General features: G+C 71.5%; 85 protein-coding genes and 1 riboswitch (2 of these 86 cut by a window edge). Of the genes, 26 read left to right on the forward strand and 59 right to left on the reverse strand.

The window, feature by feature from the left end; genetic code table 11:
- The 3 genes from ACFYMM_RS15395 to ACFYMM_RS15405 all read right to left on the reverse strand — a co-directional run.
- Positions 1-811, reverse strand: the 5' portion of a protein-coding gene (locus ACFYMM_RS15395; protein WP_388386416.1) for an ATP-binding cassette domain-containing protein. Its footprint begins 173 nt before the window's first position; only the first 811 of its 984 coding nucleotides appear in the window; its start codon is at positions 809-811; its stop codon lies off the left edge, out of view.
- Positions 812-873: 62 nt separating this feature from the next.
- Entirely contained in the window at positions 874-1,809 is a 936-nt protein-coding gene (locus ACFYMM_RS15400; protein ID WP_388386418.1) for an NAD(P)/FAD-dependent oxidoreductase, read from the reverse strand.
- Between the two features lie 299 nt (positions 1,810-2,108).
- Complete coding sequence (locus ACFYMM_RS15405) at positions 2,109-4,487, reverse strand: ATP-binding cassette domain-containing protein (protein ID WP_388386420.1); 2,379 nt, start codon at positions 4,485-4,487, stop codon at positions 2,109-2,111.
- Positions 4,488-4,656: 169 nt separating this feature from the next.
- Between ACFYMM_RS15405 and ACFYMM_RS15410 the strand changes: the two genes are divergently transcribed.
- From ACFYMM_RS15410 to ACFYMM_RS15420, 3 genes are all read left to right on the forward strand, one after another.
- The gene (locus ACFYMM_RS15410; RefSeq protein WP_388386422.1) at positions 4,657-5,430 is read left to right on the forward strand and encodes a TioE family transcriptional regulator; all 774 of its coding nucleotides are present in this window, start codon (positions 4,657-4,659) and stop codon (positions 5,428-5,430) included.
- A gap of 83 nt (positions 5,431-5,513) precedes the next feature.
- A complete protein-coding gene (locus ACFYMM_RS15415; RefSeq protein WP_388386424.1) occupies positions 5,514-6,698 on the forward strand; it encodes an erythromycin esterase family protein in 1,185 nt (394 codons plus the stop codon).
- Positions 6,699-6,787: 89 nt separating this feature from the next.
- A complete protein-coding gene (locus tag ACFYMM_RS15420) occupies positions 6,788-8,548 on the forward strand; it encodes a non-ribosomal peptide synthetase (protein ID WP_388386426.1) in 1,761 nt (586 codons plus the stop codon).
- 6 nt (positions 8,549-8,554) lie between these two features.
- On the opposite strand, the gene ACFYMM_RS15425 is transcribed toward ACFYMM_RS15420, so the two are convergent.
- A complete protein-coding gene (locus tag ACFYMM_RS15425) occupies positions 8,555-9,742 on the reverse strand; it encodes a cytochrome P450 (RefSeq protein WP_388386428.1) in 1,188 nt (395 codons plus the stop codon).
- A 187-nt stretch (positions 9,743-9,929) separates the two neighbouring features.
- Here ACFYMM_RS15425 and ACFYMM_RS15430 point away from each other — a divergent pair, with 187 nt between their 5' ends.
- Complete coding sequence (locus tag ACFYMM_RS15430) at positions 9,930-10,625, forward strand: tryptophan 2,3-dioxygenase family protein (protein WP_388386430.1); 696 nt, start codon at positions 9,930-9,932, stop codon at positions 10,623-10,625.
- A gap of 301 nt (positions 10,626-10,926) precedes the next feature.
- On the opposite strand, the gene ACFYMM_RS15435 is transcribed toward ACFYMM_RS15430, so the two are convergent.
- The 8 genes from ACFYMM_RS15435 to ACFYMM_RS15470 form a co-directional block, all read right to left on the reverse strand.
- Positions 10,927-11,430 carry a winged helix-turn-helix domain-containing protein gene (locus tag ACFYMM_RS15435; RefSeq protein ID WP_388386432.1) on the reverse strand — a complete coding sequence of 168 codons (504 nt, stop codon included), beginning with the start codon at positions 11,428-11,430 and terminating at the stop codon, positions 10,927-10,929.
- 190 nt (positions 11,431-11,620) lie between these two features.
- A complete protein-coding gene (locus ACFYMM_RS15440; protein ID WP_388386435.1) occupies positions 11,621-11,833 on the reverse strand; it encodes an MbtH family protein in 213 nt (70 codons plus the stop codon).
- 46 nt (positions 11,834-11,879) lie between these two features.
- A complete protein-coding gene (locus ACFYMM_RS15445) occupies positions 11,880-21,284 on the reverse strand; it encodes an amino acid adenylation domain-containing protein (protein ID WP_388386437.1) in 9,405 nt (3,134 codons plus the stop codon).
- A gap of 8 nt (positions 21,285-21,292) precedes the next feature.
- The gene (locus tag ACFYMM_RS15450; RefSeq protein ID WP_388386439.1) at positions 21,293-29,089 is read right to left on the reverse strand and encodes an amino acid adenylation domain-containing protein; all 7,797 of its coding nucleotides are present in this window, start codon (positions 29,087-29,089) and stop codon (positions 21,293-21,295) included.
- A gap of 245 nt (positions 29,090-29,334) precedes the next feature.
- Positions 29,335-29,673 (reverse strand): antibiotic biosynthesis monooxygenase, encoded by a 339-nt coding sequence (locus tag ACFYMM_RS15455; RefSeq protein WP_351126152.1) that lies wholly within the window; start codon positions 29,671-29,673, stop codon positions 29,335-29,337.
- Positions 29,664-31,040 carry an FAD-dependent oxidoreductase gene (locus tag ACFYMM_RS15460; RefSeq protein ID WP_388386441.1) on the reverse strand — a complete coding sequence of 459 codons (1,377 nt, stop codon included), beginning with the start codon at positions 31,038-31,040 and terminating at the stop codon, positions 29,664-29,666. Before ACFYMM_RS15460 ends, ACFYMM_RS15455 begins: the two co-directional genes overlap by 10 nt.
- 66 nt (positions 31,041-31,106) lie before the next feature.
- A complete protein-coding gene (locus ACFYMM_RS15465; RefSeq protein ID WP_388386443.1) occupies positions 31,107-32,141 on the reverse strand; it encodes an isocitrate/isopropylmalate dehydrogenase family protein in 1,035 nt (344 codons plus the stop codon).
- A gap of 7 nt (positions 32,142-32,148) precedes the next feature.
- A complete protein-coding gene (locus ACFYMM_RS15470; RefSeq protein WP_388386445.1) occupies positions 32,149-32,895 on the reverse strand; it encodes a thioesterase II family protein in 747 nt (248 codons plus the stop codon).
- A gap of 362 nt (positions 32,896-33,257) precedes the next feature.
- On the opposite strand from ACFYMM_RS15470, the gene ACFYMM_RS15475 reads away from it, so the two are divergent.
- Positions 33,258-34,853 (forward strand): (2,3-dihydroxybenzoyl)adenylate synthase, encoded by a 1,596-nt coding sequence (locus ACFYMM_RS15475; protein WP_388386447.1) that lies wholly within the window; start codon positions 33,258-33,260, stop codon positions 34,851-34,853.
- Between the two features lie 380 nt (positions 34,854-35,233).
- Here ACFYMM_RS15475 and ACFYMM_RS15480 read toward each other — a convergent pair whose 3' ends face one another.
- The 3 genes from ACFYMM_RS15480 to ACFYMM_RS15490 form a co-directional block, all read right to left on the reverse strand.
- Complete coding sequence (locus tag ACFYMM_RS15480; protein ID WP_388386449.1) at positions 35,234-36,127, reverse strand: tyrosine-type recombinase/integrase; 894 nt, start codon at positions 36,125-36,127, stop codon at positions 35,234-35,236.
- A 256-nt stretch (positions 36,128-36,383) separates the two neighbouring features.
- Positions 36,384-36,590, reverse strand: coding sequence for a helix-turn-helix domain-containing protein (locus ACFYMM_RS15485; protein WP_388386451.1), 207 nt, complete (start codon positions 36,588-36,590; stop codon positions 36,384-36,386).
- Positions 36,591-36,804: 214 nt separating this feature from the next.
- Entirely contained in the window at positions 36,805-37,428 is a 624-nt protein-coding gene (locus ACFYMM_RS15490; RefSeq protein WP_388386453.1) for a tyrosine-type recombinase/integrase, read from the reverse strand.
- 760 nt (positions 37,429-38,188) lie between these two features.
- Here ACFYMM_RS15490 and ACFYMM_RS15495 point away from each other — a divergent pair.
- Both ACFYMM_RS15495 and ACFYMM_RS15500 read left to right on the forward strand, forming a co-directional pair.
- A complete protein-coding gene (locus ACFYMM_RS15495; protein WP_388386455.1) occupies positions 38,189-38,692 on the forward strand; it encodes a DUF4365 domain-containing protein in 504 nt (167 codons plus the stop codon).
- Between the two features lie 4 nt (positions 38,693-38,696).
- A complete protein-coding gene (locus ACFYMM_RS15500) occupies positions 38,697-39,875 on the forward strand; it encodes a hypothetical protein (protein ID WP_388386457.1) in 1,179 nt (392 codons plus the stop codon).
- A 52-nt stretch (positions 39,876-39,927) separates the two neighbouring features.
- Here ACFYMM_RS15500 and ACFYMM_RS15505 read toward each other — a convergent pair whose 3' ends face one another.
- The 3 genes from ACFYMM_RS15505 to ACFYMM_RS15515 form a co-directional block, all read right to left on the reverse strand.
- Positions 39,928-41,274: a hypothetical protein gene (locus ACFYMM_RS15505; RefSeq protein ID WP_388386459.1), complete on the reverse strand. Its 1,347-nt coding sequence runs from the start codon at positions 41,272-41,274 to the stop codon at positions 39,928-39,930.
- 293 nt (positions 41,275-41,567) lie between these two features.
- On the reverse strand, positions 41,568-42,908 hold the full coding sequence (locus ACFYMM_RS15510; RefSeq protein ID WP_388386461.1) for a class I SAM-dependent RNA methyltransferase: 1,341 nt from the start codon (positions 42,906-42,908) through the stop codon (positions 41,568-41,570).
- A 103-nt stretch (positions 42,909-43,011) separates the two neighbouring features.
- Entirely contained in the window at positions 43,012-45,072 is a 2,061-nt protein-coding gene (locus tag ACFYMM_RS15515; protein WP_388386463.1) for an APC family permease, read from the reverse strand.
- Positions 45,073-45,451: 379 nt separating this feature from the next.
- Here ACFYMM_RS15515 and ACFYMM_RS15520 point away from each other — a divergent pair, with 379 nt between their 5' ends.
- Positions 45,452-46,123 carry an NAD-binding protein gene (locus tag ACFYMM_RS15520; RefSeq protein WP_388386465.1) on the forward strand — a complete coding sequence of 224 codons (672 nt, stop codon included), beginning with the start codon at positions 45,452-45,454 and terminating at the stop codon, positions 46,121-46,123.
- Positions 46,123-46,794, forward strand: a complete 672-nt coding sequence (locus tag ACFYMM_RS15525) for a potassium channel family protein (protein ID WP_388386468.1) — start codon at positions 46,123-46,125, stop codon at positions 46,792-46,794. Before ACFYMM_RS15520 ends, ACFYMM_RS15525 begins: the two co-directional genes overlap by 1 nt.
- A 190-nt stretch (positions 46,795-46,984) precedes the next feature.
- Here ACFYMM_RS15525 and ACFYMM_RS15530 read toward each other — a convergent pair whose 3' ends face one another.
- The 7 genes from ACFYMM_RS15530 to ACFYMM_RS15560 form a co-directional block, all read right to left on the reverse strand.
- Entirely contained in the window at positions 46,985-47,734 is a 750-nt protein-coding gene (locus ACFYMM_RS15530) for a DUF3159 domain-containing protein (RefSeq protein WP_388386470.1), read from the reverse strand.
- Positions 47,735-47,737: 3 nt separating this feature from the next.
- Positions 47,738-48,136 carry an OB-fold nucleic acid binding domain-containing protein gene (locus ACFYMM_RS15535; protein WP_388386472.1) on the reverse strand — a complete coding sequence of 133 codons (399 nt, stop codon included), beginning with the start codon at positions 48,134-48,136 and terminating at the stop codon, positions 47,738-47,740.
- A gap of 56 nt (positions 48,137-48,192) precedes the next feature.
- Entirely contained in the window at positions 48,193-48,912 is a 720-nt protein-coding gene (locus ACFYMM_RS15540) for a response regulator (RefSeq protein WP_388386474.1), read from the reverse strand.
- Positions 48,906-51,467, reverse strand: coding sequence for an ATP-binding protein (locus tag ACFYMM_RS15545; protein WP_388386476.1), 2,562 nt, complete (start codon positions 51,465-51,467; stop codon positions 48,906-48,908). Before ACFYMM_RS15545 ends, ACFYMM_RS15540 begins: the two co-directional genes overlap by 7 nt.
- 206 nt (positions 51,468-51,673) lie before the next feature.
- Positions 51,674-52,438 carry a DUF3710 domain-containing protein gene (locus ACFYMM_RS15550; protein WP_388386478.1) on the reverse strand — a complete coding sequence of 255 codons (765 nt, stop codon included), beginning with the start codon at positions 52,436-52,438 and terminating at the stop codon, positions 51,674-51,676.
- A gap of 1 nt (position 52,439) precedes the next feature.
- Positions 52,440-52,991 carry a dUTP diphosphatase gene (gene dut, locus ACFYMM_RS15555; protein WP_388386480.1) on the reverse strand — a complete coding sequence of 184 codons (552 nt, stop codon included), beginning with the start codon at positions 52,989-52,991 and terminating at the stop codon, positions 52,440-52,442.
- Positions 52,992-53,050: 59 nt separating this feature from the next.
- Positions 53,051-53,635, reverse strand: coding sequence for a PaaI family thioesterase (locus ACFYMM_RS15560; protein ID WP_388386483.1), 585 nt, complete (start codon positions 53,633-53,635; stop codon positions 53,051-53,053).
- 58 nt (positions 53,636-53,693) lie between these two features.
- On the opposite strand from ACFYMM_RS15560, the gene ACFYMM_RS15565 reads away from it, so the two are divergent.
- Entirely contained in the window at positions 53,694-54,161 is a 468-nt protein-coding gene (locus ACFYMM_RS15565) for a DUF3093 domain-containing protein (RefSeq protein WP_388386485.1), read from the forward strand.
- Positions 54,162-54,174: 13 nt separating this feature from the next.
- On the opposite strand, the gene ACFYMM_RS15570 is transcribed toward ACFYMM_RS15565, so the two are convergent.
- From ACFYMM_RS15570 to ACFYMM_RS15585, 4 genes are all read right to left on the reverse strand, one after another.
- Positions 54,175-55,089 (reverse strand): hypothetical protein, encoded by a 915-nt coding sequence (locus ACFYMM_RS15570; protein ID WP_388386488.1) that lies wholly within the window; start codon positions 55,087-55,089, stop codon positions 54,175-54,177.
- A 13-nt stretch (positions 55,090-55,102) separates the two neighbouring features.
- Positions 55,103-55,399, reverse strand: coding sequence for a DUF4193 domain-containing protein (locus tag ACFYMM_RS15575; protein ID WP_005481602.1), 297 nt, complete (start codon positions 55,397-55,399; stop codon positions 55,103-55,105).
- A gap of 392 nt (positions 55,400-55,791) precedes the next feature.
- Complete coding sequence (locus tag ACFYMM_RS15580) at positions 55,792-57,048, reverse strand: sensor histidine kinase (RefSeq protein WP_388386490.1); 1,257 nt, start codon at positions 57,046-57,048, stop codon at positions 55,792-55,794.
- Between the two features lie 5 nt (positions 57,049-57,053).
- Positions 57,054-57,707: a response regulator transcription factor gene (locus tag ACFYMM_RS15585; RefSeq protein ID WP_003993508.1), complete on the reverse strand. Its 654-nt coding sequence runs from the start codon at positions 57,705-57,707 to the stop codon at positions 57,054-57,056.
- A 413-nt stretch (positions 57,708-58,120) separates the two neighbouring features.
- Here ACFYMM_RS15585 and ACFYMM_RS15590 point away from each other — a divergent pair, with 413 nt between their 5' ends.
- Positions 58,121-58,294 carry a hypothetical protein gene (locus ACFYMM_RS15590; protein WP_388386492.1) on the forward strand — a complete coding sequence of 58 codons (174 nt, stop codon included), beginning with the start codon at positions 58,121-58,123 and terminating at the stop codon, positions 58,292-58,294.
- A 77-nt stretch (positions 58,295-58,371) separates the two neighbouring features.
- On the opposite strand, the gene ACFYMM_RS15595 is transcribed toward ACFYMM_RS15590, so the two are convergent.
- Positions 58,372-59,187 carry an inositol monophosphatase family protein gene (locus ACFYMM_RS15595; protein WP_388386494.1) on the reverse strand — a complete coding sequence of 272 codons (816 nt, stop codon included), beginning with the start codon at positions 59,185-59,187 and terminating at the stop codon, positions 58,372-58,374.
- 8 nt (positions 59,188-59,195) lie between these two features.
- Entirely contained in the window at positions 59,196-60,323 is a 1,128-nt protein-coding gene (locus ACFYMM_RS15600) for a ferrochelatase (RefSeq protein WP_388386496.1), read from the reverse strand.
- Between the two features lie 199 nt (positions 60,324-60,522).
- Here ACFYMM_RS15600 and ACFYMM_RS15605 point away from each other — a divergent pair, with 199 nt between their 5' ends.
- From ACFYMM_RS15605 to sepH, 3 genes are all read left to right on the forward strand, one after another.
- The gene (locus ACFYMM_RS15605; RefSeq protein WP_388386498.1) at positions 60,523-61,761 is read left to right on the forward strand and encodes an MFS transporter; all 1,239 of its coding nucleotides are present in this window, start codon (positions 60,523-60,525) and stop codon (positions 61,759-61,761) included.
- On the forward strand, positions 61,721-63,040 hold the full coding sequence (locus tag ACFYMM_RS15610) for a D-arabinono-1,4-lactone oxidase (RefSeq protein WP_388386501.1): 1,320 nt from the start codon (positions 61,721-61,723) through the stop codon (positions 63,038-63,040). Before ACFYMM_RS15605 ends, ACFYMM_RS15610 begins: the two co-directional genes overlap by 41 nt.
- 427 nt (positions 63,041-63,467) lie before the next feature.
- Complete coding sequence (sepH, locus tag ACFYMM_RS15615; protein ID WP_388386503.1) at positions 63,468-64,499, forward strand: septation protein SepH; 1,032 nt, start codon at positions 63,468-63,470, stop codon at positions 64,497-64,499.
- 52 nt (positions 64,500-64,551) lie between these two features.
- Here sepH and ACFYMM_RS15620 read toward each other — a convergent pair whose 3' ends face one another.
- On the reverse strand, positions 64,552-65,403 hold the full coding sequence (locus tag ACFYMM_RS15620) for a sulfurtransferase (RefSeq protein WP_388386505.1): 852 nt from the start codon (positions 65,401-65,403) through the stop codon (positions 64,552-64,554).
- A gap of 230 nt (positions 65,404-65,633) precedes the next feature.
- Between ACFYMM_RS15620 and ACFYMM_RS15625 the strand changes: the two genes are divergently transcribed.
- Entirely contained in the window at positions 65,634-66,437 is an 804-nt protein-coding gene (locus tag ACFYMM_RS15625) for a VOC family protein (RefSeq protein ID WP_388386507.1), read from the forward strand.
- A gap of 17 nt (positions 66,438-66,454) precedes the next feature.
- Here the strand turns inward: ACFYMM_RS15625 and ACFYMM_RS15630 are convergent, their stop codons facing one another.
- From ACFYMM_RS15630 to ACFYMM_RS15645, 4 genes are all read right to left on the reverse strand, one after another.
- Positions 66,455-67,105, reverse strand: coding sequence for a thymidine kinase (locus ACFYMM_RS15630; RefSeq protein ID WP_388386509.1), 651 nt, complete (start codon positions 67,103-67,105; stop codon positions 66,455-66,457).
- 44 nt (positions 67,106-67,149) lie between these two features.
- On the reverse strand, positions 67,150-68,340 hold the full coding sequence (locus tag ACFYMM_RS15635) for an alkaline phosphatase family protein (RefSeq protein WP_388386511.1): 1,191 nt from the start codon (positions 68,338-68,340) through the stop codon (positions 67,150-67,152).
- Entirely contained in the window at positions 68,340-68,936 is a 597-nt protein-coding gene (locus tag ACFYMM_RS15640; RefSeq protein WP_388386513.1) for a DUF5998 family protein, read from the reverse strand. The genes ACFYMM_RS15635 and ACFYMM_RS15640 overlap by 1 nt, the downstream gene beginning before the upstream one ends.
- Before the next feature lie 110 nt (positions 68,937-69,046).
- The gene (locus ACFYMM_RS15645) at positions 69,047-71,875 is read right to left on the reverse strand and encodes a GNAT family N-acetyltransferase (protein WP_388386516.1); all 2,829 of its coding nucleotides are present in this window, start codon (positions 71,873-71,875) and stop codon (positions 69,047-69,049) included.
- 178 nt (positions 71,876-72,053) lie between these two features.
- Between ACFYMM_RS15645 and ACFYMM_RS15650 the strand changes: the two genes are divergently transcribed.
- Entirely contained in the window at positions 72,054-72,335 is a 282-nt protein-coding gene (locus ACFYMM_RS15650; RefSeq protein ID WP_030563197.1) for an HPr family phosphocarrier protein, read from the forward strand.
- 148 nt (positions 72,336-72,483) lie between these two features.
- Here the strand turns inward: ACFYMM_RS15650 and ACFYMM_RS15655 are convergent, their stop codons facing one another.
- From ACFYMM_RS15655 to ACFYMM_RS15670, 4 genes are all read right to left on the reverse strand, one after another.
- Complete coding sequence (locus ACFYMM_RS15655) at positions 72,484-73,179, reverse strand: GntR family transcriptional regulator (RefSeq protein WP_388386518.1); 696 nt, start codon at positions 73,177-73,179, stop codon at positions 72,484-72,486.
- 188 nt (positions 73,180-73,367) lie between these two features.
- Positions 73,368-74,123, reverse strand: coding sequence for a M23 family metallopeptidase (locus tag ACFYMM_RS15660; RefSeq protein WP_388386520.1), 756 nt, complete (start codon positions 74,121-74,123; stop codon positions 73,368-73,370).
- A 12-nt stretch (positions 74,124-74,135) separates the two neighbouring features.
- Positions 74,136-74,298: riboswitch (cyclic di-AMP (ydaO/yuaA leader) on the reverse strand.
- 203 nt (positions 74,299-74,501) lie between these two features.
- Positions 74,502-75,890, reverse strand: a complete 1,389-nt coding sequence (locus ACFYMM_RS15665) for a M16 family metallopeptidase (RefSeq protein ID WP_388386522.1) — start codon at positions 75,888-75,890, stop codon at positions 74,502-74,504.
- Positions 75,887-77,290, reverse strand: coding sequence for a M16 family metallopeptidase (locus ACFYMM_RS15670; protein ID WP_388386524.1), 1,404 nt, complete (start codon positions 77,288-77,290; stop codon positions 75,887-75,889). The genes ACFYMM_RS15665 and ACFYMM_RS15670 overlap by 4 nt, the downstream gene beginning before the upstream one ends.
- Before the next feature lie 280 nt (positions 77,291-77,570).
- Between ACFYMM_RS15670 and ACFYMM_RS15675 the strand changes: the two genes are divergently transcribed.
- A complete protein-coding gene (locus ACFYMM_RS15675) occupies positions 77,571-80,030 on the forward strand; it encodes a DNA topoisomerase (ATP-hydrolyzing) subunit A (protein ID WP_388386527.1) in 2,460 nt (819 codons plus the stop codon).
- Here ACFYMM_RS15675 and ACFYMM_RS15680 read toward each other — a convergent pair.
- Positions 80,027-81,148: a CobW family GTP-binding protein gene (locus ACFYMM_RS15680; RefSeq protein WP_388386529.1), complete on the reverse strand. Its 1,122-nt coding sequence runs from the start codon at positions 81,146-81,148 to the stop codon at positions 80,027-80,029. The genes ACFYMM_RS15675 and ACFYMM_RS15680 overlap by 4 nt on opposite strands.
- A gap of 63 nt (positions 81,149-81,211) precedes the next feature.
- Entirely contained in the window at positions 81,212-82,375 is a 1,164-nt protein-coding gene (locus ACFYMM_RS15685) for a citrate synthase (protein WP_388386531.1), read from the reverse strand.
- A gap of 109 nt (positions 82,376-82,484) precedes the next feature.
- On the opposite strand from ACFYMM_RS15685, the gene ACFYMM_RS15690 reads away from it, so the two are divergent.
- The 4 genes from ACFYMM_RS15690 (at position 82,485) to ACFYMM_RS15705 (ending at position 87,274) form a co-directional block, all read left to right on the forward strand.
- Positions 82,485-83,741, forward strand: a complete 1,257-nt coding sequence (locus tag ACFYMM_RS15690; protein ID WP_388386533.1) for a citrate/2-methylcitrate synthase — start codon at positions 82,485-82,487, stop codon at positions 83,739-83,741.
- 54 nt (positions 83,742-83,795) lie between these two features.
- A complete protein-coding gene (locus tag ACFYMM_RS15695; RefSeq protein ID WP_388386535.1) occupies positions 83,796-84,737 on the forward strand; it encodes a sucrase ferredoxin in 942 nt (313 codons plus the stop codon).
- Positions 84,738-84,875: 138 nt separating this feature from the next.
- A complete protein-coding gene (locus ACFYMM_RS15700) occupies positions 84,876-86,597 on the forward strand; it encodes an ATP-binding protein (protein WP_388386537.1) in 1,722 nt (573 codons plus the stop codon).
- Positions 86,594-87,274: a response regulator gene (locus ACFYMM_RS15705; protein ID WP_388386539.1), complete on the forward strand. Its 681-nt coding sequence runs from the start codon at positions 86,594-86,596 to the stop codon at positions 87,272-87,274. Before ACFYMM_RS15700 ends, ACFYMM_RS15705 begins: the two co-directional genes overlap by 4 nt.
- A gap of 83 nt (positions 87,275-87,357) precedes the next feature.
- Here ACFYMM_RS15705 and ACFYMM_RS15710 read toward each other — a convergent pair whose 3' ends face one another.
- From ACFYMM_RS15710 to ACFYMM_RS15735, 6 genes are all read right to left on the reverse strand, one after another.
- A complete protein-coding gene (locus tag ACFYMM_RS15710) occupies positions 87,358-88,950 on the reverse strand; it encodes a cation acetate symporter (protein ID WP_388386541.1) in 1,593 nt (530 codons plus the stop codon).
- Positions 88,947-89,495, reverse strand: coding sequence for a DUF485 domain-containing protein (locus ACFYMM_RS15715; RefSeq protein ID WP_388386544.1), 549 nt, complete (start codon positions 89,493-89,495; stop codon positions 88,947-88,949). The genes ACFYMM_RS15710 and ACFYMM_RS15715 overlap by 4 nt, the downstream gene beginning before the upstream one ends.
- Positions 89,496-89,564: 69 nt before the next feature.
- Positions 89,565-90,245 (reverse strand): response regulator, encoded by a 681-nt coding sequence (locus tag ACFYMM_RS15720; RefSeq protein ID WP_388386547.1) that lies wholly within the window; start codon positions 90,243-90,245, stop codon positions 89,565-89,567.
- Positions 90,242-91,393 (reverse strand): sensor histidine kinase, encoded by a 1,152-nt coding sequence (locus tag ACFYMM_RS15725; protein WP_388386549.1) that lies wholly within the window; start codon positions 91,391-91,393, stop codon positions 90,242-90,244. The genes ACFYMM_RS15720 and ACFYMM_RS15725 overlap by 4 nt, the downstream gene beginning before the upstream one ends.
- Positions 91,390-91,914, reverse strand: coding sequence for a DUF1453 domain-containing protein (locus ACFYMM_RS15730; protein WP_388386552.1), 525 nt, complete (start codon positions 91,912-91,914; stop codon positions 91,390-91,392). Before ACFYMM_RS15730 ends, ACFYMM_RS15725 begins: the two co-directional genes overlap by 4 nt.
- 351 nt (positions 91,915-92,265) lie before the next feature.
- Positions 92,266-94,389 carry a type IIA DNA topoisomerase subunit B gene (locus ACFYMM_RS15735; RefSeq protein ID WP_388386554.1) on the reverse strand — a complete coding sequence of 708 codons (2,124 nt, stop codon included), beginning with the start codon at positions 94,387-94,389 and terminating at the stop codon, positions 92,266-92,268.
- 440 nt (positions 94,390-94,829) lie between these two features.
- On the opposite strand from ACFYMM_RS15735, the gene ACFYMM_RS15740 reads away from it, so the two are divergent.
- Entirely contained in the window at positions 94,830-95,060 is a 231-nt protein-coding gene (locus ACFYMM_RS15740; RefSeq protein WP_388386556.1) for a hypothetical protein, read from the forward strand.
- A 100-nt stretch (positions 95,061-95,160) separates the two neighbouring features.
- On the opposite strand, the gene ACFYMM_RS15745 is transcribed toward ACFYMM_RS15740, so the two are convergent.
- The 7 genes from ACFYMM_RS15745 to ACFYMM_RS15775 form a co-directional block, all read right to left on the reverse strand.
- Positions 95,161-96,030, reverse strand: a complete 870-nt coding sequence (locus ACFYMM_RS15745) for a serine protease (RefSeq protein WP_388386558.1) — start codon at positions 96,028-96,030, stop codon at positions 95,161-95,163.
- Between the two features lie 121 nt (positions 96,031-96,151).
- A complete protein-coding gene (locus ACFYMM_RS15750; protein WP_388386560.1) occupies positions 96,152-97,696 on the reverse strand; it encodes an RNA polymerase sigma factor in 1,545 nt (514 codons plus the stop codon).
- A gap of 434 nt (positions 97,697-98,130) precedes the next feature.
- Entirely contained in the window at positions 98,131-99,021 is an 891-nt protein-coding gene (locus ACFYMM_RS15755; protein WP_388386562.1) for a FadR/GntR family transcriptional regulator, read from the reverse strand.
- A 162-nt stretch (positions 99,022-99,183) separates the two neighbouring features.
- On the reverse strand, positions 99,184-101,688 hold the full coding sequence (locus ACFYMM_RS15760) for an ATP-binding cassette domain-containing protein (protein WP_388386564.1): 2,505 nt from the start codon (positions 101,686-101,688) through the stop codon (positions 99,184-99,186).
- Positions 101,689-101,784: 96 nt separating this feature from the next.
- Positions 101,785-102,543, reverse strand: coding sequence for an NUDIX domain-containing protein (locus tag ACFYMM_RS15765; protein WP_388386566.1), 759 nt, complete (start codon positions 102,541-102,543; stop codon positions 101,785-101,787).
- 130 nt (positions 102,544-102,673) lie between these two features.
- Positions 102,674-104,542 (reverse strand): glycogen debranching N-terminal domain-containing protein, encoded by a 1,869-nt coding sequence (locus ACFYMM_RS15770; RefSeq protein ID WP_388386709.1) that lies wholly within the window; start codon positions 104,540-104,542, stop codon positions 102,674-102,676.
- 830 nt (positions 104,543-105,372) lie between these two features.
- A complete protein-coding gene (locus ACFYMM_RS15775; RefSeq protein WP_388386568.1) occupies positions 105,373-106,869 on the reverse strand; it encodes a DUF4192 domain-containing protein in 1,497 nt (498 codons plus the stop codon).
- A gap of 130 nt (positions 106,870-106,999) precedes the next feature.
- On the opposite strand from ACFYMM_RS15775, the gene ACFYMM_RS15780 reads away from it, so the two are divergent.
- Both ACFYMM_RS15780 and ACFYMM_RS15785 read left to right on the forward strand, forming a co-directional pair.
- Positions 107,000-109,165 (forward strand): RecQ family ATP-dependent DNA helicase, encoded by a 2,166-nt coding sequence (locus ACFYMM_RS15780; protein WP_388386570.1) that lies wholly within the window; start codon positions 107,000-107,002, stop codon positions 109,163-109,165.
- A gap of 229 nt (positions 109,166-109,394) precedes the next feature.
- Positions 109,395-110,015, forward strand: a complete 621-nt coding sequence (locus ACFYMM_RS15785; RefSeq protein WP_388386572.1) for a hypothetical protein — start codon at positions 109,395-109,397, stop codon at positions 110,013-110,015.
- 335 nt (positions 110,016-110,350) lie between these two features.
- Here the strand turns inward: ACFYMM_RS15785 and ACFYMM_RS15790 are convergent, their stop codons facing one another.
- The 3 genes from ACFYMM_RS15790 to ACFYMM_RS15800 form a co-directional block, all read right to left on the reverse strand.
- Positions 110,351-110,980, reverse strand: a complete 630-nt coding sequence (locus tag ACFYMM_RS15790) for a hypothetical protein (protein ID WP_388386574.1) — start codon at positions 110,978-110,980, stop codon at positions 110,351-110,353.
- Between the two features lie 68 nt (positions 110,981-111,048).
- Entirely contained in the window at positions 111,049-111,750 is a 702-nt protein-coding gene (locus ACFYMM_RS15795; RefSeq protein WP_388386576.1) for a ribonuclease HII, read from the reverse strand.
- 81 nt (positions 111,751-111,831) lie between these two features.
- The gene (locus ACFYMM_RS15800) at positions 111,832-112,455 is read right to left on the reverse strand and encodes a TetR/AcrR family transcriptional regulator (RefSeq protein ID WP_388386578.1); all 624 of its coding nucleotides are present in this window, start codon (positions 112,453-112,455) and stop codon (positions 111,832-111,834) included.
- Between the two features lie 183 nt (positions 112,456-112,638).
- Between ACFYMM_RS15800 and ACFYMM_RS15805 the strand changes: the two genes are divergently transcribed.
- Both ACFYMM_RS15805 and ACFYMM_RS15810 read left to right on the forward strand, forming a co-directional pair.
- A complete protein-coding gene (locus tag ACFYMM_RS15805; protein WP_388386580.1) occupies positions 112,639-114,186 on the forward strand; it encodes an MFS transporter in 1,548 nt (515 codons plus the stop codon).
- A gap of 82 nt (positions 114,187-114,268) precedes the next feature.
- A complete protein-coding gene (locus ACFYMM_RS15810) occupies positions 114,269-114,469 on the forward strand; it encodes a hypothetical protein (protein ID WP_388386582.1) in 201 nt (66 codons plus the stop codon).
- 69 nt (positions 114,470-114,538) lie between these two features.
- On the opposite strand, the gene ACFYMM_RS15815 is transcribed toward ACFYMM_RS15810, so the two are convergent.
- A protein-coding gene (locus ACFYMM_RS15815) for an ADP-ribosylglycohydrolase family protein (RefSeq protein ID WP_388386584.1) crosses the window boundary here: on the reverse strand, positions 114,539-115,343 show its 3' portion. 101 nt of this gene lie beyond the right edge of the window; only the last 805 of its 906 coding nucleotides appear in the window; its start codon lies off the right edge, out of view — the gene reads right to left on this strand; the stop codon is at positions 114,539-114,541.

Below are 115,343 nucleotides of genomic sequence, written 5' to 3' on the forward strand. Positions count from 1 at the left end.
CGGGCAGCGGAGCGTGGACCACCATCTTCTGCGGGTCGGCGACCGGGTCGGCGCCCAGCCGCTCCCGCAGGAGCCGCACCGTCTGTTCCATGCCTTCGCCGTCCAACAGCGTGATGCCGACCCGGTCCTGACCCACCTGGGCCTTCAGCTCGTCCGGGGTGCCGCCGGCGATGACCCTGCCCCGGTCGATGACCGACAGGGAGTCGGCGAGCTGGTCCGCCTCCTCCAGGTACTGCGTGGTGAGCAGTACGGTCGTGCCCTCCGCTACAAGTTCGCGCACGAGCCGCCACACCTCCATGCGGCTGCGCGGATCGAGGCCGGTGGTCGGCTCGTCGAGGAAGATGAGCCTCGGCCGCGCCATGAGGCTGGCTGCGACGTCGAGCCGGCGCCGCATTCCGCCGGAGTAGGTCCTGGGCTGCCGGTCAGCCGCGTCGTCCAGGCCGAAGCGTTCCAGCAGTTCGCTCGCGCGGGCCCGGCAGTCGGACTTCGACAGCCGGAACAGCCTGCCGATCATGTGCAGGTTCTCGCGCCCGGTGAGGAGTTCGTCGACGGCGGCGTACTGGCCGGTGAGGCCGATGACCGACCGGATCCGGCCGGGGTCGTCACGCACGTCCACGCCGAACACCTCGGCCGCTCCCTCGTCCGGCCTGATGAGGGTGGCCAGGACCCGGACGGTGGTGGTCTTGCCGGCGCCGTTGGGGCCGAGCAGGCCGTGCACCGTGCCCTCGGACACCGTGAGGTCGAGGTGGTCGAGTGCGGTGAGCGAGCCGAAACGCTTGCGCAGTCCGGCCGTTCTGATCGCTGCTGGCATCTGCCTTGGTTCCTTTCCGGATCCGACGCGACCCTGAATCGAGTGGTGGCGGGGCAACCGGTTCAGCGGCGCACAGCGCCGAGCAACGCCGACATGTGGATGGCGTCGGCGGCCGCGGCGCCCGCCGCGGCCGACACGGTGACCGACTGCTTCCAGCGGCTGGTCAGGTCCCCGGCCGCGTACAGGCCCGGCACGCTGGTGCACTGGGAGGCGTCGACGCCGATGAAGCCGGCGTCGTCGACCGTCAGCTTCAGCTCTTCGGCCGCCTGCCTGACCACGGGTTGCTGCCGCTGTCGCGGCGTCCAGACCAGGGTCTCCCGCTCCAGGACCTGGCCGTCGTCCAACTCGACGGCGTACAGCGCCCCTTGGTGGTGGTGCAGGCGGCGGACCGTTCCCGTGACGACCTCGCCCCCGCTGCTCCGCGCCGTCGCGCGAGCGGTCTCCAGGCCGGGCATGGACTCCTGGCAGATCGCGATGGTGTCCTCGCTCCAGGCGAGGAAGGCCACGGCCGACAGTCCCGCGAGTTCCGCGTTGTCCGCGACGGTCGCCCAGCGCCCGCCGGCGTTCTCCTCGCCGAGGCAGAACGGGCAGTGGATCACGCTGCGGCCCCAGCACTCCGCGAAACCGTCCACGTCGGCCGGGAGGACGTCCACGACACCGGTGGCGAGCAGAACGGTTCGGGCCTCGACGGTCCCGCCGCCGACGGCGACCCGGAAGCCTCCGCCCGGAGCGGGGGTCACGCTCTCGGCGTCGGCCTCCAGCCGCTCGACGGTCGCGTACCGGGAGAGTTCCTTCCAGGCGCGCGCCCGGAACTCGGCGGGTGTGACGCCGTCCATTCCGACATGGCCGTGAACACCCGCCGACGCGCTGTTGCGCGGTGCCCGGGGGCTGTCCACGATGGTCACCGGGTGCCGGTATCTGGCCAGGCTGAGCGCCGCGGTGAGCCCGGCGGGGCCGGCTCCCACGATCACGGTGGTGTGGTCGGCGTGCGAGGACATCGGTCTGATCCCTTCCGTCGGGCGGCGTGAGCGGGGTCCGTCCGCCGTGGGTGCGGTCCGGCGGGTGCGCGGTGGGGAAACGCCGGAACGGGCTGTAGGCGGGCGGAGGCCGTCGGCCCGCATTGTGGTCGCCGCCGCGGTGCGGGAGAGGTGCGGGCGAAAGAGGTGAGCCAGACAGTCGTGCGCGTACGGCGGTACGGGCGACGTCGGCTTTCGGCCCGGCGCGGGCCGGCCACGGTCAGCGGCCCCCGCCCCGCCCACTGTCAGCAGGCGGGGGGGCGGGCGGGGGCCGCGTCGTGTCAGGCGCCGACGTACTGTGCGAGGTGCTCGCCCGTGAGGGTGGGGCGGTCGGCGACGAGCTCGGCGGGCGTGCCCTCGAAGACGATCTTTCCGCCGTCGTGGCCGGCGCCGGGGCCGAGGTCGATGATCCAGTCTGCGTGCGCCATAACCGCCTGGTGGTGCTCCACGACGATGACCGTCTTGCCGGAGTCCACCAACCGGTCGAGCAGGGCGAGCAGTTGCTCGACGTCGGCCAGGTGCAGGCCGCTGGTCGGCTCGTCGAGTATGTAGACGCTGCCCGTTCCGGCCATGTGACCGGCGAGCTTGAGCCGTTGCCGCTCTCCGCCGGAGAGGGTGGTGAGCGGCTGGCCGAGGCTGAGGTAGCCCAGGCCGACCTCGGCGAGCCGGTCGAGGACGGCATACGCGGCCGGCGTCCGTGCCTCACCGCTGCGGAAGAACTCGGCGGCCTCGGCCACCGGCATCGCGAACACCTCGCTAACGTCCCGGCCGCCGAGCCGGTACTGGAGCACCGAGGCCTGGAACCGCTTGCCCTCGCACTCCTCGCAGGTGGTGGCGACGCCGGCCATGATCGCCAGGTCGGTGTAGATGACACCGGCGCCCTTGCAGGTCGGGCAGGCACCCTCGGAGTTCGGGCTGAACAGGGCCGGCTTGACCCCGTTGACCTTGGCGAACGTCTTGCGGATCGGTTCGAGCATGCCGGTGTAGGTGGCCGGGTTGCTGCGCCGGGAGCCCTTGATGGGCGACTGGTCCACCGTGACGACGCCGTCGCGGCCCGCTACCGAGCCGTGGATCAGGGAGCTCTTGCCGGAGCCCGCGACGCCGGTGAGCACGGTGAGTACGCCGAGCGGGATGTCCACGTCGACGTCGCGCAGGTTGTGGGCGTTCGCGCCGCGCACCTCTAGCACACCGGACCGCTCGCGTACGGACGGCTTCAGTGAGGCCCGGTCGTCCAGGTGCCGTCCGGTGACGGTGCCGCTGGCCCGCAGGCCCTCGACGGTGCCCTCGAAGACGACTTCGCCGCCCTTGGTGCCGGCGTGCGGTCCCAGGTCGACGACGTGGTCGGCGATCACGATCGTCTCCGGCTTGTGCTCCACGACCAGCACGGTGTTGCCCTTGTCGCGCAGTCGCAGCAGCAGGTCGTTCATCCGCTGGATGTCGTGCGGGTGCAGGCCGACGGTGGGCTCGTCGAAGACGTAGGTGACGTCCGTGAGCGCGGAGCCCAGGTGGCGGACCATCTTGACGCGCTGGGCTTCACCGCCCGAGAGCGTGCTCGATGACCGGTCGAGCGAGAGGTAGCCCAGGCCGATCTGGACGAACGAGTCGAGGGTCTGGCCGAGCACGGTGAGCAGTGTCGTGACCGACGGGTCGGTGAGACCGCGGGCCCAGGCCGCTAGGTCGCTGATCTGCATGGCGCAGGCGTCGGCGATGCTCAGGCCGTCGATCTTCGCGGACCGGGCGGTCTCGCTGAGCCTGGTACCGTGGCACTCGGGGCAGACGGAGAACGCCACCGCCCGTTCCACGAAGGCACGGATGTGCGGCTGGAGCGTCTCCTTGTCCTTGGACAGGAACGACTTGCGCACCCGCGCGAGGAGGCCCTCGTAGGTGGTGTTGACGCCCTTCACCTTGACTTTGACCGGGTCCCGGTGAAGGAAGTCGTACCTCTCCTGCTCGGTGTAGTCGCGGATCGCCTTGTGCGGGTCGAGGAAGCCCGACTCGGTGAACGACTGCACCACCCAGCCGTCGGGCTTCCAGCCGGGGACCGTGACCGCGCCGTCCGCGAGCGACTTGGAGTCGTCGAGGAGCTGGGCGGGATCGATGTCCGAGACGGTGCCCATGCCCTCGCAGCGCAGGCACATGCCGCCGACGACGCTGAAGCCCTTCTCGATCTTCTTGCCGTTCACCACGAGGACACCCGAGGCGTCGGCCGAGGCGACGTTGAAGGCGAACGCCTTCTGCGACCCGATGTGCGGCTTGGCGAGGCGGCTGAAGAGGATGCGCAGCAGTGTGCCAGCGTCGGTGGCGGTGCCGACCGTGGAGCGGAGGCTGCTGCCCATGGGCTGCTGGTCGACGAGGATCGCGGTGGTCAGCCCGTCGAGCACATCGACCTCGGGCCGCGCCAGGGTGGGCATGAAGCCCTGGATGAAGGCGCTGTACGTCTCGTTGATCAGCCGCTGCGACTCCGCGGCGATCGTGTCGAACACCAACGAGCTCTTGCCCGAGCCGGAGACCCCGGTGAACACGGTCAGCCGCCGTTTGGGGATCTCCACATGCACGTTCTTGAGGTTGTTCTCACGAGCCCCGTGCACACGGATCAGATCGTGGCTGTCGGCGGCGCACAGCCCAGGAGGCTGGGTGTCCGTCTCCGTGCCAGCGGTCATGTTGTCCCTCCCGTTTGTCGGACGCGGCATGCCTTCGTCAGGTGACGTGGTGACGAGTTCCTGAACGTCCCGGTTCATGGAACTCAAGCGTATACCTGCAAACTCGGTTGAGGGTTTTTGAGAGGCTTCCGGGAATCTACGCGAATTCCTTGGGATAAAGTCTCAAACCGTGAAGCACCTGCGTCCGTTCGACCTGGCCCGTGAGCACGGCATTTCCACCCAGGCGGTCCGCAACTACGAGCGGGACGGGTTCATCCCACCCGCCCGGCGCACCCCGTCCGGCTACCGCACCTACACCGAGACGCACGCGGCGGCCCTGCGCGCCTATCTGGCGCTCGTCCAGGCGTACGGGTACGCCACGGGCGGAGAGATCATGCGGTCGCTCAACACCGGCGACCTCGACGCCGCGCTGACGGCCGTCGACCGCGGCCACGCCCAACTGCTGCGCGACCGGAGCACGCTGGACGCGGTGGGACGGGCGGTGGCGCACCTCACCTCCGCCCCCGGCCCCGCCGAGCACAGGTCCGCCGGCAGCGAGCCGCTCAGCATCGGCGAACTCGCGCGCCGTCTGGGGGTGACCGCGGCGACCCTGCGGAACTGGGAAGCGGTGGGCATCCTCACCCCGGCGCGCGAGCTGGTCACCGGCCACCGCTCGTTCGGCGCCACGGACGTACGCGACGCCGAGCTGACCCATCTCCTGCGGCGCGGGGGCTACCCGCTGGAGCACATCCGCACGGTGGTCCGGCAGATCCGCACGGCCGGCGGCACCGAGGCGCTGTCCGCCGCCCTCGACGACTGGCGGCGGCGGCTCACAGCCCGCGGCGTGTCCATGCTCGGCGCGGCGGCCCAGCTCGGCGGGTACGTGGCCCATCTGGGCGTCCCAGCCGGACCGCCGGCCACCACGGAACCGGCTCCCGCGCCGGGGTCCCCGCCGACGGTTTGAGACCTCGCGGCCGGCGGGGCTTCTGCCGCACCGGCGGCATCGCGTAAGCCTCAACGGGTCTTTCAATGATTCGATTGACAGACATGAGCAAGGACTTTCACAACCTTCCCGTGGCCTCGTGCGCTGTGCTGGCGCTCGGCGAACCCACCCACCGGGAGCCCGCCTTCGGGTGGGTGCGCAACGAGCTGTTCGCCCGGCTGGCCGGCCTCGGCTTCCGCTCGATCGCCCTGGAGACCGACCGCGTGGCCGCGCTGCGCGTCGACGACTTCGTCAAGGGCGGCGACGGGGATCTCGACGAGGTGGCGCTGGAGGGCTTCTCCCACGACTTCGGGAACCTGGAGACCAACCGGTGCCTCGTCGCCTGGATGCGCGACCACAACGCGACCCGGCCGCCGGAGGAGCGGCTGAGCTTTCACGGCTTCGACGTCCCTACGGAGACGACCAGTGCCCCCAGCCCGCGGCGCTGTCTCGAATTCGCCCGGGACTATCTGCGGCTCGACCTCGACCTCGCCGGGCTGCTGGGCGCGGACGAGCAGTGGAGCCGTACGGAGGCGGTGATGGACCCGGCCATGTCGGTCGGCGCCACGCCCGAGGCCGAGCGGCTGCGGTCCCTCGCCGACGACATGCTCACCCTGCTCCACTCCAACGCCGCCGAACGGATCGCGCAGACCTCGCGCGCGGAGTGGCTCCGGGCCCGGGCACACCTCACCGCCGGCCTCGGTCTGCTGCGCTACCACCGGCAGGCTGCCCAGCGCCTGGAGAACAACGACCGGCTGTCCCGGCTGTTCGCCACCCGGGACGCGCTCATGGCACAGAACCTCCTCGACATCCGCAGCATCGAGGGCCGCCGGGGCGCGACGCTGGTCTTCGCCCACAACGTGCACCTCCAGCGGACCCCGAGCACCTGGAGCCTGGGAGACCTGTCCGTCAACTGGCCGGGGGCCGGAACCGTCGTGGCACCGCTGCTGGGCGAGCAGTACGTTTTCGTCGTCGGCAGCCTGGGGCGCAGCGAGGCCGTCGGGCTGGGCGACCCTGAACCGGGCACCTACGAGAGCCGCCTGCAGGACCGCGTCACCGATTGGGCCATGGCCCCCACCGGCAAGGTCGCCGCCGCCCGCACCCGGACGGACACCACCCCGCAGCAGGGCTACTTCCCGCTCGACGGGGCCACGCTGGAGACCGCCGACGCGGTCCTGCACGTCAGCGACGGCGCCGCCGTCAGCCGGGACCTCCTGCGCGTACCCGCCGGTGCCGGGAGCGGGCACTGACAGAGAAGGGAAGGATTCGCCGGGCTCCCCGGTCGCCGGAGATTAGATTCGCCGTCGATCAGGGAGCCCCCCGAAGGAGCTGACCGCGCTTGAACACGGTTCCGGCACTGTTCGAGTCAACCGTCGCCAGACGGGGCGGAGAACCCGCCCTCATCGACGGGGAGAGCACCCTCGCTTACGCGGAGCTGAACACCCGGATCAACCGGCTCGCCCGCAGGCTCATCGCGCACGGTGTCGGTCCCGACTCGCTCGTCGCGGTCGCGATGCCGAAGTCGAGCGAACTGATCGTGGCGATCATGGCGGTGCTCAAGGCCGGCGGCGCCTACCTCCCGCTCGATCCGGGCTATCCGGCGGAACGCCTGCGGTTCATGCTGGCCGACGCGCGGCCGGTGCTGCTGCTGCGGTCCTCCTCGGTGGCGCCCCTCGGCGCGGGTCCGGAGGAACTCGTCCTGGACGAGCCGGCGTTCCGCGCCGCGTGCGCGGCCCTGCCGGGGCACGACGTCGCCCGGCACGAGCGCCGTGCCGTACTGCGCCCCGAGCACCTGATGTACGTCATCTACACCTCGGGGTCGACCGGAACGCCCAAGGGCGTCGCCGTGCCGCACAGCGGTGTGCGCGACATGGCCGCCACCCAGGCGGCCGTCCTGCGGGCGGGCCCGGGCGACCGCGTGCTCCAGTGGGCGTCCATCAGTTTCGACGCGGCCTTCTGGGACGTGTCCCTGGCGCTGCTGTCCGGGGCGGCACTCGTGATGGTGCCCGCCGACGACCTGCTGCCGGGCCATCCGCTGTGGAACACCCTGTTCAAGTACGGCATCACGCACGCGGTACTGCCCCCGGTGGCGCTCAGCGAGACCGACGCCGAGGACATCCTGCTCGGCGGGACCGTCATGTCCACGGGAGACAGCTGTACGCCGACCCTCGTGCGCAAGTGGTCGCGGGCACGGCGGATGTTCAACGGTTACGGCCCGACCGAGGTGACCGTCGGGGCGACGATCGGCGGGCCGGTGCGCGACGCCGGTGACGTCGGGATCGGCATGCCGTGGATCGGCAACGAGGTGCATGTGCTCGACGAGCGCCTGCGCCCGGTGCCGCCCGGCACGGAGGGCGAGCTGTACATCGCGGGCAGCGGACTGGCGCGCGGCTATCTCAACCGGTTCGGGGCGACCGCGGCGAAGTTCGTGGCCGACCCGTTCGGGCCGCCCGGCGGCCGGATGTACCGCACGGGCGACCGGGGCCGCAGGGGGCCGGACGGCGAGCTGTTCTTCGCGGGCCGCGCGGACGGCCAGGTGAAGCTGCGCGGTTTCCGCGTCGAACTCGGTGAGATCGAAACCCGGCTCGCCGCCCATCCGGCGGTGGACGTCGCCGTCGCCGTGGTGCGGGGTGAGCTGGCCGAGGCGCATGTCGTCGGCTACGTCACCACCACGGCGCCGGTCGAGCCGGATGACCTGCGCGCCCATGTCGCCGAGTCGCTGCCCGCGCACATGGTGCCCGCACGGGTCACGGTGCTGGAGCGGTTCCCCACGCTCGCCAACGGCAAGATCGACCGGGGAGCCCTGCCGCAGCCGGACACCGAGGTAGAGGGGTTCCCGGACGGCGGGCGGGCGCCGGACGCCGCCGAGGCGGACGGCTGCGCGGCCGTGGTCTGCGCGATCGTGCGGGACATCCTCGGGGTCCCGGAGGCGAGGCTCTCCGACAACTTCTTCCAGCTCGGCGGGCACTCGGTGCAGGCGACCAGGCTGGCCGCCCGGATCCGGGAGCGGTTCGAGGTCGCGCTGTCGATCCGGACCGTGCTGGAGGCGGCGACGATCGGCGAGCTGGCCGCGGCCGTCGAGAGCCGGCTGTCCGGCTGACGGCCGTCAGCGGAAGGCGACCGGCAGGCTGCCGTAGCCGTTCAGGAAGTTGGAGTAGATCGGTGTGGGCTTGCCGCACACCTCGATCTCGTCGACCGACTCGGTGAGCGCGCTCAGCAGTGCGCGCAGTTCCGTCCGGCCGAGGAACGCGCCGACGCAGAAGTGCGGGCCGTGGCCGAAGGAGAGGTGCTTGTTGGGCGAGCGGGCCGGGTCGAACCGGCGCGGCTGGTCGAACACCTCCTCGTCGTTGTTGGCGGAGGTGTTCCACAGCGTCACGATGTCGCCCGCGCGCACCCGCCGGCCGCCTATCTTCATGTCCCGGGTCGCGGTGCGGGCGAAGTGCATGGCCGGCGTGGCCCAGCGCAGTACTTCCTCGACCGCCGTGTCGATCGCGGCCGACCCTTCGCGTAGCGCCCGCCACTGGGCGGGGTGCTCGGCGAACGTCTTCACCGCGCAGATCGCGGACACGCGGGAGGACTCGTCGCCGCCGAGCACGAGGCTGTAGCAGTTGAGAGCGACCTCCTCCAGCGTCAGCGGGCGGTCTCCCACCTCCGCCGTAGCGATCATGCTGATGACGTCGTCGCCGGGGTCGCCGCGGCGGTGCCGGGCGAGGTCCATGAAGTAACCGATGATCTCGTTCCGGGCCTCCAGGGAGTCCAACCGGTCGGACTCGGCATCGTGCGAGGAGAGGGCAAGCTTGTTCCAGCGCAGCAGCTTCTCGCGGTCCGCCTCCGGGATGGAGAGCAAGTCGCAGATCGTGTTCATCGGAATGTGCTCGGCGACCTCCGCCGCAAAGTCGAACCCGCCCTGCCCGGTTACGGTCTTGATGAGCCGTGACGTCCGTTCCCATATCTTCTGTTCGACCGCGCCGAGGACGCGCGGGGAGAAGGCGCGCAGCATCAGGTTGCGCAGTTCGCGGTGGCGGGGCCGGTCGGTGACCGCGAGCATCTTGCCGCCTGCCGAGTCACCGCCGCTCAGCAGGACGTCCAGCACGGTCCCGCGAGCGGAACTCAGGGAGCGTACGTCGGCGTAGCAGGACAGCACGTCGGCGTGGCGGGCGACGACCCAGAAGCCGGGGTCCCCCTGGTGCCAGTACACGGGCCGGGACTTCCGCACGTCGCGCCAGAACTCGTATGCGTCGTGCCGTACGAAGGCAGTCGCGTCGGTCAGGTCCAGCTCGGTCGGGATGGTCATGCCGGAAGCGTGCCAACGGCGGCGCCGACGCCGGGTATTTCTTGCTCAGGTATTTCTCCTTGAATGAGAGACGAAAGATTGCAGATCAGCTGGTTCGTTTCCGTGTCACGCTCAGGCATATGGGTCGTTGGCCGTGCCGGACTGTCCGGCGCGGCCGGCAGATCACCTTTGACGAGGAGGCGGCGTCTTGAGCAGTCTGACGTATGCGGACTATCTCCGAATGGAGAGTCTGCTTTCGCTCCAGGAGCCGCGGACCCCACACACGGCCGGCCGTGCGGTCGTCCTGGCCGAGCAGTTCTTCATCATCACCCACCAGTCCTGCGAGCTGTGGCTGAAGCAGCTCGGGGCTGATCTGGACGCCGTCGCCGAGGCGCTCCTACCGCCCTGTGACCCGCACGATCTGGAGCTCGCGCTCGAATTCCTGCTGCGGTCCGGCGAGTTGATACGGGTGCTCCAGCAGCAGCTTCTGGTGCTGGAGAAACTGCCGCTGCGTTACTTCGCCGAGTTCCGGTCCTATCTGGACACGGCGAGCGGCGCGCAGTCCGCGCAGTTCCGGCGGCTGACCACGCTCCTGGGCAACAGCCACCACCAGGGCAGTCTCTACGAGGCGTTCGCGGCGGCGGTCGAGTACCACGGGCAGACCGTGGACGACGTCTGCCGACGTGGCGTGGAGTCCGGCGTGCTGCACCGCCTCGCGGAAGCGCTGGTGGACCTGGGGAACGGGTACTGGCACTGGAAAGTGGCACACCTGGCGCTGGTGTCGAAGATGGTCGGGGAGCAGGGCGGAACCGGCGGGTCGAGCGGTGTCGACTTCCTCGCCCGCCGAGTCACCCGGCCCTTCCCCGAACTTCGCCGCCTGCGCGGGAGGGTGCACCACCCGTAGCCTTCGGCCGCGGTCAGCGATGTCCGAACGGGCCGCACCCCCGGTCGGTTCCGCCTCGTCCCGAACCGCCCCCGGCATCGTGCCGGGGGCGGTTCGCGGGCGGGGCATGTCGTCCTGGGCGCCGGAGTGGACGGCGGCCGGCTCCTCGGTGCGGAGTCGGGTGCCGCCCGCGCCGACGGTGATCACATCTCTGCCTTCGCCCACCGCACCGGCTGGGGTGACACGATGCGGAACGGGCTGCGATCACCCCGCGTCATGAGTGTGATCGTTGTGGGCTCAAGACCCGCTTTCGCCGCACCGCCTAGCCGGCCTCGGTCTCCAGGGCATAGCCGCGCCCCCAGGCCGTGCGGATGACGAGGTCGGTCGGTAGGAGACGGCGGCGGAGCCGCATGATGTGAAGGTCGAGCGAATTCCGCGTCGGCCTCTGTACGCGTTCCGCCAGCCGTTGAGTGAGTTCATGCCGGTACACCACCTCCCCGAAGTGCTCGATGAGCAGTTCCATCAATTCGGTCTGGACATTCGAGATGGTGATCGAGTGCGGTCCGTAGCTGAGCGTTCCGGCGGAGTCGAGGGTTGGTATCTGCCGGTCGTCGAGCCGGTTCTGGAGAGCTTTGACCCGGGCGTCGAGGTCCTCCCGGGAGATGGGCGCTCGGACCCAGTCTTCGAAGGGATCGTTGCAGACTGGCGGACGGGCACCCGCCTCCACGACGAGGAGACGGGGTACGCCGTCCCTCTTACATCGGTTCCGAAGGTCGATTTGTGCCGGCCATCGGACGAACATGACATCGCTGGTTGTGCACCCCACAGCACGCGCCTCCCCGTCGACGCAAAGAGATGGTCACTGTCATCGCCGGCCGACGGCGTTCTGCTGTCGGCCGGCCACGCGTAAGGGGCCGGAGGCCGTGGTGGTCTGGTTCGGTCTCCACGGCCTCGACCCGCAGAGGCGCCGCGTTTACTCAGGTCTGCATTCGTCGCCGGCGCCTCACCGCACGGCCTCAGCCGTTCATCGCCTCCCGGAGACTGCGCGGCCGCATGTCGGTCCAGTGCTCCTCCACGTAGGCGACGCTCTCCGCTCGTGGGGCGGGGCCGGAGACGCTGCGCCATCCGGCTGGCACCTCGGCGAATGCCGGCCAGAGGGAGTGCTGGTCCTCGTCGTTGACCAGCACGTGGAACTGGCCGTTCTCGTCGTCGAACGGATTGGTGCTCACCTGTGTCCTCCAGAACTCGTTCCACCAGTTGGGGCTTCGAACAGGGTCACTGCGCTGCCCGCAGATACCGGTTGATCGCGCGGCTGATCTCAGCCGCGTTCCGCGGCCAGTACATCTCGTTGTGAGCGCAGGCGATGTCGATGCGCTGCACACGACCGTCGACGTGCTCCTGCCAGAGCACGTCCAGTTCCTCGTCCAGTTCCCGCTTGTCGTGGGTCTCCGGGTCGAGAAGTGCGTTGAAGAAGACGACGTCACCGCGGTACCGCGGTGAGGTGAACCGTCGCATCTGCTCCATCTGTCCGATGAAGATCGAGGAGGCGGTGGTGACCAGCGACGGGTACTCCTCCATCCCCGCCAGGTGTCCCATGTAGTTGGCGAGGTAGCGGCGGACCATGGCCTCGTCCAGCGCTTCCAGGTCGGCGAAGTGGCTGGAGGGCGCGGCGTCCAGCAGCGCCAGGAGTGCCACCTCGTGTCCGCGGCGCTGGAGTTCGGCCGCCATGGCGTGCGCGAGGGTGCCGCCGAAGGACCAGCCCAACAGGTGGTAGGGGCCGCTCGGCTGGACCTGGAGCACCTGCCCGAGATAGTCCTCGACCATCTCCTCGATGGAGCCGGCCGGCGGGGTGGTGCCGTCGAAGCCGCGTGCCTGGATGCCGTACAGCGGCCAGGACGGTTCGACGTGGCGGGCGAATCCCAGGTAGGGCCAGCTCAGCCCGCCACCCGGGTGCAGCCACCACAGCGGGGGCCGGTGCCCCTCGGTGCGGATCGGCAGCAGGACGGCGAACGGGTCCTCGAAGTCGGCCTCGGTGTCGGCCGACAGCTGTGCCGCCAGTGCGGCTACGGTCGGGTACTGGAAGACCGTGCGGATCGGGACGTCCACGCCCAGCTTCTCGTGGATCCGCCAGACGAGGCGCGTCAGCCGCAGGGAGTGGCCGCCGCAGGCGAAGAAGTCGTCGTCGATGCCGATCCGGTCCATGCCCAGCACCTCGGCGAAGAGCGCGGCGAGTTCCTCCTCGCGCGGGGTGCGCGGGGCCCGGTGTTCGCCGCCGACCGGGTCCGGCTCGGGGAGCGCGGCACGGTCCACCTTGCCGTTCTCGGTGAGCGGCAGCCGGTCGAGGACGACGATGTCGGCGGGCATCATGAACTCCGGGAGCCGGCCTGCGAGCCGCTCGCGCAGCAGGGAGGGCAGCCGGGAGACGCGGCGGGAGACCGCGGGCACGTTTGCCAGCCGGGCCGAGCTGACGCCGGCGGGCCGGTAGACGCCGTCGCAGCAGACGGCGTCGACGTCGGGCATGACGATCGCTTCGAAGCAGTCACCCGCCTGTGCCGACCAGGTGCAGTACACCGCGAGCCCGCGCCGGGCGCCCCATGCCTCCAGGTCGGCGGGGTCGAGGGTGCCGCCCACTTCTGCGGGGGCGCCCCACTCTGCGGCCTCGCCGGCCAGGCGGGTGTTGGGGATACGGGTCAGGCGCAGCCGGCCGCCCTGCCGGGCCAGCGCGTTCTCCAGGTCGGCCAGTTCGCGGACCTCCGCTCCCCAGACCTCCTCAGGCAGGTCGCCGAGGTGCAGTGGCCTCGCGGGCGCCTTGTGCAGTACGACCTCGTAGCGGTGGCGGGTCAGCTCGTTGTGGTGGGTGCCCTGCTTGAGGCGGATGTCGGCGGCGACGGCGTCCGGCCGGGTCTCGGCCCAGCGGCTGAAGAAGCCCGGGTCGACGACGAGTTCCTTCTCGCCGAGCACCGCGCGCTCGACGGCGGCCTGTACGGCGGCCGGGCCGTCGTCGGGTTGACGGCAGCGGTGGACGGCGGCGGCGAACGTGCGCAGGGTGCGGTAATTGCGGACGTCACCGATCACGACACGTCCGCCGGGTGCGAGCCGGTCCATCGCGAGGTCGAGCACCCGGGTGAGGTAGTCGGCGTCCGGAAAGTACTGCACGACCGAGTTGAGGATCACCGTGTCGAAGTACCCGGTGGGCAGCCCCTCGGCGTCGTCGGCGGGCTGGCAGCGCAGGGTCACCTTGTCCGACAGCACCGGGTCGGCGCCGGTCCGGGCGCGCAGCCGTTCGACGACGGGCGCCGAGAAGTCGGTGCCCCAGTACTCCTCGGCCTCCGGTGCGAGCGGGCCGAGCAGCAGGCCGGAGCCCACACCGATCTCCAGCACCCGGCGCGGGTGCAGGGACCGTACCCGTCGCAGCACGGCCTCCCGCCAGGCCCGCATCTCCGGGAGCGGGATGGGGCGGCTCGTGTAGGAGCTGTTCCAGCCGGTGAAGTCCTCGGACTCGTCGGTGTCGACCTCCGTCCCGCCGTACATGGTGTCGTAGATCTCGCGCCACTCGCCGACCTGTTCGGCGGCGTCGCGGCCCGTGGACACGGAACCGTCGGGCACCACGTAGGCGACCATGCGGCGTTCACCGAGCCGGTCCTGGCGCACGGTGACCACCGCGTTCGCCACGCCGTCCTCTTCGCGCAGGACCGTTTCCAGCTCGCCCGGCTCGACGCGGAAGCCGCGCAGCTTGATCTGCTCGTCGCTGCGGCTGATGTACTGAAGGCAGCCGGCGGTGTTCCAGCGCACCAGGTCGCCGGTGCGGTACATCCGCGCCCCGGGCTGTCCGGACGGGTCGGGCACGAACCGGGTGGCGGTCAGGCCCGGCCGGCCCGCGTATCCGCGCGCCACGCCGTCGCCGCCGATGTACAGCTCGCCCACCACGCCGGGCGGCACCGGCAGCAGCCGGTCGTCCAGGACGAGGAGCCTGCTGCCGTCCATCGGGCTGCCGATGGGCAGCGGGTCGGTGCACTGGGCCGCGGAGGCCACCCGGTGCCGGGAGGCGAACGTGGTGGTCTCGGTCGGGCCGTAGCCGTTGACCACGGTGACGCCGGGACAGGCGTCGAGCACCGCGCGGACGGCGGTCGGCGAGAGGACGTCGCCGCCCGCCCACACCTCCTGGACGGCGCCGAAGCACTCGGCGTGCTGTTCGGCCATCACGGCGAACAGTCCGGCGGTCAGCCACAGCCCCGTCACCTCCCGCTCGGTGATCACCCGGGCGAGTTCCGCGGTGTCCGGTCGGCCGGCGCGAGCCACCACGGCCGTGCCGCCGCCGAGCAGCGGCACCCACATCTCGTACGTCGACGCGTCGAAGGTGTGCGGCGAGTGGAGGAGGACGCGGTGGTGGGCGCCGGTGCCGAAGCAGCCGTCGAGCGCGAGGTCGACGACGTTACGGTGGGTCACCTCCACGCCCTTGGGGCGGCCGGTGGAACCCGAGGTGTACATCACGTAGGCGACAGCGTGCTCGCCGACGCCCTCCGTCCCGGGCGGCGAGTCGGGCAGCCCGTCGAGATCCTCCTCGGCGAGGTCCTCGTACACGGTGACGGCCGGGGCGAGATCCGCGAGCAGGAAGTCGATGCGCTCGGGCGGGTAGGTGGGGTCGACCGGCACGTAGGCGGCGCCGGTCTTGAGGACGCCGAGGACGGCGGCGACCAGCAGCGGCGAGCGTTCCAGCACGAGCGCGACGCGGCTGTCCGGGCGGGCGCCGCGGGCCCGGAAGTGGTGGGCGATGCGGTTGGCCCAGCGGTCCAGTTCGGCGTAGGTCCAGGCGTGCGTGCCGTCCGCGGAGACCAGCGCGGTCGCGTCCGGGGTCGCCGCGGCCGTGGCGGCGAACCGCTCGGAAAGGGTGCCGGCCTCGAACCGGGCGTCCCGGCCTCCGCCGCCCCAGCCGCCGATCGCCGCGCGCTCGTGCTCGGCCAGGACGCCGACGGATCCGATGGGCGTCTGCGGCGCGGCGATCACCTGGCGCAGGAAGTGCAGCCAGCGGTCGAGCAGCGTGCTGACCGTCCCGGCGTCGAACAGCTCGGTGGCGTACTCCGCGAAGCCCTCGATGCGGGCCGGCGCGCCGTCCTCGTCCTGTTCGGTGACGCTGATGAACAGGTCGAAGCGGGAGGTGCCCGGGGAGAACGGCTCCTCGGTCACGGTCAGGCCCGCCAGGTGGAACTCCGGCCGCGCGTTGTTCTGGAGCGCCAGGCACACCTGGAACAGCGGGTGGTGGGCGGGCGAGCGGACCGGGTTGAGCTTCTCGACCAGGTGCTCGAAGGGGATGTCCTGGTGGTCGTAGGCGGCGAGGCTGCTCTCGCGGACGCGGCCGACGAGCTCGGTGAAGGAGGGGTCGCCCGAGGTGTCAGCGCGCAGCACCCATGTGTTGACGAAGAAGCCGACCAACCGGTTGAGCGCCTCGTCGGTGCGTCCGGCGATGGGCGAGCCGATCGACACGTCCGTGCCCGCGCCGAGCCTGGTGAGCAGCGCGGCAAGGGCGGCCTGGAGCACCATCGACACCGTGGCACCGGTCTCCCGGGCCAGCCTGCGCACGCCGTCGGTGAGCTGCGGGTCGAGTGCGAGCGGCACCAGGTCGCCGGCGTACGACGCGGCGGCGGGCCGGGGCCGGTCGGCGGGCGGCGAGACGGTCTCGGGCAGGCCGGCCAGCTGGGTGGTCCAGTAGTCCAGCTGCCGCCGGTAGAGGCTGCCCGGGGTGTCGGTGTCGCCCAGCAGTTCCCGCTGCCAGAGGGTGTAGTCGGCGTACTGCACGGGAAGCGGCTCCCACTCGGGCGCCCGGCCCGCGCGGCGGGCCTCGTACGCGGTGGTGAGGTCCTGGGCCAGCGGGACGGCGGACCAGCCGTCGGCGGCGATGTGGTGTGCGCCGATCAGGAACACCGCCTCGCGCTCGCCGGTCCGCAGCAGCCAGGAGCGGATGGGGATCTCGGCCGCCAGGTCGAACGGGCGGCGCGCCGCCTCCCGCAGGGCGCCGGGCAGCTCGGCCTCGGTGATCTCGCGCTCCTCCCACGGGACCTCGGCCACGGCCGGCTCCAGGATGCGCTGGTACGGCTGTCCGTCCGCCTCGCCGAAGACGGTGCGCAGCGATTCGTGCCGCACGACGACGTCGTGCACGGCGCGGCGCAGGGCCGCCGCGTCGAGTTCACCGCGCATGCGCAGAGCCAGCGTGACGTTGTAGGTCGCCGAGGGTCCCTCGAAGCGGTGGATGAACCACAGCCGCTGCTGGGCGTAAGACAGCGGCAGCCGTTCGGGCCGGACCTGGGGACGGAGCGGCGGGCGGACGTTGCTCAGGGTGTTCAGGTGGGCCGCCAGTTCGGCGACGGTGGGCGACTGGAAGACGACCCGGATGGGGATCTCCACACCGTGCTCGGCACGGATACGGCTGACCAGCCGGGTGGCCAGGAGCGAGTGGCCGCCGACGGTGAAGAAGTTGTCGTCCACGCCGACCTTGTCGAGTCCGAGTACCGCTGCGAACAGCGCGCACAGCGACTCCTCCTCCGGGGTGGAGGGGGCCCGGCCGCCGCCGGCCGCGTAGTCGGGCACGGGCAGGGCGCGCCGGTCGGGCTTGCCGTTGTCGGTCAGCGGCACGGCGGCGATGGGCACGATGACGGCCGGGACCATGTACTCGGGCAGGGTCTCCCGCAGATGGCCGCGCAGGGCCGGCAGCAGCGCCGTGACGGCGGCGGCGGCCGCGGGGTCGTTCGCCGGGGTGCGTCCGTCGGTGGCCGGCAGGTACGTGCCGGTGAGGGTGGTGCCGGCGGCCGGGCCGTCGCGCAGCACGATCACGTCGAGCAGGTCGACGGCGTCGGCCGACCAGGTCGGCACCGCGTCCCAGCCGTGCCGGGCGGCCCAGGCGCGGATCTCGGGGGGGTCGAGCGGGGGCAGTCCGGGCGCCGCGGAGTCGTCGAGGCCGAGGGCCCGGGCCGCCGCGGCCTCCTCGGTGAGGCGGGCGTTCGGGATTCCGGTGATCCGCACCGCCGGCTCGGACCGGCCACGTAACCGGTCGGCGAGTTGGCCGAGGTCGCCCTCCCAGGCCAGGGTGGGGGCGGCGTCGAGCCGTCGCGGGGCGTCCGCCGGTGCCGTGCCAGGCTTGTGCAGCACGACCTCGTAGCGGTGCCGGGTCAGCTCGTTGTGGTGGATGCCGTTCTTGGCGCGGATGTCGGCACCTGTCGCCCCTGCCCGGTCTGCCCAGCGCAGGAACCACTCGGGGTCGACCACCAGTTCCTTCTCCAGCAGGACGGCCTGGTCGACCGTGGTGCGCAGTACGTCCGGCGCCGCATCGGGGTGCTTCGTCCGCTGGACGCCCGTCTGGAGCGTGCGCAGGGAGGACGCCCGCCGGATGTCGCCGAGGACGATCCGGCCGCCCGGCGCGAGCAGCTCCCAGGCGCCGTCCAGGACCCGGGCGAGGTACCGCTCGTCGGGGAAGTACTGCACGACCGAGTTGAGCACCACGGTGTCGAACGTGCCCCGGGGCAGTCCGGTGAGGTCGTCGGCGGCCTGGCGGCCCAGCCGGACCCGGTCGGCCAGGCCGGCCCGGGTCACCTGGTCGCCGAGCCGGTCGATCACGGCCTGGGAGAAGTCGGTGGCCCAGTACTCCTCCACCCGGCCGGCGATGTGCGCGAGCAGGAGTCCGGTGCCGACGCCGATTTCGAGGACGCGCTCGGGCGACCAGCGCAGGACGCGTTCCACGGCGGCGTCGCGCCAGTCCCGCATCTCGTCGAGCGGGATCGGCTCGCCGGTGAAGGAGCTGTTCCAGCCGGTGAAGTCCTCACCGAATCCGTGTCCGTTGTCGTGGGAATAAGCCTGGTCGTAGACCTCCTGCCACTCCCCCACCTGTTCGACGGCGTCGCCGTCGGGCCGCAGGGCGCCGGTGTCCGGGACGACGTAGGCGACCAGCCGCAGGTCGCCGGGCCGGTCCTCGCGGGCGGTGACGATGGCCTGGCGGACGGCCGGGTGCCGGACCAGGGTGTGTTCGATCTCGCCGGGCTCGACGCGGAATCCGCGCAGCTTGACCTGGTTGTCGGCGCGGCCGAGGAAGCAGATGTTGCCGTCCGGGAAGAAGCTGGCGCGGTCGCCGGTGCGGTACAGCCGGTCGCCCTCACGCGCGCTGAACGGGTCGCGGACGAATCGTTCCGCGGTCAGCTCGGGCCGGTTGACGTAGCCGACGCAGAGGCAGTCCCCGCCGATGTACAGGTCGCCCTCGACGCCGACGGGGCACGGCTCCATGTTCTCGTCGAGCACGTAGTAGCGGGCGTTGTCGATGGGACGGCCGTACGGGATGCTGCGCCAGGCCGGGTCGATCTCCCGGACCCGGAAGTAGTTGGACCACACCGTCGCCTCGGTGGCACCGCCGAGGCTGACGATCTCCGCGCCGGTGAACACCCGGCGAACCTCGTCGGGCAGCGACAGCGGAGTGTAGTCGCCGGAGAGGAACACCAGGCGCAGGTCGTCGGTGCCCTCGTACCCGCCGTCCTCCGTGAGCAGGGAGGCGACCTGGTTGAGGGTGGTGGGCACCGAGTCCCAGAAGGTGATCGGTTCCGTGAGCAGGACGTCCAGGAGCAGCTGGGGGTCGCGCTGCTGGACGGCGTCCGCGATGTAGACGCCGCCGCCGCAGCCGAGCAGGCCGAAGACGTCGAAGACGGAGAGGTCGAAGCCGAGCGAGGTGACGCACAGGGCGACGTCGTCGGGGCCGAACGCGAAAGTGCGGTAGCACCAGTCGAGCAGGTTGTGGACCGGGCGGTGGGTGACCGCGACGCCCTTCGGCTTCCCGGTGCTGCCGGAGGTGAAGATGATGTACGCCGTGTTGTCCGGGCCCGCGGCCGGTTCCGGATCGTGGTCGGGGCCGGGCGACCGGGCGTCGGTGAGCTCGACGAGGCCGACGCCGTCCGGCAGGGCCCAGCGTTCGGTCTCCGGCGTGGACAGCACGAGGGAGCACCCGGCGTCGGCGAGCATGCCGGCCACGCGGTCGGCGGGCAGCGCCGGTTCGAGCGGCAGGTAGGCGCCGCCGGCCTTGAGCACGCCCAGGACGGCGGCGATCATGACCGGGCCGCGGGGGACGCCGACGCCGACGACGGTCTCCGGGCCGACGCCGCGTTCCTTGAGGTCCCAGGCGACGCGGTTCGCCCACCGGTTCAGCTCGCCGTAGGTCATGGTGCCGCCGGCCCAGCGCAGGGCGGTGGCGTCCGGGCGGCGTGCGGCCTGCTCCTCGAAGAGCAGGTGGACAGGTCCAGGGCAATAGAACGGGCGGGCGGTGTCGTTCCACTCGACGAGGATCTTCTGGCGTTCGGCGGCGTCGAGAGTGCCGCCGGACCGGCCGGGCCCGGCCTCGGCTGCTGCGCCGACGGGGGTCCTCGGGTCGGCCGCGACCTCCTCGACGACGGCCACGAACCGTGCCGCGATCTCCTCCACCGTGGAGCGGTCGAAGAGGTCGGTGGCGTACTCGATCTCACCGACGACGGAGCCGGTGGACTCGTCCGGCGCCAGGTTGAAGAACAGGTCGAACTTTGCGCTGCCGGTGGGCAGCGGTTCCATCGTCACGGTGAGACCCGGCAGGTCCAGGTGCGGCGGGGTGTTGTTCTGCCACGCCAGCACGACCTGGAACAGGGGGTGGTGCGCGGTCGACCGTTCCGGCCGCAACAGCTCTACGAGCCGCTCGAACGGCACGTCCTGATGGTCATAGGCGGCAAGCGCCTTCTTCCGTACCTGTTCCAGCACCCACTCGAAAGGCTGGTCCGCGGTCACCTGCACGCGCAGCGTCCAGGTATTGACGAAGAACCCCACGAGTTCATTCAGTGCCTCCTCCGTACGGCCCGCGATCGGCGAGCCGACGGTCACATCCTTGCCTCCTCCCAGCCGATGCAGCAACGTCACCAAGGCGGCCTGAAGCACGATCGACGTCGTGACGCCATGGGTTTGAGCCAACCTTTCGACCCCGGCGCGCAGTTCGGCGGGCAACCCCACCGGAACCGATCCGCCCCGGAAACTCGCCACCTCGGGACGGGGCCGGTCCAGGGGCAGAGGAAGAGGCTTGGACACACCAGCCAGTTCCTCGCGCCAATAGGCGCTCTGCACCGCGACAACGCTGTCCGGATCCTTTTCGTCACCCAGCATTTCGTGCTGCCACAGCGCGTAGTCCGAGTACTGCACGGGCAGTTCGGACCAGTCCGGTGCCGTGCCGGTCACCCGGGCCCGGTAGGCCGTCGACACGTCACGTGCCAGCGGAGCCAGCGAGCCGCCGTCGCCGGCGATGTGGTGGATCACCAGGACGACCAGGAATTCCTCGTCGCCGCTCTGGAGGACGCAGCCGCGCAGCGGCACGTCCGTCGACAGGTCGATCCAGCTGCCGCTCACCGACGCCACCACGCCGGGTATCCGCTCGGGGGCCACCCGGCCCCAGTCCTGCCAGGGCAGTTCGATCTCGTCAGGGTCGAGGACGCGCTGGTACGGCTGGCCGTCGGTCTCCGCGAAGACGGTACGCAGGACCTCGTGGCGGATCATCACGTCACGGAACGCCGCCCGCAGCGCGACCGTGTCGAGCGGGCCGTGGCAACGCAGAAGCAGCGGGATGTTATAGGTGGAGGAAGGGCCTTCGAAGCGGTTGATGAACCACATTCGCCGCTGCGCGTACGATAGGGGGGTCATGGTGTTTCCTACCTTTCGGTCATTCTCCGCAGCGGCATTCGGGTGGAGGCCGACATCTCGTTCCAGCGGTCGGTGAGTTCGGCGACGGTCGGGGCAGTGAACAGGACGCGCATCGGGATTTCCACGCCCATTTCGGCGCGTACCCGGGCCACGAGTCGGGTGGCCATCAGTGAATGGCCGCCCAGGACGAAGAAGTCGTCGTCGAGACCGATCCGCTCGGCGCCCAGGACCTCGGCGAACAGCGCGCACAGCGTCTGTTCCCGGGGCGAGCGCGGAGCTCGGTACTCGTCCCCGCCGAACTCCGGGCGGGGCAGGGCGGAACGGTCGAGTTTGCCGTTGGGCGTCAGCGGCAGTTCCGTGAGCGCCACGAACGCGGCCGGGATCATGTAGGCCGGCAGCCGCTCTCCGGCCGCCTCCCGCAGGAGTTCCGTGGTGGGCGGCTCGGTGCCGGTCTCCGGGACCACGTACGCCACCAGCCGGCGGTCGCCCGGCCGGTCCTCACGGGCGATGACGACAGCCCGGCGGACCGCGGGGTGGCGGGCCAGGGTGTGCTCGATCTCGGCGGGCTCGATCCGGAAGCCGCGCAGTTTGATCTGGTGGTCGGAGCGGCCGAGGTACTCCACCTCACCCGTGACCGTCCAGCGGGCGAGGTCTCCGCTGCGGTACATCCGCGTGCCCGGTGGCCCGAACGGGCAGGCCACGAACCGCTCCGCGGTCATGCCCGGCCGGTCGTGGTAGCCGCGGGCCAGGCCCTCGCCGGCGATCCAGAGGTCACCGGCAGCGCCGGGCGGCACCGGGCGCAGTGTCCGGTCCAGTACGAGGATCCGGGTGCCGGCGACCGGGCCGCCGACCGAGGGAGGCATGCCGCGGTGGCCGGGGAGCAGACGGGCGGCGGTGGCGTAGACGGTGGTCTCGGTCGGGCCGTAGAGGTTGGTGACCTCGGCGGCGTGCCGGCACAGGGTTTCGGCGAGCGCCAGGGGCAGGGCCTCGCCGGTGGAGATCACCCGCAGCCCGGTCAGACAGTCCGGCGCGTGGGTGACCAGGCTCTGCCAGAGCGCGGGGGTGGCCTGCATGACGGTGACGCCGGACCGTTCGACGAGGTCGAGCAGTGCCGTCGGCTGGGTGATGTCGTCCTTGCCGGCCAGTACCACCCGGCCGCCGGCGAGCAGGGGCAGGAAGAGTTCCAGCGCGGCGATGTCGAACGCGACGGTGGCGCAGGCCAGCAGCCGGTCGTCCGGCGTGAAGGAGAATCGATCCTGCATACCGGTCAACAGGATCGCCAGCGCACCGTGCCGGACCACCACGCCCTTGGGCGTGCCAGTGGAGCCGGAGGTGTAGATGACGTAGGCGGCGTGGTCGGCGCCGACCGGAACGCGCGGGCCGTGGACAGGGTGTGGGGACCGGTCGGACAGGTCCACCCCGGCCAGCCGTTCCTCGTCGAGGACCAGCACCGGTGCGCTGTCCTCGACCACTGCCCGCACCCGGGCGGCGGGATACTCCGGGTCCACCGGCACATACGTGCCGCCGGTCTTCAACACGGCCAGCAGGGCCACCACCAGGTCGGCCGAGCGGGGCAGCAGCACCACGACCCGGGACTCCGGGCCCACGCCCTGCCCGGTCAGCCAGTGCGCCAGCCGGCCGGCCCGTTCGTCCAGCTCCCGGTAGGTCAGCCGGTGCCCGCGGAACTCGACGCAGACCGTGTCCGGCGTCGCCGCCGCCCGCGCCGCGATCAGCTCGGGGACGGTCCGCTCGGGGGGCGGGACCGTGGTGTCGTTCCAGCCGTGCAGCACCTGGTCACGTTCGGCGTCGGACAGCACGTCGAGCGCGCCGACGGTGGTCCGCGGACCGGCGGCGATCTGCCGCAGCACCCGCACCAGCCGGTCGGCGAGCGCCTCCACTGCGGTCCGCTCGAACGCGTTGCGCCGGTACTGGAAGGAGATCCGCAACAGCGGGTCGGCCGCCGCGATCACGGTGAGCGGGTAGTGCGGCGGGGCGTACGGGCGGATACCGGTCACCACCGGTCGCGCCGACGCGCCCGCCGCCGAGCGGCCGGACCGGTCGACGGGGAACGACTCGAACACCACCAGCGTGTCGAACAGCGCGTTCAGCCCGGTCGCCCGCTGGATGTCGGCGAGCCCCAGATGGTGATGGTCCAACAGCCTCGCCTGGGCGTCCTGGAGCCGGCCGAGTACCTCCTGGACCGGGTCGGCCGGCGTGCAGCGCACCCGCACGGGAACCGTGTTGATGAACAGGCCGATCATGGTGTCCGCGCCGGGCAGCCCGGAGGGCCGGCCCGCGACCGTGGCGCCGAACAGCACGTCCTCGCGGCCGGTGAGCTGCGCGAGCACCATGGCCCACGCGCCCTGCACCAGGGTGTTGGGGGTGACGCCCCACTCCGCGGCTCGGCGCGCCAGCATGGTGGTGTCCTCGCCGGTGAGCGGCACGTCGATCTGCCCGCTGCCGCTGCCGGCCGGCCGGGCCCCGGGCGTCGTGGGCGCCAGCAGGGTCGGCTCGGCCACACCGGCGAGTTCCTCGGCCCACGCGCGGGCGGAGCTTGCCGTGTCCTGCCGTGACAGCCAGCTCAGGAAGTCCCGGTAGCCGTGCGGGCGCGCAGGCGCGGTGTCGACTGCGTCGGCCCCGTACAGCTGCATCAGCTCACGCTCGACGAGCGGCACCGACCAGCCGTCGAGCAGCACGTGGTGGGCGGTGAGGGCCAGTTCGGCGTGTCGGGGGCCGAGCGTGACGAGGGTCAGGCGCAGCAGCGGCGGGCTCTCGGGGCGGAAGCGGGTGTCCCGCTCCTCGGCGAGGATCTCCTCCAGCCGGGTGGCAGCGTCGGCCTCGCCGGTGAGGTCGAGGTGCCGCCAGGGCAGCGGGACGTCGTCCACGACGACCTGCACGGGCTCACCGGTGGCGCTCGGCCGGAACGCGACCCGCAGGTTCGGGTGCCGGTCGAGCAGGGCCTGGCCCGCGGCCCGCAGGCGCGCCGGGTCCACCGCGCCTTCCAGCCGGAACACGAACTGCGTCTGGTACGCCTCGGACGCGCTCTGCGCGAGCATCGTGTGATACAGCAGCCCGTCCTGCAACGGCGTGAGCGGCCATACGTCGCTGACGCGCCCGAAGTGCTGTTGCCAGTCGTCCAGTTCCTCCTGGCCGACGGTGGCCATGGGGACGTCGGACGGGGTCAGTCCCCGCCCGCCGGACGCGACCAGGCTCCGCAGGCCGCGCAGTGCGGCGCACCAGGTGCCGGCCAGGGCGCGGACCTCGTCGGCGGTCAGCACTCCGGTGGCGAAGGTGAACAGAGCGGTGAGGCGAGCGTCGTCGCCGGTGCCGGTCACCAGGGCGTTCAGTTCGAGCGCGCTGGGCGCCGGCATGTCCGCGGCGGGTGCGGCGACCAACTCGGCGCATTCGGGCGCCGGGGTCCATCCGGAGCCGCGAGTGGGGTCCTCGCCGGGCGCCGGCTCCGGGCGTTCGAAGGAGAAACGGCCCAGGAAGTTGAATCCGATGTCGTCCGCCGGATACGGGCTCAGCAGCGCCGCCGTGTCGTCGTTGAGGTAGCGCAGCAGGGTGTAGCCGATGCCCTGGTCGGGCAGGGCCCGCCGCTGCTCCTTCACCCGCTTCAGGGCGTCACCGGCGGCGGCTCCTCCGGTGATCGCGGCGTCGACGTCGATCCCCGAGACGTCGATGCGTACGGGGGTGACCGTGGTGAACCAGCCTGCCGTGCGGGACAGGTCCGCGCCCGGCACCAGCTCCTCCTGCCGGCCGTGCCCTTCCAGCCGTACAACCGTCGTGCCGTCGGTGAGGCCCCGCCGTTCCCGGGCCAGCGCGAGGACGAGGGCGGTGAGCAGGACGTCGTCCGCGCCGCTGCGGTAGGCCGCGGGGACGGAGGTCAGTACCGCGTCCGTGAGGTCGGCCGGGAGCTCCACCCGGACGGTGTCCGTGGTGGAGGTGAGGTCTCGCCCGGGGTCGAGCGGCCGGGAGCCCACGGGTGCGACGGGTGCCGCGAGCAGGTCGCGCCACAACGACGCCTCCGCCACCCGTCCGGGGCGGGCCGCCTCGTCGGCCAGGGCGTGCAGCCATCGGCGCAGGGAGGTGCCCACTCGCGGCAGCGCGGGGGGCCGGCCTTCCTGGACCTGGCGCCAGGCCGCGGCCAGGTCGGGCAGCAGCACCCGCCAGGACACGCCGTCGACGACCAGGTGGTGGGCCACGACCAGCAGCCGTCCGGGCTCGCCCGCGGCCCCCGGGAACCAGACCAGCCGGAGCATCCGCCCGGCCCGGGCGTCGATGTGCCGTACGGCCTCGGCGGCCTGTGCTCGCAGCAGGGTCTGCCACGCCTCGCCGTCCCAGTCCCCCGGGCAGTCGAACCGGTCGACGAGTCTGGCGACGTCCGGAGTGCCGGGTGGCCGCACCAGCAGGCCGTCGTCCGTCAGCCGTGAGCGCAGGACGTCGTGCCGGTCGAGGACGGCGCGCACGGCCGCGGTGAGGCCGGGGAGGTCGACGGCTGCGGGCAGTTCCAATACCAGCCACTGGGCGAGGCGGTCCAGGCAGGGGCCTCGCTCGGCGTACAGCCGGGCCATGGGGGGCAGCGGCAGCAGGCCGACGCCCCCGCCCTCGAGTTCGGCGAGGGCCACCGGTGCGGTGTCGCGGGTCGCGGCCTGCGCGAGCGCGGCGACGGTGCGGCACTCGAACACGGTGCGCGGGGTGAGCGCGAGTCCGCCGGCGCGGGCGCGGCCCACCACCTGGATGGCCCGGATGCTGTCGCCGCCCAGAGTGAAGAAGTCGTCATCGATCCCGATGTGGCTCAGGCCGAGCACCTCGGCGAACGCGGCGGCCAGGAGGCTCTCGTCACCGGTCCGGGGCGGCCGGTGGGCACGGCCGGTGACCTCCGGCTCGGGCAGCCCGGCCCGGTCCAGCTTGCCGTTCGCGGTCAACGGCATCCGGTCCAGCGCGACGAAGGCGGCGGGCACCAGGTGGGCGGGCAGCCGGGCCGCGACGAAGCCCCGCAGTTCGGCGAGGTCCAGACCGGCGTGCAGGTCCCATTCGGTGCCGGTCCCGCCGTTGCCGCCGGAGGTGGCCGGGACGACGTAGGCGACGAGCTGCGCGGCTCCGTCCGCGGCTCGGCCGGGCCGGGCGACGACGGCCGCCCTGTGCACTCCCGGGTGGTCGGTCAGCGTGTCCTCTATCTCCTGCGGCTCGACCCGGAAGCCGCGGATCTTCACCTGGTGGTCGGCGCGGCCGGCGAACTCCAGTTCGCCGTCGGTGTTCCAGCGCGCCAGGTCGCCGGTCCGGTACATGCGCTGCCCGGGTTCTCCGAACGGGCAGGCCACGAAGCGCTCGGCGGTCAGGGCCCGACGGTCGTGGTAGCCCCGGGCGAGTCCGGCGCCCGCGATGTAGAGGTCGCCGAAGACGCCGGGCGGCAGCGGTCGCAGCCGGCTGTCGAGGACGTAGAGCGCGGTGTTCCAGATCGGGGTGCCGATCGGTATCGTCCGAGCCCCGGGCCGGTACTGCCACGCCGTGACGTCCACGGCTGCCTCGGTCGGGCCGTACAGGTTGTGCAGCGGCACGCCGAAGGTCCGGTGGAACCGCGCGGCCAGCTCGGGCGGCAGCGCCTCTCCGCTGCACACGACGCGGCGCAGACCGGTGCACGCGGCAGCCGTCTCCTCGGTGACGAACTCGGCCAGCATCGACGGGACGAAGTGCGCCGTCGTGACGCCGGCCCGCTGGATCACCTCGGCGAGGTAGTCCGGGTCGCGGTGCCCGCCCGGACGGGCGACCACCAGGGTGGCGCCGGTGATCAACGGCCAGAAGAACTCCCAGACGGACACGTCGAACGAGGCGGACGTCTTCTGCAGGACCCGGTCGGAACCGCCGAGCCGGAAGCGGTCCTGCATCCAGAGCAGCCGGTTGACGATCGCCGCGTGCGTGACGACGGCGCCCTTGGGCCGTCCGGTCGATCCCGACGTGTAGATCATGTACGCGGGGTGGTCGACCCGGTGCGGGGCGGACCTGACGGGCTCTTCGGTGAGGGGGGCGTCGTCGACCATGACCACGGGGACGTTCGTCCTGGGCAGCCGGTCCGCGGTGTCCTTGACCGTCAGCAGCAGCGCGGGCCCGGCGTCGGCGAGCATGAACTCGACCCGCGCGGCCGGGTAGTCAGGGTCGACGGGGACGTAGGCGGCGCCCGCCCTGAGCACCGCGACCAGGGCGACGACCAGTTCCAGGGAGCGGGGCACGGCGACCGCGACGAACCGCTCGGGCCCGGCGCCGCGCTCGGTCAGCAGGCGGGCCAGCCGGCCGGAGCGCTCGGCCAGTTCCCGGTAGGTCAGCCGGGTGTGCTCGAAGGTCACCGCGACGGCGTCCGGGGTGGCGCGGGCCTGTCGGTCCAGCAGTTCGGTCAGGGTCGCCGGCGGTGGGGTCACCGTGGGTCCGGCGTACTCGGTGAGCAGCGCGCGGCGTTCGGCGGGGTGCAGCGCGGAGACGGTCCCGACGGGGGCGTGCGGGTCGGCGAGGGCCCGGCGCAGGAACGTCACGAACCGCTCGGCGAGCCCGGCGATGTCCTGGGCGTCGTACTCCGCGCGTGGCGCGTCGAAGCGGACGTACAAGTCGCTGTCGGCCCTTCCGTCGGTGTAGACGCAGACCATCACCTCGTCGATCACGCCGAAGGTGCCACCGGTGAAGTGGGCTGTGGCGCCCGCCAGGTCGAGTGCTTCGACGGAGGGGAGCACGTTGACGACGGCGCCGAACGGGCTGCGCACGTCGCCGGCGTGGCCGGTGGCCCGTTTGATCAGGGATATGTCGTGCCGGGCGTAGCGAAGGACACGGCGCCGCTCCCGGCCGAGCGCCTCGGCCAGTTCCACGAAGTCGGCCGCGGGGTCCACCCGCGAGCGCAGCGGCACCCGGTTGGAGAGCAGGCCGAGGGAGCGGCGCAGTGCGCCGACGCGGTGATTGACGGTGATGGTCAGCAGCGGCTCGGACAGACCGCACATGTGCCCCAGGAACGCGGTGGCGGCCGAGGCGATCAGGTCGGGCACCGAGGTGCTCGCCGCGGCGGAGGCGTGTTCCCAGGCGGCGAGTTCGACGGCCGGGACCGTCGCGGTGCGGGTGGCCATCCCCTGCGGTGCGGTGAGGCCGTCCCAGTAGCCGGGACCGCCGGCGGGGGCGTCGGTGCCCGGACGGACACCGGCGGGCAGACGGGCGGCGGGCAGGTCTTCGGCGAGGTAGTCGCGCCAGAACCGCTCGGCGTCGGCGAACCGCTGCGACTCCCGGTACGCGGCGTCCTTCGTCGCGGCGTCCCCCGGCGGGTTCGGGGCGCCCTCCGGCAACGCGGAGCCGGCGCGCAGCGCGCGGTAGATCTCGGCGATCCGCCGGGACAACAGGGTGAGAACGCCGAACGCGTCGGTGAGGATGTGGTGGAAGACGAGCACGAGCAGGTGGCGGCCGGGGCCCAGCCGGATCGAGCCGATCCGCAGCAGCGCGTCCTCGGTCAGGTCGAAGGGCCGGCGGACGAGATCGGCGACGACGGCGCGGGCCGCGTCGGCGGGGTCGGCGGCGTCGCCGACATCGAGGCGGAACGGCTCCCACGCCCCGAGGTCCCGGGCGACCGGCCGCAGCCCGTGGTCGTCGCGGCGGAAGTTCACTTTCAGCGCGTCGGCTTCCGCCACCGCCGCCCGCAGGGCCGCGGCGAGCAGGGCGGTGTCCAGGTCACCGTCGATGTCCCAGAGAGTCGCCACGTTGTTCGGTACGTCCGGAGTGAATTCCTGCGCAAGCCACATGGCTTCCTGCGCGGATGTGACGCCGGTACAACCCATCCAGATGCCCCCAGCAAAAAAGTGGTTTCCCGGTCAACGGCCTCGCCGTGCCGATACTTGTCGCGGCCCATGCGCTCGAACAACTGGCATGAAAGATGTTCGCCAGAGATCGAAAAGGAACAGGCCAACACCCGAAAACAACTCCGCCAAACCGCCCCGGCCAACGTCCGTCCGGCCCGCTTCAAACCGCCCTCGGACATCTTTCGGTCACAGGTCCGCGCGTTCCAACGGCCGTACGCTGCCAGTCAGCGCGGCCCCTCCGCCGCTGCGGCCGGGCTTTCGTTGTCGTGCGCGCTGGTCCGGACCACCTCGGCGACGGTCAACTCGTAGGAGGAGTACCAGTGTTTCCTGCCGAGTCGCTGCGCCACCTGGTGCTCGGGGTCGCAACGCCACTTGTCCAGCGTCTCCCCGTCCTGCCACATCATGACGGCGAGACGTTCGCCGTCCTCCCCGGTGTAGTGCTTGACCTCCACCGGGTCGGACCCGGCAATGGCGCGGACCCGCTCCTGCATCCGCTCCTCGGTGGCGTAGTAGTCCTCGCCGGCCTGCTCGGACAGGCGCGACTTGAACAGGATCACGAACATTCGGAGTCCTCCGGGGTGGCGGTGGTCGGGTGAGGGGAAGGGGTGCAGGCGCGCAGTCGGTCGTCGGGCGCCGAGACCAGCTCGGTGCCGTACCGGGCCAACAGATCCGCCACGAGCCGGTCCAGACGCTGGTCGTCACGCAGTACGGAGGCGTAGCTCTCCTCGGTGAAGGCGCACCGCTCGTACAGCGGAACGAACCGGTCGGGGAACAGCGCCGTCAGCCGCCCGCGCAGCACCTCCGCAGCGGTCTCCTCGCGCGGTGGGCCGGCCATCGTGAAGTAGTGCCGGTAGGAGAGCCGGGAGATCGCGTCGGCGTCCTCGGTCCGCGACTTCTCGTAGGCGCCCAGGCCCGCCGCCCAGTCCGCGGAGGCGTCGAGGCAGTCGACGAGGACCCGGGCGTCCTCGAAGCCGCAGTTCATGCCGTGCCCCATGAAGGGCGCCATCGCATGACAGGAATCACCGAGCAGCGCGAAGGTGTCCCGCCAGACCCATCGGTCGCAGCGGACGGCCGTGAGGGTCGAGACGGCCTTGGTGGCGAGCTGTTCCGCGATGTCGGGGATGATCCCGGTCAGCTTGGGGAAGTGGGCGGCGAACATCTCGTACAGGTCCTCGCCGCCGCGGGCCGCCGCGTAGGACGGGGCGGGGCCGTCGAGGCGCATGAACAAGGAGCCCGAGAGCTTCCCCGACGGCAGGGGGTGCGCGGCGAACATCGCCTTCCCGGAGGGCCAGTAGTGCGTGATGGTCGGGTCCAGCCGGCCGGCCGGTACGTCGATCTCCTGGTAGGCCAGGTCCAGCGTGCGTACCTCGGCCAGGGTGCCGCGCGCCTCCAGGGCGGCCCGGGCGGCGGAGTGCGCGCCATCGCAGCCGAGGACCCGGCGGCACGTCAGCCGGTGCGAACCGTGGCGGTCCTCCACCACCACGGCGGGTTCGTCCAGGTCCACCGAGCGCACGCGCTGCCCGAAGCGGATGTGCACACCGGGGGTCGCCTCGGCGGCGTCCAGCAGGATGTGGTGCAGCCGCCGGCGCTCCACCGCCCAGATGGGCTGTCCGTCCCGGCTGTAGGGGGTCACGTGCGTCCGGCCGTCGGGCAGGTGCGCGCGGCGTCCGTGCAGGGGAACGCATATGCGGCGCACGGCGTCCGCGACGCCCAGGTCCGACAGGGCGCGCCAGCCGCGCGCCGACAGCATCACGACCAGTGACCGGCCTTGTCCACCGGAGTTGCGCCTGGGGTCCGCCCGTTTCTCCAGCAGGGTGACCGGTCCGAAGCGGGGCGCCAGGTAGAGAGCCGTGACCACGCCCACCAGACCGGCCCCCACGATGACGGTCTCCGGGTTCCCGTCCGTGCGGTCCGTGCCGTTCCCGTTCATACCGTTCTTGCCCCTCGTCCGTTGCTCCGTCGGCGGTTGTCGGGTCGTGTCCGCGTCCGCACCTCGCTATGGCCTCCGCAGTTCCGTCAGGACCGCGGCGCCGGCCTCTTTCGTACCCAGGGACCCGCCGAGGTCGGGGGTGACACGGCCCGCCGCGACGGCCGCGGCGACCGCCCGGCGGACCGCGTCCGCCTCCTCGGTCCGGCCCAGGTGCTCGACCAGCAGGGCCACGGAGAGGATCGCGCCGAACGGGTTGGCGGTGCCGGTACCCGCGATGTCCGGGGCGCTGCCGTGCACGGGCTCGAAGAGCCCTTGTCCGGTCACGGGGTTGAGGTTCGCCGACGCCGCCACGCCGAGGCCGCCGGCCAGCGCGGCCGTGAGGTCGCTCAGGATGTCGCCGTAGGAGTTGTTGGTGACGACGACGTCGAAGGCGGTCGGATCGGTGGCCAGTCGCAGGGCGGCGGTGTCCACGTAGAGGTGGGACGTCTCGACGTGCGGGTGCCGTGCGACCGCCTCGCTCCAGCACCGCTGCCACAGCTGTCCGCCGTTGCGGACGGCGTTGGCCTTGTCGACGAGGCACACCGACCTGCGCGCCACGGAGAACGCGAACTCCAGCACCCGTGAGACGCCTTGGTGGGTGCTGAGGTCCACGTCGATGGCGATCTCCTGGGGGGTCCCGGTGCGCGTACCGCCGCCGATGCCGCTGTAGAGCCCCTCGGTGTTCTCCCTGACGATCACGCAGTCGATCGCCCGGCGGGCCGGGGCGCGCAGCGGACTGAGCCTGTCGTGCAGGAGCCTGGCGGGCCGGTAGTTGACGTAGAGGTCGAGTTCGAGGCGCAGGGTGGTGAGGACCGTACGCACGTACGCGGTGTCGCTGAGCCGGGGGTCCCCGACCGCGCCGAGGAGCGCCGCCCGGCTGGACCTGATCCGGTCGAGGTCGGCTCCGGTCAGCGCGGTTCCGGTGCACAGGTACGTCTCCGCGTTGACGTGGTCCAGGACGTCCGTACGCGTCCCGAGGCCGAGGGCGTCGAGGACGTCCAGCGCCGGCTCGATCACCTCGGGACCGATGCCGTCACCGGGGATCACGGCGATGGTGGTCAAGGCCGCCTCACTTCGGGCCCTGGCTCAGCACGTCCGCGACGAGTTCCGCGACGTCGGTTGTCACGTGGAAGTGCCCGCCCGGCCGCACGGTCCCCGAAAAGCCGCCGGAGGTGACGCCCGCCCACCCCGCCAGCTGGTCCTGCTCCACCAGCGGGTCGCCCGCGCCGTGGTAGCTGCGCACGGGACAGGACAGCGGACGGGTACCGGGGCGGGGCCGATAGGTCGCGTGGGCCCGCAGGTCCGAGCGGATGACGGGCAGGAGGAGGTCGCGCAGCTCGGCGTTCTCGGCGACCGCGGGCTCGATGCCGCCCAGCGCGCACAGGGTCGACCAGAACTCGTCGTCGGGCGCCAGGTGGACACCCCTGTTGGTCATGGATCCGGGCGGCAGTGCGGCGGACACGCAGAGCGCCCGGGGTTCCTCACCGGCGTCCCGCAGCAGCAGGGCGGTCTCGTAGGCGACCAGCGCCCCGAGGCTGTGCCCGAACAGCACGTGGTCGCCCGGCGGCAACCGCAGCAGCTCCGCCGCCACGCAGCCGGCCATCGCGGCCACGTCGTCCACGGGCGGCTCTCCGAAGCGGTCGCCGCGGCCCGGGTACTGGACGGCCGTCAGCGACACACCGGGCGGCACCGCGGCGGACCACTCGCCGAAGGCGACCCCCGATCCCCCCGAGTGCGGGAAGCACACCACCCGGACGCCGGCAGGGTCACCGGCGATCATCGACCGCACCCAGCCGCGTTCCCGTATCCGGCTCATCCACTCTGCCTTTCTGGCCGGCCGTCGTTCCGTCCGCACCATGTTTTCCACTCGCCGCCGATTCGCGGAGCCCTCGACAGATGTCGGCAAGAGATCGGGGCGTGGTGGAACGCGGCGCCGACGATGCCAAGGGACACGACACAAAGACCGCGGGCACGCCGCCGCACGGCACCGGGCTACCTCGCACGCGGACGCCGCGCACCACCACACCGGACACCGCCCGCCACCGTGAGGGCACGCGCCCTCCACCCAAGTCGCCGCCGTCCCGCGGCCCGGAGGGACCGAGCGCACCCGCGGCTCCACGCGGACCTTCGCGCCCCTCGATCCACGCCTCGACCGACCCGCCGAAAGGGAACGCGATCATGCTTGACGGTTTTGTGCACTGGCCCGAACAGCTCGCGGCGGACCTGCGCCGGACAGGGGTCTGGCGCGGCCGGCCGATCGGTGACTTGTTGCACGAGTCGTGCGAACGGAACGCCGATCGGGTGGCCGTGGTGTGCGGCGAACGCCGGATGACGTACGCGGAACTGTCCCGGCGGGCGGACCGGTTGGCGGGCGGACTGATCGGACTGGGCATCAGGCCCCTGGACCGGGTGGTGGTGCACCTACCCAACATCCCGGAGTTCGTCGTCCTGGTCTTCGCGCTGCTGCGGGCCGGAGCGATCCCGGTGCTGGCGCTGCCCGGTCACCGCAAGGCCGAGATCGCGCATCTGTGCGCTCACTCGGAGGCTGTCGCCTATGTGGTGAAGGACGAGTTCGGCGGGTTCGACTTCCGTACGATCGCCCGGGAGATCCCGTCGGTCCCACACGTGATCGTCAGCGGCGACGCCCGGGAATTCATTTCGCTGGAATCACTGGAGTCGCTGGATGCCCAGGACGTCGCGCTGCCCACCGTGGACGCGTCCGACCCCGCGCTGTTCCTGCTCTCCGGGGGCACCACCGGACTGCCCAAGCTGATCCCCCGGACCCACGACGACTACGAGTACGTCATGCGGGCCTGCGCGGAGGCGATGCGGGTGGGCCCGGAGGTGGTGTACCTCGCCATCAACCCGGTCGCGCACCAGGCGGCCCTCGCCTGTCCGGGCGTGTTCGGCAGTCTCCTGATGGGAGGAAAGGCGGTACTCACGTCGAGCGTGCGGCCCGACGACGTCTTCTCGCTGATCCGCCGCGAGGCAGTCACCGTGACCACGGTCGTGCCCTCGGTGCTGCGGCTGTGGGCCGATTCCGGACGACCGCCCGGCGAACTGTCCCGCCTGCTGATCCAGGTGGGCAGTGCCCCACTCGACCCGGCCCTGGCGCGCCGGGCGGCCCAGGAGCTGGGCTGCCGGATCCAGCGGTGGTACGGCATCAGCGAGGGGCTGCTGACCCACACCCGGCTCGACGACCCGGAGGAGGTGGCCGTGAACACGGACGGCCGCCCGATGTCACCGGGCGACGAGGTCCGGATCGTCGACGACTCCGGGAACCCGGTGCCCGACGGGGAGCCCGGCGAGATGCAGGCGCGCGGTCCGTACACGATCCGCGGGTACTACCGGGCCCCCGAGGAGAACGCCCGCTCATTCACACCGGACGGTTTCTTCCGCACCGGCGACCTGGTCCGGCGCAGGCCGGACGGCAACATCATGATCGTCGGCAGGATCAAGGACGTCATCAACCGGGCCGGCGAGAAGGTCTCCGCAGAGGAGGTGGAGCGGCAGCTGCGCACCCACCCCGCCGTGCAGGACGCGGCCGTGATCGGCGTGGCGGACACCGTGCTCGGCGAGCGGACGTACGCCTTCGTCGTCCTCAGCGAGGCCGACGTCCGCCCGTCCGCCATGAAGGAGTTCCTCAGAGGCCGCGGCCTGGCCACCTACAAGATCCCCGACCGGCTGATTCCGATGCCGCAGCTTCCGCGCACACCGATGGGGAAGGTCGACAAGAAGGCACTGCGCGCACGGATCGCCGCGTCACAACGCTGACGGTGCCAGGGTGCAGGACGGACACTCGGCGACCACTGATGTTCTCTGATGGGGAGTTACACGGGGACTCCCGCACAGACCCTGCCTCGAACTTGGGTGAGCGCACGACCGTACTCGCTGGGCGTGCTCATCGCCCGCCGCGACGACATCGCCCCCCCTTGCTGCCCGCGGGCCGTCGGGCGGACACCCGGCCACCGGGGGCACTGGACGTACGCCTCGACAGCCGAGCCACGCAATGCCGGCTGGGCATCAGGCTCCGCGGCGCGAGGGAGTTCCTCCACACGAGGTAACACCCCGCTGGCCGACCCCAGCCAGTCCGGGCGTCACCTGCTGTCAACCGCCTTCACCCCCATCCGGCACGGACAGGGGTGACGGATCGTTCATGCTGCGACGGTGAGCGGGGCTTCCATCCGCTCCCAGGCTCCGAGGACGGCCTTGTGCGCGTCCGGCTGGAGATGGGCGTAGCGCTGGGTGGTCTGGAAGCTCTCGTGGCCTAGAAGGTGCTGGACCTCATAGAGCGAGACTCCCTTCTGGACCAGCCATGAGGCGCAGGTGTGCCGCATAGAGTGCGGGGGATAGTGCGGGACGAGCTGCTGCTCGCCGTCGGTGTCGAAGTAGTACGCGGCCTCCACCGTCGGCCACCAGGTCTGCCGTCGCCAGTTGCTGTCGGCAAGGAGGCGGCCGGCCCGTCCCTTGGTGAGGGTGGTGAACACCACGGCATCACGATCGAGCCGGTGGATATGGCGTTCGAGGGCCTCCAGAACATGGGGCGGCAGCGGGACCTCCCGGCGGCTCTTGGAACTCTTCGGGTACTCCTTGATCCCGCTCTTCGTGTTGACCTCGACCACGAACAGCCGCGAGCGGCGCTGGTCGATGCGGTGTCGGTGAAGGCCGGATAGCTCGCCCCAGCGCAGCCCCGTGTAGAAGCCGAGGAGACACATCGTCCGCCAGACCGCGGGGAGTTCGTCCAGGATGCTCTGGGCCTGGTCGAGCGTGAACCACTGCGGTGGCTTGACCGCGATCTTCGGCAGGTCGATGCTGCGGCAGGGGCTCACCGCGATCACGTCGTCGTCGACGGCCGCGCGCATGATGGAGGACGTCAGGTTGTAGGCCCGCTTGATCGCGGCGGCACCCGCACCGTTGTCGATCAGGACACGGATCCAGCTCTGGACGTCCATCCGGGTGATGGCGCGCATCTCCCAGTCCGCCCAGTGGGGCATGACGTGGTTCTTGATGCTGGACGCGTCACCACGCAGCGTGTGGGGCTCGACCACACGGGCATCCCACCAGCGCTCGTGCCATTCACGGAAAGACACCTCGCCGGCCCTCGGGTCGCGCATGCCGCCACGGGCGAGCTGGGTCTCCAGCTCGATACCCCAAGCCCGTGCCTGCGCTTTGAGGGGGAAGGACTCGCTGAACCGGTCTCCTGCCCGGTTGCGTACGGTCGCCTGCCACTTACCGGACTTGAGTTTGCGAAGGTACGAGGTTCTACTCCTTGGCTGAGGTTCTGACTGGGGCGACGCTCAGGGATCAGCGGCGGGCCATTGGAGGAAGGACCGCGCGGCTGCTGATGAACTCCTCAAGACCGGCGGCGGGGACACGGACACGGGAGCGGCCCGTGCCGGTGCGCAGGTCGACGATCGGCAGTTCCCCTGCGGCGATGAAGCGGTAAACGGTCCGCCGGTCGACGTCCAAGGCGGCGGCGACGGCAGGTATGGAGAGCAGGCGAGGAGGCATGGGTGGGTCCTGGACGGTGAGAGGGAAAGCGCTCGGCGAGTCGGCGACCGGGCCATCGGTCACGGCGGAACGAAGGTCAACCAGCAGGCAGGAGAGCGTCCGCAGAAGAGGAAGGCGTCAGATTGCGGCGTGGTCGAGAGAGGGAAGCCGAGCGCAGGGAGAGGGAAGCCGGTGGCGTCCGCGCTCTGAGCATCAGTCAGAGCGCGGACGCAAGCTACGACTTGAGCTCGTCGGGAAGGGCCATCACCTCGGTCAGATGGGCCCAGTCAAGCTCGACATCCTCCAGGCGGAAGCAGTGCGGATAACGCACCGCAAGCCAACTCGCAGTCACACCGGACCACTCGGCAACACCCCATGCCGGAACACCGGCCTTGAGCCAGCTCTCCAGGCAGGAGTCGCGCAGGGAAGCAACGTGCTCCCCCAAGCCCGCTGCCACCTCGTCGGGACGCAGAACCTCCTCACGCGCCTGCTTCCACACCCGCCGATACACCGAGGATGCCAGCGGTCCGCCGCGCTCACCGGGGAACAGCGGATCACCCGTCTTCAGGGCGGCAGTACCGATCCACGCCCTCAGCACACGGACCAGCTCGGGAGCGACAGGCACGCGACGACGTTCGGCACCACGGATCAGCAGCTCGCCGAACCCGTCGTCCGACAGCGTCACATCGTCAAATCGAAGCCGGATCGCTTCGCCGGGAAGCAGAGCCGCTGTGGCCATGGAGACGAAGAGCGGGTATTCAGCGCTCTGCTCGTCTGTTTCGTTCCTTACCCATTCGAGTAGGGAGCGGACCTGCCCCAGGGAAAGCAGGGACGATTCGGGTATTGCGTGCTGTGACAAGCTCGTCTACTCCTAGCGAGAGGCATCGGGACACATCGGCGCCCCCGGGCAGCTTCAATAGTCCGTAGAATCACCGGTTTCGGTAACCGGCGATCTCGTGCTACATTCCGTCGGCCATGCGGCCTTCCACGGACTGATCTAGGTTCACTTGCTTCGCCGCTCTATTCCAGTCCTTTCCAGACCTAACGTGTCTGCCGTCAGCGAATCGCCATACTTCCGCTGAAATCCGTGCGTACACACCCACCGACGCGCCCGCTCCCGATCGAAACGGCCTGTATAGAGCAGGCGTCTTCTAAACGCCTGACCTATTCAGGTCTACCAACCCATACACGGCAGCAGCCCGGCCAATTGCGCTGTGCGCCTCCAGGGGATGAGCGCACCGACCCGTTGGCTCCGTGTCGAAAGAACAGTCGACAGAGACAAGTTGCTCACGAAACACCCGGCGACTTCCAGAATTCTCTTTGCCGAGAAAAGCACCAAGCGAGCCTGCCAGCAGTAACCTCAGCCAGGAAGTCGGACGGGTCGAGATCACCAAGAAATTTTGACATCTCCCTCCACCGCCCTCATTTATTTCCTTCGGCACCTTCTGGTATTCGGCTTCCGACGCTACCCACGCTCCACGACTATCGGCGCAGACATCACCCACCACGGCAGCTGACGCCGCTACCTCAGCGCCAGCACCGCCCGGAACCGGAGACGCCCTATTCCCCCAGCCATCCAGCTCCCCTTATCCTCACGTCCACGCCAGGGAGGGGGACCAGTGGCTACGGAGGCGACGAGCTGGCAGAAGGAACAGGTGAGTCGGGCCTACGTCCACGTACTCGCTACCCAGGGCGGCTACACCATCTGCGACTGGAACGTCGACAAGGACGGCGTCGACATGACCCTCCGTATGCGCGGGTTGATGGTCGACGTCCAGCTCAAGTGCACGCAGAACCCGCGCGTTGTCCGAGGCGGCTACAGCTTCAACCTCGACGTCGAGACGTACGACAAGCTCCGTGACCCCGACCGCTCTGCACCCGGCCACCTCGCGTTACTGATCGTGCCACCGGACATAGGCCGATGGGTGACCCACCACCCCGAGTCGATCGTCCTGGCCTGCCACGGCTACTGGGCGTCCCTGCACGGCGCGGGTGAGGCACGCAGCAAGGGCACCACCGCGATCAGCCTCCCCGAGCACCAGCCTCTGACCGCGAAATCCATAGGGGCCATGTTCGACACGGCGCGTCAGCTGCTCAACCCCGTCGGCAGCGAGGTGAACTGAAGTGGTGCACCCAGAGCCTGACTTCGGTCCCGAGGAGATCCGCAGCTACCTCAAAGTCACCGGATGGGCCCCGGTCTCCGGTGGCGCCGTCGCCGAACTGTGGCGCCTGCCGGGTCTCGCCGACGAGGTCGTCCTGGTCCCCATGAAGCCAGGTGCCCCGGACTTCACCAAGCGTGCCCAGATCCTGCTCGGGGACCTGGCCCGCGTCGAGTCACGCGACGTCCGCACGGTCCAGGACGCGGTCGCCACCGTGTTCAACGACGTTACCGACCTCCAAGCCTCCCACCCCACCCTGAGCGACGGATCCATCCCCCTGGAGTCCGGCTACGAACTCTTCATCTCCGCGAAGCGCCTGCGCGTGGCCTCGGCCGCCGCGACCATCCGCCGGCAGGGCCACTTCCGCAACTTCCCGACACGGGCCAGGGAACAGGCCCGCGACGTCCGCCTCGGACAGACCCGGCGTGGCTCGTACATCGTGCCCATCATCAGCCAGGCCCGCGCTCCAGAGGACGTCTACTCTCCCGGCCAGGACCGGATCGACGTAGGGGTCGAGGAGACCCTCTTCGACCGACGCGTCACCGCCACCATGTCCCGCGCCCTGGGCGTTCTCGAAGAAATGGCCGGCGCCGGCCGGGAACCCACCCCCAGCGAGATCACCGACTCAGTAGGGGAGGGCGTCTCGTACGAACTCTGCCAGGCCCTCAGCAAGGTGGTGAGCGCGGACGCGATCGGAACCCTCGCCGTCACCTTCAACTGGTCTCGTGTGGCCGCCCCGCCCCCGGGAACACCACCACTCGTCGAGTTCAACCAGGCAGCGATCGACGTCGTAGACCGCGTATCCGCCCAACTCAAGACACGGATCTACACAAGCCGGCACCTGATCTACGGCATCGTCACCAACCTCAGCCGCCACCCCGACGACGAAACCGGCCGGGTAGGCGTCCAGACCCTGATCAACCGCCGCGTCAGAACCGTGTGGATGGACCTGCGCGACACCGACTACCACGCAGCGGTCCACTGCCACGACACCGGCGTCCCCGTCCGCGTCCAAGGCTCCCTCACCAGCCCGCCGGGCGGTCACGCCACCATGGAAGTGGACGACTTCGGCCCCGACCCCTCACTGATGGCCACTTCCTTGGACACAGCGACGGATACCGAAACGCCACGGCGACGGGACGCGTGACGGCACCGATCCGACCGAGGGCGGCAACCAGCAGGACGCCAGTTCTCGCGTGTCACCGGCGGCCACGGCGTTCGGGTGCGTGAGGACTCCAGCCCTTCAGATACGGCCGGAGTTCATCCGGTGTCGGAGTACGCGGGGTCGGCATGCCCGGAGGGTGCTGCAGCGGGTCGATGCAGCGCACATACTCCCGTGCCCACTCCAGCCAACGTCGGGCCGATCCCAGGGCCTGCTCGTCCAAGCCCCCGTCCAATTCGGCAAGCCGACGTTCCAGCGCTTCGCAGTACTCACCGATCACGACAGCCTCCCGCCAACGCCCGGCCTCCTCACGCAGCACCTCGGCGAACTGCTCCCTGACAGCCTGCTCCTTCGCTTCCTCCATTGCCGCCCGCCAGCGAACCTCACGCTCTTCTCTCGCGCGCTCCTCAATCTCCCTGCGCCGGGCATCCTCCGCCGCCCGCGCCTCAATCTCCCCCAGAACCAGCCCCAGAGACTGTTCAAGGGTCCGGCTCTTACGGTCCCGCCAGCGGCCGGGTCTGTCGGTCAGCCCGTGGGCGACCTCCACGACGAGACGCGCGGACCGCTCCGGGTCCGTGGACTCGGGAAACTCCCGCCTGATGGTGACCGGATACGCGAAGCCATCAACAACGACGTCCATCCCGCCCTCACGTGAAGAGTAGGGCGACCCGGCCTCACGTACCTCGTGCCCTTGCCTCGCCGCCTCGGCGGCCAGCCCCTGCAGCATCAGAAGGGATCTGCGGCGAAGCACAGGCGGCATCACCTGCTGCCCAACATCGTCTCTGAGTGCAGCTACAACCGGATGAAGGGACACCAGCCGCGTGGGGACCCGGACCGTCGGCTCACCCGTCTTCGGTCGCTGGCTCCGCGCATTGGGATGCGGGCCCTCCGCGAGGAAGAACTCCAGCCCGAGCCCACCGTAAAGCACCTTCTCGATGCGCTTTCCCTCCGGCTCCATACCGTGCCGCTTCGCGTAGTTGACGACCCGCCGCCACTCCGCGATCTCCTCATCATCGACATGGGCAAACCGGACACGCCCTTCGGCGAGCAGCCGTTCGACCAACTCGCGAGCCTTCGCTCGCCGCGCACGGGCAACGGGCCGCTCGCCGTACGACGTCGGGTGCTCGGCGGGCACCGACGACTCACCGCAGTCTGCAGGCTCCGCGTCGTCGGGATGGCTGCCGTGACGGAGGTAGAACCGGCCGGCCTCAGTGACCTCCGCACGGGCAGCACCATGGCCCTTGTCCACCGTCAAAAGCCCACGGTCACGCAGGGCATACGCCGAGCGCCACTCTCCCGGCGCCCAGGCTCCGGGTTCCTCGCCGACCGCGATTCGCTCAAGAAGCGTGCGCTGCCGTTCGTTCGGAGCTGACGGACGTTCCACGGCCGCCAGCCCACACCGCACAGGCGTGCTCTGTAAAGACCCGAACGAACGGATCCTTGCCGTCGTCGTCCACCGGGGCTTCCGAACTTATCGCCGAGCGCGTCACGAGTCCTCGATGTGTCACCGAGTCTGGCCCGTTTGAAAGCGTCTGAGCTGCCCAAAAAGTCGCCTGACACTCCATCAGAACGAGCGTCAAATGAGCGTCAAGATACCTCGGAGAGCGTCATTTCAGCGTCAAGATATCGCCCGTAACGCCCACACCGCACATAATGCACACCACCCGAACCCGCAGGTCAGGCGGCCTTTGCGGCCGGTTCAAGGATGGCAACGCACTCCACATGGTGCGTCATCGGAAACAGATCGAACGCCCGCAACGTCCGCACCCGGTACCCCCCGTCCGCGAAGTACGCGAGGTCCCGGGCCAGTGCGGCGGGATCGCAGGCCACGTAGGCGATCCTGCGGGCGCCGAGGGAGGCCAGGTGGGCCACCGTCGCGCGGCCCGCTCCGGCGCGTGGGGGGTCGAGGACGATGAGGTCGACCTCGGTGATGCCGGTGCGCGGGAGGACCGTCTCGACCTTGCCCTGTTCGATGCGGACCCGGGGGAAGTCGGCGAGGTTGTGGCGGGCGTCCTCCACCGCGCGCTTGCCCGACTCGACACCGAGGACCGCGCCCTTCTCGCCGAGGCGGTCGGCGAGGGCGCCGGCGAACAGGCCGACGCCGCAGTACAGGTCGAGCGCCATCTCGCCCTTGCGCGGGAGCAGGCCCTGCATGACGGCGGTGACCAGGGTGTCGGCCGCCTTGGGGTGGACCTGCCAGAAGCCGCCGCTGCCGACCCGGTGCGTGCGGCCGTCGGCGCGTTCGCGGACGAAGGGGCGGCCGTGGACGCGGTGCACACCGCCGTCCTTCTCCTCGACGCGCATCACCGACACCGGCTTGTCGAGTTCCACCAGCGGCAGCCGGGCGCCGGGGCGCGGGGTGAGGATCACCTGGCGGTCCTGCGAGCCCGTCGCCGCGATCGCCTCCACCGACTCCATGCCGGTCCAGTCCCGCTTCTCGACGCCCAGCTCACTGACGCCCTCGGCGGCGATCATGCAGTGGTCGACGCGCTCCACCTCGTGCGAGCGGTGCCGGCGCAGTCCCGCGTGGCCCTCGGCGTCGACGGCGTACTGGACACGGGTGCGCCACTGCGGGACCTGGCCGACCGGCAGCTTGTCGCCCTCGGCGGGCATCACCGTGCCGTCCCAGCCCACGTCCTCGGGTGTCAGGCCCGCGAGCCGCCGCAGCTGCTCCGCGATCACCTCGCCCTTCAGCCGCCGCTGGGCGCCCGGCTTGGCGTGCTGCCAGTCGCAGCCACCGCAGCGACCGGGGCCGGCATAGGGGCAGGGGGCCTCGACGCGGTCCTTGGAGGCGTCGAGGACCTGGACGGCGTCGGCACGCAGGAAACGCGCGCCCTCCTCGCCCTCCGTCACGCGGGCCACGACCCGCTCGCCCGGCAGCGCGTGCCGGACGAACAGCACCTGGCCCTCGGCGGTGCGGGCGATGCAGTGGCCGCCGTGGGCGACGGGGCCGACCTCGACCTCGTACTCCTGCCCCACGAGCGAACCCGCCTGCGACTTCCTCGGTTCTGCCTGCATGGCGGGTGACTCCAGATCGGGAAAAGGTGTACGGCCGGACAACAGCCGACCAGTCTACGTGGCTGCTGTCCGGCCGTTCACCAGGTGCCGGTACGGGGGTCGGTCAGCTCTTTGAGGGAGCGGAGGGAGCGGACTCCTTGGTCGGCTCCCCCGCCGGGCCACGCCGTACGGCACCCGGCGCGCTCCACTCCTGCCGCTTGCGGGCGCGGTCGCGCGCCGCCTCGGAGGAGGCCAGCTGGTAGGGCACGGACGTCACCATCACGCCCGCGGTGAACAGCAGACGGCCCTTGAGGCGCAGCGCGCTCTGGTTGTGCAGCAGGTGCTCGTACCAGTGACCCACCACGTACTCGGGGATGATCACCGACACCGCGTCACGCGGGGACTCCTTGCGCAGGCCCTTGACGTACTCGATGATCGGCCGCGTGATCTCGCGGTAGGGCGAGTCGAGGACCTTGAGCGGTACGTCGATCCCGCGCCGCTCCCACTCCTCCTGCAGCACCTTGGTCTCCGCCGGGTCGACGTTGACGGTGAGCGCCTCCAGGGTGTCCGAGCGCATCAGCTTGGCGTAGGCCAGGGCCCGCAGGGTCGGCCGGTGGATCTTGGAGATCAGGACGACGGAGTGCACGCGGGACGGCCGTACGCTGTCGTCGCTCGGGCCCTCGGGGGCCGCGATCTCCTCGGCGACGCCGTCGTAGTGCCGGCGGATGGCGGTCATCGTCGCGTAGAAGATGCACATGCCGAGCAGGGCCACCCAGGCGCCGTGGGTGAACTTCGTGACCAGGACGACGACCAGGACCAGGCCGGTGAAGAAGGCACCGAAGGCGTTGATCGCCCGGGAGCGCACCATGTGCCGGCGCTTGGCCGGGTCCGTCTCGGTGGCCAGGTGGCGGTTCCAGTGGCGGACCATGCCGGTCTGGCTGAGCGTGAAGGACACGAACACACCGACGATGTACAGCTGGATCAGCCGGGTCGAGTCGGCGCCGTAGATGACCGTCAGCAGGGTCGCCGCGCCCGCCAGCAGCACGATGCCGTTGGAGAAGGCGAGGCGGTCGCCGCGGGTGTGCAGCTGGCGCGGCAGGTACCGGTCCTGGGCGAGGATCGAGCCGAGCAGCGGGAAGCCGTTGTACGCCGTGTTGGCGGCCAGGAAGAGGACCAGCGCGGTGGCTGCCGCGAGGACGACGAACAGGAAGCTGCCCTTGCCGAAGACGGCCTCGGCGACCTGGGAGATCACCGGGTTCTGCACATAGCCGGAGCCGATGGCGACGCCGTTGTGGATCAGGTCGGTGGCCGGGTTCTCGGCCATGCGGACCTTGGTGACCATGGCCAGGGCGATGATGCCGCAGAACATGGTGACGGCCAGCAGGCCCATCGCCGCCAGCGTGGTAGCCGCGTTCTTGGACTTGGGCTTGCGGAAGGCCGGAACGCCGTTGGAGATGGCCTCGACGCCGGTGAGCGCGGCGCAGCCGGAGGAGAAGGCGCGCAGCAGGAGGAAGACGAGCGCGAAGCCCGCCAGGCCCTGATGCTCGGCCTTGATGTGGTAGTCGGCGGTCGGTGCGCGCATGGTGTCGCCGAGGACCATGCCGCGGAAGGCACCCCACGCGATCATGACGAAGACGCCGCCGACGAACACGTACGTCGGGATCGCGAAGAGCTTGCCCGACTCCTTCACACCGCGCAGGTTCATCAGGGTGAGCAGCACGATCACGGCGACCGCGCAGAGCACCTTGTGCTGGACGACGAAGGGGATCGCGGAACCGAGGTTCTCGATGCCGGAGGCGATGGAGACGGCGACGGTGAGGACGTAGTCGACGAGCAGGGCGCTGGCCACCGTCAGCCCGGCCCTGGGCCCGAGGTTCGTGGTGGCCACCTCGTAGTCGCCGCCGCCGCTCGGGTAGGCGTGGACGTTCTGCCGGTAGGAGGCGACGACCGTGAACATCAGCACGATGACCGCGAGGGCGATCCAGGGGCTGAAGTGGTACGCCGACACGCCCGCGATGGACAGGACCAGCAGGACCTCTCCGGGCGCGTACGCGACGGAGGACAGCGGGTCGGAGGCGAAGACGGGGAGGGCGATGCGCTTGGGCAGGAGGGTCTCCCCCAGCCGGTCACTGCGCAGTGCGCGCCCGATCAGGATCCGTTTGGGCACGTCGGTCAGTTTGGACACGACAGAGAATCGTATGCCTTCGAACACGCAGCCGCCCACCCGGCGCCCCGGTTCTGCCTCCCGGGTGAACTCGGGCCCTGGTGGAAGTGCGGATTCCGTGGCGGGCGCGGTCCGCGTGTCTAGATGTCAAACCCCGTCCGTAGCCTGCCCCTCGGAGGTCTCATGCCCGCCCCCGCAGAGCTGATCGGTGCCACCGCCGCCCTCGTCGGACTCGGATTCCTGACGCTGTGGAGCGTGCGCAGTATCACTCGCCGGTGATCGCCACGGAGGGTCGCGGACGCACAGGGGTGCCCGCCCCGGACGGCACATGTGTAGCTTAAGCGTCTGTCTGAGACTCTGATGAAGCCGAACAGCAACTTGGGACACCGGAAGGACGGGCGTGCACATCGTCATCATGGGCTGCGGAAGAGTGGGTTCCGCTCTCGCCCAGACCCTGGAGCAACAGGGGCACACGGTCGCCGTGATCGACCAGGACCCCACCGCCTTCCGCCGGCTGGGGCCGGGATTCGGCGGTCGCCGGGTCACCGGCGTCGGCTTCGACCAGGACACCCTGCGCGAGGCGGGCATCGAGGAGGCCGGCGCCTTCGCCGCCGTCTCCAGCGGTGACAACTCCAACATCATCTCCGCTCGGGTGGCGCGTGAGATGTTCGGCGTGGAGAACGTCGCGGCGCGCATCTACGACCCCCGCCGCGCCGAGGTCTACCAGCGCCTGGGCATCCCCACGGTGGCCACCGTGCGGTGGACCGCCGACCAGATGCTGCGCCGTCTGCTGCCCTCGGGCGCAGAGCCTCTGTGGCGCGACCCCACCGGCGGCGTCCAGCTCGCCGAGGTGCACGCCTCCACGCAGTGGGTCGGCCACAAGATCAGCAAGCTGCAGGAGGAGACGGGCGTCCGGGTGGCGTTCCTGACCCGCCTGGGCGAGGCGATGCTGCCCACCTCGCAGACGGTGCTGCAGGAGGGCGACCTGGTGCATGTGATGATGCGGACGGACGAGGTCGAGAAGGTCGAGGCGGCGTTCGCCCAGGGCCCCGAAGAGGAGGGCGGTCACTGATGAGGGTCGCCATTGCCGGTGCCGGTGCCGTCGGCCGCTCGATCGCGGGCGAGCTGCTGGAGAACGGCCACGAGGTCCTGCTCGTCGACAAGGCCCCGACCGCCATCTCGGTCGAGCGGGTCCCCCAGGCGGAGTGGCTGCTGGCCGACGCCTGCGAGATCACCGCCCTGGACGAGGCGGCGCTCCAGCGCTGCAACGTCGTGATCGCCGCGACCGGCGACGACAAGGTCAACCTGGTCGTGTCGCTGCTCGCGAAGACGGAGTACGGCGTTCCGCGCGTCGTGGCCCGTGTGAACAACCCGAAGAACGAGTGGCTGTTCAACGAGTCCTGGGGTGTCGACGTCGCCGTCTCCACCCCGCGCCTGATGTCCGCCCTGGTCGAGGAGGCGGTCTCGGTCGGCGACCTGGTCCGGCTCCTCCGCTTCAGCCACGGTGACGCGAACCTGGTCGAGCTGACCCTGCCCGAGGAGTCGGCCCTGGCCGGCACACAGGTGGGCGACGTGGAGTGGCCCCAGGACACCTCCCTGGTCACGATCATCCGGGGTACCCGTGTCCTGACCCCGTCCAGGGAGGACTCCCTGGAGCCGGGCGACGAACTCCTGTTCGTGGCCGCGCAGGCCCGCGAGGAGCAGTTGGAGGACCTGCTGTCGGTGCGGCGGGAAGAGGCCTGAGAAGTCCGTGTACGACGGTGGGGGCGCCCGGAGATCTCCGGGCGCCCCCACCGTCACGGAGCCGCCCGACGTGCCACGGAAGCCGGGTGCGCCACCGGCGCCGGACCCAGCCGGCGCCGCACAGCGGCCGTACGCCTCTTGCGCGCGGAAAAGCAGCCGCCTGCCTCGTCCGGCGCCGTGCAGCCGGTGTCTACGCCTCCCGGCGGTGCCGGCCGCCCGCCGCCTCGGCGGCGGCCTTGCGTTCCTTCTCCGCCTGCTCCTCGGCCTCCATCTCCGCGAACACGTCGATCGGCGCGGGCGCCTTCGCGAGGAAGACCCAGGTGAGCCAGACCGCCAGCAGGAAGGGCGGGATCTTCAGGGCGACCAGCACCCAGCCGAGCTGCGCGGTGTTCGCCCACCAGTACAGCGGGAAGAGGATCGCGCACTTGGCGAGCAGGATCAGGCCCCAGGCCCAGCTGGCCTTGGCGTACGCCGTCTTGCGGCCCGGGTTGCGGGTGCGCCAGGAGAGGTTCTCCTTGAAGACCGGGCCGAGGATCAGGCCGATCAGGGGCACCCCGGCGAGGGTCGTGATGATGTACGCCAGCGCCAGGCCCAGCGTGTAGAGCATGCCGGGGAGGTAGAAGTCCTTCGCGTTGCCCGTGAACATCGCGAACACCACGCCGAAGGCCACGCCGAAGACGCCGCTGAAGGCGTGCTTGACGGTGTCCCGCATCGCCAGCCGGACCACGACCAGGACGACGGAGACGGCCAGCGCGGCGATCGCCGACCAGTGCAGGTCCTTGTTGATCGTGAAGATCGTGACGAACAGCAGGCCGGGCAGCACCGTCTCGACCATGCCCCGGACACCGCCGAACGCCTCGAACAGCGCGGCCTCGGTCACCGCCCGGGCGTCGTGCTCCTGCTGAGTGGTGTCTTCGGTCGGCTTGTCGAGCGACGTCACCGGCTACTCCCTACCGAGGGGTCTCAGTTCGTACTTGGGATTGAACAGCACCCGGCGGCCCCGGCTCAGGGAGATCCGGCCCGATGCGATGAGCCTGCGCCCCGGTTCTATCCCCACGATGGAGCGCCTGCCCAGCCACACCACGTCCAGCGCGGCTGAGCCGTCGAACAGTTCGGCCTCCAGGGCGGGGACCCCGGCACGCGGTCGCAGGGTGACCGTGCGCAAGGTACCAGTAACCGTGACGACCTGGCGGTCCTGACAGTCACCGATCCGGGTACAACCGGCCGTCTCGGCGTCCTCGCGCAGCTCCTCGGACTCCAGGTCCTCCTGCGACGAGGAGAGCCGGTCGAGCATGCGCCGGAGCCGGCCGGCCGACTTTTCGGAACGAGGAACAGCACCCATGTCTGAAAGCGTACCGGGGCGCACCGACGGGCCCGTAACGGCACGGCCCCCGCCCGCTACCGCTCGAACCGGTATCCCATCCCCGGCTCGGTGATGAAGTGCCTGGGGTGCGACGGGTCCGCCTCCAGCTTCCGTCGCAGCTGGGCCATGTACACGCGCAGGTAGTTGGTCTCCGTCCCGTACGACGGCCCCCACACCTCCTGCAGCAGCTGCTTCTGGCCGACCAGCCGCCCGGTGTTGCGGACCAGGACCTCCAGCAGGTGCCACTCGGTGGGGGTGAGCCGTACGTCCCGGCCGGCCCGGTTGACCTTCTTGGCGGCCAGGTCGACGGTGAACTGCTCGGTCTCCACCACGGTCACGTCGTCCTCGCCCGCGCCGACCGGTTCGGCCCGGCGCACGGCGGCCCGCAGCCGGGCCAGCAGTTCGTCCATGCCGAAGGGCTTGGTGACGTAGTCGTCGGCGCCCGCGTCCAGCGCCTCGACCTTCTCGTCGGAGGAGTGGCGGGCCGACAGGACCAGGATCGGCACCCTCGTCCAGCCGCGCAGCCCCTTGATCACCTCGACGCCGTCCATGTCGGGCAGGCCCAGGTCGAGGACGACGACGTCCGGGTGACGGGAGGCGGCGAGGGAGAGCGCGGTCCTGCCGTCGGGGGCCGCGTCGACCTCGTACTTGCGCGCCTTGAGGTTGATCACGAGGGCCCGAGTGATCTGCGGCTCGTCATCGACCACGAGCACCCTCGTGGGGGCTTGGGGGGACCCCGCTTCCGGGCTCAGCATAGGGTCTGCCTTTCTGGTTCTGCTGGTTCTGCGGTGTCCTCCCGTACCGGAAGGGGGCGCGATCCCGCGGCACGCAGGCTGAGGACCATGGTGAGTCCGCCGCCCGGGGTGTCCTCGGCGTTCAGGGTGCCGCCCATGGCCTCGGCGAAGCCCCGGGCGACGGCGAGGCCGAGCCCCACGCCGGCACCGCGCGGGGCGTCGCCGTACCGCTGGAACGGTTCGAAGATACGGTCTTTCGCGTCGTCCGGTACGCCGGGTCCGCGATCCACGACCCGTACCTCCACCCGGTCGGCGATGGCGCTCGCGGACACCAGCACGCGCCGGTCGGGCGGGCTGTACTTGACGGCGTTCTCCACCAGGTTGGCCACCGACCGCTCCAGCAGCCCGGGGTCGACCTCGACGATCGGCAGCGTCTCGGGAATGTCCAGCTCGACACTGGCCTCGGGTACGCCGCCCAGGGCCATCGGGACCACCTCGTCGAGGTCGGTCTCGCGGATGATCGGGGTGACGGTGCCGGTCTGCAGACGGGACATGTCGAGCAGGTTGCCCACCAGGTGGTCGAGGCGGTCGGCGCCGTCCTCGATGCCCGCCAGCAGCTCCGCCCGGTCCTCCTCGGACCAGTCCACGTCGTCCGAGCGCAGACTGGACACCGCCGCCTTGATCCCGGCCAGCGGGGTGCGCAGGTCGTGGCTGACGGCGGCCAGCAGGGCGGTGCGGATGCGGTTGCCCTCGGCCAGCGTGCGGGCCTGGTCGGCCTCCTCCTTCAGCCGCCTGCGGTCCAGTACGACGGCGGCCTGCGCGGCGAAGGCGGCGAGCACCCGGCGGTCCTCGGCGGGCAGCACCCGGCCGGTCAGCGCGAGCGCCATGTGGTCGCCGACCGGCATGTCGACATCGGCGTCCTCCGGCCGCTCCAGGGACGGACCGAACCCGGCGCGGCCCGCGCAGGTCCACGGCTCGGCGTCACCGGCCCGCTCCAGCAGGGCCGCCGACTCCATCGCGAAGGTCTCGCGGACCCTCTCCAGCAGCTCCTCCAGGCCGGTCTCGCCGCGCAGCACGTTTCCGGCCAGGAAGGAGAGGATCTCCGACTCGGCGCGCAGCCGGGCCGCCTGGTGGGTGCGGCGGGCGGCGGTGTCCACGACCGAGGCCACGGACACCGCGACCCCGACGAAGATCGCGATGGCGACGATGTTGCGCGGGTCGGCGATGGTCAGCCGGTGCAGGGGCGGCGTGTAGAAGTAGTTCAGCAGCAGCGATCCGAGGGCGGCCGAGGCCAGGGCCGGCAGCAGTCCGCCGAGCAGGGCGGCGGCGACGATCACGGACAGGAACAGCAGCATGTCGTTGGCGAGGCCGAGGGCCATGGTGTTCAGGAGCACCGCGAGCACGACCGGGCCGGCCAGCCCGGTGATCCAGCCCCAGATGATCCGGGCCCGTCCGAGCCGGGCGCCCCGGGCGACGGGCAGTCCGCGGCCCTTGGCGACCTCGTCGTGGGTGACGATGTGGACGTCGAGGTCGGAGCCGGATTCCCGGGCGACCGTGGCGCCCACGCCGGGCCCGAAGACGTACTGCCAGGTCTTGCGGCGCGAGGAGCCCAGCACGATCTGGGTGGCGTTGACCCCGCGTGCGAAGTCCAGCAGGGCGGCGGGTATGTCGTCGCCGACGACGTGGTGGAAGGTGCCGCCGAGGTCCTCCACCAGCGTCCGCTGCACGGCCAGCTCCTTCGGGGAGGCGGAGGTCAGGCCGTCGCTGCGGGCTATGTAGACGGCGAGCACCTCTCCGCCGGCGCCCTTCTCGGCCAGCCGCGCGGCCCGCCGGATCAGCGTCCGGCCCTCGGGACCGCCGGTCAGACCGACCACGATCCGCTCCCGTGAGCCCCATATCGCCGAGACCCGGTGCTCGCTGCGGTACTCGTTCAGGTACTCGTCGACCCGGTCGGCGACCCACAGCAGGGCGAGTTCGCGCAGGGCGGTGAGGTTGCCGGGGCGGAAGTAGTTGGACAGGGCCGCGTCCACCTTGTCCGGCTGGTAGATGTTGCCGTGCGCCATGCGCCGGCGCAGGGCCTGGGGCGACATGTCGACCAGCTCGATCTGGTCCGCCCGCCGTACCACCTCGTCCGGCACCGTCTCCCGCTGCCGCACCCCGGTGATCGATTCGACCACGTCGCCGAGCGACTCCAGGTGCTGGATGTTGACGGTCGAGACGACGTCGACGCCGGCCGCGAGGAGTTCCTCGACGTCCTGCCAGCGCTTGGTGTTGCGGGAGCCGGGGATGTTGGTGTGGGCGAGTTCGTCGACGAGGGCGACGGCGGGGGCGCGGCGCAGGACCGCTTCGACGTCCATCTCGCCGAAGGTGGTGCCCCGGTACTCCAGCTTCCTGCGGGGAACCTGTTCGAGGCCGTGCAGCATCACCTCGGTGCGGGGCCGGTCGTGGTGCTCGACGTAGCCCACGACACAGTCGGTGCCCCGCTCGATGCGCCGGTGGGCCTCGGAGAGCATGGCGTAGGTCTTGCCGACGCCCGGTGCCGCGCCGAGGTAGATCCGAAGCTTGCCGCGTGCCATGGCCCCATTGTCTTCCGGTGACTGCCGCCTGCGCAGCGTCGACCTTACGGCCAACGATGCGGACAAAGCGGACGAGGGGCCGGTGAACGGGGGTCTTTGACACAACTCTGACGGCGGCGGCTCCGCCGGCACCCAGCGAAACGGGCCGCACCCTCACAGGTGCGGCCCGCTCGACGACCGATGAACCCGGCGGAGTGCCGAGGCCCCTAACGGACCTCGGTGATCTCCGGCCCGCGCTGGAGCTGGCCCATGCCGCCGGAGAAGCGCGAGGACTCCTCCTGCTGGATCCCCTCGGGGACCATCTGGGCGTCGTTCGGCAGCTTCAGGACGATCGGGTCGCGGGGCGCCATCGGACCCTCGCCGCGGACCACGACGGTGTCCCGGAAGATCTGCTCCAGCAGCCCGGCCGCCTGCGGCTGAACCGCCCCCTGGCCCGAGATCACCCCGCGCAGGAACCAGCGCGGACCGTCCACGCCGACGAACCGCACGACCTGGAAGCCGCCCGTGCCGTCCGGCAGTTGCACCGGCACCTGGGCGCGCAGCTCCCAGCCGAGCGGGCCCTCGACCTCGTCGACGATGCCGCCCTGCTGGGTGATGCCGGCGCCGATCTCCTCGCGCACCTCGCCCCAGATGCCCTCGCGCTTGGGCGCGGCGAAGGCCTGGAGCTGGACGGCGCTGTCGCGCAGGACGACGGTCGCCGCGACGATCGCGTCACCGGCGACCTCGACCCGCAGCTCCATGCCGTCGACACCCGGCACGAAGAGCCCGCCGAGGTCCACCCGTCCCTCGCCCGGGTCGCGTACCTCGGTGCTGTCCCAGGGACCGTCGGGGCGCGGCTCGGGCTCCAGCCGGACGCGCTCGCGCTCGCCCTCTGCTTCCTCGTCCGCCTCGGTGTCGACGTTGTCGACGACCTGCTCGGCCTCGCCGGCCGCGTCCTCGGCGGCACCCTTCTTCTTGCGACGTCCGAACACGTCACTGTCCTTCCCGGTCGGATACGACCGAAGCGTATCGATTCCCACCCGCCTGGCCGCCCATGGCGGCCTGACCGCTTGTGCCGCTTCCGCCGCCCACCGCGGCATGGCCACCGGTGGACCCGAAGCCCCCCTCGGCCCGCGCCGAGCCGGGAAGTTCCGCGACCTCCTGGAAGCGGACCCTCTCGACCTGCTGGACGACCAGTTGGGCAATCCGGTCGAAGCGCTCGAACCGCACGGACTCGCGCGGGTCGAGATTCACCACGATCACCTTGATCTCCCCACGGTACCCGGCATCAACCGTCCCCGGGGCATTCACCAGGGCGACACCGCAGCGGGCGGCGAGCCCGGACCGGGGATGCACGAAGGCCGCGTACCCCTCCGGGAGGGCGATCGACACTCCCGTGGGCAGTACGGCCCGTTCACCGGGCCCGAGTTCGCGGGCTTCGGTGGTCCGCAGATCGGCCCCGGCGTCACCCGGCTGCGCATACACCGGAAGGGGGACGTCCGGATCGATGCGCCGGATCAGCACGTCCAGTGGCTCACGGGTCACGGGGCCTACGCGGTCTGCGGGGGTCAGGGGGTCTGCGGGGCCCAAGGGGCTTGCGGGGCTCACGGGTTCACCTCGAAGGCGCGGGCGCGCCTGGTCCGGTCCGGGTCGTCCATGGCGGCCCGGATCTCCTGGGGGCGGCCGTGGTCGATGAAGTGGTCGACCTTCACCTCGACGAAGAGGGCCTCGGCGCGGACCGCGACGGGCCCGTCGGGGCCGCCGATGCGTCCGGTGGCGCGCGAGTAGATCTTCCGTCCGGCGACGGCGGTCACCTCGGCCGACAGATGCAGCGTGGCGCCCACCGGCACCGGCCGTACGAAGTCGGTCTCCAGCCGTCCGGTGACGGCGATGGTGCGCAGCAGCCAGTTCAGGGAGCCGAGGGTCTCGTCGAGGGCGCTGGCCAGTACTCCGCCGTGGGCCAGGCCCGGGGCGCCCTGGTGAGCGGGCCGCACGGTGAACTCCGCGGTGAGGGACACGCCCTCGCCGGCGCGTGCCGCCAGATGCAGCCCGTGCGCCTGTCCGCCACCACATCCGAAACACTGTTCGTAGTGCGCACCGAGAAGCTCACCGGGCGCGGGGGCATCGGGATGACGCACCGGCCGCACGGCGTCGACGGGAGGCTGAAGAACCGCGGAACCACCACTCACAGCCGCAGACCTTACCCGCGCGTCGGACGTATGCGGGCACCGTGCCAAGCTTGGCCTCATGCAGCTCTCCGCCACCCCCTACGAAGAACGCCTCACCACCCCCCGCTCGTGGTGGCTGATCAGCTTCCTGGTGGGCGTCTCGTTCGCCCTGATCCTGCTCCCGTTCGGCCCTCTGCCGCTGCTCGGCGGCCTGGTGGGCGGTACGGCCGCGGCGGCCGTGGTGGCCAGCGCCTACGGCTCCCAGCGCATCCGTGTGGTGGGCGACTCGCTGATCGCGGGCGAGGCGAAGGTCCCGGTGTCGGCCCTGGGCGCCTGTGAGGTGCTGGACCTGGAGGAGGCCCGCGCCTGGCGGACCTACAAGGCGGACACCCGGGCCTTCCTGCTGCTGCGCGCCTACATCCCCACGGCGCTGCGGGTGGAGGTCACCGACCCCGAGGACCCGACGCCGTACCTGTACCTCTCGACGCGCGAGCCGGAGCGACTGGCGGCGGCCATCGAGGCGGCCCGGGGCACGTCCGCACCGTAGGCGTCGGCCGGGTTCAGTCCTGCGGCTCCGCGGGGACGTCGCCCATCGGCACCGGGTCCGCCGGGGGCTCCAGCGGGGGCAGTGCGTCCAGGGCGTCCCAGGGGACCTGGAACTTGCGGAGGTCGGCGCGGATGCGCGCCGCGACCCTCCTGGTCTCGCGGCGGTTCATGACGGCCCCGACCGCGGCGCCGACCATGAAGGGCATGAGGTTGGGCAGGTCCCGGACCGTCCGCTTCATGATCTGCTGACGCAGTTGGCGCTTCATCGGCCCGCCGAGGGCCGTGTTGAACGTCGACGGCTTCGTCACATCGATCCCGCGCTCCCCCGACCAAGAGGACAGATACGCGGCGCTGCGGTCCTTGAGGTTCCCCGGCGGCCGTACGCCGTAGACCTCGTACAGCTCGGCGACCAGCTTCAGCTCGACTGCCGCGACCCCGGTGATCTCCGCGGCCAGTTCGGTCGGCATCGCCGGAGGCACCGGCAGCATCGCCGCCGCTCCGACTCCGGCCCCGACCGTCGAGGTGGCGTGTGCCGCGCCCGCCACGAGCTTGTCGGCGAGCTGCTCCGGTCCGAGGCCCGGGAACTGCCGACGCAGGGTCTCGAGGTCCCGTACGGGGATCCTCGGGGCGATCTCGATGATCCGGTCGGTCAGGTAGGCCAGCCCCGCCCTGGCGCGGCTGCCTCCCTTCCGAGTGCCTTCCCGGGCCATCTCGCGGACCATGGCCCGGATTGCCGCGGCCCGTCGACGGGCGACGGGCGCGGCCTGTGCCGACGCCGGGAGGTCAGTCCGGCCGGCCGGTTCGAGCGAGGCTCCGGTGTCCGCTGAGCCCCGCTCGTCCTCACGCGCGCTGTGCGGGCCGTCGGACGGCCCTGGGTCCGCTCCCGGTGAAGGGGAGCGGCGCTTCCGGGGAGGGGTCGAGCCAGTCACGGCCGACCCGCCCTCAGTCGCAGTCGCGGCAGATCGGCTGACCGTTCTTCTCCCGGGCCAGCTGGCTGCGGTGGTGCACCAGGAAGCAGCTCATGCAGGTGAACTCGTCCTGCTGCTTGGGCAGAACCCGGACGGCCAGCTCCTCGTTCGAGAGGTCCGCGCCGGGCAGTTCGAGGCCTTCGGCGGCCTCGAACTCGTCGACGTCCACTGCGGAAGTCGACTTGTCGTTCCGTCGGGCCTTCAGCTCTTCAAGGCTGTCCGAGTCGACGTCGTCGTCGGTCTTGCGTGGAGTGTCGTAATCGGTTGCCATGTCGCTCTCCCCCTCTGGGTGTCTGCGGTGTCTCCAGCGCACGTAACGCGTGAGAGGCCGGACTTGTGCCCGACCTGAGGCGGAGATTTTGCCTCACATCAAGGTCTGTTACTCAATCGACACCCAAGCCGACCTCTCAAGAGTGATCGACTTGGCTGGCGGTGAGGACCGTACACGGTTCGAATGCCGCGCCTCAAAGGCGCCTCACCGTGTACTTCCCGTGATCAATAGCCCTGAAAACCCGGATTTTACCGGCGTTCCCCCACTCCCCATGATCACGGAGAGTAGATGGCCGGAAATCCGTGCATGTGATCGATCACACACAGGGACGTCCGCCACGCCGCTGGAAAATTCAGCGCAAAGCGAACATGCCCCGCGTGTGTCGGCCCCGATCAGAGCGGCAGGGTGACACGCATCACCAAGCCGCCTCCCTCACGAGGCTGGGCCACGATGTGGCCGCCATGCGCCCGGGCCACGGACCGCACGATGGACAGACCGAGACCCACCCCCTTGTCGCTGCCCGTGCGCTCCGTACGGAGCCGCCTGAAGGGCTCGAAAAGGTTGTCGATCTCATACGCCGGCACCACCGGCCCGGTGTTCGAGACGGTCAGCACCGCCTGCCCGTGCTGCACCTCGGTGGCCACCTCGACCCAGCCGTCCTCGGGCACGTTGTAGCGCACCGCATTCTGCACCAGGTTCAGCGCGATCCGCTCCAGCAGGACGCCGTTGCCCTGGACGACCGCCGGTCTGCGCTCGCCCCGGATCTTGACGCCCTTGCTCTCGGCCTCGCCGTGCACCTGGTCGATGGCCTGCGAGGCGACCTCGGCCAGGTCGACCGGCTTGCGCTCGACGATCTGGTTGTCGCTGCGGGCGAGCAGCAGCAGGCCCTCCACCAGCTGCTCGCTGCGCTCGTTGGTGGCCAGCAGCGTCTTGCCGAGCTGTTGCAGCTCCACCGGTGCTTCGGGGTCGGAGAGCTGCACCTCCAGGAGCGTGCGGTTGATCGCCAGCGGTGTCCGCAGCTCGTGCGAGGCGTTGCCGACGAAGCGCTGCTGGGCGGTGAAGGCCCGCTGCAGACGCTCCAGCATGTCGTCGAAGGTGTCGGCCAGCTCCTTCAGCTCGTCGTCCGGGCCGTCCAGCTCGATACGACGGGACAGGTCCGAGCCGGCCACCGCGCGCGCGGTACGGGTGATCCGGCCGAGCGGGGACAGCACCCGGCCGGCCATCGCGTAACCGAACGCGAAGGCGATCACGGCGAGGCCCAGCAGGGCCAGCAGCGAGCGGCTGAGCAGGTTGTCCAGGGCCGCCTGGCGCTGCTGGTCCACGCAGTGGGCGATCGCGTCGTTGAAGTCCGACAGCGGCAGCGGGCTGGAGTTGATCGCGGTGATCGCGGGGCAGTTGTCGCTGGACACCCGGATCGACGTACCACCGACGATCTTGAACAGCGGCTGGTTGCCGGTGCTGATCGCCTGCGCGGCCAGCAGATAGATGATCGACAGCAGCAGGATGCCGGCGATCAGGAACATGCCGCCGTACAGCAGCGTGAGCCGTATGCGGATGGTCGGGCGCAGCCACGGGAAGGGAGCCTGCGGCCTCCTGGGGTCCCAGGTGGGCTTCGGCGGGGCCTGAGGGGGCGCGGGAGCGGATGCCACGGGGATCAGATCCGGTAGCCGGAGCCGGGGACCGTGACGATGACCGGCGGCTCACCCAGTTTGCGGCGCAGGGTCATCACCGTCACGCGCACCACGTTGGTGAACGGGTCGGTGTTCTCGTCCCACGCCTTCTCCAGCAGCTGCTCGGCCGAGACGACCGCGCCCTCGCTGCGCATCAGCACCTCCAGCACCGCGAACTCCTTCGGCGCCAGCTGCACCTCCTTGCCGTCGCGGAAGACCTCGCGGCGGTTGGGGTCCAGTTTGATGCCGGCGCGCTCCAGCACGGGCGGCAGCGGAACGCTGGTGCGCCGGCCAAGGGCACGCACGCGTGCGATCAGCTCGCTGAACGCGAACGGCTTGGGGAGGTAGTCGTCGGCGCCGATCTCCAGGCCCTCGACGCGGTCGCTGACGTCACCGGACGCGGTGAGCATGAGCACGCGTGTGGGCATGCCCAGCTCGACGATCTTGCGGCAGACGTCGTCGCCGTGCACCAGCGGGAGGTCGCGGTCGAGGACGACCACGTCGTAGTCGTTGACGCCGATGCGCTCCAGGGCGGCCGCACCGTCGTACACGACGTCGACGGCCATGGCCTCCCGGCGCAGTCCGGTGGCCACCGCATCGGCGAGCAGCTGCTCGTCCTCGACGACGAGTACGCGCACGTCGCTTGTCCTTCCTGTGTCCACCCGCGTAGCACCGTGAGCGCGCGCGGGCAGGGATGTCCGTGGGAGTGTGTGCCCCCCATCCTGCACTTTTCGGCCGTAAGTCGGCGGTAAGGCGAGGTCGCGGGCGGGCGGGACGGGATCGGGCGGAGGGAATACGAGATTTTCTGCCGCGGTTGAGGTTTCCGTGGGAGGGAGCGGGGGGAGGACGGCTTTACACCCCGCGATCACGCTCTGCATGTGCCGCAGCACCATGCGGTACTTCGCTCTCCGCTTCCGCAGAGCGGGCGCGGGTGTCCGGCACCGTCGCCGCCCGCAGGGCAGTGCTGGGCACCTGCGAGAGACGTGATCGCCCCTTCCCAACGGCACACCCCCGTGCCACCGACCCACGACCCAGGACGAGGGGGCGCAGCATGGACGCTTTCACCGCAGGACTTCTGCAGCGCATAAGGACGACCGAGTCCGACCTGTCGCGGGCTCGTGACGAGGGCGACGACTTCCTCGTCGAGGTGGAGCAGGCCGAACTCGACGACCTGCGCCGCCTCGCCGCCGACCACGGTGTGGAAGTCGGCGCGTCACGCGTCTGATCGACCCGAAGTGCACGAACGGGACCCCGGCGAATCCAGCGCCGGGGTCCCGTTCGTGCACGGCGGGCGGGGCCGCGTCAGTCGTGCCAGGCGCCGAAGTCCTCCAGGAGGTCCTGGAGGGGCTCGAAGACGCCCGGGGTGGCCGCGACCGTCAGATCGCGTGAGGGACGTTCTCCGGGGCGTCCACCGGTCAGTGCGCCCGCCTCCCGGGCGATCAGGTCCCCCGCGGCGACGTCCCAGGCGTTGAGTCCGCGTTCGTAGTACCCGTCCAGACGGCCGCAGGCGAGGTCGCACAGGTCGATCGCGGCCGAGCCGCCGCGTCGGATGTCCCGCAGCAGCGGGATGAGTCTCCCGGCGACCTCGGCCTGGTGGGCGCGGACCTCGGCGACGTAGTTGAAGCCGGTGGAGACCAGGGCCTGGTCCAGTGGGGGCGCGGGCCGGCAGGACAGCGCACGCTCCCCCTCCCACGCGCCGGTGGCCCAGGCGCCGCCGCCGCGCACCGCGTGGTACGTCTCGCCGCGCATCGGAGCCGCGACGACCCCGACGACCGTCTCGCCGTCCTGCTCGGCCGCGATGGACACGGACCAGGTCGGCAGGCCGTAGAGGTAGTTGACCGTGCCGTCGAGGGGGTCGATCACCCAGCGGATGCCGCTGGTGCCCGCGCTGTCGGCGCCCTCCTCGCCGAGGAAGCCGTCGTCGGGGCGCCGCTCGGAGATCAGGCCGGTGATCAGCTTCTCCGCCGCGATGTCCATCTCGGTGACGACGTCGATCGGGCTGGACTTGGTCCGGGCCACCTCGAGGTCGGCCGGACGGCCGTCCCGCAGCAGTTCCCCGGCCCGGCGGGCGGCCTCCTGGGCGAGTCGGAGCAGCTGCGGATGCAGGGCGTCGGTCACGGGGCTCCTCATGCGTAGGGGCTGTCGGCACCCGCGGCGGCGGGGCGCGCGGCGCGGGCCGGGCAGCAGCCGGCCGGGCAGAGGTGGTGGCTGGCGCCGAGGGCACCGAGGGCGCACGGCGTGACCTCGGTCCCGCGCTCGACGGCGGCCCGCTCGATGATCAGGTCCCGGACGGCGGCGGCGAAGCGCGGGTCGGCGCCGACGGTCGCCGAGCGGCGCACGGGCAGGCCCAGCTCCTCGGCCTTCGCCTTGGCCTCGGTGTCGAGGTCGTAGAGGACCTCCATGTGGTCGGAGACGAAGCCGATGGGGGCCATGACGACCGCGGGGACGCCGGAGCCGTGCAGCTCCTCCAGGTGGTCGCAGATGTCCGGCTCCAGCCACGGGATGTGCGGGGCGCCGGAGCGGGACTGGTAGACGAGCCGCCAGGGGTGGTCGACGCCGGTGCGTTCGCGGACGGCGTCGGCGATCAGCTGGGCCACCTCCAGGTGCTGCTCGACGTAGGCACCGCCCTCGCCGTGCGCCTCGGCCGGGCCGGAGGTGTCGGCGCTCGCGGTCGGGATCGAGTGGGTGGTGAAGGCGAGGTGGGCGCCGGCGCGGACCTCCGCGGGGAGGTCGGCGAGGGATTCCAGCACTCCGTCGATCATGGGTTCGAGGAAGCCGGGGTGGTTGAAGTAGTGCCGCAGCTTGTCGACCCTGGGCAGCGGCAGGCCCTCCGCCTCCAGCGCGGCCAGTGCGTCCGCGAGGTTCTCGCGGTACTGGCGGCAGCCCGAGTAGGAGGCGTAAGCGCTGGTGGCGAGCACCAGGACGCGGCGGCGGCCGTCGGCGACCATCTCCCGCAGGGTGTCCGTCAGGTACGGCGCCCAGTTGCGGTTGCCCCAGTAGACCGGCAGGTCCAGTCCGTGGCCGGCGAAGTCCTTGCGCAGGGCGTCCAGCAGGGCGCGGTTCTGGTCGTTGATGGGACTGACCCCGCCGAACAGGAAGTAGTGCTGCCCGACCTCCTTGAGGCGTTCCTTCGGGATGCCGCGCCCGCGTGTCACGTTCTCCAGGAACGGAACCACGTCGTCCGGGCCTTCAGGGCCGCCGAAGGAGAGCAGGAGCAGGGCGTCGTAGGGGGTGACATCGAGCGCGTCTGGCATGTCTCGATCCTGCCACCCGGCACCGACAGCCGGGAAACGGCGGGGTGAAGAGACGGATTCGCCAGGGTTTCGCACGGTTTTCCCGGACGCGGCCCGCATGGTGCGCCCGGGCGTGAATTCCGCTGCGCGGTGGTCACCTGATCCGTAACCTGTACGAGCCGCGTTCGCGCCTTACCCTGCCCACCTCCCGGAGACCCCCGTGCCCAGCCCCTACCGTGCCCTGTTCGCCGCCCCCGGCACCAAGGGCTTCTGCGCCGCCGGTCTGCTCGGCCGGATGCCGCTGTCGATGATGGGCATCGGGGTGGTCACGATGATCTCCCAGCTCACCGGGCGCTACGGCCTCGCGGGCGCGCTGTCGGCCACCATGGCGCTGTCCGCCGCCGTGATCGGGCCGCAGATCTCGCGCCTGGTGGACCGGCACGGACAGCGCCGGGTGCTGCGGCCCGCGACCCTGGTGGCGCTCACCGCGGCGGCCGGGCTGCTGCTCGCCGCGCATCTGCGGTGGCCGGACTGGGCGCTGTTCCTGTGCGCTGCCGGGATCGGGTCCGTGCCGAGCCTGGGCGCGATGATCCGGGCCCGCTGGGCGGCCCTGTACCGGGGCACCCCGCAGCTGCACACCGCCTACTCGTTCGAGTCGGTGGTCGACGAGGTCTGCTTCATCCTCGGGCCGATCATCTCCATCGGGCTGTCCACCGCCTGGTTTCCCGAGGCCGGGCCGCTGCTGGCCGCCTGCTTCCTGGCGGCCGGCGTCCTCTGGCTGACCGCCCAGCGCGCCACCGAGCCCGAGCCGCATCCGCGCGAGCACCACGAGGGCGGTACGGCGCTGCGCTCGCCGGGGCTCCAGGTGCTGGTGGCGACCTTCGCGGCCAGCGGCGCGATCTTCGGGGCGGTCGACGTGGTCACCGTCGCCTTCGCCGACGAGCGCGGCCACAAGGGCGCCGCGAGCGTGGTGCTGGCGCTGTACGCGGCCGGTTCCTGCGCGGCGGGCGCGGTCTTCGGGCTGATGCGCCTCGCCGGGCCGCCGGAACGCCGGTGGGCGTTGGGCGTGTGCGCGATGGCCGTGAGTATGATCCCCCTCCTACTGGTCGGAAACTTGCCGCTTCTGGCCGTGGCGCTGTTCGTCGCGGGACTGTCCATCGCACCGACGATGATCACGACGATGTCCCTCGTCGAAGAGCACGTACCTCGCGCGAAGCTCACCGAGGGCATGACCTGGGTGAGCACCGGCCTGGCGGTCGGGGTCGCGCTCGGTTCCTCCCTGGCGGGCTGGGTCATCGACGCCGCCGGGGCGCGCGCCGGGTACGGGGTTCCGGTCGTGTCCGGAGCCGTCGCGGTCGCGGTCGGTTTCCTCGGGTACCGCCGGCTCAGCAGGCCGGCCGCGGGTCGGGGAGGCACCGTTGAGCACCACAGCGAGCGGGAAGAACGGCACCTGGCGTAACTGGGGAGGCACCGTCGCCGTCCGTCCCGCCCGGCAGGTCGAGCCGGCCTCCGTGGAGGAGCTGGCCGCGGCGGTGCGCCGGGCCGCCGAGGACGGCCTGAAGGTGAAGGCGGTGGGCACCGGGCACTCCTTCACCTCGATCGCCGCCACCGACGGGGTGTTGATACGCCCTCAACTGTTGACCGGCATCCGCGGTATCGACCGGGAGGCCATGACGGTCACGGTGGAGGCGGGCACCCCGCTCAAGAGACTCAACATGGCACTGGCCCGCGAGGGGCTGTCGCTGGCGAACATGGGCGACATCATGGAGCAGACCGTCTCCGGGGCGATCAGCACCGGCACGCACGGCACCGGTCGCGAGTCCGGGTCGATCGCCGCCCAGATCAAGGGCCTCGAGCTGGTCACCGCGGACGGCTCGGTGCTCTCCTGCTCGGAGAAGGAGAACCCCGAGGTCTTCGCGGCCGCCCGGATCGGCCTGGGCGCGCTCGGCGTCGTCACCGCGATCACCTTCGCCGTGGAGCCGGTCTTCCTGCTGACGGCCCGCGAGGAGCCGATGCCCTTCGACCGGGTGCTGGCCGAGTTCGACCAACTGTGGGCCGAGAACGAGCACTTCGAGTTCTACTGGTTCCCGCACACCGGCAACACCACCACCAAGCGCAACAACCGCAGCGCCGGTCCGGAGCAGCCGGTGGGGCAGCTGGCCGGCTGGTTCGAGGACGAGTTCCTCTCCAACGGTGTCTTCCAGGCGGCCCAGTGGGTCGGCCGGGCCGCTCCCGCGACCATTCCCGCCATCGCGCGGATCTCCAGCCGGGCGCTGTCCGCGCGGACGTACACGGACATCCCCTACAAGGTCTTCACCTCGCCGCGCCGGGTCCGCTTCGTGGAGATGGAGTACGCCGTCCCGCGCGCGGCGCTGGTGGACGCGCTGCGGGAACTGAAGGCGATGGTCGACCGTTCGCCGCTCAGGATCAGCTTCCCCGTGGAGGTGCGCACCGCCCCGGCCGACGACATCACCCTGTCCACCGCCTCCGGCCGGGACAGCGCCTACATCGCCGTGCACATGTACCGGGGCACGCCGTACCAGGCGTACTTCACCGCCGCCGAACGGATCTTCACCGCGCACGAGGGCCGTCCGCACTGGGGCAAGGTGCACACGCGGGACGCGGAGTACCTCGCCGGGGTCTACCCGCGCTTCGGCGAGTTCACGGCCCTGCGCGACCGGCTCGACCCCGAACGGCTGTTCCAGAACGACTACCTGCGGAGGGTGTTGGGGGCCTAGAAGGCCTCGCGGACGCCGGGCCGAAGCAGGGAGTTCCGATCCGGCGGACGGCGTGAAGTACGCCACGTCCATGATCGCGGAAACCGCTTGCGGGCGGCCGGGGCGCGCCACTTGGCAGAAGTTGGGCGGCGCGCCCCTCCGCGCACATGGTCCAAATGGAGTACTGTTGCGAGCCCTGGGTCCGGTCTCCCGCCAGGGCGTCCGCGGCCTCGCAGGACCGCCGGGAGGGGGCTAGTTGCACAGGGTGACGGAGTTTGTCACTTAGCGTTGCGAATAGGTAACCGTGCCATAACGGCGATCCAGGGCCCGTGCCCGACACGCCGGGCAACTCGGCAAGGTTGTGGCAGGCTGCACCCGGGCAGGCCACACTCGACTAGCGGAAGCAGCGACGCACGTGACGTCGGCAGGCACCACCCGGGAGGTCCCCATGCCCGAACTGCGTGTCGTGGCCGTCTCGAATGACGGCACACGGCTGGTGCTGAAGGCTGCCGACTCTACGGAGTACACGCTTCCCATCGACGAGCGCCTGCGCGCCGCCGTGCGCGGCGACCGGCCCCGCCTCGGCCAGATCGAGATCGAGGTGGAGAGCCATCTCCGCCCCCGTGACATCCAGGCGCGGATACGGGCCGGCGCGACCGCGGAAGAGGTCGCCCAGCTCGCGGGTATTCCCGTCGACCGGGTGCGACGCTTCGAGGGGCCGGTACTGGCCGAACGCGCCTTCATGGCCGAGCGGGCCCGGAAGACCCCGGTCCGCCGCCCCGGTGAGAACTCCGGCCCGCTGCTCGGCGAGGCCGTCCAGGAGCGGCTGCTGCTGCGCGGTGCCGAGAAGGACACCGTGCAGTGGGACTCCTGGCGCCGTGACGACGGCAGCTGGGAGGTCATGCTGGTCTACCGGGTGGCGGGCGAACCGCACTCGGCGAGCTGGACGTACGACCCGCCCCGGCGGCTCGTCCAGGCCGTCGACGACGAGGCGCGCTCGCTGATCGGCGAGTCCGACGACCTCGCCGTGCCGGAGCCGAGCTTTCCGTTCGTACCGCGCATCGCCCGGCTGCCGCGCGACCGCCCGCTGGACCGTTCCCTCGACCGGGAGCGGCTGGCCCTGCCGGCACAGCCGTCCGAGCCGGCCGAGGAGAGCGCCGGTGAACGCGACTCGCTGACCAGCCTCTTGGAGGCGGTGCCGAGCTTCCGGGGCGACATGGTGGTCCCGGAGCGTGCGCCGGAGGTCCCGGAGGAGCCAGATCCGGAACCCGCGGCGGAGGAACCCCCGGCGCCGGCGGCCTCGGCCGGTTCCGCCTACGCGGACGTCCTGATGCCTCGGTCCGTGGGCAGCCACCGCGACCGGCTGATCGGTGCCACCGACCGCCAGGCCGAGGCCGACGGCGTCCGCCCCGGCCGCCGGGCCGCGGTCCCGAGCTGGGACGAGATCGTGTTCGGCACGCGCCGCAAGAAGCAGGAGTAGTCGGCACCGCGACCGAGGAGGGGACCCACGTCCGTGGGCCCCCTCCTCGGTGTCACTGCGGGTCGGGGCCCACGGCCACCGGACGGGACGGGTCCGAGGACCACTCGGACCAGGAACCGACGTAGAGCTCCGCCGCGATGCCCGCGACCGCCAGGGCCAGCACCTCGTGCGCCCCCGAGACGCCCGAGCCGCAGTACACGCCCACCCGCGCCTCCCCCAGGGCGCCCAGCGCCTCGAAGCGGTCCCTCAGCTCCTCGGCGGGCAGGAAGCGGCCGTCGGGACCCACGTTCTGCGTGGTCGGCGCCGACACCGCGCCCGGGATGTGCCCGCCGACGCGGTCGATCGGCTCCACCTCTCCCCGGTAGCGCTCCCCCGCGCGCGCGTCCAGCAGCACACCCGAGCGGGCCAGCTCCGCGGCCCCGTCCGCGTCGAGCAACCCCCCGGCCTCCGGCACCGGTTCGAAGTCCCCCTCGGCCGGGACGGGCGTCCCGGCCGACAGCGGGCCCGGCCAGGCCGGCAGTCCGCCGTCGAGCACCCGCACGTCGGGGTGCCCCGTCCAGCGCAGCAGCCACCAGGCGCGCGCCGCGGCCCAGCCCTGCCCGCCGTCGTACACGACCACGGGCCGCGCGGCGGACACCCCCGCGCGGCGCATCGCGGCGCCGAACTCGGCGAGATCGGGCAGGGGATGGCGGCCGCGCGCCCCGGGCGCGGAGGCGAGTTCCTCGTCCAGGTCGACGAAGACCGCGCCTGGCAGATGGCCGGCCGCGTACTCGGCCCGGCCGTCTAAGGCCGGGGCGCCCGCCGCTGCGGCCGTGCTCAGCTGCCAGCGGACGTCCAGCAGGGTCGGCGCGTTCTCGCCGGTCAATTCGTGCGCCAGTTCGGCTGCGGTGATGATGGCGTTCATGGCCACCATCCATACGCCAGGGGTGGCCGCAACGTCCAGGTCCGACTACTCTTCCGCCGGACCGTCTCGATCACGAGGCGTATGGGATCGGGCACATGCTGTACAGCTGATGGACATCCATCGGCAATCGCCAGGAACCGGCGAGAAGCGGCAGATCAGGCATCCTCTCGGGGTCAACCGCCGGGCGGAAGCGACACGGCCACCCACGAGGGGCCGGGGAGAGAGTGACGATGACCGAGGCACGGGAGCCGGCCGGCCCCAACGGCGGCACGCACGCTCGGCGCGCGCCCGGCACGCCCTGCTGGGTGAGCCTGATGGTGCACGAGCTGACGGCGACCGAGGACTTCTACGGGGCGTTGTTCGGCTGGGAGTTCCGGCCCGGCCCGCAGCAGCTCGGCTCCTATGTGCGGGCCCTGCTCGACGGGCAGGAGGTGGCCGGCATCGGCCAGCTGCCGCCCGACCGCCGGCTGCCGATCGCCTGGACCCCCTACCTCGCCTCGGACGACGTGGACCGGACGGCCGACACGCTGCGGCTGTGCGGCGGCACCGTGGGAGTGGGCCCCCTGGACGCCGGCAGGGCCGGCCGGATGGCGATGGCCTCCGACCCCTCGGGGGCCGTCTTCGGTATCTGGCAGGCGGCCCAGCACCTCGGCACCGAGGTCGTCGGCGTTCCCGGCACGCCCGTCTGGAACGAGCTGCTCACCTTCGAGACCGCGAGCGTCGCCAAGTTCTACGAAACGGTGTTCGGCTACGAGGAGGAGGCGGCGGTCTCCGACGACTTCGGCCACGTGACCCTGCGCATCGGCGGCCACCCGGTGGCGGACATCCACGGTGTGGGCCACTCGCTGCCCCGGGACCGGGGCTCGCACTGGCTGACGTACTTCGAGGTCGCGGACACCGACGGGACGCTGGACCGGGTCCTCGCCATGGGCGGGCGGGTGCTCACGCCGGCCCAGGACGGCGCGCACGGGCGGGTCGCGACGGTGGCGGACCCGGAGGGGGCGCTCTTCGCCGTGGTCCAGAACCCGCGCTGAGCCGGGCCTCGGGCCCGTCAGGCCGAGGAGACCGGCAGGACGTCCGGGGACAGGGCCGCCGCCCGGGCCGACGCGGCGGTCATCCGGCGCCGGTGGTGGCGCCGGCACAGCACCTCGTAGCCGATCTCGTCCGCGGACTGGGTCACGTCGCCCACGACCACCTGGGCGCCCTCCACGACCATCTCGCCGCCGACCGTGCGGGCGTTGTGCGTGGCCCGGGCGCCGCACCAGCACAGGGCCTCGACCTGGAGCACCTCGACCCGGTCGGCCAGCTCCACCAGCCGCTGCGAGCCGGGGAACAGCTTGGAGCGGAAGTCGGTGGTGATGCCGAAGGCGTAGACGTCGACGGCCAGGTCGTCGACCACCCGCGCCAGCTGGTCGATCTGCTCCGGCGCCAGGAACTGCGCCTCGTCCGCGATCACGTAGTCCGCGCGGCCGCCGTGCGAGAGATGGTCGACGAGGTAGGCGTACAGGTCCTGGCCGTCCTCCACCTCCACGGCGTCGGTGACCAGGCCGAGGCGGGAGGACAGCTTGCCCTCGCCGGCCCGGTCGTCGCGGGTGAAGATCATGCCGACGAGGCCGCGGGCGGAGCGGTTGTGCTCGATCTGCAGAGCCAGCGTCGACTTCCCGCAGTCCATCGTTCCGGAGAAGAACACCAGCTCGGGCATGGCGAGTTGAGCACCTTTCGGCATGGAAGAGGGGAACGGGGGCTTCAGGAGCGTACTTCGAGGAGCGGGACCAGTTGCTCGGCCGGGGTCATGGAACCGTGGTTGCCGACCATCGTCGACTCCTTCGGCTCCCGCTCGGAGGCGATCAGCAGGACGTCGTCGTGCGCGGCCGCGACCACGTCCCCGATACGGGCGTACACGCGTTCGTCGATGTGCGGGCCGAACCAGCCGGCCTCGATCGCCTCGTCCCGGGAGGCCACCCAGAACTGCTCGCCGAGCACCTCGCGCCAGCAGGTCAGTACGTCGCCCTCGGCACCCGGCAGCGCGTACACATGCCGCGCGCGCCCCTCGCCGCCCAGCAGGGCGACCCCGGCGCGCAGCTCCCAGTCCGCGTCGAAGTCGATGCGGTGCTCCTCGTCGAAGAGCACGTCGACCATGCCGTGGTCGGCGGTGACGTAGAGCGCGGTGCGCGGCGGGAGCTGCTCGGCCAGGCGCTGGACCAGCCGGTCGACGTACATCAGCTGGCCGCGCCAGTGGTCGGAGGCCAGTCCGTGGCGGTGGCCCGCGCCGTCGAGTTCGGCGTAGTACGTGTAGACCAGCGAGCGGTCGGCGGCGGCCAGTTGCTCGGCGGCGAGGTCCATGCGCTCCTCACCGCTCAGCCGCCCCAGGAACGTTCCGCCGCTGAGGGCGACCTTGGTGAGCGGGGTGTTCTGGAAGGTGGGCGAGGAGACCTGGGCCGCGTGGACGCCTGCCTCGTGGGCCAGCTGGAAGACGGTGGGGTACGGCTGCCAGGGGCGCGGGTCGGTCCACGGCTGCCAGCGGAGCTGGTTCATCAGCTCGCCGGTGGCCGGGTTGCGCACGGTGTAGCCGGGCAGGCCGTGCGCGCCGGGCGGCAGGCCGGTGCCGACGGAGGCGAGGGAGGTCGCGGTGGTCGCCGGGTAGCCGGCGGTGAGCGGGCGGCCGGTGCCGCCGCGCGAGGTGGCGAGCAGCGAGGTCAGGAAGGGGGCCTCGTCGGGATGCGAGGTGAGCTGCTCCCAGCCGAGGCCGTCGATCAGGAAGACGCAGTTGCGATCGGCCGGGGTCAGCTCGGTGATCGCGGCGGTCGCGCCGGGGACGCCCATTCCCGCGGCCAGGGTGGGCAGCAGGTCGGCGAGGGAGCCGCTGCCGTACTCGGGCAGCGGGGCGGAGTCGAGGGCGAGCGGCTGCGGGTGCTGGTCCCAGGCGGCGTAGGCCATCAGCGAGTGAGGTCCGCGGTCGCCTCGGAGACGGCCTGTGCGAAGGCGAGCGCCTGGCGTACCGTCTCCGGGCCGTCCCCGGCCTCGCTGACGCGCAGGCTGAGGTCGTCCGCCGTGGAGCTGCCCGTGTAGCCGTGGTCGGCCTCGCAGTTGGGGTCGCCGCAGGCGGCGGGCTCCAGGTCGATGCGCGAGACGGCGCCCCAGCCGATGGTCAGCACGACCTCGCGGGGCAGCGTGCCCGGGGTGTACTGCTCCGGGTTGGCGACCACGCGGCTGACCACGACCGACGAGATCCGGCCGAGTTTCACCGACTCCGTGGACGTCGTGGTGTACGGCGTCGGGGAGGTGCTGTCGGCGGCCTGCTCGTCGGTGTGGCTGACGATGAAACGGTTGCCGGTGAGGACCAGCACGGTGACGTGCCGCCGTACCTCGTTCTGGTCGAACGTGGTCTCCTGGTGGACCAGGTACGACCGGATGGGCTCGCCGCCCACGGCGGCCTCCACCGCCTCGGCCACGAGGGCCGGGTAGTAGCCGCTGCGCTCGATCGCGACGCGCAGCCCCTGGGTCGTCGTACTGGTCTTGGCCATGACGTCCATCCTAATCCGTGGGCAAGGGGGGTCCGGGACAGTCACGGGCGCCGGGGCCGGCGTCCGCGCCCGCCTCGAACGCGGCCACGACGGGTGGCGGTTCACCGGGCCCCGGCCCCTCAGTACGCCGGCAGGGTGCGCGGGCCGAGGTCGTCGCGGGCGGGCGGCGGCGCCAGTCGCACGGTGGCGCCGAGCACGCTCACACCGTGCGGGGCCACCACGACCGGCTCCAGGGTGACCGCGACCACCTCGGGGTGGTCGTCGACCAGCCGGGACACCCGCAGCAGCAGTTCCTCCAGGGCGGGGGTGTCCACCGGCGTCGACCCGCGCCACCCGAACAGCAGCGGGGCCGTGCGGATCGACCGCACCAGCGAGGTCGCCTCCCGGTCGGTCACCGGCACCAGCCGGTGCGCCATGTCGTCGAGCAGCTGCGAGGCGGCCCCGGCCAGCCCGAAGGACAGCACGGCCCCCGCCGCCGGATCGATCACGGCCCGTACGACGGTGTCGACACCCCGGGGCGCCATCGACTGCACGACCGGCCGCAGCTGCTCGGGCTTGCCGAACAGGTCGGTCAACTCCGCGTACGCCCGGCGCAGTTGTTCCTCGTCCGCGAGGTCGAGGCGGACGCCGCCCAGGTCGGCGCGGTGCCGCAGGTGCGGGGCGGTGGCCTTGAGGGCCACCGGGTAGCCGAGGGTGCGGGCGGCTTCGGCGGCGGTGTCCGGGGTGGGCGCGGGGATGGCCCGGCGGACGGGTATGCCGTACTTCCCGAGCAGCTCGCAGGTCTCCTCGGTGCCGAGGGTCAGCCCCTGTCCCCGCGCGAGCAGGCCGTCGATCAGCCGCGCGGCCCCCTTCTCGTCGATGTCCTCGTACTCGGGCACCTTCCCGGGATCGACGGCCTCCCGCCGCCACTGCGCGTACCTCACGGCCTCACCGAGCGCGCGGACGGCACGCTCGGCGGCGGGGTAGGCGGGGATGAGACGGGAGCAGTTCTGGTCCGTGAGTGCCGTGGGGGCGGGCTGCCGGACCTCGGCCCCCGCGAGGGGCGGTCGTCCGGGCGCTCTGCCCGCGCCGTGCGGTGCGGTGCTGGCGGCGGCCGACAGCGCCTCCGCGAGGCCGCCCAGCTCCACGTGCACCACCAGCACCGGCTTGCCCGGAACGGCGGCCGCGGCGGAGCGCAGCGCCTCCGCCAGCTCCGCGTCCCCGGGCGGTCCCTCCCCGATCGCGGGTATCGCCGTGACGACCACCGCGTCGCACGTGTCGTCCGCCAGCGCCTCGGCCAGCGCCCGCCGGAAGTCCTCCGCCGAGGCCCCTGTCGTCAGGTCCGACGGCCGGGCCGGGCGCAGCCCCTCCGCGAGACACTGGTCGTACGTCAGCAGCCCCAGCGACTCGGAGTTCCCGAGGATCGCCACCCGGGGCCCGGCGGGCAGCGGCTGCCGGGCGAGCAGCAGTCCGGCGTCCACCAGCTCGGTGATCGTGTCCACCCGGATCACCCCGGCCTGCCGCAGCAGCGCGGAGACCGTCGCGTGCGGCAACCGGGTGGCCCGCACGGCGTGTCCCTGCGGAGCCGATCCGGCGCCCTGCACCACGACCAGTGGCTTGGCCGCCGCCGTCCGCCGCGCGAGCCGGGTGAACTTGCGGGGGTTGCCGATCGACTCCAGGTACATGAGGACGACGTCGGTGTCGGGGTCGTCGTACCAGTACTGCAGGACGTCGTTGCCCGAGACGTCCGCCCGGTTGCCCGACGACACGAAGGTCGACACCCCGGTGACCCCGGTGACCCCTCCGCCGCGCCGGTGCAGCCGGGACAGGAGGGCGATGCCGATGGCACCGGACTGGGCGAACAGGCCGATGCGCCCGGGCCGGGGCATCCGGGGCGCCAGCGAGGCGTTGAGCCGGACCTCCTCGGAGGTGTTGATGACACCGAAGGCGTTCGGCCCGATGATCCGCATCCCGTACGTGCGCGCGTGCCGGACCAGCGCCCGCTGTCGTTCGCGCCCCTCGGGTCCGCTCTCCGCGTATCCGGCGGACAGGACGACGAGTCCCTGTACGCCGTGCTCGCCGCACTCGGTGACCGCCTCGGGCACCCGCGCGGCCGGCACGGCCACGACCGCGAGGTCCACGGGTCCCTCGATGTCGCGCACCGAGCGGTGCGCGGGCACGCCGTCGATCTCCTTGAGGTCCTCGGGCAGGCTCGTGTTCACGGCGTGCAGGCGCCCGGTGTAGCCCGCGTCCCTGATGTTGCCCAGGACGCTGCGGCCCACCCCGCCGGGGGCGCGGCCGACGCCGATCACCGCCACCGAGCCCGGCACCAGCAGCCGCCGTACCGAACGGGCCTCGGCTCGCTGTTCCCGCGCGCGCTGTACCGCGAGCGAGCGGTCGGTGGGCTCCAGGTCGAACTCCAGGCGTACGACGCCGTCCTCGAAGCTGCGTTTCTGGGTGTAGCCGGCGTCCGTGAACACCTTGATCATCTTGCTGTTGGCGGGCAGCACCTCCGCGGCGAAGCGGCGGATGCCCCGTTCGCGCGCGACGGCGGCGATGTGTTCGAGCAGCGCGGAGGCCACTCCCCGGCCCTGGTGCGCGTCCTGTACGAGGAAGGCGACCTCGGCCTCGTCGGCGGGGGCGGAGGCGGGCAGGCCGTGGGCGCCGATGCGGTCGTAGCGTACGGTGGCGATGAACTCGCCGCCGACCGTGGCGGCGAGCCCCACCCGGTCCACAAAGTCGTGGTGCGTGAAGCGGTGGACGTCCTTGGCGGACAGGCGCGGGTAGGGCGCGAAGAAGCGGTAGTACTTCGACTCGTCCGAGACCTGCTCGTAGAAGCTGACCAGGCGGTCGGCGTCATCGACGGTGATGGGCCGGATGCGTGCGGTGCCACCGTCGCGCAGCACCACGTCCGCCTCCCAGTGGGCGGGGTACTCGTGCCGGTCCTGCCGGTCGGACGGGGTCTGCATGGGCCCCAGAGTACGGCTCGCGTCCGACAACGGCGCGAGGCAGTCTGTGGAGGACGGAAGCCGGACCGAGGCCGCGGTCCGACGACACACCGGGGCGGGACGAAGGACCGCTCCGGGGTCGCTTCACGGTATGGGAAACTGGTCTAGACAACCCTGAGAAACTGAAGGGCAGCATCACATGGCTGAGCGCCGCGTCAACGTCGGCTGGGCCGAGGGCCTCCACGCCCGCCCCGCCTCCATCTTCGTCCGAGCCGCCACGGCCGCAGGCGTCCCGGTGACGATCGCCAAGGCCGGGGGCAACCCCGTCAACGCGGCCTCCATGCTGGCCGTCCTGGGCCTCGGCGCCCAGGGTGGCGAGGAGATCGTCCTCGCCTCCGACGCCGAGGGCGCGGACGCCGCCCTGGACCGTCTGGCCAAGCTGGTCGCCGAGGGGCTCGAAGAGCTTCCCGAGACCGTCTGAGCGCGGGCGCCCACAACACCGGAGCCGCGTCACCCCTTTCGGGGCGGCGCGGCTCCGCCGTTTCACCGGGAATTCTCGAGCGCAGGGGAATTCGGGCAGCAGAAATACACCTGGGCCGAATTACTCTTCTTTGTATACGGCGCCCGTGTTAATGCCGCAGGCCCGACATGTTTACGGGATGTTGCGAAGTCCTCACACGTTCCGGGCGGTCGGAGCCGCCGGAAAAACGAAGCCGGTGCGCGGAGGTCGCGCGCTCGGTGTGCAGCGCCGTGATCGCCCGCGCGCGTTCGCCGTCGCCGCGTGCCACCGCGTCCACGATCGCGCCGTGCTCGGCCCACGACTCCACGGGGCTGACCGGCGCGTCCACCGCGTACATCCAGGCGATCTTGTGCCGCAGCTGGGTGAGCATCGAGGTCAGGGACGGGCTGCCGCAGGCCTGGGCGAGCGTCTCGTGGAACCAGCCGCCCAGCGAGCGCAGATCCTCGCTGCTGCCCCGGCGGGCCCGCTCCTGGCCCAGCCGGACCAGGCCGCGCAGCACCTTGAGATGGGCCTCGGTGCGGCGCTGGGCGGCCCGGGAGGCGCCGAGCGGCTCCAGCAGCACGCGCATCTCCAGCAGGTCGGCGGCCTCCTGGTCGGTCGGTTCGGCCACGCACGCGCCCGCGTGCCGCCGGGTCACCACGAAGCCCTCGGCCTCCAGGGTGCGCAGGGCCTCGCGGACGGGGACCCGTGAGACGCCGTAGCGACGGGCCAGGACTTCCTCGGTGAGGCGGCCGCCGCGCTCGTAGACACCGGCGACGATGTCGTCCCGGATCGCCGTGCACACCGAATGCGCCGGAATACGCATGACCGACCTCCGCCTTAATCCCCGTGAAACGTCGACGATTGACGTGTGTTCAGCGACTCTATTGCAATGAGCCGGAATTTCCGACGGCGGACCGGAATCCATGGATATTTTTTGGACAGCGGGTCTCCGGAAACGACGAAAGCCCCGGCTCGGGGAGCCGGGGCTGCGCGGTGCCGTGGGGGCGGCCGTCAGACGTTCACGCCGTGCTTGCGGAGGTAGGCGACGGGGTCGACGTCCGAGCCGTACTCGGCGGTGGTACGGGCCTCGAAGTGAAGGTGCGGACCGGTGGTGTTGCCGGTCGAGCCGGACAGGCCGATCTGCTGGCCCGGGGTCACCTGCTGGCCCACCGAGACGCCGACGGAGGACAGGTGGCCGTACTGGGTGTACATGCCGTCGGCCATCTTGATCACGATCTGGTTGCCGTACGCCCCGCCCCAGCCGGTCGAGACGACGGTGCCGGAGCCGACCGCGTGGACGGGCGTGCCGCTCGCCGCGTGGAAGTCGATGCCGGTGTGGGCGCCGGAGGACCACAGGGAGCCGCCGGTCTTGTAACCGGTGGAGACGTAGGAGTCGGTGATCGGCGCGACGAAGGCGTTGAGGCGCTTGCGCTCGGCCTCGCGGGCGGCGCGCGCCTTGGCCTCGCGCTCCTTCAGTACCTTCTCCGCCGCCGCCTTGGCCGCGGCCCGCTCGGCCGCCTTCCGCTCGGCGGCCTCCTTCTGCGCGGTGGCCTGGGCGTCGATCCGCTCGGGGACCGAGTCGCTGATGGTGATGACGGGGGTGAGGCCGGTCTGCTCGACGGAGTTCTCGGCGGCCAGCGCCGGCGCGGCGGCGATGGTGCCGATGACGCCGGTGGTCGTGAGGGCCGCGATGCCGGCCGCCTGCGCGGTGGTGCGCTTGATCCGGCCGGGACGGCGGTGCTTCCCGGAGGCGCACATGAACGCCATGAAGTGGCTGGTCCTTTCCTTCCCTCTCGCCTACCGGGTTAGCTGACGGGTTCGGAGCAGGAAGGTCTCCTACGGGCCCCCTCGCTCGCGCGCGGGCGTCCGATTCACCCCAGGGACTGCGTGGGTCCCCGGCTCCCCTGGCTCGCGCCGTACGGGGACTCGGCGATGGCTGTCCGGTGCCGCGGGTGCGGCGCACTGCCTGACGAACAGCCCGGACGACGCTAAGGCGGGCCGCTTGCCTTCCCCAAACCGATCCGGGGTTTTGTCGCGCATCCCACAGGTCAGACAGGCAACCTCCGCCCCAATTCGGACATATGAGGGGGGACATGCGTGGGCCCTGGTGTCCTCCTGGTCACCAGGGCCCACGCGCGCGTGGCGCTATTCGGCTGCCACGACGCTGACTTCGCCGATGCCGAGGGCCTCGACGGGCTCCCTGATCTGGGCCGCGTCGCCGACCAGGACGGTGACCAGACGGTCCACCGGGAAGGCGTTCACCACGGCCGCCGTGGCCTCCACCGTGCCGGTGGCGGCGAGCTGTTGGTACAGCGTGGCCTGGAAGTCGTCGGGCAGGTGCTGCTCGACCTGGTCGGCCAGCGTGCTCGCGACGGCCGCCGCGGTCTCGTACTTCAGCGGTGCGACCCCGACGAGGTTCTGTACGGCCACGTCGCGCTCGGCGTCCGTCAGGCCCTCCTCGGCGAGCTTGCGCAGCACCTTCCACAGGTCGTCCAGGGCGGGACCGGTGTTGGGGGTGTCCACGGAGCCGCTGATGGCCAGCATGGAGGCGCCGCTGCCGTCGGGGGCGGACCTGAGGACCTGCCCGAAGGCGCGCACCCCGTAGGTGTATCCCTTCTCCTCGCGCAGGACGCGGTCCAGCCGGGAGGTGAGGGTCCCGCCGAGGCAGTACGTGCCGAGCACCTGCGCGGGCCAGACGCGGTCGTGCCGGTCGGCGCCGACGCGGCCGATCAGCAACTGCGTCTGGACGGCGCCGGGGCGGTCGACGATGACGACCCGGCCGGTGTCGTCGGCGGTCACCGGTGGCACCGGCCGGGACTGGGCCTGGGAGCCGGTCCAGGCGCCCAGGGTGCCCGCGAGCAGCTCGTCGAGGTCGATCCCGGTGAGGTCGCCGACCACGACCGCGGTCGCCGTGGCGGGCCGCACGTGCCGGTCGTAGAAGCCGCGTACGGCCGCCGCGTCGATCTTGGCGACCGTGTCCTCGGTGCCCTGGCGCGGGCGCGACATGCGCGAGGCCGACGGGAACAGCTGCTTGGAGAGTTCCTTGGCGGCCCGGCGGGAGGGGTTGGCCAGCTCGTGCGGGATCTCGTCGAGGCGGTTGCGGACCAGCCGCTCGACCTCGCTGTCGGCGAACGCGGGCGCCCGGAGGGCGTCCGACAGCAGACCGAGGCCCTTGGCCAGGCGCGAGGCCGGGACCTCCAGGCTGAGGCGCACGCCCGGGTGGTCGGCGTGCGCGTCGAGGGTGGCGCCGGCCCGCTCCAGCTCGGCGGCGAACTCCTCGGCGGAGTGCTGGTCGGTGCCCTCGGAGAAGGCCCGCGCCATGATCGTGGCAACGCCGTCCAGGCCGGCCGGTTCGGCCTCCAGGGGCGCGTCCAGCAGCACCTCGACGGCGACGACCTGCTGACCGGGGCGGTGGCAGCGCAGCACGGTCAGGCCGTTGTCGAGCGTCCCGCGGTCGGGGGCCGGGAACGCCCACGGCCGGGCCTGGCCCGGCTGGGGCTGCGGGTGGAACTCCATAGCGGCGAGCTGGCTCACTTGGCCGCCTCCTCGTTGTGGTCGCCGGCTTCGACGGTGGCTTCGGCCTCGGGGTCCTCGGGGAAGTCCTCGTCCTCCGTGTGCTCCGCGGACTCGGCGGACAGCGGCTCGTAGACGAGCACCGCGCGGTTGTCCGGGCGCAGCCGGGCCTTGGCGACCTCCTGGACCTCCTCGGGAGTCACCTCCAGGACGCGCTTGACGGCGGTCAGGGCCAGCTGCGGGTCGCCGAACAGGACGGCGAACCGGCACAGTTCGTCGGCGCGGCCGGCGACCGTGCCGAGCCGGTCCAGCCACTCGCGCTCCAACTGGGCCTGGGCGCGCTCCATCTCGCCGGGGGTCGGGCCCTCCTCGGCGAACCGGGCCAGCTCCTCGTCGATGGCCGCCTCGATGACCGGCACCTCGACGTCCCCGGAGGTCTTCACGTCCAGCCAGCCCAGCGAGGGCGCTCCGGCGAGGCGCAGCAGGCCGAACCCGGCCGCCACCGCCGTACGGTCGCGCCGGACCAGGCGGTTGTAGAGGCGGGAGGACTCGCCGCCGCCGAGGACGGTGAGCGCCAGGTCGGCCGCGTCCGCCGCGCGCGTGCCGTCGTGCGGGAGCCGGTAGGCGGCCATCAGGGCACGCGCCGGGACCTCCTCGACGACGACCTCACGCAGTTGCTCGCCGATGATCTCCGGCAGCGAGCCGTCGCGCGGCGCCGGCTTGCCGTCGTGGGCGGGGATGGACCCGAAGTACTTCTCGACCCAGGCGAGGGTCTGCTCGGGGTCGATGTCGCCGACCACCGACAGCACCGCGTTGTTGGGCGCGTAGTAGGTACGGAAGAACTGGCGCGCGTCCTCCAGGGTGGCCGCGTCCAGGTCCGCCATCGAGCCGATGGGCGTGTGGTGGTAGGGGTGTCCCTCGGGGTAGGCGAGGGCGGTCAGCTTCTCGAACGCGGTGCCGTAGGGGACGTTGTCGTAGCGCTGGCGGCGCTCGTTCTTGACGACGTCGCGCTGGTTCTCCATGGACTCGTCGTCGAGCGCGGTGAGCAGCGAGCCCATGCGGTCGGCCTCGAGCCAGAGCGCCAGCTCCAGCTGGTGGGTGGGCATGGTCTCGAAGTAGTTGGTGCGCTCGAAGCTGGTGGTGCCGTTGAGCGAGCCGCCGGCGCCCTGCACCAGCTCGAAGTGGCCGTTGCCCTTGACCTGGCCCGAACCCTGGAACATCAAGTGCTCGAAAAGGTGAGCCAGACCGGTACGCCCCTTGACTTCGTGGCGGGAGCCGACGTCGTACCAGAGGCAGACCGCCGCCACGGGGGTGAGGTGGTCCTCGGAGAGCACCACGCGCAGACCGTTGGCCAGGCGGTGCTCGGTCGCTGTCAGGCCCCCGGAGCCTGCCTCGGCTGTGGTCGTGTGACCCATGGCCATGTACGTCCCTTCGCTCGCGGAGGCGGTCGTCGAAACCGCGGTTTTCCTGCCGGTCCTGCCACTGTATGCAAGCGTGCGGACGCCCGGCGAAGTTCCCGCGGCGCGTACGCCCACAGCGGATCGCGTAGCCTGCGGGGGCCGTGCCGCGGGGCGGCCCCCGCAGGACCTCCCGAGGCCGGCCGGGCCGCGGAACACCGGGTCGCGGCCCGGGTTGTCAGTGCCGCGGTCCACAATGGTCCGCGTCAGATCCGTCAATCGCTTCAGCAAGGAGCCGGCAGCGATGGCCCGCCGCAGCACGAAGACCCCGCCGCCCGACGACTCGTACGAGGAGAAGATCCTCGACATCGACGTCGTGGACGAGATGCGTGGCTCCTACCTTGAGTACGCGTACTCGGTCATCTACTCGCGCGCCCTGCCGGACGCCCGTGACGGCCTCAAGCCGGTGCACCGCCGCATCGTCTACCAGATGAACGAGATGGGCCTGCGCCCCGACCGCGCCTACGTGAAGTGCGCGCGCGTCGTCGGCGAGGTGATGGGCAAGCTGCACCCGCACGGCGACGCGTCGATCTACGACGCCCTGGTGCGCATGGCCCAGCCCTTCTCCATGCGCGTCCCGCTGGTCGACGGCCACGGCAACTTCGGCTCCCTGGGCAACGACGACCCGCCGGCCGCCATGCGGTACACCGAGTGCCGCCAGGCCGCGGCGACGAGCCTGATGACCGAGTCGATCGACGAGGACACGGTCGATTTCACGCCGAACTACGACGGCCAGGAGCAGGAGCCGGTGGCCCTGCCCGCCGCCTTCCCGAACCTGCTGGTCAACGGCTCCTCGGGCATCGCGGTCGGCATGGCGACGAACATGCCGCCGCACAACCTGGGCGAGGTCGTCGCGGCCGCCCGGCACCTGATCCGCTACCCGAGCGCGGACCTGGACGCCCTGATGCGGCACGTCCCGGGCCCCGACCTGCCCACCGGCGGCCGGATCGTCGGCCTTGACGGCATCCGGGACGCGTACGAGACGGGCCGCGGCACGTTCAAGATCCGCGCCACGGTGGCGGTGGAGACGGTCACGGCCCGCCGCAAGGGCCTGGTCATCACCGAACTGCCGTTCACCGTCGGCCCGGAGAAGGTGATCGCGAAGATCAAGGATCTGGTCGGCTCGAAGAAGATCCAGGGCATCGCGGACGTCAAGGACCTGACCGACCGCGAGCACGGGCTGCGTCTGGTCATCGAGATCAAGAACGGTTTCGTGCCGGAGGCCGTCCTGGAGCAGCTGTACAAGCTGACCCCGATGGAGGAGTCCTTCGGCATCAACAACGTGGCCCTGGTGGACGGCCAGCCGCTCACGCTGGGCCTGAAGGAGCTGCTGGAGGTCTATCTCGACCACCGCTTCGAGGTCGTCCGGCGGCGCAGCGAGTTCCGCCGCACCAAGCGCCGGGACCGCCTGCACCTGGTCGAGGGCCTGCTCACGGCGCTGGTCGACATCGACGAGGTCATCAGTCTGATCCGCTCCAGCGACAACTCCGCGCAGGCCAAGGAGCGCCTGATGGAGCGCTTCGGGCTGAGCGAGATCCAGACGCAGTACATCCTCGACACGCCGCTGCGCCGGCTGACCAGGTACGACCGCATCGAGCTGGAGGCGGAGAAGGAGCGGCTGACCGCGGAGATCGAGGAGCTGACCCGGATCCTGGAGTCGGACGCCGAGCTGCGCAAGCTGGTCTCGGCCGAACTGGCGGCGGTGGCCAAGAAGTTCGGCACCGAGCGGCGTACGGTCCTGCTGGAGTCGGCGGGCACGCAGGTGGCGACCGTGCCGCTCCAGGTCGCCGACGACCCGTGCCGGGTGCTGCTCTCCTCGACCGGGCTGCTGGCCCGCACGGCGAACGCCGAGCCGTTCACGGAGGCCGCCGACGCCCGGCGCACCAAGCACGACGTGATCGTGTCCGCCGTGCCGGCGACCGCGCGCGGGGAGATCGGCGCGGTCACCTCGGCGGGCCGCCTGCTGCGGATCAACGTGGTGGACCTTCCGCAGCTGCCCGACACGGCGTCGGCGCCGAACCTCTCCGGAGGCGCGCCGCTGGCGGAGTTCGTCTCCCTGGAGGACGACGAGACGGTGGTCTGCCTGATGACACTGGACGAGACCTCACCGGGTCTGGCGCTCGGCACCGAGCAGGGTGTGGTCAAGCGCGTGGTGCCCGACTACCCGTCCAACAAGGACGAGTTGGAGGTCATCACGCTCAAGGAGGGGGACCGGATCGTCGGCGCGGTGGAACTGCGCACCGGCGAGGAGGACCTGGTGTTCATCACGGACGACGCACAGCTGCTGCGCTACCAGGCCTCGCAGGTCCGTCCGCAGGGCCGCGCGGCCGGCGGCATGGCGGGCATCAAGCTCACCGAGGGCGCGAAGGTCATCTCCTTCACCGCCGTCGACCCGGCCGCGGACGCGGTGGTCTTCACGGTGGCGGGCTCGCGCGGCACGCTCGACGACTCCGTGCAGACCACGGCCAAGCTGACCCCGTTCGACCAGTACCCGCGCAAGGGCCGGGCCACCGGTGGCGTGCGCTGCCAGCGGTTCCTCAAGGGCGAGGACTGCCTGTCGCTGGCCTGGGCCGGGCGGTCCCCGGCGCACGCGGCGCAGAAGAACGGCACGCCGGCGGAGCTTCCCGAGCTGGACCCGCGCCGGGACGGCTCGGGCACGTCACTGCCGAAGACGGTGTCCGTGGTGGCCGCGGCGGAGTTCTAGACCTCGTTCCAGCCGCCGCAGGGCTGGTCTTCGGGCCGGCTCTCGAGCTGGTCCGGCAACTGGCCCCCCGGTTCCTCCCCGGGATCCCGGACGTAGCGCAGGACGCCCCACATGCCGTGTTCGTCGGCGTGTGGGGCGTCGTCGTTCCTGCACGCCTCCAGCTGCTGGCCGAGGGCGGCGGTGTCGATCCCGGAGCCGATCAGGACGAGCTGGGTGAGGCGTTCCCCGCCGTGCGTCCAGGGCTCGGGGTAGAAGCGCAGGAACCGGCCGACGGCGTGCACGGCGTACCGGTTGCCCGTGTCGTACGGGCCGAAGTCCACATGTCCCTTGATCCGGTACAGCCCCTCGGGCCTGCTGTCGAGGAAGCCCATCAGCCGTCGCGGCTCCAGGGGCGAGCCGGAGACGAAGGACAGGCTGTCGTAACCGACGTGCAGGTGGCCGGTGTGGCCGCTGTGCCCGTCCCGGTGGTCGTGCAGGTCGTCGAAGGACAGCTGCCCGACGCGCTCCTCGGCCGGCCTGCAGTCGAACAGGAACTCCGGGTCGATGCGTCCGTAGGTGGCGGGGACGACCGCGGCGGGTCCGGTCAGCGAGCGGACGAGGCGGAGGATCCGTCCGGCGTCCGGTGCGCGGTCGAGCTTGTTGACCACGACCAGGTCGGCGAGGCCGAGGTGCCGGTCGATCTCGGGGTGCCGGGCGCGCGTGTCGTCGAACTCGGCGGCGTCGACGACCTCGACGAGGCCGCCGTAGACGATCCCCGGATGCTCACTGGCCAGCACCATGCGGACCAGTTCCTGGGGCTCCGCGAGTCCGCTGGCCTCGATGACGATGACGTCGACGCCGGTCTCGGGCCGTGCCAGGCGCTCCAGGTAGAGGTCGAGTTCGCTCGTGTCGACGGCACAGCACAGGCAGCCGTTGCCGAGCGAGACGGTCGAGTCGCCGAGGGCGCCCGCCACCGCCATGGCGTCGATCTCGATGGCCCCGAAGTCGTTGACGATCGCCCCGATCCGGCTCCCGCCGCTGCGGTGCAGCAGATGGTTGAGGAGCGTGGTCTTCCCGGAACCCAGGAATCCGGCGAGTACGACGACCGGGATCTGCCGGCGGCTGCGGTCGGGAGCCAACGGGGCGACCTCACTCACACAAAAGGGGGCGACTGGCCACCCAGGATAAGAGCGCGGGGCCCGCTACGCCGCCGGCACCTCGGCCGGCGGCCGCGGTCCCACATAGCGCGCCGCCGGACGGATGATCTTCGGGTCCGCCGCCTGTTCCAGGATGTTGGCGCTCCAGCCGACCACACGGGCGGCCGCGAAGGTGGGGGTGAACATCTCGCGGGGCAGGCCGCACAGTTCCATGACCACGCCCGCGTAGAACTCGACGTTGGTGTGCAGTTCGCGGCCGGGCTTCAGTTCGGCGAGGATCGCCTCCACCTGGCGTTCGACCTCGACGGCGAACGCGACGCGCGGACCGCCGAAGCCCAGGGCGATGTCGCGGAGCATGCGCGAACGGGGGTCCTCCGTACGGTAGACGGCGTGGCCGAAGCCCATGATCCGGTCGCCGGCGAGCACCCGCTCCCGGATCCAGGGGTCGATCCGGTCCGGCGTTCCGATCTCGTCCAGGGTGTCCAGGGCGCGGCTGGGGGCGCCTCCGTGCAGTGGTCCGGACAGAGCCCCTACGGCCGCGACCAGGCAGGCCGCGACGTCCGCCCCCGTGGAGGCGACGACCCGTGCGGTGAAGGTTGACGCATTGAATCCGTGATCAATGGTCGAGATCAAGTACTGTTCGACCGCCCTCGCCTGCCGCGGATCCGGTGCGGAACCGGCGAGCATGTAGAGGTAGTTGGCGGCGTACGAGAGGTCCTCGCGCGGCTCCACCGGATCGAGCCCCTGCCCGAGCCGGTACAGCGCGGTCAGCAGTGTGGGTACGGCGGCGCAGGCGGCGAGGGTGTCGGCACGGCGCCGGCCGGCGTCGATGTCGTAGACGGGCCGGAAGCCGTTCGCCGCGCCCAGCAGCGAGAGTGCCGTGCGCAGCCCGGCCAGCGGTCCCGAGGTGCGGCTCGCCGCGGCTACGGCGGGCAGGGCCGCCCGTACGTCGTCGGGCAGCCGGCGCATGGCCGCGGTCTCGGCGCGGAAGGCGGCCAGGCGCGGCCCGTCCGGAAGCGTGCCGTTGACCAGGAGGTGCCAGACGTCCTCGAAGCCCCGGGTCCGCGCGAGTTCGACGGCCGAGTACTGGCGGTAGTGGTAGAAGCCCTCGAGCCCCCGCACGTCACCGATCTCGGTCTCGGTGACGACGACGCCCGCGAGCCCCCGCGGCACCTCGACAAGGGTGGACGTGGCCCTGCTGATCGACATGTTTTCCTCCCTGGACTTGATTCAACTGTCCATGCATGACTGATGGGCTGTCAATATTGATGTAATCAAGCATCGATCAATGCCCGGCCGGACGACTACGGTGGCCTCCATGCACGATCAGGAACCCGTCCGCGACCGCCCCGGGCGCCGGCTGACCACCAAGGAGACCGCCGAGGTGCTCGGCGTGAAGCCGGAGACGGTGTACGCCTATGTGAGTCGCGGCCAGCTCAGCAGCCGGCGCGAGCCCGGCGGCCGGGCCAGTACCTTCGACGCCGGGGAGGTCGAGGCGCTCGCCCGGCGCAACAGGCGGGAGAGCGCGGGGAGTCCGGGTTCCGGCGGCGAGCTGTCCGTACGCACCCGGATCACGCTGATCGACGACGACCGGTACTTCTTCCGGGGGGTCGACGCCACCGAGCTGGCCGTGCGCCACTCCTACGAGGAGGTCGCGGAATGGCTGTGGACCGGCCGGCTGACCCCGGGGGTGACCTTCACCGCGCCCGAGGCCACCGTCGAGGTCGCCCGCCGCGCCGTGAACGCCCTGCCCGAGCACACCACCCCCACGGACCGGCTGCGGGTGGCGGCCATCGCGGCGGCGGCCGAGGACCCCCTGCGCTTCGACCTGTCCGAGCAGGCCGTGCTGAACAGCGCGCGCATCCTCATCCCCACCCTGGTCGCCGCCCTGCCGCCCAAGCCGTTCGGCAACCGGGACGACGGCACGCTGGCCCACCGGCTCTGGGGACGGCTGACCGGACGCGAGGCCGACGAGGCCTCCCTGCGCGCCCTGGACACGGCCCTCGCCCTGCTCGTCGACCACGACCTGGCCGCCTCCACGCTCGCGGTGCGCGTCGCCGCCTCGGCCCGGGCGCACGCCTATGCGGCCGTCTCGGCCGGACTGGGTGTGCTGGAGGGCCCCTTGCACGGCGCCGCCAGCGGACTGGCCCACCGGATGCTGCTGGACGTGCTCGACCGGGGCACGGCGGTGCCGGTGATCGCCGACGAACTCCGCGCGGGCCGCCGGATCCCCGGACTCGGCCATCGGCTGTATCCCGGCGAGGACCCCCGCGCGCGGGTGCTTTTCGCGCTCCTTGAGCAGGTCCCACGCGCGGAGCCCGCGCTGCTGGCGGCGCGCGACATCGTCGCCACGACCGCCCGTCACACGTCGCTGCACGCCAACGTCGACCTGGCGCTCGCCGTCCTGACCGCCTCCACCGGCATGCCCTCCACCGCCGGGGAGACGATCTTCGCCGTGGCCCGGACGGCGGGCTGGATCGCCCACGCACTCGAGGAGTACGGGGAACGTCCGCTGCGCATGCGCCCCAGCGGTCACTACGTCGGGCCGCGGCCCCCGCAGCCCCTGCCGGAGTAGGACACGATCCCAGCCGGACGCCATCCCGCACCAAGTCAGGTTAGGCTCACCTCTGTGAGTAGGTGTGCGACCGTCTCCCGAAGCCTGGACGAGCCCGTTTCCGGCACGGCGGCCACGGCGACGACGTGGCTGCTGCTGGAACAGCCGGGCCCTTGGGGTGCCAACGCGCTGACCTCGAGCCACCTGGATCCCGTCCTGGGCCGCGCCCTGGAGAGGGCCGCCGAGGGCACCGGAGTGCGGATCGCGCTCATCCGCCGCCCCGGACGCCACGCCGACCCCGGCAGGCCCGCCGTGCGCCACGTCTACGCCGCCCACACCGTCCCCGGGAACGTCTGGCTGCACGCAGCGACCACCTTCGATCCGCGGCGGCTGCTCGAACTCGACTTCGCCGCCCTGGGCGCGGGCGATCACCGGAGGTTCGACACGGTCCTCGGCGGCCGTCCGCACTCCGGCACCCCGCTCGCACTGGTGTGCACCAACGGCAAGCGCGATCGCTGCTGCGCCCTCCTCGGCCGCCCCCTCGCGGCCGAACTGGCCTCGGCCGGCGTGCGGGGCACCTGGGAGGTCACCCATCTGGGTGGCCATCGCTTCTCGCCGACGGTGCTCGTCCTGCCGTACGGCTACGCGTACGCCCGCGCGGAGTCCCGCGCCGTCAGGGAGGTCCTGGACGGGGTCCAGGAGGGGCGTGTCGTGGTGGAGGGGTGCCGCGGCAGCTCCGCCTGGGAGCGGCCCGGCCAGGCGGCCGAGCTGGCCGTCCGCTCGGCGGTGGGCGAGTACGCGGCGGGCGTGCTGAGCGTCGTACGGACCGACGGCGCGGCGCCGCGCTGGGAGGTCGTCGTCGCTCACGCCGACGGCCGCCACTGGCGGGTGGACGTGGCCCAGGGCGCCTCGCTCCCACCCCGCCCGGAGAGCTGCGGCGTCTCGGTGCTCGGCTCACCTGCCCGGATGGACGTGCTGGCGGTCGGCGAACTCACCACGGCGGGGCTCGCGCGCTGAACGCCCGTCGCGTGGGAACACCGGCCCGCGCGCGAGAACACCGCTTTCCCAAGAAACGGCCATCTTCCTCAAGAAGTGGTCAAGAGATCCACGCCACACCCCTTCGGCGACAGCCCCCCGCCCACGTACCGTCGGGGTATGAGCCCCACTCCCCCCGTGCGCCGCCTGCGCCTCGGTATGCCCCGACGGGTCTTCGCGCAAGTCCTGTTGATGCAGGTGGCGATCGCCGCGGGAGTGGCGGTGCTGGCGACGGGGCTGTTCCTCGCGCCGCTCAGCAAGCAGCTGGACCAGGAGGCGATGCGCCGGGCCCTCGCGATCGCGCAGACCACCGCGCAGGACCCGCAGATCGCCGAGGGCGTGCTGACCACCCCGCCGACCGCCGACGGCCCGGTGCAGCGGGAGGCGGAGCGGATCCGGCACGCCACCCGTGCCGAGTACATCGTGGTGCTGGACCACCGCTGGGTGCGCTGGTCGCACACCGACACCCGGCAGATCGGCGAGGTCGTCTCGACCGACCCCCGCAAGGCCCTGGCCGGCCGGGAGGTCATGGAGATCGACGAGGGCACCCTGGGCCGCTCCGCGCGCGGGAAGGTACCGCTGTACGACGCCCGTCACCGGATCATCGGCGCGGTCTCGGTCGGCATCGCCTACGACAGCGTGCGGGCCCGGCTGATCAGCGCGATCCCGGGGCTGTTCGCCTACGCGGGCGGCGCGCTCGCGGTCGGCGCGCTGGCTGCCTGGCTGATCTCCCGGCGAGTCCAGCGGCAGACCCGCGATCTGGCCTTCTCGGACATCTCGGCGCTGCTCTCGGAGCGGGAGGCGATGCTGCACGGCATCCGGGAGGGTGTGGTCGCCCTCGACCGGGGCGGCCGCATCCGCCTGCTGAACGACGAGGCACGTCGGCTGCTGGGCATCGGCGACGAGGGGGTCGGCCGGTCGCCCGACGAGGCCCTCGGCGAGGGCCGTACGACCGATGTGCTGACCGGCCGGGTGACCGGCACCGACCTGCTCACCGTGCGCGGCCAGCGCGTCCTGGTGGCCAACCGGATGCCCACCGACGACGGCGGGGCCGTGGCCACCCTGCGCGACCGCACCGAACTCGAACAGCTCGGCCGCGAACTCGACTCCACGCGTGGTCTGATCGACGCCCTGCGCGCCCAGGACCACGAGCACGCCAACCGCATGCACACGGTGCTCGGACTGCTGGAGCTGGAGATGTACGACGACGCCGTGGAGTTCGTCGGCGAGGTGGTCGGCGACCACCGGGTCACCGCCGAACAGGTCACCGAGAAGATCCAGGACCCGCTGATCGCCGCCCTGCTGGTCGGCAAGGCCACCGTGGCCGCGGAACGCGGGGTGGCCCTGTGGGTCTCGGACGGCACCCGGCTCCCGGACCGGCTGATCGACCCCAGGGGTCTGGTCACGATCGTGGGCAATCTCGTGGACAACGCCCTCGACGCCGTCGCGGGCACCGCGCACGCGCGCGTGGAGGTCGGGTTGCGGGCCGAGGGACGTACGGTCGTCCTCAGGGTGCGCGACACCGGCCCTGGAGTCCCGGAGGACCAGCGGGAGTCGATCTTCGCGGAGGGATGGTCGACCAAGCGGCCGCCGGCGCACGGCAAGCGCGGCATAGGGCTCTCCCTGGTGCGCCGGCTCGCCGAGCGGCAGGGCGGGAACGCGACGGTGGGCGAGGCCGGCGGCGGAGGCGCCGAGTTCACGGTCGTCCTGCCCGAAGCCCTCACCGAGACGGAGACGGAGCCGGAGACGGGTCCCGTTCCGGTGCCTGCGATCGGCGCACCGCCGGAGGGCGCCGCACGGGACGCCGGCCCGGTGACCGCCGTCGAGGAGGAGGCGCGATGATCGAAGTACTGGTCGTGGACGACGACACCCTGGTCGCGCGGGTCAACGCCGCCTATGTCGAGAAGGTGCCCGGCTTCCATGTCGCCGGCCAGGCGCACAGCGCGGCCGAGGCGCTGCGCCAGGTGGAGACGCTGCCGAGGCTGGACCTGGTTCTGATGGACCACTACCTGCCCGACGAGACCGGCCTCGCGGTCGTCCAGGAGATGCGCCGGCGCGGCCACCAGGCCGACGTCATCATGGTGACGGCGGCGCGGGACGTGTCGACCGTACAGGCGGCGATGCGGCACGGCGCCCTGCAGTACCTGGTGAAGCCGTTCGCCTTCGCGGGCCTGCGCGCCAAGCTGGAGGCGTACGCGCGGCTGCGCCGCACCCTGGACGGCGGTGGCGAGGCCGAACAGGCCGAGGTGGACCGGATCTTCGGCGCGCTGTCCGCGCCCTCGGAGCCCGGGCTGCCGAAGGGGCACTCCCCCACCACCGCGGAGCTGGTGCGCCAGTCGCTGATGAGTGCCGAGGGCCCGCTGTCGGCCCAGGAGATCGCCGAGCGGACGGGGGTGAGCCGGCAGACCGCCCAGCGCTATCTGAAGCTCCTGGAGCGCACGGGACGGGCCCGGTTGACCCTGAAATACGGCGACGCGGGCCGCCCTGAACACCGTTACGTGTGGGCGACCCGCGCCTGACCGGCCCCCTGCCGCACGGAGTGCCGGACCCGGCGGCCTCCCGTGCGTGTCACACGGGTCGTACGGTCATACGGGTCGTACGGTCATACGGCCCCGGCTCCCGTGAGCGACCGCACCTCGGTCTCCGCGTGCTTGGCCTCGTCCGGCACCTCGTCGGAGGTGACGGTGCCCAGCCAGCCGGCGAGGAAGCCGAGCGGGATGGAGACGATGCCGGGGTTCTGCAGCGGGAAGTACTGGAAGTCGACGTCCGGGAAGAGCGAGCCCGGGCTGCCGGAGACCACCGGGGACAGCAGGACGAGCCCGAGCGCCGGGATCAGGCCCCCGTAGACGGCCCACACCGCCCCGCGGGTGGTGAAGCCGCGCCAGAACAGCGTGTAGAGCAGGACCGGCAGGTTCGCCGAGGCGGCCACCGCGAAGGCGAGGCCGACCAGGAAGGCGACGTTCAGGTCGCGGGCGAGCAGACCGAGCGCGATCGCGACCACGCCGATGGCCACCGCGGCGGTGCGCGCCACCGCCACCTCGCCGCGCTGCTCGGCGTGCCGGCGCCGCAGCGACGCGTACAGGTCGTGGGCCACGGACGCCGAGGAGGCGAGCGTGATCCCGGCGACCACCGCGAGGATGGTCGCGAAGGCCACGGCCGCGACGACCGCGAAGAGAACCGTTCCGCCATTGGATCCCGGGCCACCACCCAGCGCCAGTGCGAGCAGCGGGACCGCCGTGTTCCCGGCCGCGTTCGAAGCGCGCACGGCGTCCGGACCGACGATCGCGGCCGCCCCGAACCCGAGGACGATCGTCATCAGGTAGAAACCGCCGATCAGCCCGATCGACCACACCGCCGAGCGACGTGCCGCCCGCGCGGTCGGCACGGTGTAGAAGCGGGACAGGATGTGCGGCAATCCGGCCGTACCCAGGACCAGGGCGAGTCCCAGGCTGATGAAGTCGAAGCGGGCGGTCCAGCTCCCCCCGTACTTCAGGCCCGGGGCCAGAAACGCGCTCCCGTGACCGCTGCGGTCGGCGGCGGTGCGCAGCAGTTGGTCGACGTCGCCGTGGAACCGCACCAGCACCAGCACGGTCAGCGCGACCGTCCCGCCGAGCAGCAGGACCGACTTGACGATCTGGATCCATGTGGTGGCCCGCATGCCTCCCAGCGACACATAGATCACCATCAGTGCGCCGACCCCGATGACCGTCCAGGCCCGGGTCACCCCGCCGGTCCGCCCCAGCAGCAGCACCACCAGGCTCCCCGCCCCCACCATTTGCGCCACCAGATACAGAACGGAAACGGTGACCGAGGAAGTTCCCGTGGCGATCCGCACCGGCCGCTCGCTCATCCGCGCGGCGATCACGTCGGCGAGCGTGAACCGCCCGCAGTTGCGCACCAGCTCCGCGACCAGGAACAGCACCACCAGCCAGGCCACCAGGAACCCCACGACGTACAACATGCCGTCGTAGCCGAACAGCGCGATGAGCCCGGTGACGCCCAGGAAGGAAGCGGCCGACATGTAGTCGCCCGCGATGGCAAAACCATTCTCCATCGGGGAGAAGAGCCGCCCTCCGGCATAGAACTCCTCGGCGGAACCACGCCGCTTTCGGCTCACCCACGTCGTGATCCCCAGGGTGACCGCCACGAACACGGTGAACAGCAGAAGTGCCAGGGTCTGATGACGGCCGGTCACGACTCACCTCCCCGGGCTCCGCGCGCCAGCTCCTGGGTGTCCCAGCGCAGCTCCAGCGCTGCCCGGTCCCTGCGCAGCCGCGCATGCCGCGCGTAGGCCCAGGTGAACAGGAACGTGGTGACGAACTGTCCCAGTCCCGCGACCATCGCCACGTTCACCTCGCCCGCCACCGGCGTGGCCATCAGCCCGGGAGCGGTCGTCGCGGTGATCACATACCCCACGTACCAGGTGAGGAAGACGGCGACACCCGGCACGACGAACCTCCGGTACCGCCTGCGCACCTCCTGGAAGGCCGCGCTGCGCTGCACCTCGACATACACATCGCGTGCGCGAACGGCGGCCGGGTCCCGCTCCGCACGCGCGGCGGGCACGGCCGGAGCGGGCGCACCCGTACCGTCCAGCTCTTCCCAGCCGGAGGCCAGGGCGTCGTACCAGGGGTCCTCGTACCTCACGTCGCGGGAGGCCGCGCCTTGGTCCTCGTGGTCCTCGGCCGGCTCCTCGGAACCGTCTCCGTCCCCACGAGCACGACCGTTGCTTGACTGCATGCCCAAGCATGGACAGACCGGGAAGATCCCCGGCTCGCCTTCCCCCGGCTCTTCACCCCATCAGGTGATTCAACCCGCCGGTGGCCGCGCCAGACCCTTCGCATACGCGTAACGCACCGCCTGCGCACGGTCCTTGAGGCCCGTCTTGGCGAAGAGGTTGTTGATGTGAGTCTTCACCGTGGCGGTGGAGACATGCAGCTTGCGGGCGATCTCCTGGTTGCTGAGTCCTTCGGCGATCAGCACCAGGACCTCGGTCTCACGCGTGGTCAGCCCGTCGGGCGCCTCCACGGCCGCCACCGGCTCGGGCTCCGGCTCCGACAACCGCTCCAGCAACCGCCGCTGGATACTGGGCGAGAGCCCCGCGTCCCCCGACAGCACGCTCTCCACGGCCCGCACGATCTCGTCCCCGCCCGCGTCCTTGGTGAGATAGCCCCTGGCCCCCGCTCTCAGCGCCGGGAACAGCGACTCGTCGTCCGCGAACGTGGTGAGCACGACGACCTGGGTGCCGGGGTACTCCGCCCGGATCCGCCGAGTCGCCTCCACCCCGTCGCAGCGGGGCATCCGCAGATCCATCAGGACCACGTCCGGGGCGAGTTCGGCGACCAGCCGCACCGCCTCCTCGCCGTCTCCCGCGGCACCGACGACCTCCACGCCCGGCAGCAGTCCGAGCAGCATCACGATGCCCTCCCGGACCACGGTCTGGTCGTCGGCGACCACCACGCGCGCCGGCTTCCTGCCCTCCTCCGTCATACGGGCACCCTCAACGTCACCACGAACCCTTCCTCGTCCGGCCCCGCCTCCAGCGAGCCGCCCAGCAGCTCGGCACGCTCCCGCATGCCCAGCAGACCGTACCCGCCGCCGACCCCGGTGAGCTCACCCGGCCGACCGCCCGAGTCCCGCACGGCCAGGGCGACTTCGTGATCGGCGTAGTCCAGGCGCAGGTGAACCTTGGCGCCCTGAGCGTGCTTACGAATGTTGGTCAGGGCCTCCTGCGCGACCCGGCGTACGGCCTGCGAGGCCTCGGCGGGCAGCGGCCTGCGCTCACCCGTCACGGTGACCTCGGCGCCGTCGGCCGAGCTGACCAGCTCGGTCAGGAAGTCCTCCAGCGGAGACAGCTCACCGCGCAGCGCGGACAGGGCCTGCCGGGTCTCCGCCAGGCCGTCGCGGGCCATTCCCCTTGCCGCCACCACCCTTTCGAGGATCTGCTCCCGGTCGGCCCCTCGCTCGATGAGCAGCCGGGCCGCCTCCAGATGCACGAGCTGGGCGGAGAGGCTGTGAGCCAGCACGTCGTGGATCTCCCGGGCGATCCTGGCCCGCTCACCCAGCGCCGCCGACTCGGCCTCGGCCGCCCTCGCCGCCCGCTCCTGGGCGAGCAGCCGCTGAGCGCTGCCCCGGGCCTCGGCATCGAGCCGCAGGACGTACCCGGCCAGGGCCATGCCGACCGCGGTGGCTGCCGTGGTCAGCCATACATCGTTGTTGAAGGCGGAGTACGACGCCAGGGCCACTGAGGTCACCGGGAGGGCGGCCGCGATCGGCATCCGTTCCAGCGCGGAGATGCCGCACCCGCACCAGAGCACGAGGGCCGGTCCCCTGAACCCCGTGGCCTGTGCCGCGGCGGCGATGGCCAGGAGCACACCGATCAGGGCCAGGGAGGGCACCAGCCGGTGCGCGTAGGTGGTGCGGAAGAAGGACCAGGAGACGAAGGCGGCGAAGAGCACGCCCGCCGCGGCCGCGGCCGCGCCCCAGCCATTGACGTGGTTCTGGCTGAAGGCACCCCACAGCAGCATGGCGAGCACCACCAGCCGGACGACCCAGGCGAGCATGCGCCGGGACCAGGCCGTTCCCGCGCGGCCGAGCGCCTCTCGCGACGGCCAGCGCGTCCAGACGTTGTCCGTCACACGCGCTCCTTCCGCGCCGACCTGAACCTGTCGTCACCGTACGCCTGCGCCTGACCGCCCGCGTGGCCGAGGGACTGCGTGCGCCAGAGCAGGATCCCGGAGCGGACCAGCAGGGTGCCCGCGAGGCCGATCATCAGCGCGGAGCTGCTCTGCTGGATGCCGAGCAGGGTACCCAGGCCGAAGACACCGACGCGCAGGGCTATGCCGACGCCCCAGACGGCGGCGCTCGCCTTGGTGCTCTTGCTCCACACGACACCGTCGGGCTCCGTCCACACGCGGGTGGTCCAGGCCCAGCCGGCGCCCGTGGCGATCCCTATCAGCATTTCCACGGCGAGCAGCGCGGCGGACGCGGTGCGGTGGTGGGCGTCGAGTATGCCGGGATCGCGCAGCGCCACGACCGCGAGGATCACGGGCACCAGCCACCAGCGCCGGCCGTTGCCGATCGGACGTGCGCTGAACTGGCGCACGATCACCACGGCGACGACCGCGACGATGAGGAGCGCATTGCCGAGCTCGGACACCAGAGCCTCCGTGAGCGGGACGGGGAGTTGCCGGAAGCGAGTGCTGCCGACGCCTTCGACGCTACGGAAATTCACAGATCAGCAGATCGGAGCGGGGGTGGATCACGGGTGGAATGACACCGGGCGGCTCCGTCCACCCGAGGGTGGAGGCGCCGTCGGCTGCCTCTCCCCCCGGGCCCGCGGAACCCGCCCGGCCCGCCCGGCCGACCCTGCTCAGGCCCCGCCGAGCCAGTCTCTGACCCTCCTGACGAGCGCTCCCCTCGCCCACGCCGCGCGTTCTGCTCAGCCCCACTCCGGGGCCCTGCCCCGCCGTCGGCGCAACACCCTCCCCGGCCGACGCCGGGGAGGCCGCTACGCGTCGATCCTCGACCGGTCCAGCGTCGCCGCCGAGTTGGAGATGAACTCCTTGCGGGGCGCAACGTCGTTGCCCATCAGAAGATCGAAGACCTGCTCGGCCGCCTCCAGGTCGGAGAGGTTGATCCGGCGCAGGGTGCGGTGACGCGGATCCATCGTCGTCTCGGCGAGCTGATCGGCGTCCATCTCGCCCAGGCCCTTGTAGCGCTGGATGGAGTCCTTGTACCGGATGCCCTTGCTCTGGAACTCCATCAGCTTGTCGCGCAGTTCACGGTCCGAGTACGTGTAGACGTACTTGTCCTGGCCCTTCTTCGGCTGGATCAGCTCGATGCGGTGCAGCGGCGGCACCGCCGCGAAGACCCGGCCGGCCTCGACCATGGGTCGCATGTACCGCTGGAACAAGGTCAGCAGCAGGCACCGGATGTGGGAGCCGTCCACGTCGGCGTCGGTCATCATGATGATCTTGCCGTACCGGGCCGCGTCGATGTCGAAGGTGCGGCCCGAGCCCGCCCCTATGACCTGGATGATCGCACCGCACTCGGCGTTCTTGAGCATGTCGGTCACGGAGGACCGCTGTACGTTGAGGATCTTGCCCCGGATCGGCAGGAGCGCCTGGAACTCGGAGTTGCGGGCCAGCTTCGCCGTACCGAGCGCGGAGTCGCCCTCGACGATGAACAGTTCGCTGCGCTCCACGTCGTCGCTGCGGCAGTCGGCGAGCTTGGCCGGCAGCGACGAGGACTCCAGGGCGGTCTTGCGGCGCTGCGCGTCCTTGTGCTGACGGGCGGCGATGCGGGTACGGGCCGCCGCGACCGCCTTCTCCAGAACCACCCGGGCTTGAGCTGCGGCGTCACGCTTGGTGGAGGTCAGGAAGTCCTTGAGCTCCTTGGTGATCACGTTGTTCACAATGCGGCGGGCCGCCGAGGTGCCGAGGACCTCCTTCGTCTGGCCCTCGAACTGCGGTTCGGCCAGCCGCACGGTGACGACCGCGGTCAGGCCCTCCAGCGCGTCGTCCTTGACGATGTCGTCCTCGGCCACGCGCAGCAGCTTCTTGGTGCGCAGCACCTCGTTCATGGTCTTGACCACCGCCTGCTCGAAGCCGGCGACGTGGGTGCCGCCCTTGGGCGTGGCGATGATGTTGACGAACGACTTCAGGTTCGTGTCGTAGCCGGTCCCCCAGCGCAGCGCGACGTCGACTCCGAGTTCCCGGGTGACCTCGGTGGGGGTCATCTGGCCGTGGTCGTCCAGGACCGGGACGGTCTCCTTGAAGGTGCCCTGGCCGGAGAAGCGGAGGACATCGCAGACGGGCTTGTCAGTGGCCAGGTACTCACAGAACTCGCTGATGCCGCCGTCGAAGCGGAAGGACTCCTCCCCCTTGCTGCCGCCCTCACCGAGGCCGAATTCGTCCCGGACGACGATGGTCAGGCCGGGCACCAGGAACGCCGTCTGGCGGGCCCGCTGGTGCAGCGTCTCCAGGGCGAGCTTGGCGTCCTTGAGGAAGATCTGCCGGTCGGCCCAGTACCGCACGCGCGTGCCGTTGCGGGTCCTGGGGATCTTCTTGGCCTTGCGCAGGCCGCTCTTCGCCTCGAACTTCGCGTCCGGGCCGTCCGCCGCGAAGGCGCCCGGCACGCCGCGCCGGAAGCTGATGGCGTGGGTGTGACCGCTCCGGTCCACCTCGACGTCGAGACGCGCGGACAGGGCGTTGACCACGGAGGCACCCACGCCGTGCAGGCCGCCCGAGGCGGCGTAGGAGCCGCCTCCGAACTTACCGCCAGCGTGGAGCTTGGTCATGACGACCTCGACACCGGAGAGGCCGGTCTTGGGCTCGACGTCCACGGGGATGCCGCGGCCGTTGTCCCGCACCTCGACCGAGCCGTCGTCGTGGAGGATCACGTCGATGTGGTCGCAGTACCCACCGAGGGCCTCGTCCACGGCGTTGTCGATGATCTCCCACAGGCAGTGCATCAGACCGCGGCTGTCGGTCGAGCCGATGTACATGCCCGGGCGCTTGCGCACGGCCTCGAGGCCCTCGAGGACGAGCAGGTGCCGCGCGGTGTAGTTGGAACCGTCCCGGTCTGCTCCTGCCAGCAGCGCTGTGGACGGCACGGACGTATCGGCGGTCACGCGGTTCGCTCCTCGCTGAATTTCAGGTGAGCCCCTTCTGGGTAAGGGGCCGGCTTCGGTAGCCGCTCAGAGGGTACCGAGGCCTGGTAGAGCCGTTGTAACGCCACCCTCGTCGAGAACTCAGACTAGTCCACACTCGTATGGGTGTTCGATCCCTCGATGGAGTGAAGCACACATCACGTTCCCTTGGAGGCATGAACCATTTAGGCTCCGGGCACGTCCTCATGAACAACCGGCAACCCGGCCGGGAGGACGAGACCCACTAGACAGCGCGAAACCGTAAGCATCCAAGACACGCAATACGGCACATTCGCCGCCAACCGGCAGCAGGCAGCCACCCGGAAAGATTTTTTCGAGGAAAAGCCACGAGCGGGAACGTTTTCGGGCTGGTTGGATGTTGACCCTGGTACGACAGCTCGTCGAGCTAGAGAAGAGGCGACGTGACTACTGTTCTGACCCCCGCGAGCCCGCTGACGGCCGCCGATCGCTGCGACCGCTGCGGCGCCCAGGCATACCTGCGCGTCGTCCTGCTGAGCGGCGGAGAACTGCTCTTCTGCGCCCACCACGGCCGCAAGTTCGAGCCGGAACTCAAGAAGATCGCCGCTGAGATACAGGACGAGACGGAGCGGCTGACGACCGTTCCCGCATCCACGTCCGAAGATGAGCGCTGATATCTCGCATCCACGACGAGCCAGCCCCGGCACAGGCCGGTGAACGGGCGGCCGCTCCTCTCCAGGAGCGGCCGCCCGTGCTCATACCTCGTCGTGGGCCTCAGGGACGCCTCGGCGGCCTCCCTGAGCGAGCAGCGGCCGGTGCGGCCCGCTTCACCGCTCGTACGACCTCGGACACGCGCGTGTAGACGCCCGGGCTCCCCGCCCGGCCGCAGCCGCTTCCCCAGGACACCAGCCCGATCAGCCGCCCCTGAGCCACGAGGGGGCCTCCACTGTCGCCCTGACAGGCGTCCCGACCGCCTGCGGCCTCGCCGGCACAGAGCATGGAGTCCGCCTGGTAGGTGCCGTCCGGACCGCCGGGATAGGCCCGGGAGCAGAGGTCGTCGGCCAGCACGCTCACCCGCGCGGCCCGCAGGTGGTGCGGGTACTTGCCGCCGCCCGTCGTGTCCCCCCACCCGGAGACCACCGCACGCGTTCCCGGCGCGTATGCGGGGTCGCCCGGGGCCGCCATGGTGATGACAGCGCTCTGCGGCAGGGGCTTGGCGAGCGTGAGTACGGCGAAGTCCCCGGTGTTGGCGACATGGTCGTAGCCCGGATTGACGCGGGCGTCGCGTACGGCGATCTCCTCGCCCTCGTCGGACACCAGGTCCGTACGGCCGGCGATGACCTTCAGGTCCCGAACCTGGCTGGGCGGGGCTCCGAGGACATCGGTACCCAGGCAGTGGGCCGCGGTGAGCACGGTGGTCCGGCCGACCGCCACGCCGCCGCAGAACTGGCCCGCCCGCGTACCTCCGAACCGGTCACGGCTGGCCAGGGCCACCGTCCACGGCGCCTGGGACACCTCGATGGCGAACCCTCCGACGACGACGCTGTCCGCGGCCACGGGCGCCGCGCCGACCAGCGGTACGGCCGCCGTGGTGGCCGCGAGAACCAGCGGCCCGATCAGCGGCCGGACAAGCAAAGGGCGCATGCGGACTCCTCACTCCCAGTGGTGTCGGGACACCCAGAGTCATCCAGAGCGCAGCACCGCGCAGCACGAGGGCCCGGCCCCTCAGAGGGAGGCCGGGCCTTCGACGTCCTGGGACCGCGACCTAGTCGAGGTAGTCGCGCAGCACCTGCGAACGCGACGGGTGACGCAGCTTCGACATGGTCTTGGACTCGATCTGGCGGATGCGCTCGCGCGTGACGCCGTACACCTTGCCGATCTCGTCGAGCGTCTTGGGCTGACCGTCGGTGAGACCGAAGCGCATGGAGACGACGCCCGCCTCGCGCTCGGACAGGGTGTCCAGGACCGAGTGCAGCTGCTCCTGCAGGAGGGTGAAGCTGACCGCGTCGGCCGGGACGACTGCCTCGGAGTCCTCGATCAGGTCACCGAACTCGCTGTCGCCGTCCTCGCCCAGCGGGGTGTGCAGAGAGATGGGCTCGCGGCCGTACTTCTGGACCTCGATGACCTTCTCCGGGGTCATGTCGAGTTCCTTGGCCAGCTCCTCCGGGGTGGGCTCGCGGCCCAGGTCCTGGAGCATCTGGCGCTGCACGCGCGCGAGCTTGTTGATGACCTCGACCATGTGCACCGGGATACGGATGGTGCGCGCCTGGTCGGCCATGGCGCGGGTGATCGCCTGACGGATCCACCAGGTGGCGTACGTGGAGAACTTGTAGCCCTTGGTGTAGTCGAACTTCTCGACCGCGCGGATCAGACCGAGGTTGCCCTCCTGGATGAGGTCCAGGAACAGCATGCCGCGGCCGGTGTAGCGCTTGGCCAGGGAGACCACCAGGCGGAGGTTGGCCTCCAGGAGGTGGTTCTTGGCGCGGCGGCCGTCCTCGGCGATGATCTCCAGCTCGCGCTTGAGCTTCGGCGCCAGCTTGTCGGCGTTGGCCAGCTTGTCCTCGGCGAACAGGCCCGCCTCGATGCGCTTGGCCAGCTCGACCTCCTGCTCGGCGTTGAGCAGGGGGACCTTGCCGATCTGCTTGAGGTAGTCCTTGACCGGGTCGGCGGTGGCGCCGGCCGCGGCGACCTGCTGGGCGGGCGCGTCGTCCTCGTCCTCGTCGGAGAGGACGAAGCCCGCGCTCTCGGTGCCCTCGGGCTCCTCGGCGCCCTTGGGCTCCTCGAGCACCTCTTCTTCGAGCAGCTCGACGTCGTCCTTCTTGGCGGTGGTCTTCTTCGCCACCGCCTTCTTCGCGACGGTCTTCTTGGCGGCGACCTTCTTGGCCGTCGCCTTCTTGGCCGCCGCCCTCTTCTCGGGGTTGGCTTCCTCGGCGGGATCGGCGGCGATGGGCGGGTCGGCGGGCGCGACCGGGGCGGCCGTGGTGGCGGTGGCCTTCCTGGTGGTCACCGTCTTCGCCGCGACCGTCTTGGTGGCGGTGCGCTTGGCCGGACTCTTCGCTGCGACGCTCTTTCGGGTGCGCTTGGGCTCCGCGGCACTGACCATCAGCGTCACACCCTCTTCCTCAAGGATCTGGTTGAGGCTGCGCAGTACGTTCTTCCACTGAGTGGCCGGAATCTGGTCAGCTTCGAAGGCCCGACGCACATCGTCGCCGGCGATCTGCCCCTCAGCCTTTCCCCGCTCAATGAGCGCCATGACAGAGACGGACTCGGCGATCTCCGACGGGAGCGTACGGGATGTGCTGGCCGACACGAACAACCTCTCGGAACGTTGGAAAACGGCTTCCGGCCCCGTCCACAGTGGACAGGAGCCGACCACCGGCCTAAGGATGGGCCGACGGCGCGGGCGGGGGCCGGGAAGATGCACAGCGCCTTCTGTGGCGTCCGTATTCCCTCCGCGGCTGTCACCTCTTAGGTCATCGCGCTGCCCCCACGAGCGTTACGCCCAATCCGCGTGGCCCGAGTCACACCCCGTAAGCGTTCAAAAACGGTCAGACATGGGCAGAGAGTATCGCCAATGTGCCCGATCGGGACGTACCGAGACGGCTTGGCCGGCTGCGACGTGATGTGCCGCACCGCCGGACCCCGCCGGACTCAGATCCGGTGGGGTCCGGCGGAAGCCGGATCCGGGGCCCTGCGCCGCCACGGGACCGCGGCGCACTGCGACCGCACCGCCTGCGGCGTGGGTCAGTGCTCGCGCGGGGCTGGTACCACGCGTTCCACCTCGGGGTGGACCATGAGCAGTTGCCGCATGGCCGCCTCGGCCGCGGCGCCGTCCCCGGCGCCGAGCGCGTCGACGATCCGGGCGTGCTGCGCCAGCGACGCCTCGTTCGGCCGCTCACAGCCCGTCACCGGACCGCCGGAGACCTGCAGGGCCGCCGACACGATGCCGGAGAGGTGCTCGAGCATGCGGTTGCCCGCGATCTGGATGAGCATTCCGTGGAACTCGCTGTCGGCACGCGAGAAGGTGAGCGCGTCACCCTGGCTGAGGGCGTGACTCATGATCTCGACCATGTCCGAGAGGCGCTGCTGCACCTCCTCGCGCCCATGCCCGGCGGCGAGACGGGCGGCGAGCGGCTCGATCGTCCAGCGCAGCTCGCTCAGTTCCCGGCGCTGGTCGTCGCGCTGCGGCCCGAAGGCCCGCCACTCGATGATGTCCGGGTCGAGGAGGTTCCAGTCACTGACGGGACGCACCCGCGTGCCGACGTTCGGGCGGGCGCTGACCAGGCCCTTGGCCTCCAGGACACGAAGGGACTCGCGGACGACGGTGCGGGAGACCTCGAAGCGCTGGCCGATCTCCTCGGGCACCAGAGGGCGGTCCGCCCCCAGGTCGCCGGAGACGATCATCTGGCCAAGCTGTTGAACGAGTTGGCCGTGCAGTCCGCGCCCGCGGCTGCCCGCGGCGCGCCGGCCCACACGGCCCAGCTCGGGGTCCGCCGCTCCGTCCCAGGCGGGCACGCCGACGCGGTCGGTCACGGGGGCCTCGGCGTAGGGATAGCGGTCGAGTTCGCCCGGGCCGACCAGACCAGAGTCTGCGGAGCGGGCGGCGGTCATCATGGTGTGCGCAAGGGTACTCACGGATCCTTTGTCGGCGCCGTCTCCAACTCCCTTGAGGTCTTTGGTGAAAAGCACACGAAAGGGTGATCGCTCACGGCGTCGCAATTGACGCCTTATCGGAAAGAAATGGGCTTTCTCCGGGGAGTTGTGCGCACCCTGGAAACGGAAGCGTACGGAAGGCCGTCAGGGCACCCGGGCCCGCAGGGTCGTGAGCACATAAGCGCAGAGCAGGGCGGTCAGAGACAACATCAGCGCGCCACCGACGGGTTGGGCGACCACCCGGGCCAGGCCGGCCAGGTAGCGCTCGCCTCCGAAGGGCCACCGCAGCAGCAGGACCTCCCGCATCCGCGCCGGAATTCCGGCCTCGACCCGCACGGCGGGCCCCTCCAGCGCCTTTTCCACAATGGGTACGACCACCACGGGCACGGCGAGCACCGCCGCCAGTCCGGCCGTGGTGGACCGGAAGACGCCCGCCGCCAGCAGGCCGGCCCAGGCGCATCCGGTCACGAGCCCGAACCAACTCACGCCGAGCGGGATCCAGTCCGGGGGAACTTCCGTGAGCTGCCGTCCGTAGACGACGTAGAGCACTTCGGCGTCACAGCCCACGGCGAGGAAGGCCAGCAGCGCCGCCGTGGCCCCGGAGACGAGGAGTTTCGCGGTGAGCAGCCCCAGCCGGCGGGGCACGGTGCCGCGGTCCGCCGCCAGGGCGGGGTGGCGGAACTCGTCCCCGAAGGCCAGCGCACCCAGCAGTCCCGCCCCGATCGCCGCGGGCGGGAGGGGCAGCCCCCGCGGCCACGCGGCGAACAGGCGCGCTTGCGGGGTGTGGCCGAGCCGGGCGAGGAGGACTGCCATGAGCGCTGAGAGGGCCAGCACGACGCCGGAGATCACGAAGCCGGTGCCGATCCCGGCGGCGCGGCGCAGCTCGTAGCGCAGGGGGCGGAGGGGGGTGGGGGCGGGGCGGACGGAGATCGGGGGCGGCAGGGAGGTCGAGACGTCGGGGGTGAGACCGCCTGCGGAGCGCGGGGGTGCGGTCGGGGGCCGTGGGACGCCGGGTGCGGGGGTGTCGGCGGGGGAAGCGCCGGAGGAGGCCTCGATGACCGACGGCTCACCGGCGTCGACCGGCACACGGACCTCTTGAGAACTGCCTTCGAACGGCGGATCGTCCTCGGCCTGCGGATTGTCCTCGGCCGACGGATTGCCCTCGGCCTGCGGCTTGCCCTCGGCCGGCAGACTCCCCTCGGCCTGCGGTTCGTCCTCGGCCGACCGACACCCCTCGCTTTGCGGCTCGTCCTCGACCTGCAGTGCGTCCCTGGTCGGCGTGGCATCCCTGGTCGGCGTGGCGTCCCCGGTCGGCTTCGCGGACGGGGTCAGTTCTGCGGGCGTGATCCCCTGGTCATCGGTGATGTGCGGTTGACCCGGTGCGGTGGGAGTACCGGCGGGCTGGGGGTGATCCGACGCCGTTTGATCACTGGAAGCCTGCGGTCGACCGGGTGTCCCGGGGGCGTCGGCAGCCCCGGGTTGACTCGGCACGGGCTGCTCGCCGGTCGCCTGCGTCGGCGCACCCGATGACGGTGCCTGCAGTGCCTGCGGGGTCTTCTCGTCTTTCCCGGTCGACGTACCGGAGGTGCAGGCGACCCGTGACTTTTCCACCGCCCACGACGTGACTGCGATCTGCGGCTTGCCGCCGACCGCGCGCCACCGTGCCCCCTCCCTCGCGAGGCCCTCACCCGCGACCCGCTGCTGTCCGACGACCACCCCCTCACCGGCCGGCCGTTCCCGCTCCAGGCCATCCGCTCCGGCGCCGGGCCCCATGTCGCCGATCTCGTCGGCGAGTTGGTGCACGAGGATGTCGTGACGGAACGCGACCTCGCCGATGTCCGCGGTCGTACTGCCGTACACGGAGAGACGGTTGCCGCCTTCCTGGACGACCTCCACGGAGCGCCGGGCGGTGCGGGCCTCCTTGGTGAGAACGGCCGCGAGACGGGCCGCGTACGGGCTGCGTACGGCCACCCTCGGACGCAGCCGGGTGCGCGCGAACTCCGCCGCCTCCTGATCGGCGGCGACCCTGCCCCGCTCCAGGGTGACGACCCGGTCGGCTTTGCGCGCGGCCTCCTTGGGGTCCGCGGTGGTGAACAGGACAGTGCCGCCCTGCGTCGCGTGCGCCCGCAGCATGCCGTGCAGCCACTGGCTTTCGCGCGTGGAGAGCCCGTCGGCGGGATTGTCCAGGATGAGGGCGTGCGGATCCGACAGCAGGGCACAGGCCAGGCCCAGCCGGCGGTCCATGCCGCCCGAGAGAGTGCCGAGGCGTTCCTCACGCAGGCTGACGAGGCCGACCGCTTCGAGGACCTCGTCCGCGCGGCGGACGGGAACTCCCGCCGCCGCGCACAACATGCGCAGATGCCCCCGGACCGAACGGCCCGGATGACCGGGTACGTCACCGAGGAGCACGCCGACTTCGTGCGACGGGTGGGCGATCCGGTGCAGGGGCCGTCCCCGGAAATGGGTGATTCCGCGCCCCTGTTGCAGTTCGAGCATCAGTCTGAGCGCTGTCGTCTTGCCCGCGCCCGCCGTTCCGAGGAGCACGGTGACATGCCCCGCTCGCGCTTCGAAGGAGACGTCGTCAACGGCGGGCGGATGCGCCTTGCGGGGGGTGCTGGTCAGTCCGAAGGCCTGGATCACCTGCAGCAAGATAGCGCGGTATGTCCAATTTTCCAGGCATCACCCGTTTTATTCCTCGGTGGCGTGCACCGATCGGACGCCGTCGGACCCGGTCACCCCCCCTCGTCACACCTCGGGGCGGAGCATCGGCGGATTGAGCAGGGTGGCACCGCCGGCTCGGAAGAGCTGCGCCGGCCGGCCGCCCTGGCGGGTGGTCGTACCGCCGGTCGGGACGAGAAACCCGGGGGTCCCGGTCACCTTGCGGTGGAAGTTGCGCGGGTCCAGTGCCACCCCCCAGACCGCCTCGTAGACCCGGCGCAGTTCTCCGACGGTGAACTCGGCCGGGCAGAACGCGGTGGCCAGAGACGAGTACTCGATCTTGGAACGGGCCCGCTCCACTCCGTCGGCCAGGATCTGGGCATGGTCGAAGGCGAGCGGCGCCACGGGCTCGCCGTCACGGCCGTACCCGCCCTGCTGGAGCAGTTCCTCGACCGGTGCCCAGCGCGCGTTGCTCGCGTCGCCGCCCGCGCGGGGCGCGGGCAGATCGGGGGCGAGCGCGAGGTGCGCCACGCTGACCACGCGCATGCGCGGGTCCCGCTTGGGGTCGCCGTACGTGGCGAGCTGCTCCAGGTGGGCGCCGTTGGCCTGGGCGGGGGTTGAGGGGTCGTGGGCGGTCAGACCCGTCTCCTCGGCCAGTTCGCGCGCGGCTGCCTGGGACAGGTCCTCGTCGGCCCGTACGAAACCACCGGGCAGCGCCCAGCGCCCCTGGAACGGCGGCTCGCCCCTGCGCACCGCCAGCGCGCACAGGGCATGGCGGCGCACGGTCAGCACGACCAGGTCCACGGTGACAGCGAAGGGCGGAAAGGCTGACGGGTCGTAGGGCATGCCGTGATCATAGTCGTCTGCCTGACGATAAACACTCCTATCGACGGCCATGGAGCCGGCCGATCCACTTCGTGCCGGTATGGGCCGCAGAGGCGGTTCCGGCCCGTCGGACCGGTCACGTCTAACGAGGTCACACACCCAGTTGCAGGCCGTCCGCCGCCTCCTCGACCATGGCGAGACCGAGGCGGCTGACCCGTATGGCGAAGGGGGCGCCCGCGACCCGAAGTCCGGTCAGTCCGACTTCGCCCAGAGGCGCGCTGTGCATGGGGCGCAGGGTGATCGTCCGGGCCGGGGCGTCGGGGCGGATCCCCGCCAGCGCGGTGAACAGCAGCACTCCTGAGGCGGCCGCCGTGGCGGCGGGGCGGCAGGCCGCCGGATGGGGGACGGGGGCGCTCCACGGGGAGCGCTGCTCTCCGCCGAACATCTCGGGCAGCCGGTGGCCGAAGTGTTCCGCCGCCGCCAGAACGCCCCGCAGCAGCCCGCTCGCCTCCTTCTCGTATCCGGCCGCGGCGAGGCCGGTGACGGCTAGGGCCGTCTCCTGGATCCGCACGGCTCCGGTGCGGTGGCCGAACGGGTTGTGTCCCGGCTCCTTGGCGCCCAGCCCGCGCAGCCCCCAGCCCGTGTCCATGGCCGGGCCGCCGAGCAGCCGGGCGAGCTGTTCGGTCTGCACCTTGTCGAGCAGGCCGACGGCGAGTTCACCGGCGCCGAGCAGTCCGGTGTCGAGGAGGTGGACGGTGCTGGAGGCGAGGTGCGGCAGGGGGCGGCCGGCCGGATCCCTGGCCGCCGCCGGACGGCCGCCGCCGCGGTCGTCTACCCAGAAGTCCCTCCGGAAGGCCGCTCGCAATTCGCGCGCCCACTGCCGCAGCCCGTCGCCGCCCGGCCTTCCGCAGGCATCGAGGAGGTCGGCGCCGAGGAGTGCGGACCGGTGGGCATGCGCCTGGGTCTCGCACCGCCAGGGGCCGCCCGGCTGCGGGTCGGGGAGATAGGTGCCGTCGCCCACGCTCGTCCGCAACCAGGTCAGGCAGCGCTCGGCCGTGGGCAGGAGTTCCTCGGTCTCCTGGTCCGGCAGCCCCCAGCGGCGGGCCTCCGCGAGCAGGACCGGGAAGAGGAGGGTGGCCTCGGTGCCGGTGCAGGCAGGGGGCAGGTGCGCGCCCGCGTCGCGCCGCGGACCGGGGATCATGCCGGCTTGCGGTCCCGGGCCCGGCACCTGGGTGCGGGCCAGGGTGCGCAGGGTGCCCGCCGCCAGCCTGGTGCCGAGGGCCAGCGTCATCCGGGCGGCCGTCAGTGCCTCTGCCGGGGCCATTCCGCAGCGCCAGGGGGCGCCTGCCGCGAGGTACATGTCGCTCGGGTGGGCGGGGTCGCGCAGGAGCAGGGCGTGGAGGTCCTCGATGCTGGTCCGCAGCAGCGCCGGGACTCTCGGATCGTCGCCCGTCGCCTCGGCGGCTGCCAGGGGACTGGCCGCGGCGCGGCCGGCGGCACGCAGTGGTCCAGCCGCCCCCGCGCGGACCCGCAGTTCCACCTCGGTCGTTCCGCCGGGGGGCACTTCCAGTTCCCAGCGCAGCAGCCCCGCCGAGGCGATCGCGTCGGACGGTGACGGGTCCGCCGTGACCGACGAGGTGGCCGTGGGTGACGACCAGCGCAGACCCGAGTCGTGGACGCTGGCCTGGAGTTCGGGTCCCGCGGTGCCGGAGGCGATGGCACCGAGGTCCGCGAGATCCGTGCCCAGGGCCACCTCGACGGGGAGGCGCAGAGGATGCCGGGCGGCGCTGCGGAGTGTGATGCGCTCGGTGCCGTCGGCGTGACGCGTGCGCTCGACGACGACGTCCGGGTCGGGCCCGGCCGCCGGGGAGAGGCGTAGCGTGCCCACGAAACGGGCCTGGTCGGCGCCGGTCATCCGGGCCTGGACCGGCAGTGGTTCGCGTCCGGCCACCCTGAGCCGACACCGTGAGAGCAGGCGCCGGCCGGCCCGGTAGAACCCCTCCAGGCCCTGGCCCGACAGTTGCCCCTGCTCCGTGGAGATGGCCAGGCCCGGCAGGGCGACGCAGATCAGGGCGGCGTGCGTGGCGGGCAGGTTGGCGTTTTTGCGCCGGAGGGTGGGCGACTGCGCACGTCTGGCCGCGCCTTGGGAGGCGACGGCGGGAGGGGGCTGATTGTTGGACGTCGGCGACGGCCGACCGGGGGCGGTGAGGGACCGCGAAGGCCGCTCGTCGGTCGACGGCAGGGCCGTATCGCTCGTGGTGGGTGGCCCGGGGTTCCGCTCTGGGGTGGACGACGAGGCCGCAGGACCGGCGGCGCGCGAGGGTGTGCGACCGTCCCCCGCGCTGTCCGGTGTGGAGAGCACCTCGCGGCACGCGAGGGGGTGGTGGTCATCGGCGGCGGGGGGCGGAGTCGGCTGGTGCATGGGCTGGCTTCCTCCGCGCGCTGTGCGCCTCGGGCATGCGGGGCGCCGGAAGACGCGCCCGCGGGGGGAAGGGGCATCCGGCGGCACCACCCGTCCAGGCGTTCCGCCACTCAGGTGAACGGAAAGGCACTCCCCCGGGTCACGCCTCGCGCCGAGGAAGCCGACCGAACGGCGGCGTGTCGCAGGTGTGCACCCGGCCGATGGCCCGAAGCGCCGACGCTGATGCCGGTTCCGACGCCGACGCCGGTGCGACGCGCAGGCAGGGCCCGGGCGCCGTCGCAGCCCGCTCAAGCGTTCACCCCGCCTTCGCGCTCCCTCGCCTGCCCGACACACCAGGCCGGTCAGCGCAGCCCTCGGCCCGTGATCCGTGCCTTTTCCGGGGCTGTCGCGTCGTTCCCCGTAACCGGCCGCCGTCTCCCGGCCGCTGCTCACGCCTCCTCCTCCGCGCTGCGCTCGGCCGCCGCGTCTCGCGACGGGGTGCCACCACGTGCCGCGTCGTCCGGCCGCGCGGTACGCGCACGCGTGCCGCCCGGCTTCGAGGCACCCGGGTGCGTGGGTCGCGGACGCGACCCGGCCGCCCGCGGCTTTCCGCCCTCCGCCCGGCCGGGGCGGGTGCTGCCACCGGACCCGTCCGCGGAACGCGCGCGGCGGCGACGGCGAGGGGTCGGTTCGATGGGTGTGCCGGAGGCCACCGCTGCGGTCTCCCCGGCCGGTCCGGCCTGCGCCGTCGGCTGTGTCGGCGCGCGTTCCGTGCGTTCGGCGCGCAGGCAACGGCGGACCGCCTCCGGGTCGAGGCCCTCGTTGCAGGCTTGGTGCAGCAGCCGGGCGAAGAGGTAGTCGGGATCCGCGCCGAGCGCCATCGCCAGAGCCTCCCGGGCCTCCAGCTCGTCACCCGTCGACCAGGCGACCCACCCCGTCAGGGTGAGCAGGGCCGCGGCGTGCTCGCCGTACGAACCGACGCAACGGCGGGCCAGCGCACGCCACAGCCGCAGGGCCGGCGCCGCCTCGTCGCCCTCCATCCACGCCGCCGCGCGGTCCCGGGTCGTGCGGTCCTGCAGCCCGAGGATCAGTGTCGCCGCCTCGTCGTGGGCGAGCAGTTCGTCGTCGCGGAGGTCCGCCTGGTGCGTGCCGGACACCGGCGGGGCCGCGGCGAACCGGCGCATGAGCCGCTCGGCGAGGGAGAGCGTCTCCTCGGCGACGTCCGCGCGTGCCGCGTCGTCCAGGATCCTCGGCACCAGCGCCGTGCCGGCCGCGTCCAGGGCCACCTCCTGCTGCACGGCGGCGCCGGTCTCCCACGGCAGCAGCCTCGCCCGCAGTTCGCGAAGGGTTCCGCGCACCTGGATTCCGGCGTAGGTGGCGGCCGCCGCGAGTACGGAGGTGCCGGGGAGGCCCATCGGCATTCCCTCGTCCGGGCAACATCCTTGGTTGGGGCAGCAGTACGACCAGTAGCGGCCGTCCGAGATGCAGAGTGCCTCGATCACGGGGATGTCGAGGCGACCGCACTCGGTACGCAGGAACTGGGCGAGCGGTCGGAGCCGTCGCATGACGTCGCGGCCCGACTCGCCCTCGCCGGGTTCCTGGCAGACGTAGGCGACCATCTGCTCGGGCCGGGCTCCCCTTCGCTCACTGCCGGCCACCAGTCCCCCGGCGAGCTGCCGTGCTGCCGCTTCCCAGTCGTCCTGGGTGGCCGGGATGCCGAGCCGGGCCCGGCCGCCGAACCGGCCGCGGCCGCCACGGTCGTGGAGGGCGACCAGCACGATGCTGTCCTCGGGGCGGTATCCGAGGAGGTAGGGCAGTGCGTCGGCCAGCTCGGCCGGGGTGCGCAGGGTGACCTGGGCGTCGTGGCCGGGTCGCCCATTCGCCGCCCCTTCTCCCTTGATGCCGTCGTTTTCGAAGGGTCCGGTCGTTTCGCTGTGATTCGTCATGCGCCGACGATCTCGCGGAATTCACTGTTCCGGTTGACCCTGTGGATAAGTCGAATCAGGGACACGACAATGCCGCCCGTCGACTTCGCCCGACGCCCGATTGTCAGTGCAGTCCTGTTGTATGGACCGCATGGAGCACACGAGCAACGCGGACCTGCGGACGCGGGCCGACGCCGTCCTCGCCCGTCTCGTCGGGGATGCCACGGGCGCGGCCCGGCTGCGCGAGGACCAGTGGCGGGCGATCGAGGCGCTCGTCGCCGACCGGCGCCGCGCCCTGGTCGTCCAGCGGACGGGCTGGGGCAAGTCCGCGGTGTACTTCGTGGCGACTTCGCTGCTGCGGGCCAGAGGCAGCGGCCCGACCGTGATCGTCTCCCCGCTGCTCGCGCTCATGCGCAACCAGGTGGAGGCAGCCGCCCGTGCCGGCATCCACGCCCGGACGATCAACTCTTCGAACACCGAGGAGTGGGAGACCGTCCAGGCCGAGATCGCGGCGGGCGAGGTGGACGTGCTGCTCGTCAGCCCGGAGCGTCTGAACAACCCCGACTTCCGCGACCAGGTCCTGCCCAAGCTCGCCGCGGCGACAGGGCTGCTGGTCGTGGACGAGGCACACTGCATCTCCGACTGGGGCCACGACTTCCGCCCCGACTACCGGCGGCTGCGGACCATGCTGGCCGACCTGGCGCCCGGCGTGCCCGTGCTGGCCACCACCGCCACGGCCAACGCCCGGGTGACCGCCGATGTGGCCGAACAGCTCGGCACCGGCGGAGCGTCGGACGCCCTGGTGCTGCGCGGCCCGCTGGACCGGGAGAGTCTTAGCCTGGGCGTGCTGCGGCTGCCGGACGCCGCGCACCGGATGGCCTGGCTCGCCGACCACCTCGACGAGCTGCCGGGCTCCGGGATCATCTACACCCTCACGGTGGCCGCCGCCGAGGAGGTCACCGCCTTCCTGCGACAGCGCGGGCACACCGTGGCCTCGTACACGGGCAGGACGGAGAACGCGGAGCGGCAGCAGGCCGAGGACGATCTGCTCGGCAACCGGGTCAAGGCGCTGGTCGCCACCTCCGCCCTCGGTATGGGTTTCGACAAGCCGGACCTGGGGTTCGTGGTGCACCTCGGCTCGCCTTCCTCGCCCATCGCCTACTACCAGCAGGTGGGCCGTGCCGGGCGCGGAGTCGAGCACGCCGAGGTGCTCCTGCTGCCGGGGAAGGAGGACGAGGCCATCTGGGAGTACTTCGCGTCGCTCGCCTTCCCCTCCGAGGACCTGGTGCGCCGCACCCTCGACGTCCTCTCCGGCGCGGACCGCCCCCTGTCGCTGCCGGCGCTGGAGCCACTCGTGGAGCTGCGCCGCTCACGGCTGGAGACGATGCTGAAGGTTCTGGACGTGGACGGCGCGGTCCGGCGCGTCAAGGGCGGCTGGCTCGCGACCGGGCAGCCGTGGACGTACGAGTCCGAGCGGTACGCCTGGGTGGCCAGACAGCGCGGGGCCGAGCAGCAGGCGATGCGTGAGTACGCGTCCACGACGGGCTGTCGGATGGAGTTCCTGCAGCGCCAGCTGGACGACGAGGGCGCGAAGCCGTGCGGGCGCTGCGACAACTGTGCCGGCGCGCGGTTCACCCCGGGCACCTCGACGGCCGCGTTGGACGCCGCCCGGGTCGACCTGGGCCGCGCGGGTGTCGAGGTGGAGCCGCGCCGTATGTGGCCAACCGGCCTGACCGTGATCGGCATCGACCTCAAGGGGCGTATTCCGGCCGGGGAACAGGCATCGCCGGGCCGAGCTTTGGGGCGTCTGTCGGACATCGGCTGGGGCAATCGGCTGCGGCCGATGTTCACCTCTGGGGCGGCCGACGCGGTCGTGCCGGACGACGTGGCCCATGCCGTGGTGGGGGTGTTGACCGACTGGGCGAAGGGCCCCGGCGGCTGGGCCTCCGGCGCGGCCGACGCCCAGCACCGCCCGGTGGGCGTGGTGACAGTCGCCTCGCGGAGCAGGCCGCAGCTGATCAACTCACTGGGCGCGCGGATCGCGGAGGTCGGCCGGCTGCCGTTGCTGGGGTCCGTGGAGTATGCCGGTGAGGCGCCCCGCGCCACCCGTAGCAACAGCGCGCAACGCCTGAAGGCCCTGGACGGGGCGCTGAGCGTGCCGCCCGCGCTCGCCTCGGCTCTGGACCGCGCCGGGGGGCCGGTCCTCCTCGTCGACGACTACACCGAGACGGGCTGGACGCTGGCGGTCGCTGCGCGCCTGCTCAGGAGGACGGGAGCGCGGGAGGTGTTGCCGCTGGTCCTCGCCGTCCAGGGCTGATCGTCCGCCCCGGGCGTCACCGGCGGATCCCATGGGTAGGGATATATGCCACGCACCACCAGATAACAGTCGGTGACCCCAATTGCTCGTTGCCGCATCCCAGTTCGGCAGGAAGAATTGAAGTCCGCTCCCGCACGGCTCGCCCGTGTTCCGGCTGGGCTTTGCTGCGGTGCGCGCTCCCCGAATCCGATCCCGCCCGCAGTGTGGGCGCGTAGCCGAAGGGAGGAACGTGACCTTCGGATTCGCTCCGTCCTCGGCGGCCTCGTTGTCGACGTCCTCGTCCGCTACTTCCGCCAGTCGCCTGCTCGAGCCCGCGGAGTGGGCCGCAGCAGGAATACCCTTGCTGCGCAATCCCCGCGAGGTGGTCAGCGGTCTGCACGCACGGCACCACCCCGGCCCGGCGACCGCGATCGTGGCTGTCCTCGATCCGGATGAGCGGCTACGGGCGAGCGCCTCGTTCACGCGCCGTTCGGCTTCGGCCGACGGCTGGATGTTCCGCAACGTGCTGCTGGCACAGCTGCGCCGGGTCATCCCGCACGACCTGCGCCGCCGTACACCGGTGCGCACCGCGATCCTGCTCTACTGCCGTGAGGGCGACGCGCGTTGGACGGAGGAGGACGGCGCGTGGATGTGGGGACTGCGGGATGCCTGCACACTGCACGGGTTGCGCTGCGGGGCGTACATCACGCTGACGCATGACGGCTGGCAGGTACTCGGCGAGGGCCGTGGCGGTCGCCGTCCGAACGCCGACTCGGCACCGGAGCCCTTCGCCACCTCGGAAGCCCCGCCCCTGGTGCCGCGCACGGGCGGCCCCGTCTCGGAGGTCCTGCGCCGCGCCGCGGCCCGCTGAGCGGCTGGACGGGACACCACCGCGGTCGGTCCGTACCGCGTGCGACGGCCAGGGCGTTCGGTCTGACGCGTTGCCCGCTCTCCTCGGAGACGCGGGCGTGCCTGTCCCGCTTCCGGTCGCGGTCCGGGCGCGCGACAGCGGGCCGGCCGCAGACCGGCCGGCCCGAAAGGTGACACCCGCGCCGGCAACCTCGTCTGCCGAGATGCCGCTCCGGGAAAGGGGACGGCTGTCGCCTGCCCTGCAGGTACGCGGGCACGGTGAAGGCTTCACCGTGCCCGCGCCGCCGGAACGGCGCGCTTGTCAGCCCCGCTGCGGCCGAAGGGGCCGGAGACGGCTCAGACGCCCGCGCCCAGCACCGAGTTGATCTGCTGCGGGTTGCCGCAGACGATCAGCAGGGCGCCGGCCCGGGAGTGGGCCAGCGGGAGGGCGGTGGCGGCGACGGAGTCGGGGCCGCCGTTGACGGCGACGACGACCACGGGGCGGGACGCGGCACGGGAGGCCACGGCGGCATCCGCGTAGAAGACGTCGTCACCCGCGTCGTGCTGCGCCCAGTAGGAGGCTTCACCGAAGGACAGCTCGTGGTCGGCCCACGGGTGCTGGGCACCCGTGGTGATGACCAGCACCTCACCGGGGGCCCGGCCCGACTCCAGGAGCAGGTCCACTGCTTCCTCGGCGGAGTCGAGAGCGCCCTCGGCCGAAGCCGGGATCAGCTGGATCTGGGGAGCCGCCGAAGCGGCGGGAGCGGCCGGGCCGGACGGGCCTGGCTTGACCGAGGCCACGTCCCGCGGAGTGCGCTGCACCGGCGCCGTGGGCCGCGGAGGGCCGGGACGACCGGGACGCGACGGAGCCGCGGGGCGGGGGCCGGGTACGGGGCGGGGGGTCGGCGCGGTGCGGCCGCTGGCCGGCGTGGCGCGGGGACCCTGGGCACTCTCGTGAATCTGAGGCTCCTCGGGAATGAGAGGCATGAGCTGATATTTATCAAACATTGGTGCGGCTCGCGTGGCCGGGTGGCACATCAGTGCGAGCGGAACCGTCAGAAATCGAAGCCGAGCTGGCCCTCGATCTCCGGAACGCTTCCGTCCGCCCAGCTGCGGACCTTCTTGAGGTGCCGCCACTGGGGCAGCGCATCAAGATACGCCCACGACAAGCGGTGGTACGGGGTCGGCCCCCGCTCCTCCAGTGCGGCCTTGTGCACGGGTGAGGGATACCCGGCGTTGTCCGCAAATCCGAAGTCTGCATGGTCGACACCCAGTTCGGCCATCATTTTGTCGCGCTGAACCTTGGCGATCACCGACGCCGCCGCGACAGCCACACAGGACCGGTCACCCTTGATCACCGTGCGGACCCGCCATGGGGCACCGAGGTAGTCGTGCTTCCCGTCGAGGATCACGGCGTCGGGGCGGACGGGCAGGGCGCCCAGAGCACGGCCCGCCGCGAGCCGCAGAGCGGCCGTCATCCCCAGATCGTCTATCTCCTCAGGAGAGGCATGCCCCAAGGCGTAGGCGGTCACCCATGTCTGCAGGACCACGGCGAGTTCCGTTCGCCGCTTGACAGTCAGCAGCTTGGAGTCGGTGAGGCCCCCGGGCGGTCGGCGCAGACCGGTGACCGCCGCGCAGACGGTGACGGGCCCGGCCCAGGCGCCGCGTCCCACCTCGTCGACACCGGCAATGACCTTCGCTCCGGTCGTGGCCCTCAGGGAGCGCTCGACGGTGTGAGTAGGTGGTTCGTACGGCATGGCGCCCTTAGCGTACGCCGACCGGATCGCCGTGCGACACCCGGCTTCCCCGAAGGGCCCCGCGCCCCGTCGGCCTCCGGATCAGGTACCGCTCGGCCTGAGCAGCGGAAGCATCAGCCCGTCGATCATCTCCTCCAGATCGCGATCACTCCATTCACATGCGCGCATCTTCGAGCGGTACATCATGATCGCCGGAATGGCATCGAAGACATAACTGTTGGCCGCGTCCGAACGCACTTCACCTCGCCCTATGCCACGGGTAATCACCTCACGCAGCAGCCTCAGAGTCGGCTCGACCACACCTTCGAAGATCACCTCATGGAAGCGTTCAGCCTGCATCGGATCGCATTCGTGAATGACAGCGCGAAGTGCGAATCCGGGTCGCGAGAACATCCCCTCCCGCGCCTGACGGCACAGGGCCAGCAGGTCCTCCCGCACGCTGCCGAGATCCGGAACCTCCTCGATCAGCGGCAGACCGGCCTGCAGCGCGTCCACCACGAGGTCCTCCTTGGAGGGCCACCGACGATAGATCGCGGCCTTGCCGGTCTGCGCCCCGGCGGCGACACCCTCCATGGTGAGGCCGTTCCAGCCGACCGTACTGAGCTGTTCCAGCGCGGCGTCCAGGATGGCGCGTTCGAGCGCGGCGCCGCGCCGACGGGGGGATGCCGACTGAGCGGGGGCGGCCGTCCATGGCGAGGTAGCCATCTGAGTTTCTCCAGCGAGCAAGGGGAAGCGGGGATTCCGTCATAGGGGACGCGGCACGCGACAGCAAGGGGGACGTGACGCGCCCGAGATTAAGTGAACGCTTGCGTTCTCTATCGTGGGCTCACTACCGTTGAGGCTGCAGTGAACGCGATCGTTCACTAACGGCTTCGTGGGGGACCCATCGTGACAACCTCTCAACTGCTCAAGGATCAGAAACCGGGTGCGGCCCGCCGGGAGGGGCGTCCCGGTATCGCGCTCACCGTCATCGCGGCCTGCCAGCTCATGGTCGTACTCGATGCGACGATTGTGAACATCGCGCTCCCGCACATTCAAGACGCGCTCAGGTTCAGCACCACGGACCTCACCTGGGTGGTCAGCGCCTACACGCTCACCTTCGGCGGCCTGCTGCTCCTCGGCGCGCGGGCCGGCGACATCCTCGGCCGCCGCCGGGTCTTCATGACCGGCATCCTGCTGTTCACCTTCGCCTCGCTGCTCGGGGGCCTCGCCCAGGAACCCTGGCAGTTGCTGGCCGCGCGCGCCCTGCAGGGCATGGGCGGGGCGATCGCGTCGCCGACGTCCCTGGCACTCATCACCACGACGTTCCCCGAAGGCCCTGAGCGGAACCGGGCGTTCGGCGTGTTCGCCGCCGTGTCCGCGGGCGGCGGAGCCATCGGTCTGCTCGCGGGCGGCATGCTCACCGACTGGCTCGACTGGCGATGGGTGTTCTTCGTCAACGTGCCGATCGGCCTGCTGATCGTCGCGCTCACCCCGCTGTACATCACCGAGTCCGAACGGCACCCGGGCCGGTTCGACATCGCGGGCGCGCTGACCTCGACCACGGGCATGGCCGCCCTGGTGTACGGCTTCATCCGCGCCTCGGAGAAGGGCTGGCACGACGGGCTGACCCTGGGTTCGTTCGGCGCGGCGGTGGTCCTGCTGGTGGCCTTCGTCCTGACCGAGATGCGGGCCAGGGAACCGATCACGCCCCTGAAGATGTTCGCCGACCGCAACCGCTCGGGCACCTATGTGATCATGCTGAGCCTGGCGGCCGCGATGTTCGGCATGTTCTTCTACATCGTGCTGTTCGTGCAGAACGTGCTCGGGTACAGCGCGATCAAGGCCGGTCTGGCCTTCCTCCCCGTGACCGTGGCGATCGCCGTCGGAGCCGGTCTGTCGCAGCGCTTCCTGCCCACGCTCGGCCCCAAGCCGTTCATGATGGCCGGCTCGGCGCTCGTGGTGGCAGGGCTCGTCTGGCAGACGTTCATCACCCCCGACAGCTCGTATCTCGGCGGAGTCCTGGGTCCGATGGTGGTGTTCGGCTTCGGGATGGGCCTCAACTTCGTCACGGCGACCGTCACGGCGGTCTCCGGTGTCGCCCAGCACGAGGCCGGTGCGGCTTCCGGCCTGCTCAACGCCACGCAACAGGTCGGCGGTTCGCTGGGCCTGTCCATTCTGACCACCGTCTTCGGCACGGCCAGCAAGGACGAGGCCAAGAAGCAACTGCCGAAGTTCGTCGCCGGCGGCTCGCCGGAGCAGAAGGCGCAGTTCGCCAAGACGCACCAACTGCCGACCCCGTGGGGCCATGAAGTGCTCGCCCACGGCATCTCCACGGCCTTCGTCCCCGCTGCCGCGATGGCCGCCCTGGCCCTGCTCACCGCCTGGCTGGTGATCAAGGTCCGCAAGAGCGACCTCGAAGCACTCGCCGGCACGGCGGGCCCGGCCATCGGCTGACCGGGCCGAGTACGCGCCTGACCACGGATGGCCGGACCGCTCCCAGTGACCGAAGGACGGGAGAGAACGTCCGGCCATCCGCATGCCGACGACGCGCACGCGCGCAGACGCTGCCGACACCACGGTCCGGTCCGTCGCGGCCCCGCGCACCACGGCCACCCGGGCCAAGGCGGCCTTGGCCAAGGACGAAGCCGACGACATCACCACCAGAACCAGCACCAACGCCATCCGACACCCCCGCGACCGCCGTCTCCCCGCCGCCCGGCGAGCCACGCCACGCTGAGCGGTTACAGGAGGAACGCCGAACGGTCACACAGAGTTCCCGGCGAGCACGGAGTGTTCCAGGAGCCGGTCAGGCGGTCGTCGGCACCCACTGCGGAAGCGCCTCGGTCCGCCGCACCCACTCGGCGGCTGGCGCCCCCGCCTTGCCCGAGGCGAGCACCCCGCCCACGATCGCGCAGGTCGTGTCCACGTCACCGCCCACCTGGGCGGTGGTCCAGAACGCCGTCTCGTAGTCGCCGAGGGCCCGTGCGGCCGACCAGAGGGCGAAGGGGACCGTGTCATGGGCGGTCGTACGACGTCCGCAGCCGAGGACGGCCGCCACCGTGCCCGCATCGCCGTAGTCGAGCATGTCCCGGGCGCGCCGCAGTCCCGCGCCGACCGCGCTCTTGGGCACCAGCGCGACGACGCCGTCGAGAAGCGCCTCGGGACTGGGCGGCCCGCCGGGGGCGGCCGCCAGGGCGGCCGCCGCGGCGACGGCCATGGCGCCGACCACGGCCTCACGATGCTGGTGCGTGGGATAGGCCGAGATCTCCGCCTGGTGCGTCGCCTGCTCCGGATCGTCCGCGTACCAGGCGCCCAGTGGGGCGACCCGCATGGCCGCGCCGTTGCCCCAGGATCCCTGGCCGTTGAAGAGCGCGGAGGCCAGCTCGCGCCAGTCGCCACCCTCCCGGACGAGGCGGAGGAGCCGGTTGACCGCCGGGCCGTACCCCCGGTCGAAGTCATGGTGATCGGCGAAGGAACGGGCCAGCGCGTCCTGGTCGACGCGATGGTGGGCGGCGAGCACGGCGACGACCGAGCAGGCCATCTCCGTGTCGTCCGTCCATTGCCAGGGAGCCGGCGGAAGCTCGCGCCGCTTCAGCAGCGGGTGGTGCGCG

The sequence above is a fragment of the Streptomyces sp. NPDC006739 genome, from assembly GCF_042869815.1.
Taxonomy (GTDB): domain Bacteria; phylum Actinomycetota; class Actinomycetes; order Streptomycetales; family Streptomycetaceae; genus Streptomyces.

Excerpts from the sequence above, each read along its gene's own strand:
- ACFYMM_RS15800 (WP_388386578.1), bottom strand. The coding sequence starts at position 112,455 with ATGGCTACCTCGCCATGGACGGCCGCCCCCGCTCAGTCGGCATCCCCC.
- ACFYMM_RS15460 (WP_388386441.1), bottom strand. The coding sequence starts at position 31,040 with ATGAACGGGAACGGCACGGACCGCACGGACGGGAACCCGGAGACCGTC.
- ACFYMM_RS15450 (WP_388386439.1), bottom strand. The coding sequence starts at position 29,089 with ATGGGTTGTACCGGCGTCACATCCGCGCAGGAAGCCATGTGGCTTGCG.
- ACFYMM_RS15705 (WP_388386539.1), top strand. The coding sequence starts at position 86,594 with ATGATCGAAGTACTGGTCGTGGACGACGACACCCTGGTCGCGCGGGTC.
- ACFYMM_RS15590 (WP_388386492.1), top strand. The coding sequence starts at position 58,121 with ATGGACGCTTTCACCGCAGGACTTCTGCAGCGCATAAGGACGACCGAG.
- ACFYMM_RS15535 (WP_388386472.1), bottom strand. The coding sequence starts at position 48,136 with ATGGGTGCTGTTCCTCGTTCCGAAAAGTCGGCCGGCCGGCTCCGGCGC.
- ACFYMM_RS15565 (WP_388386485.1), top strand. The coding sequence starts at position 53,694 with ATGCAGCTCTCCGCCACCCCCTACGAAGAACGCCTCACCACCCCCCGC.
- ACFYMM_RS15620 (WP_388386505.1), bottom strand. The coding sequence starts at position 65,403 with ATGAACGCCATCATCACCGCAGCCGAACTGGCGCACGAATTGACCGGC.
- ACFYMM_RS15685 (WP_388386531.1), bottom strand. The coding sequence starts at position 82,375 with ATGTCGATCAGCAGGGCCACGTCCACCCTTGTCGAGGTGCCGCGGGGG.
- ACFYMM_RS15745 (WP_388386558.1), bottom strand. The coding sequence starts at position 96,030 with ATGCGCCCTTTGCTTGTCCGGCCGCTGATCGGGCCGCTGGTTCTCGCG.
- ACFYMM_RS15425 (WP_388386428.1), bottom strand. The coding sequence starts at position 9,742 with ATGACCATCCCGACCGAGCTGGACCTGACCGACGCGACTGCCTTCGTA.
- ACFYMM_RS15660 (WP_388386520.1), bottom strand. The coding sequence starts at position 74,123 with ATGGCGTTCATGTGCGCCTCCGGGAAGCACCGCCGTCCCGGCCGGATC.
- ACFYMM_RS15670 (WP_388386524.1), bottom strand. The coding sequence starts at position 77,290 with ATGGCCATGGGTCACACGACCACAGCCGAGGCAGGCTCCGGGGGCCTG.
- ACFYMM_RS15625 (WP_388386507.1), top strand. The coding sequence starts at position 65,634 with ATGACCGAGGCACGGGAGCCGGCCGGCCCCAACGGCGGCACGCACGCT.
- ACFYMM_RS15645 (WP_388386516.1), bottom strand. The coding sequence starts at position 71,875 with ATGCAGACCCCGTCCGACCGGCAGGACCGGCACGAGTACCCCGCCCAC.
- ACFYMM_RS15540 (WP_388386474.1), bottom strand. The coding sequence starts at position 48,912 with ATGCTGAGCCCGGAAGCGGGGTCCCCCCAAGCCCCCACGAGGGTGCTC.
- ACFYMM_RS15790 (WP_388386574.1), bottom strand. The coding sequence starts at position 110,980 with ATGCCTCTCATTCCCGAGGAGCCTCAGATTCACGAGAGTGCCCAGGGT.
- ACFYMM_RS15475 (WP_388386447.1), top strand. The coding sequence starts at position 33,258 with ATGCTTGACGGTTTTGTGCACTGGCCCGAACAGCTCGCGGCGGACCTG.
- ACFYMM_RS15775 (WP_388386568.1), bottom strand. The coding sequence starts at position 106,869 with ATGACGAATCACAGCGAAACGACCGGACCCTTCGAAAACGACGGCATC.
- ACFYMM_RS15655 (WP_388386518.1), bottom strand. The coding sequence starts at position 73,179 with ATGCGTATTCCGGCGCATTCGGTGTGCACGGCGATCCGGGACGACATC.
- ACFYMM_RS15405 (WP_388386420.1), bottom strand. The coding sequence starts at position 4,487 with ATGACCGCTGGCACGGAGACGGACACCCAGCCTCCTGGGCTGTGCGCC.
- ACFYMM_RS15470 (WP_388386445.1), bottom strand. The coding sequence starts at position 32,895 with ATGAGCCGGATACGGGAACGCGGCTGGGTGCGGTCGATGATCGCCGGT.
- ACFYMM_RS15635 (WP_388386511.1), bottom strand. The coding sequence starts at position 68,340 with ATGGCCTACGCCGCCTGGGACCAGCACCCGCAGCCGCTCGCCCTCGAC.
- ACFYMM_RS15720 (WP_388386547.1), bottom strand. The coding sequence starts at position 90,245 with ATGACGGAGGAGGGCAGGAAGCCGGCGCGCGTGGTGGTCGCCGACGAC.
- ACFYMM_RS15415 (WP_388386424.1), top strand. The coding sequence starts at position 5,514 with ATGAGCAAGGACTTTCACAACCTTCCCGTGGCCTCGTGCGCTGTGCTG.
- ACFYMM_RS15575 (WP_005481602.1), bottom strand. The coding sequence starts at position 55,399 with ATGGCAACCGATTACGACACTCCACGCAAGACCGACGACGACGTCGAC.
- ACFYMM_RS15675 (WP_388386527.1), top strand. The coding sequence starts at position 77,571 with ATGGCCCGCCGCAGCACGAAGACCCCGCCGCCCGACGACTCGTACGAG.
- ACFYMM_RS15510 (WP_388386461.1), bottom strand. The coding sequence starts at position 42,908 with ATGCAGGCAGAACCGAGGAAGTCGCAGGCGGGTTCGCTCGTGGGGCAG.
- ACFYMM_RS15795 (WP_388386576.1), bottom strand. The coding sequence starts at position 111,750 with ATGCCGTACGAACCACCTACTCACACCGTCGAGCGCTCCCTGAGGGCC.
- ACFYMM_RS15715 (WP_388386544.1), bottom strand. The coding sequence starts at position 89,495 with ATGCAGTCAAGCAACGGTCGTGCTCGTGGGGACGGAGACGGTTCCGAG.
- ACFYMM_RS15765 (WP_388386566.1), bottom strand. The coding sequence starts at position 102,543 with ATGCCCTACGACCCGTCAGCCTTTCCGCCCTTCGCTGTCACCGTGGAC.
- ACFYMM_RS15630 (WP_388386509.1), bottom strand. The coding sequence starts at position 67,105 with ATGCCCGAGCTGGTGTTCTTCTCCGGAACGATGGACTGCGGGAAGTCG.
- ACFYMM_RS15810 (WP_388386582.1), top strand. The coding sequence starts at position 114,269 with ATGCCGACGACGCGCACGCGCGCAGACGCTGCCGACACCACGGTCCGG.
- ACFYMM_RS15700 (WP_388386537.1), top strand. The coding sequence starts at position 84,876 with ATGAGCCCCACTCCCCCCGTGCGCCGCCTGCGCCTCGGTATGCCCCGA.
- ACFYMM_RS15400 (WP_388386418.1), bottom strand. The coding sequence starts at position 1,809 with ATGTCCTCGCACGCCGACCACACCACCGTGATCGTGGGAGCCGGCCCC.
- ACFYMM_RS15445 (WP_388386437.1), bottom strand. The coding sequence starts at position 21,284 with ATGACCCCCCTATCGTACGCGCAGCGGCGAATGTGGTTCATCAACCGC.
- ACFYMM_RS15545 (WP_388386476.1), bottom strand. The coding sequence starts at position 51,467 with ATGGCACGCGGCAAGCTTCGGATCTACCTCGGCGCGGCACCGGGCGTC.
- ACFYMM_RS15600 (WP_388386496.1), bottom strand. The coding sequence starts at position 60,323 with ATGCCAGACGCGCTCGATGTCACCCCCTACGACGCCCTGCTCCTGCTC.
- ACFYMM_RS15650 (WP_030563197.1), top strand. The coding sequence starts at position 72,054 with ATGGCTGAGCGCCGCGTCAACGTCGGCTGGGCCGAGGGCCTCCACGCC.
- ACFYMM_RS15525 (WP_388386468.1), top strand. The coding sequence starts at position 46,123 with ATGAGGGTCGCCATTGCCGGTGCCGGTGCCGTCGGCCGCTCGATCGCG.
- ACFYMM_RS15485 (WP_388386451.1), bottom strand. The coding sequence starts at position 36,590 with ATGCCTCCTCGCCTGCTCTCCATACCTGCCGTCGCCGCCGCCTTGGAC.
- ACFYMM_RS15780 (WP_388386570.1), top strand. The coding sequence starts at position 107,000 with ATGGAGCACACGAGCAACGCGGACCTGCGGACGCGGGCCGACGCCGTC.
- ACFYMM_RS15455 (WP_351126152.1), bottom strand. The coding sequence starts at position 29,673 with ATGTTCGTGATCCTGTTCAAGTCGCGCCTGTCCGAGCAGGCCGGCGAG.
- sepH (WP_388386503.1), top strand. The coding sequence starts at position 63,468 with ATGCCCGAACTGCGTGTCGTGGCCGTCTCGAATGACGGCACACGGCTG.
- ACFYMM_RS15640 (WP_388386513.1), bottom strand. The coding sequence starts at position 68,936 with ATGGACGTCATGGCCAAGACCAGTACGACGACCCAGGGGCTGCGCGTC.
- ACFYMM_RS15690 (WP_388386533.1), top strand. The coding sequence starts at position 82,485 with ATGCACGATCAGGAACCCGTCCGCGACCGCCCCGGGCGCCGGCTGACC.